The 115,343-nt window shown below is 64.3% G+C and carries 87 protein-coding genes, 2 tRNA genes and 1 pseudogene (2 of these 90 running past the window's edge); 60 read left to right on the plus strand and 30 right to left on the minus strand.

What is annotated here, in order from left to right; all coding sequences use genetic code 11:
• Nucleotides 1-415, plus strand: the 3' portion of a protein-coding gene (locus AC07PE_RS14320; RefSeq protein ID WP_498765490.1) for a DUF488 domain-containing protein. 35 nt of this gene lie to the left of the window's left edge; 415 of the gene's 450 nt are visible here — the last part of the coding sequence; the start codon falls outside the window, past its left edge; its stop codon occupies nucleotides 413-415.
• Nucleotides 415-1,038, plus strand: coding sequence for a DUF4326 domain-containing protein (locus tag AC07PE_RS14325; protein WP_498765492.1), 624 nt, complete (start codon nucleotides 415-417; stop codon nucleotides 1,036-1,038). Before AC07PE_RS14320 ends, AC07PE_RS14325 begins: the two co-directional genes overlap by 1 nt.
• 102 nt (nucleotides 1,039-1,140) lie before the next feature.
• Here the strand turns inward: AC07PE_RS14325 and AC07PE_RS14330 are convergent, their stop codons facing one another.
• From AC07PE_RS14330 to ispB, 5 genes are all read right to left on the minus strand, one after another.
• Complete coding sequence (locus AC07PE_RS14330) at nucleotides 1,141-2,283, minus strand: beta family protein (RefSeq protein WP_498765494.1); 1,143 nt, start codon at nucleotides 2,281-2,283, stop codon at nucleotides 1,141-1,143.
• Complete coding sequence (locus tag AC07PE_RS14335) at nucleotides 2,280-3,581, minus strand: ImmA/IrrE family metallo-endopeptidase (RefSeq protein ID WP_498765496.1); 1,302 nt, start codon at nucleotides 3,579-3,581, stop codon at nucleotides 2,280-2,282. The genes AC07PE_RS14330 and AC07PE_RS14335 overlap by 4 nt, the downstream gene beginning before the upstream one ends.
• Before the next feature lie 471 nt (nucleotides 3,582-4,052).
• A tRNA-Pro gene (locus AC07PE_RS14340) sits at nucleotides 4,053-4,130 on the minus strand.
• A 35-nt stretch (nucleotides 4,131-4,165) separates the two neighbouring features.
• Nucleotides 4,166-4,242: transfer RNA gene (locus tag AC07PE_RS14345), tRNA-Pro, on the minus strand.
• Nucleotides 4,243-4,293: 51 nt separating this feature from the next.
• Complete coding sequence (gene ispB / locus AC07PE_RS14350) at nucleotides 4,294-5,283, minus strand: octaprenyl diphosphate synthase (protein ID WP_498765498.1); 990 nt, start codon at nucleotides 5,281-5,283, stop codon at nucleotides 4,294-4,296.
• A gap of 241 nt (nucleotides 5,284-5,524) precedes the next feature.
• On the opposite strand from ispB, the gene rplU reads away from it, so the two are divergent.
• The 5 genes from rplU (at nucleotide 5,525) to proB (ending at nucleotide 8,997) form a co-directional block, all read left to right on the plus strand.
• Nucleotides 5,525-5,836: a 50S ribosomal protein L21 gene (rplU, locus tag AC07PE_RS14355; RefSeq protein WP_230020535.1), complete on the plus strand. Its 312-nt coding sequence runs from the start codon at nucleotides 5,525-5,527 to the stop codon at nucleotides 5,834-5,836.
• A 38-nt stretch (nucleotides 5,837-5,874) separates the two neighbouring features.
• On the plus strand, nucleotides 5,875-6,147 hold the full coding sequence (gene rpmA / locus AC07PE_RS14360) for a 50S ribosomal protein L27 (protein ID WP_258847947.1): 273 nt from the start codon (nucleotides 5,875-5,877) through the stop codon (nucleotides 6,145-6,147).
• Between the two features lie 190 nt (nucleotides 6,148-6,337).
• Nucleotides 6,338-7,450: an Obg family GTPase CgtA gene (cgtA, locus tag AC07PE_RS14365; protein ID WP_498765501.1), complete on the plus strand. Its 1,113-nt coding sequence runs from the start codon at nucleotides 6,338-6,340 to the stop codon at nucleotides 7,448-7,450.
• 9 nt (nucleotides 7,451-7,459) lie between these two features.
• Nucleotides 7,460-7,882: a hypothetical protein gene (locus AC07PE_RS14370; protein ID WP_498765503.1), complete on the plus strand. Its 423-nt coding sequence runs from the start codon at nucleotides 7,460-7,462 to the stop codon at nucleotides 7,880-7,882.
• Entirely contained in the window at nucleotides 7,879-8,997 is a 1,119-nt protein-coding gene (proB, locus tag AC07PE_RS14375; RefSeq protein WP_498765505.1) for a glutamate 5-kinase, read from the plus strand. The genes AC07PE_RS14370 and proB overlap by 4 nt, the downstream gene beginning before the upstream one ends.
• Before the next feature lie 15 nt (nucleotides 8,998-9,012).
• Here the strand turns inward: proB and AC07PE_RS14380 are convergent, their stop codons facing one another.
• Nucleotides 9,013-9,495, minus strand: a complete 483-nt coding sequence (locus AC07PE_RS14380) for a hypothetical protein (RefSeq protein ID WP_498765507.1) — start codon at nucleotides 9,493-9,495, stop codon at nucleotides 9,013-9,015.
• 20 nt (nucleotides 9,496-9,515) lie between these two features.
• Complete coding sequence (locus tag AC07PE_RS14385; protein WP_498765509.1) at nucleotides 9,516-10,037, minus strand: hypothetical protein; 522 nt, start codon at nucleotides 10,035-10,037, stop codon at nucleotides 9,516-9,518.
• A gap of 220 nt (nucleotides 10,038-10,257) precedes the next feature.
• Here AC07PE_RS14385 and AC07PE_RS14390 point away from each other — a divergent pair, with 220 nt between their 5' ends.
• From AC07PE_RS14390 to AC07PE_RS14410, 5 genes are read left to right on the plus strand one after another with little or no spacing between them, the layout of a single operon-like run.
• Nucleotides 10,258-10,917, plus strand: coding sequence for a MotA/TolQ/ExbB proton channel family protein (locus AC07PE_RS14390; protein ID WP_498765511.1), 660 nt, complete (start codon nucleotides 10,258-10,260; stop codon nucleotides 10,915-10,917).
• Nucleotides 10,907-11,332, plus strand: coding sequence for an ExbD/TolR family protein (locus AC07PE_RS14395; RefSeq protein ID WP_498765513.1), 426 nt, complete (start codon nucleotides 10,907-10,909; stop codon nucleotides 11,330-11,332). Before AC07PE_RS14390 ends, AC07PE_RS14395 begins: the two co-directional genes overlap by 11 nt.
• Nucleotides 11,333-12,796 (plus strand): hypothetical protein, encoded by a 1,464-nt coding sequence (locus AC07PE_RS14400; RefSeq protein ID WP_498765515.1) that lies wholly within the window; start codon nucleotides 11,333-11,335, stop codon nucleotides 12,794-12,796.
• Nucleotides 12,793-14,136, plus strand: coding sequence for a hypothetical protein (locus AC07PE_RS14405; RefSeq protein WP_498765517.1), 1,344 nt, complete (start codon nucleotides 12,793-12,795; stop codon nucleotides 14,134-14,136). The genes AC07PE_RS14400 and AC07PE_RS14405 overlap by 4 nt, the downstream gene beginning before the upstream one ends.
• A gap of 40 nt (nucleotides 14,137-14,176) precedes the next feature.
• Entirely contained in the window at nucleotides 14,177-14,545 is a 369-nt protein-coding gene (locus AC07PE_RS14410; protein WP_498765519.1) for a nuclear transport factor 2 family protein, read from the plus strand.
• On the opposite strand, the gene nth is transcribed toward AC07PE_RS14410, so the two are convergent.
• A complete protein-coding gene (gene nth / locus AC07PE_RS14415; protein ID WP_498765521.1) occupies nucleotides 14,535-15,212 on the minus strand; it encodes an endonuclease III in 678 nt (225 codons plus the stop codon). The two genes, AC07PE_RS14410 and nth, sit on opposite strands and share 11 nt — an antisense overlap.
• Nucleotides 15,209-15,880 (minus strand): electron transport complex subunit RsxB, encoded by a 672-nt coding sequence (gene rsxB, locus AC07PE_RS14420; RefSeq protein WP_498765523.1) that lies wholly within the window; start codon nucleotides 15,878-15,880, stop codon nucleotides 15,209-15,211. The genes nth and rsxB overlap by 4 nt, the downstream gene beginning before the upstream one ends.
• A gap of 195 nt (nucleotides 15,881-16,075) precedes the next feature.
• Here rsxB and AC07PE_RS14425 point away from each other — a divergent pair, with 195 nt between their 5' ends.
• Complete coding sequence (locus AC07PE_RS14425; RefSeq protein WP_498765525.1) at nucleotides 16,076-16,528, plus strand: RcnB family protein; 453 nt, start codon at nucleotides 16,076-16,078, stop codon at nucleotides 16,526-16,528.
• Between the two features lie 98 nt (nucleotides 16,529-16,626).
• Nucleotides 16,627-17,001, plus strand: a complete 375-nt coding sequence (locus tag AC07PE_RS14430; protein WP_498765527.1) for a YfeK family protein — start codon at nucleotides 16,627-16,629, stop codon at nucleotides 16,999-17,001.
• Nucleotides 17,002-17,077: 76 nt separating this feature from the next.
• Here AC07PE_RS14430 and AC07PE_RS14435 read toward each other — a convergent pair whose 3' ends face one another.
• The 5 genes from AC07PE_RS14435 to AC07PE_RS14455 form a co-directional block, all read right to left on the minus strand.
• Nucleotides 17,078-18,313: a polyhydroxyalkanoate depolymerase gene (locus AC07PE_RS14435; RefSeq protein WP_498765529.1), complete on the minus strand. Its 1,236-nt coding sequence runs from the start codon at nucleotides 18,311-18,313 to the stop codon at nucleotides 17,078-17,080.
• A 232-nt stretch (nucleotides 18,314-18,545) separates the two neighbouring features.
• Complete coding sequence (locus tag AC07PE_RS14440) at nucleotides 18,546-19,643, minus strand: NAD(P)/FAD-dependent oxidoreductase (protein WP_498765531.1); 1,098 nt, start codon at nucleotides 19,641-19,643, stop codon at nucleotides 18,546-18,548.
• A 36-nt stretch (nucleotides 19,644-19,679) separates the two neighbouring features.
• On the minus strand, nucleotides 19,680-20,003 hold the full coding sequence (gene fdxA / locus AC07PE_RS14445) for a ferredoxin FdxA (RefSeq protein WP_498765533.1): 324 nt from the start codon (nucleotides 20,001-20,003) through the stop codon (nucleotides 19,680-19,682).
• Between the two features lie 163 nt (nucleotides 20,004-20,166).
• On the minus strand, nucleotides 20,167-20,445 hold the full coding sequence (locus AC07PE_RS14450) for a protealysin inhibitor emfourin (RefSeq protein WP_498765535.1): 279 nt from the start codon (nucleotides 20,443-20,445) through the stop codon (nucleotides 20,167-20,169).
• Between the two features lie 9 nt (nucleotides 20,446-20,454).
• A complete protein-coding gene (locus AC07PE_RS14455; RefSeq protein ID WP_498765537.1) occupies nucleotides 20,455-21,990 on the minus strand; it encodes a hypothetical protein in 1,536 nt (511 codons plus the stop codon).
• A gap of 158 nt (nucleotides 21,991-22,148) precedes the next feature.
• Between AC07PE_RS14455 and AC07PE_RS14460 the strand changes: the two genes are divergently transcribed.
• Complete coding sequence (locus AC07PE_RS14460; protein ID WP_498765539.1) at nucleotides 22,149-22,424, plus strand: polyhydroxyalkanoic acid system family protein; 276 nt, start codon at nucleotides 22,149-22,151, stop codon at nucleotides 22,422-22,424.
• On the opposite strand, the gene AC07PE_RS14465 is transcribed toward AC07PE_RS14460, so the two are convergent.
• Nucleotides 22,421-22,675 carry an acyl-CoA-binding protein gene (locus AC07PE_RS14465; RefSeq protein ID WP_498765541.1) on the minus strand — a complete coding sequence of 85 codons (255 nt, stop codon included), beginning with the start codon at nucleotides 22,673-22,675 and terminating at the stop codon, nucleotides 22,421-22,423. The genes AC07PE_RS14460 and AC07PE_RS14465 overlap by 4 nt on opposite strands.
• A 98-nt stretch (nucleotides 22,676-22,773) precedes the next feature.
• Nucleotides 22,774-23,130 carry an FKBP-type peptidyl-prolyl cis-trans isomerase gene (locus AC07PE_RS14470; protein WP_498765542.1) on the minus strand — a complete coding sequence of 119 codons (357 nt, stop codon included), beginning with the start codon at nucleotides 23,128-23,130 and terminating at the stop codon, nucleotides 22,774-22,776.
• 200 nt (nucleotides 23,131-23,330) lie between these two features.
• Here AC07PE_RS14470 and AC07PE_RS14475 point away from each other — a divergent pair, with 200 nt between their 5' ends.
• The 4 genes from AC07PE_RS14475 to AC07PE_RS14490 are packed head-to-tail and all read left to right on the plus strand — an operon-like array spanning nucleotide 23,331 to nucleotide 26,947.
• Nucleotides 23,331-24,302 (plus strand): YncE family protein, encoded by a 972-nt coding sequence (locus tag AC07PE_RS14475; protein WP_498765544.1) that lies wholly within the window; start codon nucleotides 23,331-23,333, stop codon nucleotides 24,300-24,302.
• Nucleotides 24,302-25,120 (plus strand): polysaccharide deacetylase family protein, encoded by an 819-nt coding sequence (locus AC07PE_RS14480; RefSeq protein WP_498765546.1) that lies wholly within the window; start codon nucleotides 24,302-24,304, stop codon nucleotides 25,118-25,120. Before AC07PE_RS14475 ends, AC07PE_RS14480 begins: the two co-directional genes overlap by 1 nt.
• Complete coding sequence (locus AC07PE_RS14485; protein WP_498765548.1) at nucleotides 25,117-26,121, plus strand: sterol desaturase family protein; 1,005 nt, start codon at nucleotides 25,117-25,119, stop codon at nucleotides 26,119-26,121. Before AC07PE_RS14480 ends, AC07PE_RS14485 begins: the two co-directional genes overlap by 4 nt.
• 7 nt (nucleotides 26,122-26,128) lie before the next feature.
• A complete protein-coding gene (locus AC07PE_RS14490; protein WP_498765550.1) occupies nucleotides 26,129-26,947 on the plus strand; it encodes an EI24 domain-containing protein in 819 nt (272 codons plus the stop codon).
• Here AC07PE_RS14490 and AC07PE_RS14495 read toward each other — a convergent pair.
• Nucleotides 26,931-28,121: a beta propeller repeat protein gene (locus tag AC07PE_RS14495; protein ID WP_498765552.1), complete on the minus strand. Its 1,191-nt coding sequence runs from the start codon at nucleotides 28,119-28,121 to the stop codon at nucleotides 26,931-26,933. The genes AC07PE_RS14490 and AC07PE_RS14495 overlap by 17 nt on opposite strands.
• Nucleotides 28,122-28,301: 180 nt before the next feature.
• Between AC07PE_RS14495 and AC07PE_RS14500 the strand changes: the two genes are divergently transcribed.
• From AC07PE_RS14500 to AC07PE_RS14510, 3 genes are all read left to right on the plus strand, one after another.
• Complete coding sequence (locus AC07PE_RS14500) at nucleotides 28,302-29,090, plus strand: competence/damage-inducible protein A (protein WP_498765554.1); 789 nt, start codon at nucleotides 28,302-28,304, stop codon at nucleotides 29,088-29,090.
• 535 nt (nucleotides 29,091-29,625) lie between these two features.
• Nucleotides 29,626-33,129 (plus strand): transglycosylase domain-containing protein, encoded by a 3,504-nt coding sequence (locus tag AC07PE_RS14505; RefSeq protein WP_498766065.1) that lies wholly within the window; start codon nucleotides 29,626-29,628, stop codon nucleotides 33,127-33,129.
• A 28-nt stretch (nucleotides 33,130-33,157) separates the two neighbouring features.
• Entirely contained in the window at nucleotides 33,158-34,513 is a 1,356-nt protein-coding gene (locus AC07PE_RS14510; RefSeq protein WP_498765556.1) for a TAXI family TRAP transporter solute-binding subunit, read from the plus strand.
• Here AC07PE_RS14510 and AC07PE_RS14515 read toward each other — a convergent pair.
• Nucleotides 34,500-35,591 (minus strand): NHL repeat-containing protein, encoded by a 1,092-nt coding sequence (locus AC07PE_RS14515; protein WP_498765558.1) that lies wholly within the window; start codon nucleotides 35,589-35,591, stop codon nucleotides 34,500-34,502. The two genes, AC07PE_RS14510 and AC07PE_RS14515, sit on opposite strands and share 14 nt — an antisense overlap.
• A 61-nt stretch (nucleotides 35,592-35,652) precedes the next feature.
• Nucleotides 35,653-36,111 (minus strand): rhodanese-like domain-containing protein, encoded by a 459-nt coding sequence (locus AC07PE_RS14520; RefSeq protein WP_498765560.1) that lies wholly within the window; start codon nucleotides 36,109-36,111, stop codon nucleotides 35,653-35,655.
• Between the two features lie 266 nt (nucleotides 36,112-36,377).
• Here AC07PE_RS14520 and glnA point away from each other — a divergent pair, with 266 nt between their 5' ends.
• The 7 genes from glnA to AC07PE_RS14555 all read left to right on the plus strand — a co-directional run bounded on the left by glnA (nucleotide 36,378) and on the right by AC07PE_RS14555 (nucleotide 48,446).
• Nucleotides 36,378-37,793, plus strand: a complete 1,416-nt coding sequence (gene glnA, locus AC07PE_RS14525) for a type I glutamate--ammonia ligase (protein ID WP_498765562.1) — start codon at nucleotides 36,378-36,380, stop codon at nucleotides 37,791-37,793.
• Between the two features lie 130 nt (nucleotides 37,794-37,923).
• Nucleotides 37,924-38,448, plus strand: coding sequence for a DUF4124 domain-containing protein (locus tag AC07PE_RS14530; protein WP_498765564.1), 525 nt, complete (start codon nucleotides 37,924-37,926; stop codon nucleotides 38,446-38,448).
• Nucleotides 38,448-39,518, plus strand: coding sequence for a nitrogen regulation protein NR(II) (glnL, locus tag AC07PE_RS14535; protein WP_498765566.1), 1,071 nt, complete (start codon nucleotides 38,448-38,450; stop codon nucleotides 39,516-39,518). Before AC07PE_RS14530 ends, glnL begins: the two co-directional genes overlap by 1 nt.
• 59 nt (nucleotides 39,519-39,577) lie before the next feature.
• Nucleotides 39,578-41,098: a nitrogen regulation protein NR(I) gene (ntrC, locus tag AC07PE_RS14540; protein WP_498765568.1), complete on the plus strand. Its 1,521-nt coding sequence runs from the start codon at nucleotides 39,578-39,580 to the stop codon at nucleotides 41,096-41,098.
• 155 nt (nucleotides 41,099-41,253) lie between these two features.
• Nucleotides 41,254-42,219, plus strand: coding sequence for a magnesium/cobalt transporter CorA (gene corA, locus AC07PE_RS14545; protein ID WP_498765570.1), 966 nt, complete (start codon nucleotides 41,254-41,256; stop codon nucleotides 42,217-42,219).
• Between the two features lie 247 nt (nucleotides 42,220-42,466).
• Nucleotides 42,467-45,214 (plus strand): TonB-dependent receptor, encoded by a 2,748-nt coding sequence (locus AC07PE_RS14550; RefSeq protein ID WP_498765572.1) that lies wholly within the window; start codon nucleotides 42,467-42,469, stop codon nucleotides 45,212-45,214.
• A gap of 244 nt (nucleotides 45,215-45,458) precedes the next feature.
• Nucleotides 45,459-48,446, plus strand: coding sequence for a TonB-dependent receptor (locus AC07PE_RS14555; protein ID WP_498765574.1), 2,988 nt, complete (start codon nucleotides 45,459-45,461; stop codon nucleotides 48,444-48,446).
• Between the two features lie 145 nt (nucleotides 48,447-48,591).
• On the opposite strand, the gene AC07PE_RS14560 is transcribed toward AC07PE_RS14555, so the two are convergent.
• The 3 genes from AC07PE_RS14560 to AC07PE_RS14570 all read right to left on the minus strand — a co-directional run bounded on the left by AC07PE_RS14560 (nucleotide 48,592) and on the right by AC07PE_RS14570 (nucleotide 54,049).
• A complete protein-coding gene (locus AC07PE_RS14560; RefSeq protein WP_498765576.1) occupies nucleotides 48,592-51,297 on the minus strand; it encodes a TonB-dependent receptor in 2,706 nt (901 codons plus the stop codon).
• Between the two features lie 262 nt (nucleotides 51,298-51,559).
• A complete protein-coding gene (locus AC07PE_RS14565) occupies nucleotides 51,560-52,429 on the minus strand; it encodes an EamA family transporter (protein ID WP_498765578.1) in 870 nt (289 codons plus the stop codon).
• 3 nt (nucleotides 52,430-52,432) lie between these two features.
• Nucleotides 52,433-54,049, minus strand: a complete 1,617-nt coding sequence (locus AC07PE_RS14570; RefSeq protein WP_498765580.1) for an NAD(P)/FAD-dependent oxidoreductase — start codon at nucleotides 54,047-54,049, stop codon at nucleotides 52,433-52,435.
• Nucleotides 54,050-54,714: 665 nt separating this feature from the next.
• Between AC07PE_RS14570 and AC07PE_RS14575 the strand changes: the two genes are divergently transcribed.
• The gene (locus AC07PE_RS14575; RefSeq protein WP_498765582.1) at nucleotides 54,715-57,633 is read left to right on the plus strand and encodes a TonB-dependent receptor domain-containing protein; all 2,919 of its coding nucleotides are present in this window, start codon (nucleotides 54,715-54,717) and stop codon (nucleotides 57,631-57,633) included.
• Nucleotides 57,634-58,272: 639 nt separating this feature from the next.
• Entirely contained in the window at nucleotides 58,273-61,446 is a 3,174-nt protein-coding gene (locus tag AC07PE_RS14580; protein ID WP_498765584.1) for a TonB-dependent receptor, read from the plus strand.
• 79 nt (nucleotides 61,447-61,525) lie between these two features.
• Here AC07PE_RS14580 and AC07PE_RS14585 read toward each other — a convergent pair whose 3' ends face one another.
• A complete protein-coding gene (locus AC07PE_RS14585; protein WP_498766067.1) occupies nucleotides 61,526-62,254 on the minus strand; it encodes a 16S rRNA (uracil(1498)-N(3))-methyltransferase in 729 nt (242 codons plus the stop codon).
• Between the two features lie 125 nt (nucleotides 62,255-62,379).
• Between AC07PE_RS14585 and tkt the strand changes: the two genes are divergently transcribed.
• Nucleotides 62,380-64,374, plus strand: a complete 1,995-nt coding sequence (gene tkt, locus AC07PE_RS14590; RefSeq protein WP_498765586.1) for a transketolase — start codon at nucleotides 62,380-62,382, stop codon at nucleotides 64,372-64,374.
• A 41-nt stretch (nucleotides 64,375-64,415) separates the two neighbouring features.
• Entirely contained in the window at nucleotides 64,416-65,426 is a 1,011-nt protein-coding gene (gene gap, locus AC07PE_RS14595; RefSeq protein ID WP_498765588.1) for a type I glyceraldehyde-3-phosphate dehydrogenase, read from the plus strand.
• A gap of 60 nt (nucleotides 65,427-65,486) precedes the next feature.
• Here the strand turns inward: gap and map are convergent, their stop codons facing one another.
• On the minus strand, nucleotides 65,487-66,260 hold the full coding sequence (map, locus tag AC07PE_RS14600; RefSeq protein WP_498765590.1) for a type I methionyl aminopeptidase: 774 nt from the start codon (nucleotides 66,258-66,260) through the stop codon (nucleotides 65,487-65,489).
• A 56-nt stretch (nucleotides 66,261-66,316) separates the two neighbouring features.
• Nucleotides 66,317-69,052 carry a bifunctional [glutamate--ammonia ligase]-adenylyl-L-tyrosine phosphorylase/[glutamate--ammonia-ligase] adenylyltransferase gene (gene glnE / locus AC07PE_RS14605; protein WP_498765592.1) on the minus strand — a complete coding sequence of 912 codons (2,736 nt, stop codon included), beginning with the start codon at nucleotides 69,050-69,052 and terminating at the stop codon, nucleotides 66,317-66,319.
• A 166-nt stretch (nucleotides 69,053-69,218) separates the two neighbouring features.
• On the opposite strand from glnE, the gene AC07PE_RS14610 reads away from it, so the two are divergent.
• From AC07PE_RS14610 to tldD, 3 genes are read left to right on the plus strand one after another with little or no spacing between them, the layout of a single operon-like run.
• Nucleotides 69,219-73,520, plus strand: a complete 4,302-nt coding sequence (locus tag AC07PE_RS14610) for a YhdP family protein (protein WP_498765594.1) — start codon at nucleotides 69,219-69,221, stop codon at nucleotides 73,518-73,520.
• The gene (locus AC07PE_RS14615) at nucleotides 73,520-74,323 is read left to right on the plus strand and encodes a carbon-nitrogen hydrolase family protein (RefSeq protein WP_498765596.1); all 804 of its coding nucleotides are present in this window, start codon (nucleotides 73,520-73,522) and stop codon (nucleotides 74,321-74,323) included. The genes AC07PE_RS14610 and AC07PE_RS14615 overlap by 1 nt, the downstream gene beginning before the upstream one ends.
• 49 nt (nucleotides 74,324-74,372) lie before the next feature.
• Complete coding sequence (tldD, locus tag AC07PE_RS14620) at nucleotides 74,373-75,833, plus strand: metalloprotease TldD (RefSeq protein WP_498765598.1); 1,461 nt, start codon at nucleotides 74,373-74,375, stop codon at nucleotides 75,831-75,833.
• Nucleotides 75,834-75,888: 55 nt separating this feature from the next.
• Here the strand turns inward: tldD and AC07PE_RS14625 are convergent, their stop codons facing one another.
• Nucleotides 75,889-78,732, minus strand: a complete 2,844-nt coding sequence (locus AC07PE_RS14625; RefSeq protein ID WP_498765600.1) for a TonB-dependent receptor — start codon at nucleotides 78,730-78,732, stop codon at nucleotides 75,889-75,891.
• A gap of 12 nt (nucleotides 78,733-78,744) precedes the next feature.
• The gene (locus AC07PE_RS14630; RefSeq protein WP_498765602.1) at nucleotides 78,745-81,612 is read right to left on the minus strand and encodes a TonB-dependent receptor; all 2,868 of its coding nucleotides are present in this window, start codon (nucleotides 81,610-81,612) and stop codon (nucleotides 78,745-78,747) included.
• A 413-nt stretch (nucleotides 81,613-82,025) separates the two neighbouring features.
• Here AC07PE_RS14630 and aroG point away from each other — a divergent pair, with 413 nt between their 5' ends.
• Complete coding sequence (gene aroG / locus AC07PE_RS14635; RefSeq protein WP_498765604.1) at nucleotides 82,026-83,084, plus strand: 3-deoxy-7-phosphoheptulonate synthase AroG; 1,059 nt, start codon at nucleotides 82,026-82,028, stop codon at nucleotides 83,082-83,084.
• Between the two features lie 94 nt (nucleotides 83,085-83,178).
• On the opposite strand, the gene AC07PE_RS14640 is transcribed toward aroG, so the two are convergent.
• Nucleotides 83,179-85,950 carry a TonB-dependent receptor gene (locus tag AC07PE_RS14640; protein ID WP_498765606.1) on the minus strand — a complete coding sequence of 924 codons (2,772 nt, stop codon included), beginning with the start codon at nucleotides 85,948-85,950 and terminating at the stop codon, nucleotides 83,179-83,181.
• A 306-nt stretch (nucleotides 85,951-86,256) separates the two neighbouring features.
• Between AC07PE_RS14640 and AC07PE_RS14645 the strand changes: the two genes are divergently transcribed.
• The 18 genes and pseudogenes from AC07PE_RS14645 to AC07PE_RS14730 all read left to right on the plus strand — a co-directional run bounded on the left by AC07PE_RS14645 (nucleotide 86,257) and on the right by AC07PE_RS14730 (nucleotide 108,733).
• Nucleotides 86,257-87,195 carry an ABC transporter permease gene (locus tag AC07PE_RS14645; protein ID WP_498765608.1) on the plus strand — a complete coding sequence of 313 codons (939 nt, stop codon included), beginning with the start codon at nucleotides 86,257-86,259 and terminating at the stop codon, nucleotides 87,193-87,195.
• Nucleotides 87,196-87,203: 8 nt separating this feature from the next.
• Entirely contained in the window at nucleotides 87,204-88,220 is a 1,017-nt protein-coding gene (locus AC07PE_RS14650; protein ID WP_498765610.1) for an ABC transporter permease, read from the plus strand.
• A gap of 7 nt (nucleotides 88,221-88,227) precedes the next feature.
• Nucleotides 88,228-89,916 carry an ABC transporter ATP-binding protein gene (locus tag AC07PE_RS14655; RefSeq protein ID WP_498765612.1) on the plus strand — a complete coding sequence of 563 codons (1,689 nt, stop codon included), beginning with the start codon at nucleotides 88,228-88,230 and terminating at the stop codon, nucleotides 89,914-89,916.
• 268 nt (nucleotides 89,917-90,184) lie between these two features.
• Nucleotides 90,185-91,423 carry a Gfo/Idh/MocA family protein gene (locus tag AC07PE_RS14660; protein WP_498765614.1) on the plus strand — a complete coding sequence of 413 codons (1,239 nt, stop codon included), beginning with the start codon at nucleotides 90,185-90,187 and terminating at the stop codon, nucleotides 91,421-91,423.
• Between the two features lie 16 nt (nucleotides 91,424-91,439).
• Nucleotides 91,440-92,393, plus strand: coding sequence for a VTT domain-containing protein (locus tag AC07PE_RS14665; protein ID WP_498765616.1), 954 nt, complete (start codon nucleotides 91,440-91,442; stop codon nucleotides 92,391-92,393).
• A gap of 177 nt (nucleotides 92,394-92,570) precedes the next feature.
• Nucleotides 92,571-93,611, plus strand: a complete 1,041-nt coding sequence (locus AC07PE_RS14670) for a glucokinase (RefSeq protein ID WP_498765618.1) — start codon at nucleotides 92,571-92,573, stop codon at nucleotides 93,609-93,611.
• 368 nt (nucleotides 93,612-93,979) lie between these two features.
• Nucleotides 93,980-94,603, plus strand: a pseudogene (gene scpB / locus AC07PE_RS14675) (SMC-Scp complex subunit ScpB); the annotation flags it as partial.
• A 23-nt stretch (nucleotides 94,604-94,626) separates the two neighbouring features.
• A complete protein-coding gene (gene rluB, locus AC07PE_RS14680) occupies nucleotides 94,627-96,729 on the plus strand; it encodes a 23S rRNA pseudouridine(2605) synthase RluB (RefSeq protein WP_498765620.1) in 2,103 nt (700 codons plus the stop codon).
• A gap of 262 nt (nucleotides 96,730-96,991) precedes the next feature.
• Nucleotides 96,992-97,480: a ribosome maturation factor RimP gene (gene rimP / locus AC07PE_RS14685; protein WP_498765622.1), complete on the plus strand. Its 489-nt coding sequence runs from the start codon at nucleotides 96,992-96,994 to the stop codon at nucleotides 97,478-97,480.
• Nucleotides 97,477-99,042 carry a transcription termination factor NusA gene (gene nusA, locus AC07PE_RS14690; RefSeq protein ID WP_498765624.1) on the plus strand — a complete coding sequence of 522 codons (1,566 nt, stop codon included), beginning with the start codon at nucleotides 97,477-97,479 and terminating at the stop codon, nucleotides 99,040-99,042. Before rimP ends, nusA begins: the two co-directional genes overlap by 4 nt.
• A gap of 44 nt (nucleotides 99,043-99,086) precedes the next feature.
• Nucleotides 99,087-101,957 carry a translation initiation factor IF-2 gene (gene infB, locus AC07PE_RS14695; RefSeq protein ID WP_498765626.1) on the plus strand — a complete coding sequence of 957 codons (2,871 nt, stop codon included), beginning with the start codon at nucleotides 99,087-99,089 and terminating at the stop codon, nucleotides 101,955-101,957.
• 145 nt (nucleotides 101,958-102,102) lie between these two features.
• Entirely contained in the window at nucleotides 102,103-102,531 is a 429-nt protein-coding gene (gene rbfA / locus AC07PE_RS14700; RefSeq protein WP_498765628.1) for a 30S ribosome-binding factor RbfA, read from the plus strand.
• Nucleotides 102,528-103,448: a tRNA pseudouridine(55) synthase TruB gene (gene truB, locus AC07PE_RS14705; protein WP_498765630.1), complete on the plus strand. Its 921-nt coding sequence runs from the start codon at nucleotides 102,528-102,530 to the stop codon at nucleotides 103,446-103,448. The genes rbfA and truB overlap by 4 nt, the downstream gene beginning before the upstream one ends.
• Nucleotides 103,449-103,752: 304 nt before the next feature.
• Nucleotides 103,753-105,588 (plus strand): translational GTPase TypA, encoded by a 1,836-nt coding sequence (typA, locus tag AC07PE_RS14710; RefSeq protein WP_498765632.1) that lies wholly within the window; start codon nucleotides 103,753-103,755, stop codon nucleotides 105,586-105,588.
• 440 nt (nucleotides 105,589-106,028) lie between these two features.
• Nucleotides 106,029-106,565 (plus strand): DUF6160 family protein, encoded by a 537-nt coding sequence (locus tag AC07PE_RS14715; RefSeq protein ID WP_498765634.1) that lies wholly within the window; start codon nucleotides 106,029-106,031, stop codon nucleotides 106,563-106,565.
• Nucleotides 106,566-106,647: 82 nt separating this feature from the next.
• Nucleotides 106,648-107,427 carry a hypothetical protein gene (locus AC07PE_RS14720; protein WP_498765636.1) on the plus strand — a complete coding sequence of 260 codons (780 nt, stop codon included), beginning with the start codon at nucleotides 106,648-106,650 and terminating at the stop codon, nucleotides 107,425-107,427.
• A 14-nt stretch (nucleotides 107,428-107,441) separates the two neighbouring features.
• A complete protein-coding gene (locus AC07PE_RS14725) occupies nucleotides 107,442-108,281 on the plus strand; it encodes a hypothetical protein (protein ID WP_498765638.1) in 840 nt (279 codons plus the stop codon).
• Nucleotides 108,278-108,733: a hypothetical protein gene (locus AC07PE_RS14730; protein WP_498765640.1), complete on the plus strand. Its 456-nt coding sequence runs from the start codon at nucleotides 108,278-108,280 to the stop codon at nucleotides 108,731-108,733. The genes AC07PE_RS14725 and AC07PE_RS14730 overlap by 4 nt, the downstream gene beginning before the upstream one ends.
• Here the strand turns inward: AC07PE_RS14730 and AC07PE_RS14735 are convergent.
• On the minus strand, nucleotides 108,730-109,761 hold the full coding sequence (locus AC07PE_RS14735; RefSeq protein WP_498765642.1) for an AraC family transcriptional regulator: 1,032 nt from the start codon (nucleotides 109,759-109,761) through the stop codon (nucleotides 108,730-108,732). The genes AC07PE_RS14730 and AC07PE_RS14735 overlap by 4 nt on opposite strands.
• Nucleotides 109,762-109,933: 172 nt before the next feature.
• Nucleotides 109,934-110,755, minus strand: a complete 822-nt coding sequence (locus tag AC07PE_RS14740; protein ID WP_498765644.1) for a helix-turn-helix domain-containing protein — start codon at nucleotides 110,753-110,755, stop codon at nucleotides 109,934-109,936.
• A 198-nt stretch (nucleotides 110,756-110,953) separates the two neighbouring features.
• Between AC07PE_RS14740 and AC07PE_RS14745 the strand changes: the two genes are divergently transcribed.
• The 5 genes in view from AC07PE_RS14745 to AC07PE_RS14765 are tightly spaced (at most 22 nt apart) and all read left to right on the plus strand, a layout consistent with a single transcriptional unit that may run on beyond the window.
• Nucleotides 110,954-111,715: a C39 family peptidase gene (locus tag AC07PE_RS14745; RefSeq protein WP_498765646.1), complete on the plus strand. Its 762-nt coding sequence runs from the start codon at nucleotides 110,954-110,956 to the stop codon at nucleotides 111,713-111,715.
• A 21-nt stretch (nucleotides 111,716-111,736) separates the two neighbouring features.
• Complete coding sequence (locus AC07PE_RS14750; RefSeq protein ID WP_498765648.1) at nucleotides 111,737-112,759, plus strand: transporter; 1,023 nt, start codon at nucleotides 111,737-111,739, stop codon at nucleotides 112,757-112,759.
• Entirely contained in the window at nucleotides 112,756-114,354 is a 1,599-nt protein-coding gene (locus AC07PE_RS14755; RefSeq protein WP_498765650.1) for an OmpP1/FadL family transporter, read from the plus strand. The genes AC07PE_RS14750 and AC07PE_RS14755 overlap by 4 nt, the downstream gene beginning before the upstream one ends.
• A 22-nt stretch (nucleotides 114,355-114,376) precedes the next feature.
• Complete coding sequence (locus tag AC07PE_RS14760; protein ID WP_498765652.1) at nucleotides 114,377-114,955, plus strand: DUF2059 domain-containing protein; 579 nt, start codon at nucleotides 114,377-114,379, stop codon at nucleotides 114,953-114,955.
• A gap of 22 nt (nucleotides 114,956-114,977) precedes the next feature.
• Nucleotides 114,978-115,343, plus strand: partial view of a cyclic di-GMP-binding domain-containing protein, MshE-related gene (locus AC07PE_RS14765; protein WP_498765654.1) — the 5' end (the start) only. It continues 387 nt past the right edge of the window; 366 of the gene's 753 nt are visible here — the first part of the coding sequence; the start codon lies at nucleotides 114,978-114,980; the stop codon falls past the right edge of the window.

Here is a 115,343-nt window from a genome sequence, read left to right on the forward strand (position 1 = left end):
AGGAAAAAATGCAGAGCGATTCTTCACGTTGCTAAAAAAGAGTAATACGAAGATTGTTCTTGATGTGCGATTGCAGAATACGTCGCAACTGTCTGGTTTTGCGAAGCGAGACGATTTAAAATTTTTCCTTAAGGAAATTTGCGGAATTGATTATGTCGAAGTTCCAGAGCTTTTCCCTGAGGAAAATTTGTTAAAAGATTATAAGAATAAAATAATAAATTGGGATTATTATCAGTTGAAATATGTAGAATTGTTAGCCCGACGGTCTGTCGAGTCAATTCTAACTCCATCCGCGATAGAGGATGGATGTCTTTTGTGTAGTGAACATAAGCCTCATCAATGCCATCGGCGCCTCGCAATAGAGTATTTAAACTCGGCTTGGCAAGATCGATTTAAAGTAGAGCATCTTATATAATGACTGATATAGCGGAAAACCGTCTTTTGATTGCGCTTTCAAAAGGCTTTGGGTTTCGGAATATGTTTCACGAAAGGGTATCTAAGCTTTTAGAGAATTTTGTTCCAGATGTAATCGAAGTTGCGCAAGATGAGGATTCGATTGCTCGAGATTTTTTCGCGGAGAAAAACATCCAAATAAAAACAGCGTCATTGGCTAAAACAAGGAGTTCAGCCAAAAGATGGGTGGATACTTTTTCTCATGTAGTGGTATTTTGGGACGGTGACGATCTTACCGATATTGTTTTCTTTTCGAAGCTGCTGCGGAAAAATTTGCGAATTATTCCAATTCAGCTTGCTAAAGTCAAAAACAAAGATAAAGAAGAGCGGTACGACGTATATATTGGTCGTGGAACCCCGTGGGGCAACCCATTTCCAATAGGGTTAGGTGGAACTGGCGACAGCCGGGAGGTGGTTATAGAAAAATTTCGAGCCTACTTCTTTGAGGAATTACTGGTTGATCCAGAAAAACATAGGGCACTACTTTCTCTCAGGGGGTATCGTTTGGGATGTCATTGTAAACCGCTTGCCTGTCATGGCGATATCATCGCTGCTTATCTGAACAGCTACGAAGGTGAAAATTAATGCTCCATTGATAATAATTTTAGAGAAACGTTTTCTCTGATGACAATTTCTAAAGGGATTGTCATTGAAAGTCGAGATGAGGTAGGTGGCGGCTGATTAGCCTCAAACCAGCAAAGATAATTGCTCTCCTTGCAGTTCCTCTGTAATTTCTGAAATCAAAATACTTCTTACTGTAGCGACATCTTTTACCACTTTAGTTATATGGTGTGTAGTGTTCACTTGGCGCCAAGTCGCGGAGTTTCCTGGGCCATCTAACCCATTCGCAGTTTCGTAAATATATGAATCAGCGGCTGAAAACCGTGACCCCAAGAAATGTCCGCTGTTAACGATTCGACGGCATACATCTTTCATAATTTCCTTGTCATTGCCCGAATCTTGACCTCTTTCGACTAGCCAAGCATTCTGAATCGTGTATCGGTAGTGCCTGATCGGGCGACCACCTTTCCCTCCAAAAATTATTCTGGCTGAATCGGCCGCATAGTCGCCAAAGATCATATGGTCAGCAGTACTAGGATCAAATTTTACCGCCTGACACCAAGCGAGCCATTCATTACGTGGGCACAGGACACCATTGCCAGGTTCTGCCGGATTTTTTTCAGGGTAGTAAGTGCCTTGGAAAATGATGTGTTGCCATCCTCCAATATCTTGTAGCTGCTCTAACGCTCCACTAATAATTGGAGCAACATTTTCTGGCTCAGAAAGGTCTGAATCGGAGAAATCAGCAATAATTGCGCATTCTTGCACGGTCAGTCCAAGCAATGATAATGCGGAAAGAATATCATTTCCGAAATCAACGCGAACCATTTCTCCTGAAGGAACGCAAATAGCAAACTTCAATAATTCGTTGTGAGCAATTGCAGCCTTAAATGCCACTGCTTCGTGGGCAGTAATATCACTAAGCAAGGCCATTGGTATTGCGCGTGATTTTAAGTTTCTCGCCCGTTTGAACAAATCAGGAAGCCAAAGAGCTATGTTATCGCGACCAGCTTCGTCGATTAAGTAAGTGAGATCTACAAATGATCGACGACCTTGCCAGTATTTTGCCAGAATGCCTCCAATATCCGGTGCTTTTCCTGGGGGGAAAAGATCGATTTGATTGACGTCACTCCTCTCTCCAATCGGAGGGACGATAAAGCGCGGTATGATATACGCAGCAACATCACTTGCCAGTTCGCGTACACCATTCAATTCGCCTTGTTTCATCCGCAAAGCTGGGGAGTATAGAGCTTTATCAAATTCGATCACAAACCACCTCCGGAATTTAGAGAGTAAAAATGCTTTCGTACTTTGCCGCGCCCGATTTTATCGGAAAAAATTGAGTAGTTCTTTCGTTCTAATCTGATCCGACCAAAAACTATAGCCGGTGAGATCCCTAATTGTTCGGCAAAATTTTCGATAGGGGCCGAGGTTTTGGCGATTCTAGCTGGTGATCGGGCCCATAATTCTTCAGGTATTAACATATTAGAGGCAAACTTGTTAGCCTCTTCTTCTAGCTCGTCTACTTGAGACGCTTCAGTATCATCAAAGAACCCAGCCGATAAGCCGGTGCGATAGTGCAAAATTATGTGGCCGACTTCATGCAGCAAAGTAAACCAAAAATTATCAATTGAATCACGTAAGAGTGTTAAGCCGATAATTGGAACTTGATCAACTAGAAAAGCTGCTCCATCTACTTTCATTCCAGGAATATGCGGTTCGATGATAAGAACTATCCCATGTTCTTTCAGAAGTTGACTGGCCAGGACTGGGCCGTTTTCCGATTTGCTCAGCCTCACTAAATCGATAAGCCAAGAAACGTCTAATGGGCGATATTTAATTTTTTCTTGGTCAATTATCGCTTTGGCGCGCCGAGTAATTTGAGCTTTCCAACACAAAAGCAACCAGTCAGTCGTGTGATCTTCCACGTTTAAACCGGTTCGAAGTAACGAAGGCGTGCCGTGCATTTCGACGTGATCTGTAACGTGTCGAATTAACTGATTTAATCCGTTTTCGTCTGAGTCATCATCATTTGGCAACCAGCCGTTTGTTCTTGCATGTTTTAATACTTTTTGTGCTTGGTCATGAGTATCTTCGAAAGACGGGAACAGATTCCTAGCAAACGGTGAAAAAAAATCCGCAGACAATTTAATGGATAAAACCTTTGCAACACGCATATAATTTCCGAGGCTTATGCTACGATAATGCTCGGCCTCATAGCGTTGAATTGCTTGTTCGCGTAGTCCAAGTTTTTGTGCAAGTTCTTTTTGTGACCAGCCTTTTATTATGCGCGCAGCAATCAAAAAATCGCCAGGGTCATTCTCTGTTCTTTTCTTAAGGAGCTCAAAGTTGCCATCTTTTGCTTGAAGATAAGCATCTAAAGTATCACTTAACTCCTTTTTTTCGGAAGATAACGAGCGCTGCACCCCGCTGATTACCTCTCGAGGTAATCCTTCCACAATAGATTTTAAAACTTGCTCAGATGATAATGCTTGATTAATCTGCGCAATTAGCGCTGCTGTCTCGCGCGCCTGTCGGTCATTCGAGATAATAAAAGTTGTAGACATGTTGGATAGTACACATCAAATATGTTGTGTGTCAACCTGATTGCTGAACGTAGCTAGCAATGTTTATATTATTGTAAAAAATGCAATTAACATTCGCTTCGCTCGCGTTTGCGGTACCGCTAAGCTGCCTTCAGGGACGGATTACCGTTGTTCGGAGATTAGACAGGCTTTTCCGGGTGTCGTCGGTACGATTTAGCGTTAGCGTCAAGGCGATGCTGAGCAGCCAACCTGTGAGGAAGAGCTGGTAGGGGTGGTGCACTCATTCGGGAAGCCTTTACGGCTACGGCAGAGCTTGTTGAATTCTGAAATGGACGAGATTTGTCGCCATTAGACTGATGCTTGATAAGCAGGCGGATTCTTTAACGGTGGTAAGAGAATTGGAGCTTCCGACCTATATGTCCCGAAGATGGCGCTCTACCAAGTTAAGCTACAGTCCGACTGGTATGAGTATTGCTGAGGGAGAAAAACAGGTGGTCGGGGGTGAGAGGATTCGAACCTCCGGCCTCTACGTCCCGAACGTAGCGCTCTACCGGGCTAAGCTACACCCCGACTGGTATTGATGACTGCTGAGGGAGAAAAACAGATGGTCGGGGTGAGAGGATTCGAACCTCCGGCCTCTACGTCCCGAACGTAGCGCTCTACCGGGCTAAGCTACACCCCGACTGGTTTGAGACTCGTCGCCGAATCTCGGGAAGGCATTACTATAGTTGCCTCAATGGTTCCTGTCAACTGCGAAGCTGCACAGCTGCAGCAGGCTTTGCTTGTATTCGCTGTCCGGCAGATCGGCGATGGCGTCGGCTGCGCGGCGGGCGGCAGTCTCGGCTTCGCGGCGCGTATAGTCGAGTGCGCCGCTGGTGGTGACGGCCGACAGCACGGCGTCGAAATGGGTCTCGTCGCCCTGTTCGATGCAGCTGCGGATCAGTTCGCGCTGCTCGGCGCTGCCGTTTTCCATCACGTAGATCAGGGGCAGGGTGGGCTTGCCTTCGCGCAGGTCGTCGCCGACGTTCTTGCCGATCTCGCTGGCGTCGCCGGCATAGTCGAGCACGTCGTCGATCAGCTGGAATGCGGTGCCCAGCGAGCGGCCGTATTCGCCGGCGGCGTCGATCTGGGCGTCGTTGGCGCCGGCCACCAGGGCGCCGAGCTGGGCTGCAGCTTCGAACAGCTTGGCGGTTTTCGAACGGATCACCGTCAGGTAGCTTTCCTGGGTGACGTCCGGATCGTGCATGTTGAGCAGCTGCAGGACTTCACCCTCGGCGATGACGGTGGTAGCGCGCGACAGGATTTCCATCACGCGCATGTTGTCCAGGCTGGTCATCATCTCGAAGGCGCGCGAGTACAGGTAGTCGCCGACCAGCACGGATGCCGCGTTGCCGAACATCGCGTTGGCGGTCTGGCGGCCGCGGCGCATCGAGGATTCGTCGACCACGTCGTCGTGCAGCAGGGTGGCGGTATGGATGAACTCGACCACGGCCGCCAGTTCGTGGTGGCCGGCGCCTTTGTAGCCGTAGGCGTTCGCCAGCAGCAGCACCAGCACCGGACGGATCCGCTTGCCGCCGGCACCGATGATGTATTCGGCAATCTGGTTCACCAGTGCGACGTCCGATTGCAGCCGCTGTCGGATCACGCCGTTGACGGCCTCCATGTCGGCGGCGATCGTGCGGGTGATGGGGTTCTGTTGAGCGGTGTTGGTAGCGGCGGACAAGGCGGACCTGCTTACGTTGAGAGCGATGTGGATGTGTTAAGTGGCGCGATTATACGATAAGCAAGCAAAACTCGCGCTTTTTCACATGAGTTGCACCGGAGCAGGCCCCTGTTCTCGGGTCACCACAGCGGTTTTGACGCCCCGCACCAATTTATGTATAATCCTCTGTTCCCCGAATCTCGAGCATGCTGTAGGCCCGGTTCGCAGGAATTTCTTTAAACACTCAATGAGGTTTCAAATCATGTACGCGGTCATAAAAACCGGTGGCAAGCAGTATAAAGTTGTCGCTGGCGAAAAACTCAAAATCGAACAGATACCGGCAGACATTGGTTCCGAACTCACTATCGATCAGGTTCTCGCAGTAGGCGAGGGCGAGAGCATCAAATTTGGTGCTCCGCTGGTGGAAGGTGCTTCGGTTCGCGTGACTGTTATTTCGCAGGGTCGCCACGACAAAGTGCGTATCTTCAAGATGCGTCGTCGTAAGCACTACCAGAAGCGTCAGGGCCATCGCCAGAACTACACCGAAATCCAAGTGGTTGCGATCAACGGCTAATTGCCGCGCGCCCTCATCAGTCATCAAGGAGCATCTAAATGGCACACAAAAAAGGCGGCGGTACTACCCGCAACGGCCGTGACTCAGAAAGCAAACGCCTTGGCGTGAAAGTCTACGGCGGCCAGTCGATCAACGCAGGCGGCATCATCGTGCGTCAGCGCGGCACCACCGTGCGTCCGGGCACCAACGTCGGCATGGGCAAGGATCACACCCTGTTCGCGCTGGTCGACGGTTCGGTCAAGTTCGTCAAGCAAGGCGTCGGTTCGAAGCAGTACGTGACCGTCGTTGCTGCTGAAGCAGTCGCTGCCTAAATAAGGCGGTGCAGCGGGACCCTGGCTCCGGCCGGGTTCCGCGCAGTAAGGCGCAAGCCTTGCAATCGATAGGCTCTGCCCACCGGTAGAGCCTTTTTAATTTCCGGCGCTGTCACCGTTAAGTGCGTATCCATGGGCCATCTTGTGGCACATTTAACAGTGACATAGCCTTCAGTTTTGGTGGTTCATCATGAAGTTTATCGACGAAGCAAGAATCGAAGTCATCGCCGGCGACGGCGGCAACGGCTGCGCCTCGTTCCGCCGCGAGAAGTTCCGTCCCTTCGGCGGTCCTGACGGCGGCGACGGCGGACGTGGCGGCTCGATCTGGGTGATCGCCGACCGCAACATCAACACGCTGGTCGACTTCCGCTTCTCCAAAGTGCACACGGCAAAGAACGGCGAACCGGGTCGCGGCTCCGATTGCTACGGCAAGGGCGCCGAAGACGTCGTCATGCGCATGCCGGTCGGCACCATCATCATCGATGACAACAATGGCGAGATCATTGCCGACCTGACCGAGCACGGCCAAAAGGAACTGCTGGCGCGCGGCGGCGAAGGCGGCTGGGGCAACATCCACTTCAAGACCTCGACCAACCGCGCGCCGCGCCAGAAGACCGAAGGCAAGGAAGGCGAGCGCCGTGCGCTGCGCCTCGAGCTGAAGGTGCTGGCCGACGTCGGCCTGCTGGGCATGCCGAACGCCGGCAAGTCCACCTTCGTGACGGCCATCTCGAATGCGCGTCCGAAGGTCGCCGACTACCCGTTCACGACCCTGCATCCGAACCTGGGCGTGGTGCGCGTCTCGCACGAGAAGAGCTTCGTGATCGCCGACATTCCCGGCCTGATCGAAGGCGCGGCGGAAGGCGCCGGCCTGGGTCACCAGTTCCTGCGCCACCTGAGCCGCACCGGCCTGCTGCTGCACATCGTCGATTTTGCACCGGCGGACGGCAAGAGCGATCCGGTCAAGGACACCAAGGCCCTGGTCAAGGAACTCGAGAAGTACGACGAAGAGCTGGTCAACAAGCCGCGCTGGCTGGTGCTGAACAAGCTCGACGTGGTGCCGGAAGAAGACCGCAAGAAGCTGGTCAAGGACTTCGTCAAGAAGCTGGCCTGGAAGGGCCCGGTCTTCGAGATCTCGGCGCTGAACCGCGAAGGCTGCGAAGACCTGGTGCACGCGATCTACAAGTACCTGGAAGAGAAGCGCCATAGCGAGCAGCGCTCGGAGGAAAAGCAGATGACCGAGGAAGCGCGCGGCATCTCGTCGATCGATCCGGACGACCCCCGCTTCAAGATCCTCGAAGACTGATTTGCCGAGTTGATACCAAGTCCATCGCGCCGCCTCCGCCTGCGCAGCCAGCTGCTGCAGGCGATCGCCACGGTCAATTCGCTGGCCGCGCTGTCGGCCATGCTGGATCCCGACCGCACGGCGGCCGCGATGGGACTGTTTCTCGTCGGCGTGAACGGCTACAGCCAGTTCTACGCCATCTATGTCGGAGTGCGCCTCGCCACCGCGGGGCTGGCTCTGTTGGCGGCCAGGCAGGGCGACCAGCCCATCCTCGGCGACCTCGCAGCACTATTCCTCCTGGCGCAGCCGCTCGGCCGCTTCGTCGCATCGTTTGCGATCGGCCTGCCCCAGGGTTTATTGTTCGTCGTTAGCGGGATCGAATTGCTGGCCGGCCTGGCGCTGCTGCTGCTTCGCCCGCGCGGCAAGCCTTTTGCGCCATCGCCATCGCCATGAACTCAGTCATTCATCAAGCCTCCCGCATCATCGTCAAGGTCGGCTCCTCGCTCGTCACCAACGAAGGCCGCGGCCTCGATAACGCCGCCATCGCGCGCTGGGCCGCCCAGATCGCGTCGCTGCGCACGCTCGGCAAGGAAGTCGTGCTGGTGTCTTCCGGCGCGATCGCCGAAGGCATGCTGCGCATCGGTTTTGCCAGCCGTCCGACCGACATCCACGAACTTCAGGCTTGCGCTGCCTGCGGCCAGATGGGCCTGGCCCAGATCTACGAAACCAGCTTCGCCACCCACGGCGTCAAGACCGCCCAGGTGCTGCTGACCCACGCCGACCTGGCCGACCGCGAACGCTACCTGAACGCGCGCTCGACGCTGACCACCCTGCTGCGCCTGGGCGTGGTCCCCATCATCAACGAGAACGACACCGTGGTCACCGACGAAATCAAGTTCGGCGACAACGACACCCTGGGCGCGCTGGTGGCCAACCTGATCGAAGCCGACGCGCTGGTGATCCTGACCGACCAGAAAGGCCTGTACTCGGCCGATCCGCGCAAGGACCCGCAAGCGAAGCTGATCGCCGAAGCCCAGGCCGGCGACACCTCGCTCGAAGCGATGGCCGGCGGCGCCGGCAGCAATATCGGCAGCGGCGGCATGCTGACCAAGGTGCTGGCCGCCAAGCGCGCCGCGCGCTCGGGTGCGCATACCGTAATCGCCTGGGGCAGGGAAGACAACGTGCTGGTGCGCCTGGCTAGCGGCGAAGCGATCGGCACCCAGCTGCTGGCGCCGACCGCGCGCCTGACGGCACGCCGCCAGTGGATGGTCGACCACCTGCACACCGCGGGCGAACTGGTGCTGGATGCCGGCGCCGTGCAGAAGCTGGCGAAGGAGGGCAAGTCCCTGCTGCCGATCGGCGTGTCCGCCGTGCGCGGCGAGTTCGGTCGCGGCGCGCTGGTGTCCTGCGTGGCGGAAGACGGCCGCGAGATCGCACGCGGCCTGACCAACTACACCGCCTCGGAAGTGAAACGCATCATGCGCCATTCCTCAGGCGAGATCGAAGCCATCCTCGGCTATGTCGAAGGCCCGGAGCTGGTGCACCGGGATAACCTGGTCCTGCTCTAAGAACTTACGCGGCTGTCAGCGGCGCAGCAGCGCCGCATGGTTGACCTCGATCTCGTTCTGCGCCGAGCGGAAGGTAAGACGCATCGCCTGCACCACCTGCTTCTTCGGCAGCTGCTGTTCGAAGCAGGTCTGCTCGAAGCCGGGAGCGGGCGACGCCATCTGTCCTTCCCAGATCTTCTGCCAGTTCCCCTTTCCGTCCTGGACCTCGACCAGTGCCAGCTCGCGCGCGCCTGCGCCGTTCATCGCGGCATGGATCATGTCGGTGGCAACCGGATCGTTGAAGCTCAGGCGCATCCGGCGGGTCGGGACGCCTTCCACGGCGGCGCCGTTGGCCTCCATCCAGCGGCTTGGCGCGCCGGTTTTGCTCACTTGCTTGCAGTCCAGCGCCGGCATGACGCCGTAGCGGATGGCCGTGGTGAAGGTGGATGTCTGTGCGGTGGCGGCACAGGACAGGGAGATCAACGCCAGCGTGAAGGCGGCGTGCAAGCGGATGTTCATTGCAGGCATTCGAGTACTCATCAGTTGGATAGCAAAATGGCGGCGTTGGTCACGGTGGCCGGCTCCTCGCTTCGGCGGAGGGTATAACGTAGCGCCCCGACCTGCCGCTGGCCGCCCAGGTCCTGCTGCAGCCACACATAGTCGCAGCCGGCCGGCGCCTCATGGACGGTTACCGGCCCGGCGTCAAGCCACTTGCCCTGGGCATCGCGGGTTTCCACCTTCTCGAGTACACGCACCGCCGCGCGGTTGAGCCCAGCGCGCACGACGCCGGTCGATGTCGCCGACTCGAATTGCTGGACCATCGTGTAAGGCTGGCCCGGCTCGGGCGCGGCCTTGGGCGCGACCAGCCACTTGCCTTTCGCGTGGACGGCCGTACCGACAGTGCACGCGGCGGGCAGCGTGGCCAGCGCGCGCTGTGTGGTTTCGGCGTCGCGGCGGGCGTTCTCGATGTTACGGGCGGCGTCTTGCGCGGGGTCCGCCTTGCTCCAGGGGCTGAGCGTGGCCAGGCAGGCCAGCAGGGTGAAGCGGGAAATAGCATTCATGGTCGTGCTTCACAATCACTCATGGAAAACAGACGACAAGATTAACAGTTTGGACACGCTGAATGTGCGCAGATTGTTGCACGCCCGTCAGGGTCGATAGCGAGGAAGCTACCTTGTGCTGGCAACCCAATTGCTAGATAGTAGAAATGATTATTGCGCGGGAGGTGATATTTCATGCTACATTAGCTGGAAATAATGAACAGCCAGCGAAAGGATCGTCATGCAGGAACTCAACCTTGCCTCCCAGCTGATGGAAGGCGGCACAGGTGTCGTCGTGATCGGCGCACTATCGGTGCTGGCGCTTGCGGTGTCCTTCGAGCGCCTGGCCAACTTCCGGGCAAGCAGGGTGGCGCCCCAGGCGCTGGCCGACGAGGCCCTCGGCCTGTGGCGGGACGGCGATTACCAGGCCCTCGCCGCACGCGCTGCGGAAGACCGCAGCAGCCTTGCGCGCGTGCTGGAATTCCTGGCCGGGCATCCGCGCCTGCCCATCGATACCTTGTCCGCGCGTGCGGCCGACATCGCATCGACGGAACTGCGCCTGCAGCAGCAGAAGGCCTATGCGCTGAACGTGGTCGCCACCATCGCGCCCATCGTCGGCCTGCTGGGCACCGTGATCGGCATGATCGAGGCCTTCCACGTGATCGCCTTCAACGGCATGGGCGATCCGACCCTGCTGGCGGGCGGCATCTCGAAGGCGCTGGTGAACACGGCGGCCGGCCTGTCGGTGGCGCTGCCCTCGCTGGCGATGCACCACTTCTTCCGCAACCGCATGGTCAACATCGGCATCACGCTGGAACGCCAGCTGGGACGGCTGCTCGATGCAAGCCGTGCGCGCGAGCACGTGCGGAACCATGAGCAGGAGCGCAGCCATGCGCATTGAGTTCGGCGACGACGAGCAGCCCGAGATCGGCCTGATCGCGCTGATCGACTGCATCTTCTTCCTGCTGATGTTCTTCATGGTCGCGACTTCCTTCAAGCAGAAGGAGCAGCAGCACAAGGACAAGGCGATCCCGATCACGCTGCCGCGCTCCTCCGCCACGCTCGACCTGGCCGACGCCGCGCCCGATCCGCTGGTGATCCGGGTCGACCGTGCGGGCCAGGTGGCGATCGGCGAGGACAAGCTGTCGACCGAGGCCCTGCACGAGCGCCTGTCGGGCGAGGCGCGTGCGCATCCGGGCCGGCCGGTGCGCATCGAAGGCGATGGCAATGCCTCTTACCAGTCCATCGTCCATGTGCTCGACCTGTGCCAGTTCGAAGGCCTGACCAATATCGCGATGCGTGCGCGCCGGCAGTAAATGAATGCCGACGCGACTTTGCGGCTGGACGGTTCGAGCATGGCCGAGCTGTGGCGCCGCCATCCCTGGCTGATCGCATCGCTGGCGGCGCATGGCGTGCTCGCGGCCAGCCTGTACACGGCCGGCCCGGTGCATGTCGCCGTCAAGCGCAACGACGGCTTGCGCGCGCAGGTCGCGCAGTCGCTGCAGCACACCGAGCAGCGCCAGATGCGGCGCGAGCTGCGCACGATGGAGGAGATCCGCGATGCGCTGGCGGAAAGCGCGGGCGTAGCCGGTGGCGAGGGCAAGGGCAAGGGCGGCAAGGACGCTGCCAGGTCGCCCGATCCCGCCGTGCGGGCGCGTGAACTGGCCCGGCAGATCGAACAGGTGCAGCAGAAGATCCGCGCCACCGAGTTGGCGCGCGTGTTGCGCATTCCCGAGGCCGAGGTCCTCAAGCGCGTGCAGCTCGAGGAGGCGCGCAAGCCCAGACCGGCATCGACCAGGCACGCATCGCCGGAAGTCCAGGTGGCCCAGCTGGCGCAACAGGCCAAGGCCGCCCTGGCGCAGCGCCGCGCGCAATTGCTGGCGCAGCAGCAGGGCGTCGCAATCAAGCCGGAGGCCGGAGCGCTGAAGCCAGGCCGCCCGCAAGGCGGCAAAGCCGGCCAGGGACCGGGCAGCGGCAAGATGGCGGGCCAGGGTGGCCAGGGACAAGGCAATGGCCAGATGAGCGGCCAGGGCGGCCAGGGTGGACGGCCAGGCGGCAGTGGCTTCGCGCAGAACTCGGCCTCGCGCGGCAGCAAGGTCGAGGCCCTGGTCAGCGGCCTGGCGCTGGGCGCGCCTGGCGCGATCACCGGCAGCAGCATCGACATGGCGAGCAATGCCTTCAGCGACTCCCGCAGCTTCGGCGCATTCCAGGAACCGCCGCCGGTCGACGCCGCAAGCATGCGCAGCGGCCGCGGCCACACGATCGGCGCCGGCGGCGCCTACGCCAACCGTATCTTCCTCGATACCTGGTATGTGATCGGCCCCTTCGGCGGCGCCGGCCATGACAGCCAGAACGCGCTCTATCCGCCCGAACGTGGGGTCGACCTCGACGCGGTCTATTACGGCAAGAACGACCTGCCGGTGCGCTGGACCTTCCAGCAGGACGCGCGCTATCCGTCGATCCCGCTGCCGCGCGCCGAGAACGCCGTGTATTACGCCTACACCGAGGTCGTGGTCGACCGCGACATGGATCTGTGGGTGTGGATAGGCGGCGACGACGACACCAAGATGTGGTTCAACGACCGCCTGGTCTGGCTCAGCGGCGATAACATCGACAAGCCCTGGTACCGCCAGCCTTTCATGACGCTGCCCGAGATCCAAACCCTGAACCTCACCGAAGGCAAGCGCCGGCTGCACTTCAACAAGGGGCGCAACAGCATCCTGCTCAAGTTGTACAACGGCGTGGACCTGATGTTTTATTCGGTGGTGCTGTCGAAATGATCCTCGTCCGGCGCTACCCGTTCCTGGTGCTGTCCCTCGTGGCGCATGCGGCGCTGCTCGGCGTGCTGTACTTGGTCGTGGTTCGCGTCGAGCTGGACCAGCAGCGCATCCGGCGCAGCCGGGAGCAGCCATTGGTCGGCGCCGGCAGGCAGCTGATGGAACGGGCGCGCCTCGAACAGCGCGTGCGCGACATGGCGCGGATCAAGTCCCAGCTCGCATCGGGGGCAGCTGAGAAAGACGACGATGTGCAGTTCAGCGCACAGCCCAGGACGCCGGAAGAACTGCTCAAGGAAGCCAGGGAGCTGTCCCGCAAGATCGACGAGATCGAGCGCGACGACCGCGCCGAATGGCTGGCGAAGCTGCTCCACGTCCCGAAGCAAAAAGCACTGGAAAAGCTCGCGCAGACGCGCAAACCGGAAGAGCCGGCCGGCGCTGAAGCCGGCAAGCCCGTCGATGCAGCGGCAAAGATCGAGCAGCTCGAAGCGAAGGCACGCGACGCTTTGGCCCGGCGCGGCGGGCAACTGGCGCAGCAGCAGGACGGTACGCGCGTGGCGGCCGGCGAATCACGCAGCGGCAGCGCTGCGCGGCAGGGCGGGCCAGGCGGGCAAGTTGGCGGCGGCCCCCCGGGCGCGAAAAGCCTCGGCGGCATGTCCATGTCGTCCGTGTTTCGGACGATCGATGCATTCATGAATGCCGACCGGGCGGGCCGGGGGATCGAGGGCAATGTCGTGGCGGGCGACCACGGCGACGTCGATCGAACCATCGTGCGCATTCCGGAGGTCCCCGCCGGCGCCAGGGTCAAGGGCACGGGCCGCATCATCGGCCCCGGCGGCCCTTATGCCGACCGCGTCTACGTCAATCGCTGGTACCTGATCGGCCCCTTCGACCGCAAGCATGGTGACGCGTGGCTTGCGCCCGATCCGCCCGAGCAGGCCGTGGTCCTGGACGCCGCCTATCGCGGCAAGGACGGCCGCCTGCTCAAGTGGGAATACGTCGACTCGGCGAACTATCCGCTGGTTCCGCCCCAGCCTGCCGAAGAAGCCGTGTATTACGGCTATACCGAGCTGATGGTCGACAAGGAACAGGACCTGACGATCTGGGTCGGCGCCCACGACGACGCGCAGCTGTGGCTCAACGACAGGCTGGTCTGGCGCGGCAGACATGTGGCCAAGGCTCCGTTCTACAGGGAGGTCCAGGGCGCGGACAACATCCATGGCCGCGATTACAACTTCAGCGAAGGCAAGCGCGTCGTGCACGTCAGGCAGGGCCGCAACAAGCTGTTCTTCAAGCTGTCGAACGGATTGGGCTCCCTGTTTTTTTCGCTGGTGCTGACGAAGTGATTAAAATGAAGCCCCGGAACCCGAAAGGACCAGCACCAGAATGGAACACACCTCGCCCCTCGCCGTCGTCCAGGCCCAGCTCGACGCCTTCAACGCCAAGGACATCGATGCGCTGATGCGCGCCTATGCGCCGGACGCCGAGCAGTTCGCGCTGCACGGCGAGCGCCTGGCCAAGGGAGAAGGCGAGATTCGCCCGCGCTACGTGGCGCGTTTCACGGAGCCGGACCTGCATGCGCGCCTGCTGTCGCGCACCGTGATGGGAAGTTTCGTGACCGACCTGGAGCTCATCACCCGCAACTTCCCGGAAGGCGTGGGCACGCTCGAGATGCTGTGCATTTACGAGGTGGTCGACGGGCGCATCAAGCGCGCCTCGTTCGCACCGGGGGCGATGACGCTTCTTAATCCGTAAGCGAGGCCACGGACGGCGGCAGGACCTTCTTCGGCGCCGGGGTCTTGTCCTTGTATTCGCACAGGTCGGCGATGATGCAGTTCCAGCACTTGGGCGTGCGCGCCACGCAGGTGTAGCGGCCGTGCAGGATCAGCCAGTGGTGGGCGTCCTGCAGGAATTCCTTCGGCACGAACTTCAGCAGCTTCTGCTCGACCACGTCGACGTTCTTGCCGGGGGCGATCTTCGTGCGGTTCGAGACGCGGAAGATGTGGGTGTCGACCGCCATCGCCGGCTCGCCGAAGGCGGTGTTGAGCACCACGTTGGCGGTCTTGCGGCCCACGCCCGGCAGGGCTTCCAGCGCCTCGCGCTCGCGCGGGACTTCGCCGCCGTACTGGTTCACCAGGATCTCGCAGGTGGCGATGACGTTCTTGGCCTTGTTGTTGTACAGGCCGATGGTCGAGATATAGGTCTTCAGCTCGTCGAGGCCGAGGTCGAGGATGGCTTGCGGCGTGTTCGCCACCGGGTAGAGCCTGCGGGTGGCCTTGTTGACGCCGACGTCGGTCGACTGCGCCGACAACAGCACCGCGATCAGCAGTTCGAAGGGCGTGGTGTATTCGAGCTCGGTGGTCGGATTCGGATTCGCTTCGCGGAAGCGCTTGAAGATCTCGTAGCGTTTGGCTGGGTTCATTCGGGCTTTCCTGCGGCCTTCTGACGCGCGCGTTCGATGGCGGCGGCGATGATCGCGCGCTTGCGTTCCTTCTCGGCCAGCTCTTCGGCGGTATTGGTTTCTTCGGCGGTCACCGCGCGCATCTTTTCCAGGGCCTTGGCGGCCAGGCGTGCATCGTTCTCTGCCTTCTCGCGCTGCAGGCGTTCGGTCCTGAAATCGTGGCGCGCGCGGGCGGCATCGGCCTGCGCCGAGGACCAGGCGTCCCAGCCGGTGCGATCTCCCGTTACCGGAATCATGCTGATGCAGTCGACCGGGCAGGGCGCCACGCACAGGTCGCAGCCGGTGCACAGGCTGGGCAGGATGGTGTGCATCTGCTTGGGCGCGCCGAGGATGGCGTCGACCGGGCAGGCCTGGATGCACAGGGTGCAGCCGATGCACAGGTTCTCGTCGATGAAGGCGACCGGGCGCGGGCGTTCCACGCCGTTGGCCGGATTGATCGGGATGACGGGGCGGCCGGTCACGCTGGCCAGCCGCGCGACGCCTTCCATGCCGCCCGGCGGGCAGCGGTTGATGTCGGCCTCGCCGCGGGCGATCGCTTCGGCGTACGGGCGGCAGGCGGGATAGCCGCACTTCGTACACTGCGTCTGCGGCAACAGGTCTTCGATCTGGTCGGCGAGGGATTTCGTCACGGTGGTCGAGCAATTTGCTAAACCGCCATTATCCGCTAAATGGCCTGCCGCGGCTAAATGGGGCCGGAAAAAGCGGCCGCTCAGCCGTCAAGAACGCTGCCTTTTGTCCTACAGCCTTAGGTGCTGCAACGTACGGAGTGCTGAGGCCGGCTGGTGGTCTACTGGACCCAGGCAATAAACCGACAGGAGGGTCTTATGGAAAAGAAGCACCTCATTATTCCGGCACTGGTTGCCGCACTGATGGGCGCCAGCGCCCCGAGTTTCGCCCAGGACCGCTACCACGGCGACCGTGACCGTGGCGACCGTAGCGACCGCTACAGCCAGCGCGACCGCGACGGCGACCGTGACCGCTATGACACCCGCCGCGATGACCGCCGTGACGGCTACCGCGCACAGGGCGGCGGACGCGCCGGCAGCGAAGGCTGGGGCGAAGAGCGCCGCTACGATGGCGCCGGGCCGGACCACAGCTTCCGCCGCGGCCAGCGCTTGCCTGAGCGCTACCGCAACCACCAGTACGTGGTGAACAATTATCGAGAGCACCATTTGCGGCCACCGCCGCGAGGTTATCATTGGGTGCAGACAGGCGGCGATTATGTGCTGGCGGCAGTGGCTACCGGCATCATCGCAGACCTGATCATCAATCACTGAGCTGCGGGCTGCCCAATGGGGCGGCCCCGGCAGGTGACCAGAAAGCCGCATTGCCATGCTCGACATGGCACTGCGGCAGCTTGCTTTGAGGAGGACGAATGCACCGAACACTGATCGCCTTGTCCACTGCCGCCGCCTCGTGTGCGAGCGCACCCGCATGGGCGCAGCAGGACGCGGGCGCGCGCCAGGAAATCACCCATCTGCTCGACTTCGTTGCCCAGTCCGGCTGCCAGTTCAACCGCAACGGCAGTTGGCACGACAGCAAGGCGGCGCGCGACCATCTCAAGGAAAAGTACGATTACCTGCAGCGCCGCGACCTGGTGCCGGACACCAAGTCCTTCATCGAACGCGCGGCCTCGGAGAGCAGCTTCAGCCACAAGGCCTACCAGGTCCGCTGCGGCAACGGGCAGACCATCACCAGCGCGCAATGGCTGAACACCGAGCTGGCGCGCTACCGGGCTGCGCAGAAGTAGGCCGGCTGGCCGTCGGCGCATAAAAAAATGCCGCGGAGTGTGAACTCCGCGGCATTTTTTATGACGCTACCGGCAATCAGGCATTCTTACGAATGAACTCCCCAATCATCGGACAGATGATCTCGCGCCAGCGGCGGCCCGAGAAGATGCCGTAGTGGCCGCATTTCGGCGCCGTGAAGTGCTGCTGCTTCTCGGCCGGGATGCCGGTGCACAGCTCGTGCGCGGCCTGGGTCTGGCCGGCGCCGGAGATGTCGTCCAGCTCGCCTTCGATGGTGAACAGGGCCACGCTCTCGATGTCCTGCGGACGCACCAGCTGGCCGCCGACTTCCCAGGTGCCTTTCGGCAGGGCGAAGTCCTGGAACACGGTCTTGATGGTCTCCAGGTAGTACTCGGCCGGCATGTCCAGCACGGCGTTGTACTCGTCGTAGAACTTGCGGTGGGCTTCCGCCGAATCGTCGTCTCCGCGCACCAGGTGCTGGTAGAACTCGCGGTGGCTCTGGGCATGGCGGCCCGGGTTCATCGCGATGAAGCCGGCGTGCTGCAGGAAGCCCGGATAGACCTTGCGGCCGAAGCCCGGATAATTGCCCGGCACCGCGTAGATCACGGTGTTTTCGAACCACGAGAACGGCTTTTCGGTGGCCAGGTCGTTGACCGCGGTCGGCGACTTGCGCGGGTCGATCGGGCCGCCCATCATGACCATCGATTTCGGCAGTTTCGGATCCTTGTTGGTCGCCATCAGCGAGATCGCGGCCAGCACCGGCACGGTCGGCTGGCAGACCGAGATCACGTGCACGTCCGGCCCGAGGTGGCGGATGAAGTCCTGCACGTAATAGATATAGTCGTGGAGATGGAACTCGCCGTCGGACATCGGCACCATGCGGGCGTCGACCCAGTCGGTGATGTAGACGTCCTGGTTCGGCAGCAGGGCGCGGACGGTATCGCGCAGCAGCGTGGCGTGGTGCCCCGACAATGGAGCGACCACCAGCACGGTGGGCTGCTTGAGCGCGGCGAACTGCGCGTCCGGCATGTCTTTCTTGAAATGCAGCAGCTTGCAGAAGGGCTTGCTGACCGCCGTGCGTTCCATGATGCCGACGGTCTGGCCGTCGATCGTGGTCGAATTCAGGTCAAAGCCTGGTTTTTCGTAATCCTTGCCCAGGCGGTACATCAGTTCGTAGCCCGCGGCGATACGCTGGGAGAACGGGGTGTGGGCGAATGGCGAGACGGGATTCGAGAACAGTTTTGCAGAGGCGTCGGCCCACTGCATCAGCGGGTTCAGGAAGGAGCGTTGCATCTCGTGCAGTTGATAAAGCATATTATTTCCTTCACATTGCTCTGCTTTGGCAAACGTTTTGTTCGGCAGATCAATCAATTATAGGCCAATTGGCTTGGCGTGGGGCAACATGAAAAGGTGTTCATCATTGAAAAAATAGTGCGATGCAACATTAGTATCACAGTTCCCATACTGCCTTCGGTTAGGTGCCCTACATAAGAAAAATGCCCCGCATTGGCGGGGCATTTTTTGTCGTGCGTCGGTAACGGAACGTTTAGTCGAATACCGGGGTCTCGACGCCGAGGATCTTGTGCAGTTTCGGCGAGGTCGTCGTGTACTGCATGTGGATCTTCTTGTCCGGGAAGATGTACGGTGCGGCGCCGAAGGCGGCCAGCGCGGCTTCGTGGAAGCCCGACAGGATCAGCTTCTTCTTGCCCGGGTAGGTGTTGATGTCACCCACGGCAAAGATGCCCGGCACATTGGTTTCGAACTTCTCGGTGTCCACCACCTTGAGCTGCTTGCGCTCGATGTCCAGGCCCCACTCGGCGATCGGGCCCAGCTTCGGCGACAGGCCGAAGAACACCATCAGCATGTCCAGCGGGACGCGGCGGGTGACGCCGTCGGCGCCGGTGACCTTGACTTCGGACAGCTGGCCGTCCTTTTCGTCGAAGCCGGTGACCTGGCCGGTGATCAGCTGCATTTCGTACTCGTCGCACAGCTGCTTCATCTTGGCGACCGAGGCCGGCGCCGCGCGGAAATCTTCACGGCGGTGCACCAGCACGACCGATTCGGCCTTGCCGACGAAGTTCAGGGCCCAGTCCAGGGCGGAGTCGCCGCCGCCGCAGATGACCAGGTTCTTGCCTTCGAACAGAGCCGGATCCTTGACGCGGTAGAACAGCTGGCTGTTCTCGAACTTCTCGATGCCGTCGACCTTGATCGTGCGCGCCTGGAAGGAACCGACGCCGGCAGCGATGAAGATGGTCTTGGTGATGAAGCGGGTGCCGGTCGAGGTCTCGACGTTGAAGCGCTGGTCTTCACGGCGCTGCACCGTGGTCACTTCCTGGCCCAGGTGGAAGGTCGGGTCGAAAGGCTCGATCTGCTTGAGCAGGTTGTCGGTCAGTTCCTGGCCGGTGCAGACGGGCACGGCCGGGATGTCGTAGATCGGCTTGTCCGGGTACAGTTCAACGCACTGGCCGCCGACGGCCGGCAGCGAATCGATCACGTGGGCTTTGATCTCGAGCAGGCCCAGTTCGAACACCTGGAACAGGCCGACCGGGCCCGCGCCGATGATCACGGCATCGGCTTCGATGGCGCCGGCAAAAGAGCTGTTGGGAGCGATGGTGCCCACTTCCGGGGCAGCACTGATAGTCATGCTTGATTCCTGTTGATGTGGTTTGGCGGACGCGTCTTAGCGGGCCAGTTGGTCCAGCTTTTCCTTGACGTCCTTCCACTTGTCCGCGTCGGGCAGGGCGGGCTTGGTCTTGGTGATCGATGGCCAGTTGCGCGACAGGTCGGCGTTGATCTTGATGAATTGCTGCTGGTCCGACGGCACGTCCTCTTCCGCGTAGATCGCGTTGACCGGGCATTCCGCCACGCACACGGCGCAGTCGATGCACTCGTCCGGGTCAATGGCGAGGAAGTTCGGGCCTTCCCGGAAACAATCTACCGGGCATACATCCACGCAGTCGGTATAGCGACATTGGATGCACGATTCGGTGACAACGTGGGTCATAACAGTCCTTAATCAGTGGAAGCGGCGGCGTGTTGGATACAGGGGAGCTCGCCGGACGCGGCAAAGCACTGTATTTTAGGGCAATTCGGCCTTTACGACAAATCAGGCTTATACACAATACACATAAGCAAATGTTCATCCCGGCCGCACAATTGCCGAATATTTAACGGCTTGCACGCAGGTGCTGGATCAGGGCCTGCCAGCCGGCGGCGTCGGCGCCGTCCTCCGGCAGGGTCACCGTGCGGCAGCGCTGGCCGTCGTCGGCGGTGATTTCCCAGCGCATCTGGTCGGCGCCCACCGGGCAGGCGGGCGCCGCGCCGAAGAAGTCGAGGCGCTCGAGCAGGGATTCGATCGCCTGGCCGTCGCGGTGGCAGCCGGTGTCGAGCTCGAAGCGCTCGGCGCGGCCGGCAAAGCCGCCGCTGGCGCGGGCCGTGATCTTCATCGCTTCGCCTCAGGTGGTGGGAAGGGCGGATACCTTCGCGGTGGCGATCGCCACCGCCACCGTGGCTTCGGCCTCCGTCGCCGCCTGCTGCTCGCCGGCCGGGCCGAAGCGCCCGTGCTCGGCGCACCAGCGCGCCAGCGCCTGCGCCTCGGCGTCCAGGATGCGTTCGACCTCGTAGTACTCGGCCAGGTTCATGGTGCCGCAGCAGGCGCGCCGGTCCTGTTTGGCGCCGGGGGCGTCCTGCACCAGGGCCGCCAGGCGCAGTCCGGCCGGGTGCGGGCCGGTCAGGGTGGCCGGCACCTCGACCACTTCGCGCTGGGCGAAGCGGTTGCGAATGAAAGTGGTGTAGTCGGCCGGTTTGCCGTCCTCGAAGGTCAGGCGCAGCATTTCGTTGGCGACGTCGGCATAGGTGGCGGCGGCGTCGGGCGCGGCGATCAATGCCCGCAGCAGCAGCCCGCGCAGCCAGGCGGCGACCCGGTGCAGCACGACGGCGCAATCTTCCAGCTCCGGATTGCGCTCGAAGGCGAAGATGTCGGCCAGGATGTCGTACATCGCGCCGGTGAACACCTGGGAGATCGCGTGGACCTCGGTGCCGGCCTGGCTCAGGGTCAGGTCGTTGTCGGCGTTGCGCAGGCCGTTGGTGCTGCCCAGCGCCAGGCCGAACTGCTCGGCGATGTCGGCCAGGAAGGTTTTATCATGCAGATGGGCCTTGGTCTGGGCCACCACCGCCTCGCACTGGTCGAGCTGGGACAGGGCCAGGAAGATCGCAGTGAGGTCGCCGAAGGATTCGTGCAGACCGCCCGTCTGCGGCGGATTGTCCGCCATCAGCCATTGCGGCTTGAGGCCGTCCAGCACCGCGTGGCCGGTCTCGTGCGAGACGATGTCGAAGGAGCGGCAGGTGTACAGGCGCGCCGTTTCGCCGGGCGGGACGAAATCGCCGAACTTCAGGCAGGCCTGGGTCCGGCTGTAATAGGCGTTCATCACGTTCGGCAGGCCGTAGGGATGGACCTGCAGCGGCGAGGTATCGGCGCTGCTGTTCCACTGCCAGGGCAGGGGCATGGCGGCGCCGGCGGTGGACAGGGCGCGCTGGTACATCGTGAGGGTCTGGCGCACCACGGCATAGGTGTGGACGGCGTCGAATTGCGGGGTGTCGGGCATGGTGACGAAGTCGCCGAAGGCGTTCGGCTCGACCACCGGGAGGTCGGGATCGGCGGCGATGGCGATGCGGGCGTCGCGCGGGCCGGTCAGCACCACGCCCGGCAGGAAGACCTTGCGGGTGCCGATCTCGGACACCGACGGGTCCTGCTTCCACATCAGCACGCGCGCGCCGAAAGCGTAGGGCAGGGGGACGTCTGCCTGGCCGCCTTCCTCGGCGGCGCCGGGCTGGCCCGGTGCGGCGCCCCACGGACCGGCCGGCAGGCGCGGGCGGCCCGGCTGGTCGAGCAGCTGGGCGGCCTTGCGGTGCTGGCGGTAGGGGGCGGCCGGCATCGGCACGTAGCCGATCGGGGGCTGGGCAGGGTCGGGCAGGCTGTCACTTGCACTCATGATCACTTCCTCCGGTGGAGCAGGCTGCGACAGGCAGGCTGCGAAGGAAATGGTCGCCCGTCAATTGATTTGGGCATTGATTTGAGTCAACTAGCCAATGCGCCGCCCAGCTGGCATCATGGCGGGCTCTGTTGTTTTCAGATCAGGAAGGATGCCAGATGGCGGATATCAGCATTACCCAGCAACACCAGCTCAGCGCGGAGGCGGCGCGCGCTGCCGCCCAGAAAGTGGCGGACAAGCTGGCGGGGGAATATGGCCTGCAATGCAGGTGGGACGGCGACGTGCTGCGTTTCGAACGCAGCGGCGTGGAAGGCACGCTGGCGCTGGGCGACAGTCAGGCCGCGCTGCGCATCAAACTCGGGATGCTGATGGGCGCTTTCCGCTCGACCATCGAGACGAAGGTGGCGGAAAGCATGCGCAAGGTGTTTGCTTAAGCCTTGAGGTCTTCGATCAGGTCGACGTACTGCTGCATCGCGTCGTCCTGCGAGGTGCCTTTCAGAGCAGCCCAGGCGTCGAACTTGGCGCGGCCGACCATGTCGGTGAAGCCCGGGCGCTCACCTAGGGCGTCGCCGCTCGAGCCCTGCTTGTACAGGGCGTAGATCTTCAGCAGGGTCATGTTGTCCGGACGCTCGGGCAGGTTCTTCGAATCGATCTGGGCCTGGGCGAACTGTTCTTGCAAACTCATTGGTGACTCCTTGGATAAAATGGCAATTCTTCGGCCATCTTAGCGCATCGTCCCGGGAATCACCTTCGATACGACGGGATTTTAGAGTGGAGCCTCGATTACAGGCCGAGCAGCTCGACGTCGAAGATCAGCGTGGCGTTCGGCGGAATCACGCCGCCGGCGCCGCGTGCGCCATAGCCCAGGGCAGCCGGGATGATCAGGCGGCGCGCGCCGCCCACCTTCATGCCCTGCACGCCTTCGTCCCAGCCCTTGATCACATGGCCGGCGCCCAGCGGGAACTGGAAGGGGTCGTTGCGGTCTTTGCTGGAGTCGAACTTGGCGCCCTGGCTGCCGTCGTCGTTCTGCAGCCAGCCGGTGTAGTGCACGGTCACGTACTGGCCGGCCTTGGCTTCCGGGCCGTCGCCGGCGACGGTGTCTTCGTATTGCAGGCCGGAATTCGTGGTGGTGATGGGCATGGTCTTGTCCTCTTGTTCAGGTGTAAATCACGATTGTAGTGCATGTACCTGTCGATCTGCTACGACGCTTCTGTTGACGCCTTTTCCACTGTGTTGCGACGGCGCGCCGAATTCTTCATGAAACATGTCAACCACCCTTCGAATGCAGACGTTTCCCCGTAGAATAAGAACTTCTTCCACCTCCGGGCATACGTCCTCCCATGCTGCGTCGTTTCCGTAAGCTTTTTGTCACTGGTCTCTGCCTGTTGAGCGCTGTCCAAGCCGCCCAGGCCAATGTCGTCGTCGTCCTGAACTCGCGTGATGCCACGGTCCAGCTGCTCGACCAGGCCACCGGCGCCGACAACGGTACCTTCGCCGTGGGCAAGGAGCCCCACCACCTGATGCCGACGCCGGACAACAAGTCCGTGATCGTCGCCAGCTCGGTGGGTAACGAGCTGATCTTCCTGGATCCGATCACCGGCAAGATCCAGCAGCGCCTGACGGACGTGCTCGACCCCTACCAGATCGGCTTCTCGCCAGACCAGAAATGGTTCGTCTCGACCGCGCTGCGCCTGGACCGCGTGGACATCTACCAGTACGTGAACGGCAAGCTGGTGCTGAGCCGCCGCGTGCCGCTGCCGCGCATGCCCAGCCACATCGCCTTCGACGCCGCCAGCACCACGGCCTTCATCACCCGCCAGGGCAGCGACCAGGTCAGCGCGATCGACCTGAAGACCGGCGTGGTCAAATGGACCCTCGCGGTCGGCAAGCTCCCGGCCGGCATCACCATGACCCCGGACGACAAATACCTGCTGGTCGGGATCATGGGCAGCGACTACGTCGAAGTCATCGACTGGCGCACCGCGAAGTCCGTCAAGCGCATCAAGACCGGCAACGGCGCCCACAACTTCCGCGCGGTCGGCGACAAGCGCCACGTGTTCGTGTCGAACCGCGTGCAGAACTCGATCAACATCATCGACCAGGTCACGCTGGAGAACGTCGGCATGATCCCGGTGCCGGGCGGTCCGGACTGCATGGAACTGTCGGCCGACGGCAAGACCCTGTGGGTGACCCAGCGCTGGATCAAGAAGGTGGCGGTGATCGACGTCGCCAGCCGCAAGGTGATCAAGATGATTCCGGTCGGCCGTTCGCCGCACGGCGTGTTCTTCGCCAATTCGGCGCCGAGGATGTGATGCGGACGCGGCCCGGGTTAACACTAGCCCAGGCCGCGGCGGCGCTGCTGCTGGCGGCCACTCTTCTCCCTGCCTTGCAAGCCTCGGCCGCGCCCGAGCCTGCGCCCGGGCCCTGCAAGGGCACCATCTACCTCACTTTCGACACCGGCAGCCAGTCACAGGCCGCGCTGATCGCCGACACGCTGGGCAAGCACCACATCAAGGCCACCTTCTTCCTCGCCAACGAGAAGACGGTGCGCGGCGACTGGTCGCTCGACCCGGCCTGGGCCGCCTACTGGAAGGCGCGGGTGGCGGAAGGCCACGCCTTCGGCAGCCACACCTTCGACCACGTCTACTGGAAGCGCGACGAGGCCGGCGGCCGGATCATGGTGAAACCCCAGTTCGGCGCCCACGCCGGCAAGCAGGAAACCTGGACCGCCAAGCAGTATTGCGACGAGCTGCGCCGCGTCGACAGCCGCTTCCGCGAGCTGACCGGGCGCGGCCTGGATCCGATCTTCCGCGCGCCGGGCGGCTATACTTCGCCGAACGTGCTGGCCGCCGCGAAAAGCTGCGGCTACAGCCATGTCGGCTGGGCCAAAGCCGGCTTCTCGGGCGACGAGACGTCTAGCGAAGCCTTCCCCAACGCGCTGCTGCTGAAGCGCGCGCTGGACAAGCTGAAGGACGGCGACATCTTCATGGCCCACATGGGCATCTGGTCGCGCAAGGACCCGTGGGCGCCGGCCAACCTGGAACCCCTGATCGCCGGGCTTCAGCAGAAAGGCTTCTGTTTCGCTACACTGCGTGAGCATCCCGATTACGCTTCCCAATTCAAACAATGATTCAGCACTTCATCGACTGGTTCGCATTCCTCCAGGGCTGGCTGTTCGAGTCCGTGGTCGAGCCTTTCCTGTTCTATGCGGGCATGGGTGAATACGCCGAGGACGCCTTCGAGGGCGTCGAGTGGTTCCTGGCCGGGGCCTGCGAGGTGGCGGCCCTGTTCCTGGTCCTGCGGCCGCTCGAATCCCTGATCCCCGCGCAAAAGATGAGCGACCGTTACGCGCGCTGGAACGACTTCGTCTACACCCTGATCCACCGCCTGGGTTTCTTCACCATGGCGGTATTCTTCACCCTCGACCCCCTCATGGACCACGTGGCCGGCGCGCTGCGCATGGAGGGTGTGCACCCGTTCAACCTGGAGTCGCTGGTAACCGGCATGAGCCCCCTGGCCAGCTTCCTGGTCTACCTGGTGGTGCTGGATTTCTTCGATTACTGGTTCCACCGCGGCCAGCACAAGTTCCGCTGGTGGTGGGCCCTGCACAGCCTGCACCACAGCCAGCAGAACATGAATTTGTGGAGCGACGACCGCAACCACCTGCTGGATGACCTGCTGCGCGACGTCTACCTGGCCGTGATCGCGCTGGCGATCGGCGTGGCGCCTTCGCAGTACGTGCTGCTGGTATCGGTATCGCGCGCGCTGCAGTCGCTGCAGCATGCGAACGTGCGCCTGCACTTCGGCTGGCTCGGCGAGCGCCTGCTGGTGTCGCCGCGCTTCCACCGCACCCACCATGCGGTCGGTATCGGCCACGAATCGAAGGGCCGCGAGCTGGGCGGCTGCAATTTCGGCGTGCTGCTGCCGGTCTGGGACCTGCTGTTCAGGACCGCCAACTTCGCCACCGAGATCCGCGGCACCGGCGTGCGCGACCAGTTCGAACGTACCGCGCCGGACGGCACGCTCAAGCCGGCGCGCGACTACGGGCGCGGCTTCTGGCGCCAGCAGTGGCTGGGGCTGGTGCGCCTGGCCGAATCCTTCTCTCGCCGGCCCCGAAGGGTCGAGCAATGAGGGCCTGATGCTGCGCCCGATCGCTCTCGCCTACGGGCGCGCCCTGCGCTCGCAGTTCTCGAGCCGCATGCTGCTGCTGTCGGTGGTGCCGCTGCTGCTCTCGCTGGCGCTGTGGGGCAGCCTGCTGTACGCCGGCATGCAGCCGCTGTACGACTGGCTGCAGGACAGCTTCCACGAATATGGCCTGTTCGAGACCAGCGGCAGCATCCTCTCCACGCTGGGCCTGGGCTTTTTGAAAACCCTGGTGGTGCCGCTGGCGGCCATGCTGGCGCTGCTGCCGCTGATGATCGTCACCTCGCTGCTGTTCATCGGCGTGGGCGCCATGCCGGCCATTGCGCGCCACGTCAGCCGGGTCCAGTTCCCGACCCTCGAACGCAAGGAGGGCGGCAGCTTCCTCGGCAGCCTCGGGGTGAACCTGTCCGGCATCGTGGTGTTCGCGCTGCTGTGGATCCTGACCCTGCCGCTGTACGCGCTGGCGCCGGTGGCGCTGCTGGTGCAGGCCGTGCTGTGGGGCTGGCTGACGGCGCGCGTGATGAGCTACGACGCCCTGTCCATCCACGCCAGCCTGGAAGAGCGCCGCATCATCGTCGCTACCCGTCGCCGCCAGCTGCTCCTGATCGGCACCATTTCCGGCCTGCTGGGCGCCTTGCCCGGCGTGGCCTGGATCGGCGGGGCCCTTTTTTCGGTGGTGCTGTTCCCGGTGCTGGCGGTGCTGTCGATCTGGCTTTACCTGATCATCTTTATCTTCACCGGCCTGTGGTTCCAGTACTACTGCCTGCAGGCGCTCGCCGACCTGCGGGCAGCAGAAATCAAGAACCCAGCGTAAGCAGCAGCACCCGGCCTTCGCTGCCGCCCCTCAGGTTGAGCGTGACGATCACGCGGCCCTGCGGGTCCTGGCTCAGCGAAGTCACTTCCGCAAACGAGGTATCGCCCGCCGCGCGCGCATAGCCCGGCAGCAGCGAGGAGATATCGGTCCACTTCGACCCGCCATCCGCCGACCACGCCAGGTAGGGCAGGGCGTTCGCCTTGTCGAAGCCGCCCACCACGATGGTGTCCGGCTTGCCGGAGAGCGCCAGGAAGGAGCCGATGTAGGGGTAGGTCCTGGCGCCTTCGACCGGCTGCTCGATGACGAATTTGAAGGACTGGCCGCCATCTTCGCTGCGCAGCAGGCCGCCCTCGACGCCGGCGAACACGCGCTGGGTCGTTGCCACCTGCTCGATGAACTGCACGTTGCGGTTTTCCAGCTTCGGCAGCGATACCGGCAGCTCGGCGTCCGAGGCCAGGCGGCCGTCTGCGCCAAGCTTGTAGGCGCGCACATAGGCCGCATCGAGCGGGCATTCGCCGCCCACCAGCAGGCGCTCGCCGACCACCTGGAAGGCCTGGTGGGTGCAGATCATCGAATCGAACTGGCCCAGCACCACGCGCCAGCTGGCCGCCGCGTTATCCGAGACGAACAGGTTCTGGCCGGCGCCGGCATTCGTGTAGAGGCGGTTCCCCACCATTTTCAGCTCGTTCATCGCCAGCGGTGCGCACCACTCGCCGATGCAGTTCTCGAGCGGCTGGTCGCGCGCGGCGAAGGCGCCGGAGGTCTCGAGCGTGCACAGGCTGTGCTCGCCGACCTTGCCTTTTTGTGTTTCTCCAGCCTGCTGGAACAGCCACAGGTTCGAACCGAGGGCGCGCAGCGCCGGGGTGCGCGCCATGCCGTCGGCGCCATGCTTCGGCAGGCCGCAGGCGCCGAGCTGCACGTCGGTCCAGCGCGACGCCGCCTGCAGCGGCAAGGGGGTCTTCATGACGGCGCTGCCGTCCTGCGCGGAAGTCGACAGCGTCGCCCAGGCCGCTCCGTCCTTGTAGACCACATTGCCGATGCCGCGCGAGCTGGTCGCCAGCACATCGATTCTGGTGACGGCCTTCTCGGGCGCGGTTTCAAGGGAGCCGCCGCCGCAAGCGGCGAGCAAAAGGGAAGCGGCGGCGAAGGCCGCGCTGGAACGATGTTGGATCATGGGATTCCTCACTAGGGATACCGCGCCGATTCTAGGGCGGGGCAGGGCGGCGGTCTTGCGTGGGATTGTCGGGAGATTGTCGGCGGCGTGTCTGGAAATGTAGCGCTGCGCATCGGCGCGCGACCGTTTTGCCGTTCGTGGCACACTGGGGCCATCCCACCCAACCTGGAGCGGCAGGCGATGGCATTCGGCCTGATCATCATCGGCGACGAAATCCTGTCCGGCAAGCGCAGCGACCAGCACCTCCCCAAGGTGATCGCGCTGCTGGGCGAGCGCGGGCTGCAACTGGCCTGGGCCGAGATCGTCGGCGACGACCCGGCGCGCATCACCGCGCTGCTGCAGCGGACCCTGGCCGGGCCGGACATCGTGTTCTCCTGCGGCGGCATCGGCGCCACCCCGGACGACCACACGCGCCAGTGCGCGGCGGCGGCCCTCGGCGTGCCGCTCGCGCTGCACCCGGAAGGCAAGCTGCTGGTCCAGGAACGCATCCGCGAGTCCGCGCGCGAAGCCGGCCTCGAAGCGGACCTCGATGCGCCCGACAACCTGCACCGCCTCAAGCTGGTCGAATTCCCGCTCGGCGCCACCCTCATCCCCAATCCCTACAACCGCATCCCCGGCTTTACCGTGGCCAGTCATCACTTCGTGCCCGGCTTCCCCGTCATGGCGTGGCCGATGATCGCCTGGGTTCTCGACCAGCATTACAGTCAGTTGTTCCACCGCGAGCCCCGCCTCGAGCGCGCGCTGCTGGTGTACGAACAGGCCGAAGCCGTGCTGACGCCGCTGATGGAACACCTCGAAGCCCGCTACCCCGGTGTCAACGTGTTCAGCCTGCCCAGCGTTGGTGATAGCAGGACCCGCCGCCACATCGAGTTGGGCGTGAAAGGCGACCCGCTCCAGGTCGACGCCGCGTTTGGCGAGATGTGTGCGGAACTCACGCGCATGAACGCCGAATACGAGGTGCAGAACTAACAATTCGCGCAGTCGTTGCAATGCTGGTACGGTCCTGCAAACTGAGCCGTTGTTTTTTTGCGAAAATAGTCGGGCGAAGTCAAAAATCTGCAAGAGCGGTTCCTGTGTGTCACATTGATGTGGTGGAATGATGTCTGTAGGCAGTGCGATCTGGAGTGAGGTCGCGCCTGAATTGTGAACTTCTTGACGACCTGGATCACTCGCACCGACCAAGCAGTTTTGGGCGCGCCGGTTGACGGGAATTGCAGGACATTAGAACCGGTTGAACCATATGGAACGTAACATCCCCGCCCGCATGCTGCGCCGAATCCGCAAGCTCGTATTGCCGGGCCAGCCAGCCATCGCCGGCGTGCCCGCCATGGCCGCCGTGCAGGACATCCCCGTGCGCGACACCCCTTCGCGCCTCGAACCCGTGCTCGACACGGCGGCCGCATCTGCTCCCGCATCCGTGCCCCACGATGCCGACGTCGATACCGACGCCGGTTCCGGCACGGACTCGCCGCCGCCGCCCGCGCCGCCAAAGCGCCGCTGGCGCATGGTCAAGCGCGCCTTCCTGGTGCTGCTGCTGATCGCGGTGGCCGGCGGATCCGCGTTCGCGGTCTACGAAAGCCGCACCTCGGCCATGCAGGCGCGCTTCTTCGCCGGCCTGGCCAAGAAGATCAGCTACCGGGTCGAGAAGGGCCCCAGTGATGCGATCCGCTTCCCGGCCGCCAGTCCCTACGACGAACGCCTCGGCTACGCGAACCTGCCGAACTACCTGGCCAAGCTGAAAACGCGCGACTACGTGGTCGAGTCGCAGGCGCGCATGTCGCCGAAGATGCTGGAACTGGCCGACATGGGCCTGTTCGCGACCTATCACGAGAAGACCCGCGCCGGCCTCGACATCCTCGACACCAACGGCGAGCCGCTGTTCTCGGCGCGCTTCCCGGAACGCCTGTACGACAAATTCGATGCCGCGCCCTCGCTGCTGGTCCAGAGCCTGCTGTTCATCGAGAACCGTGAGCTGCTCGACACCACCTACCCGAAGCGCAACCCGGCGGTGGAGTGGGACCGCTTCTCGAAAGCGGTCTTCGACAAGTCCCTGCACGCGGTGGGCGTGGGCGGTGGCGGCCGCGTCGCCGGCGGTTCCACGCTGGCGACCCAGATCGAGAAGTACCGCCATTCGCCGGAAGGCCGCACCGCCTCGCTGGGCGACAAGCTGCGCCAGATGGCGTCGGCCATGCTGCGCTCCTACCAGGACGGCGAAGACACCAGCGCCACCCGGCGCCGCATCGTGCTCGAATACCTGAACACCGTGCCGCTGTCGGCCAAGCTGGGCTACGGCGAAGTGAACGGCATCGGCGACGGCATGTGGGTCTGGTACGGCCGCGATTTCGCGGAGGTCAACCGCATCCTGTCCAGCAAGACGGTCAACGCCGAATTCGCACTGGTCTACAAGGAAGCGCTGTCGCTGATGATCGCGCAGCGCCGTCCGGCCTATTACCTGGGCGCCGGCGAGAAGGACCTGGAAATCCTCACCAACAGCCACCTGCGCGTGCTGGCGCAGGCCGGCGTGATCTCGCCGCAGCTGCGCGAAGCCGCCATCGCCACGGTCCTGCATCCGGCGCTCGCCTCCGGTGTGGCGCCGCCGCCGGCCAACACCTTCGTCACCCGCAAGGCCGCCAACGCGGTGCGCAACCACCTGGCCAACCTGCTGGGCGACTCGCGCCTGTACAACCTCGACCGCCTCGACCTGGCGGTGGTGACCACCCTGAATGCGGACGCACAGAAGGCAGTCACCGCGGCGCTGCGCCGCCTGACCGACAACGAAGTTGCCGCCGCCGCCGGCCTGACCGGCAAGGGCATGCTCGGCAACGGCGACCCGTCCAAGGTCGTGTACAGCTTCACGCTGATGGAGCGTGGCGACAAGGTCAACTACCTGCGGGTCCAGACCGACAACTACGACCAGCCGCTGGACATCAACGAAGGCGCGAAGCTGGACCTGGGTTCGACCGCCAAGCTGCGCACCCTGGTCACCTACATGGACATCGTCGACCAGCTGCACAAGCGCTACGAGCCGATGAGCAAGAGCGAACTGGCGGCGGTGAAGATCGATCCGAAGGACCGCCTGAGCCAGTGGGGCGTCGAGTACTTCATGACCCTGCCGGCAGGCGCCGACCGCGGACTGCAGCCGATGCTGGCCGCGGCGATGGAGCGCAAGTATTCGGGCAACCCGGGAGAAGCCTTCTTCACCGGTGGCGGCCTGCACACCTTCGGCAACTTCAGCAAGCTGGATGACAGCCGCATCCTCACCGTCCAGCAGGCGCTGCAGAACTCCACCAACCTGGTGTTCGTGCGCCTGATGCGCGACGTCGTGCGCTATTACATGTTCCAGCTGCCGGGTTCCTCGGCCCAGCTGCTGGCCGATGCCGACGATCCGCGCCGCGCCGAGTACCTGTCGCGCTTTGCCGACCGCGAAGGCAAGGATTTCCTGGCCCGCTTCTGGAACAAGTACCGCGGCATGGAATGGACCGAAGTCGAGGCCGCGCTGATGCAGGGCGTGCGCCCGGCCGCATCGAAGCTGGCGGCGGTTCACCGCACCATCATGCCGGATGCCTCGCTGGCCGAGTTCAGCAAGTTCATTCACACGCACCTGCCGGACGACCGCGAAGTGGACGAGGAACGCATCGCCAAGATGTACGACCAGTACTCGACGGCGAACATGTCGCTGGCCGACCGCGGCTACGTGGCTTCGGTCCACCCGCTCGAACTGTGGCTGGCCGGCTATCTGCGCACCCACCCGAAAGCGGGCTGGGACGAGGTGACCAAGGCTTCGGTGAAGGAGCGCCAGGAAGTCTATTCCTGGCTGTTCAAGACCCACCGCAAGCACGCCCAGGACAAGCGCATCGCCGGCCTGATCGAGGTCGAGGCCTTCCTCAAGATCCACGCCCAGTGGAAGAAGATGGGCTATCCCTTCGATTCGCTGGTGCCCTCGTATGCGACCACGCTGGGCGCCTCGGCCGACCGGCCGATCGCGCTGGCCGAGCTGATGGGCATCATCGTCAACGGCGGCGTGCGCAAACCGACCCAGCGCATCGACTCGCTGCACTTCGCCAAGGACACGCCGTATGAAACCCTGGTCAAGCGCAGCCAGGACGGCAAGGGCGAGCAGGTGCTGGACCCGCTGGTGGCGCGCGCGGTGGCGAACGCCATCCACGGCGTCGCGATGGAAGGCACCGCCAAGCGCGTCAGGCAGGCCTTCTACAAACAGGACGGCAGCGTGATCGCGATGGGCGGCAAGACCGGCACCGGCGACCAGCGCTTCGACGTCTACGGCGCCGGCCACCGCCTGATCGAGTCGCGCTACGTGAACCGTTCGGCGACGTTTGTGTTCAACATCGGCGAGCGCTTCTTCGGCAGCATGACGGCCTATGTGCACGGCCCGGACTCGGCCCACTACGACTTCACCAGCGCATTGCCGGTGCAGCTGCTGGTGACCCTGGCGCCGAGCCTGATGCCGATGATCGAGAAAACGGACACCGTCATCGTGCCGGGCCTGCACGTGGTGACGCCGGCCGAGAAGGCCGCTGCCGCCGCGGCGGCAGCCGGCCCGGTCAACGACGATGTCGCCACCGTCAAGCCGGCGCCGGAAGACGCCAAGGCGGAAGAGGTGGAGGCGCTGGCCAAGCCGACAGCCCCGGTGGCCGCCAAGCCTGCGGCGCCTGTCGCTCCGGCAGCCGCCGCGCCGGCCCACGCCAAGCCGGCCAAGGAAGAGGCGCCGCATCACAAGCCGGCCGCCGACGCTGCGCAAGCGAAACCGGCTGCCGCCAAACCGGCCGCCGCAAAGTCCAGTGAGACGCCGCATCCGAAACCCGCTGCCGACGCCCCGCGCGTGAAACCGGCGGCCGAGGACAGCCATCCGAAAGCGGTCGACGCCCTGCGCGCGAAGCCTGTGGCGAAGCCCGTCAAACCGCGCGCCGAGGCTTCGGACCAGCCGAAGGAACCCAAGGCCGAGCCGGTGCGCCCGAAGCCGGCCGCGGTGGAGGAAGTGCTGCATTGAGCGGCGCGTCTGAGTGCATGGGGGCCGCGTGAAGCGGCCCAAGCTCGGCAAGTTCAGCCTGGTGTCGCTGCGCGACCTGCTGGTGGCGTCGCTGCCCACCATCCTGCTGGTGGCGGCCGCCTGCGTGGTGGCCTATGTCGTGGTCGATCCGGCCCCGCCGCGCCACGTCATCCTCGCCACCGGCCAGGAAAACAGCGCCTACGAAGAATTCGGCCGCAAGTACGCGGCCCTGCTGGCGCGCGACGGCATCAAGGTCGAGCTGCAGCGCTCCCTCGGCTCCGAAGACAACCTGCAGCGCCTCCTGAATGGCAAGGCCGATATCGCCTTCGTGCAAAGCGGCTCGACCAGCGAAGCGCAGGCCGAGCGCGGCGAGCTGATGTCGCTGGGCAGCCTGTTCACCGAGCCGGTGTGGCTGTTCCTGCGCGAAGGCGACAAGCGCCACAAGCTCGACGTGCGCAGCCTGACGCAGCTGAAAGGCCTGCGCATCAACCTCGGTCCGGAAGGCACGGGTGTGCCGAAACTGTTCCGCCAGGTCTTGTCGGTGAATGGCGTCGAGCCGAGTCAGCTGACGATTTCATCGCTGGAAAACACGCCGGCCACCGTCGAGCTGCTGGCCGGCCATATCGACGGCATCGTGTTCAGCTCCGCGCCGGAAGCGCCGCTGATCCAGATGCTGCTGCAGACGCCCGGCATCAAGCTGTTCGACTTCCGCCAGGCCGAAGCCTATACGCGGCGCCTGCCTTTCCTGACCCATGTGGTGCTGCCGCGCGGGATCGTCGATCTCGGGCGCGACATCCCGGCCCAGGATTTCCACCTGATCGCACCGACCGCGACCCTGGTCGCGCGCGAGGGCCTGCATCCGGCCCTGGTCGACGAATTCGTGAAGTCGGCCACCGAGATCCACGGCGGGGCAGGCTGGTTCTCGCAGCAGGGCCAGTTCCCGTCGCCGAAGTACACCGAGATTCCGGTCTCGCGCGAAGCCGCGAAATACTACCGCGACGGTCCGCCTTTCCTGCAGCGCTACCTGTCGTTCTGGCTGGCGAACCTGTTCGACCGCCTGTGGGTCGTGGTGGTGGCGCTGGCGGCGCTGGTGATCCCGCTGTCGAAGATCGTGCCGCCGCTGTACGTGTGGCGCATCCGTTCGCGCGTCTACCGCTGGTATGGCCAGCTGCGCGCGGTCGAGCAGGCGCTGGAGAGCGCCGATCCGGCGCAGTGCGAGGAGGTGCGCGCCGACCTGCTGCGCCGCCTCGACGACATCGAGGCGCGCGTGAACCACATCTCGATCCCGCTGGCTTACGCCGATGCGCTGTATGGCCTGCGCAGCCACATCAACTTCGTGCGCCAGCGCGTGCGCGGCAGTCTGAAAAATCCTACGGCAGGGTGATCTTCACGATCGCATTGCCGGCTATCGCGTAGAGCGTCCCCTTGCCGTCGCCCGTCAGCCCGCCCAGCGCGGGCAGGGCGCCCGGCCCGTTCCCGAGCTGCAGCGCCGTGGCGCCGGCCGTGCCGGCCACCGTCGACACCAACCGGTCCGGTGTAATTTTCCTGATCAGGTTATTTCCGGCGTCGGCGGCGTACAGATTGCCGCCAGCGTCGAGCGTCAGCGCGATGACGTGGTCGAAGCGGGCCGCGCCGGCGAGCCCGTCGGCGACACCGGGGCCGCCGGACAGCCCGGCCAGCACCAGTCTGGCGCCGGATGGGTCGATGCGGCTGACCGTGCTGGCGAAGTCGCCCACGTAGACCGTGCCGTCCCTGGCGGCGGCGAGGCCGCGCTGCTGGAAGGCATGGCTGCCGAGGACGCTGGCGATGTTGTCCAGCCGCGCCACGCCGTCGACCATGGTGACGGCGCCGGTGGGCGCGATCTTGCGGATGCCGATCGCGTTGGCCACGGCCACGTTGGCGAAGCCGTCCACCGCGATGCCGCTGCCGTAGAAATAGGGGATCTCGCTGCCGCTCACAACGGTGGCCGTGTCGAGCGTGGCGATGGTGCGGACCACGCCACTCGGGTCGATTTCGCGCACGGCCAGGCCGTCGGTGGCGTACAGCCTGCCGTCGGGCGAAGCGGCGATGGCGGTCAGGAAGGCGAAGCCCGCCGTGCCGGCCGCGCCGTCGACGCTCTGGCAGCGCAGCGGCGAGCCGGCGATGGTGCTGACGGCGCCCGAGCCGGCGATCTTGCGGATGCTGCAGTTGTCGCGGTCGGCCACGAACAGGTTGCCGGCCGTGTCGGCCGCGATGCCGACCGGATGGCCGAAGCGCGCGGCGGCCCCGCTGGCGTCGATGTTGCCGGCTTCCGTGGCGCTGCCGGCCACCAGCGCCAGGGTCGTCACGCGGGCGGAGGAGGCCGGTGCGCCGGGCCCGGTCGCGCCGGCGCTGCCGCCTCCGCCGCCGCAGGATGCGCACAGTGCCGCCAGCAGCGTCGCCTGCAAAACTGACGCGAACGGTCGTGCTATTTTTGCTGTCATGCCGGTCCCCGAATATTGTGTTTTCGGCATCCTAGCATGGCGAATGGCTGTGTGCAGCCGCTCAGGCCCCGATCCAGGGCAGGCCGGCCTTGCACCAGCCGCCCACCGTCTTGCGGTGGCCTTCGCCGTCGCGGTCGCCTTCGAAGCCTTCCAGAATGTCGAAGGCATCCGTGTAACCGAGTTCGGTTGCCACGCGGGCGGCGTGACGCGAGCGCACGCCCGAGCGGCACAGGAACAGCAGCACGTCTTCCTTGTCCGCGGTCTGCTGCAGCTGGGTGGCGAAGTCCGGGTTCGGCGCGCCACCCGGGTACAGGGTCCATTGCACCGCACCGTGCTGGGCTTCCGGAATGGCGGGGCGGCCGATCCAGTCGCGCTCCGCATTCGTGCGCACGTCGACCAGTTTTACGCGCGGGTCGGACTGGAGCAGGGCATAGGCTTCCTGCGGCGTGACGGCGCCGGCGTAAGGCTGGCCGGGAGCGCGCTCGCGGGCCTTGTTCAGGATATCGTCGGTGGTGGTCATGCTGTTCTCCTAAATAGTGCAACCCGCCTCAAGTTGGTGCATACTGCGCCACTTGCACCAGTCTGGTGCGTATGGATGAGATCGCATCAAAACCGTGCGCCCATATCGGGTCATTGATTTTACGGGTCAAATGTCGGGTGCACCAACGACAGATTGCTTATTTGCTCATGGACAAGAGCTGGCACACTTACTGCTTATAAGACCATGCGCCTGTCGCACGCCCCGTTGGCGTCGCCGACACCCCTTTTTCAATCAGGAGAATACGAATGGCAAGGACCGCCGCAGATGTAATGCAGATGCTGAAGGATAACGAAGTCAAGTTCGTCGATTTGCGTTTCGCGGATACCCGCGGCAAAGAGCAGCACGTGACCGTTCCCATCTCGCACTTTGACGAAGACAAGTTCGAATCCGGCCACGCCTTCGACGGCTCCTCGATCGCCGGCTGGAAAGGCATCGAAGCATCCGACATGCTGCTGATCCCGGACCCGAACACCGCCAACCTCGACCCGTTCATGGAAGAGACCACCGTCTTCATGCAGTGCGACGTGATCGAACCGTCGGACGGCAAGGGCTACGACCGCGACCCGCGCTCGATCGCCAAGCGCGCCGAAGCCTACCTGAAGTCCTCGGGCCTGGGCGACACCGCCTTCTTCGGTCCGGAGCCGGAATTCTTCATCTTCGACTCGGTCCACTGGAAGATCGACATGTCGGGTTCGATGGTCAAGATCAGCTCGGAAGAAGCCTCCTGGTCGACCGACAAGGAATTCGAAGGCGGCAACAGCGGCCACCGTCCGACCGTCAAGGGCGGCTACTTCCCGGTCCCGCCGGTCGACAGCTTCCAGGACATGCGTTCGGAAATGTGCCTGATCCTCGAATCGCTGGGCATCCCGGTCGAAGTGCATCACCACGAAGTGGCCGGCGCCGGCCAGAACGAAATCGGCACCAAGTTCTCGACCCTGGTCGAGCGCGCCGACTGGACCCAGAACCTGAAGTACGTGGTCTGGAACGTCGCCCACAGCTACGGCAAGACCGCCACCTTCATGCCGAAGCCGATGAACGGCGATAACGGCTCGGGCATGCACGTGCACCAGTCGATCTGGAAGGACGGCAAGAACCTGTTCGCCGGCGACGGCTATGCCGGCCTGTCGGAAACCGCCCTGTACTACATCGGCGGCATCATCAAGCACGCCAAGGCCCTGAACGCGATCACCAACCCGGGCACCAACTCGTACAAGCGCCTGGTGCCTGGCTACGAAGCTCCGGTCAAGCTGGCCTATTCGGCCCGCAACCGTTCGGCGTCGATCCGCATCCCGCACGTGGCGAACCCGAAGGGCCGCCGCATCGAGACCCGCTTCCCGGACCCGCTGGCCAACGTCTACCTGTGCTTCGCCGCGCTGCTGATGGCAGGCCTGGACGGCATCCAGAACAAGATCCACCCGGGCGAAGCCGCGACCAAGGACCTGTACCACCTGCCGCCGGAAGAAGACAAGCTGATCCCGACCGTGTGCGCATCGCTGGAAGAAGCCCTGGACGCGCTGAACAAGGACCGCGAGTTCCTGACCCGCGGCGGCGTGTTCAGCGACAGCATGATCGACGCCTACATCGAGCTGAAGATGGGTGAAGTGCAGCGTCTGCGCATGACCCCGCACCCGGCCGAATTCGACATGTACTATTCGTCGTAAGTGTAGCCACGCGGCAACAAGAACTCGGGGAGGCCGCCAGGCACCCCCGAGTTTTTTTTCGTTTCAATATGGATGCGGTATAGTCGGAAGATTCCCAAACAGGCACATCGTGCAGACTGACCTGATGCGAATGACAAGTACCGCTTTCATCAAGCGCCCGATCGGGATCCTCCTGGCCGTCGCGCTGGCCACGCCGGCCCTTGCCCAATCCGTGGTCTACCGCTGCGTGGACAAGGAAGGCCGCGTGCTCTACACCGATACGAACGCCGGCAACTGCAAGGTGGTCGATTCGGTCGTGTCCGGCGCCATCTCGACGCCGCCGGCTGCCAGCCGTCCGCCGGCCGGCATGCGCCAGGGCGCCGCCCGTCCGGCAGCCAGCCCGGCCGCCAGTCCCGCCAACTTCCCGCGCGTGGACAATGCCGCCCAGCGCGCCCGCGACGACGACCGCCGCGCCATCCTCGACGAGGAACTGCGCGCCGAAGAGAAGAAGCTGGCCGACCTGAAGCGCGTATTCAACAACGGCGAGCCGGAACGCCAGGGCAACGAGCGCAATTACGCCAAGTACCAGGAGCGCGTGGCCCAGATGCGCGACGACATCGGCCGCGCCGAGAAGAACGTTGAAGCGCTCAAGCGCGAAATCGCCAACATCCGCTAATGGACAACACATCGCAGGAACGCTTCGCCGGTCTCGACCTGCTGGCATCGAGCGTGCTGGTGGCCGATGCCGCCGGCCTGGTGCGCTATGCGAACCCGGCCGCCGAGCATCTGCTCGAAGTCTCGGTCAAATCGCTGTCGCGCCAGAAGCTGGCCGAGCTCTTCCTCAATGGCGAGGAGCTCGATGCGCTGTGCCGCCAGGCGCTGGCGCACAAGTACGCCGACCTGCGCCAGGACCTGACCCTGCAGCGCAGCGGGCGCGAGCCGCTGCACGTGCACAGCATCGTCAGCGCGGCCGGCGACGAAGAAGTGGTGGTCGAGCTGCGCGAGAACGTCCAGCAGCTCAAGCTCGACCGCGAGGAGCGCATCCTCGACCAGAGCCAGGCCAACAAGGAACTGATCCGCAACCTGGCGCACGAGATCAAGAACCCGCTGGGCGGCATCCGCGGCGCGGCCCAGCTGCTGGAACTCGAGCTGCCCGATGTGCATCTGACCTCGCTGCGCGAATACACGCAGGTGATCATCAAGGAAGCCGACCGCCTGCAGACCCTGGTCGACCGCCTGCTGGCGCCGCACCGCCGTCCGCACATCGTCGGCGACGTCAACATCCATGAAGTGTGCGAACGCGTGCGCAGCCTGGTGCTGGCCGAATTCCCGTCCGGCCTGGCGATCCGCCGCGACTACGATGCCTCGATTCCCGAGTTCCGCGGCGACAAGGAGCAGCTGATCCAGGCCGTGCTGAACATCGTCCACAACGCCGCCCAGGCCCTGCGCGAGCGCATCGCCGCGGGCGAGGCCGAGATCGTTTTGCGCACCCGGGTGGCGCGCCAGGTCACCCTGGCCAAGGTTCGTTACGGGCTGGCATTAGACTTGCATATCATCGACAATGGACCGGGCATCGCGCCCGATATCCGCGACCGCATCTTCTACCCGCTCGTATCCGGGCGGGAGGGCGGCAGCGGTCTCGGGCTGACGCTGGCGCAGACCTTCGTGCAGCAGCACCTGGGAATGATCGAGTGCGAAAGCCGGCCTGGACTGACGGATTTCCGTCTTCTGATCCCGCTGCCATAAGTGGCGGGGGCAGTGCGGCCGCAGTCCAATGATGAACCTTCGCGGGAAGCACTGAACTAATGAAACCAATCTGGATTGTCGACGACGATGCATCGATCCGCTGGGTGCTGGAAAAAGCCCTGGCGCGCGAGAACCTCGCAACCCGGAGCTTTGCCAGCGGACGCGAGGCGCTGGCCGCGTTCGAGAACGACAGCCCGCAGGTGCTGGTCTCGGACATCCGCATGCCGGGCGAGTCCGGCCTCGACCTGCTGGCCGCCGTCAAGGAAAAGCATCCCGGCCTGCCGGTGATCGTCATCACCGCCTTCTCCGACCTCGATTCGGCCGTCGCCTCCTTCCAGGGCGGCGCCTTCGAATACCTGGCCAAGCCCTTCGACATCGACAAGGCGGTGGCGCTGATCCGCCGCGCCCTCGAGGAGAGCCTGCGCGAAGCCAGCGTCGAGACCGCGCCCACCGAGACGCCCGAGATCCTGGGCCAGGCGCCGGCCATGCAGGAGGTGTTCCGCGCCATCGGCCGCCTGTCGCAGTCGAACGTGACGGTCCTGATCACCGGCGAAAGCGGCACCGGCAAGGAGCTGGTGGCGCGCGCCCTGCACAAGCACAGTCCGCGCGCGTCCCAGCCTTTCATCGCGCTGAATACGGCGGCGATCCCGAAGGACTTGCTGGAGTCGGAACTGTTCGGCCACGAGCGCGGCGCCTTTACCGGCGCCCAGGCGATGCGGCGCGGCCGCTTCGAGCAGGCCGAGAACGGCACCCTGTTCCTCGATGAAATCGGGGACATGCCCTTCGATTTACAAACCCGGCTGTTGCGCGTGCTGTCCGACGGCCACTTCTACCGCGTGGGCGGGCACCAGCCGGTCAAGGCCAATGTGCGCGTGATCGCCGCCACCCACCAGAACCTGGAACAGCGCGTGCGCGACGGCCTGTTCCGCGAAGACCTGTATCACCGCCTGAACGTGATCCGCCTGCGTCTGCCGTCGCTGCGCGAGCGCAGGGAAGACATCCCCATCCTGGTGCGCCACTTCCTGGTGCAGAGTGCACGCCAGTTGGGCGTCGAGCCCAAGCGCCTGAGCGAGGAGGCGACGCGTTTCCTGGCCGGCCTCGACTTGCCGGGCAACGTGCGCCAGCTGGAAAACCTGTGCAACTGGATCACCGTGATGGCGCCCGGCCAGACCGTCGAGGTCAAGGACCTGCCGCGCGACCTGACCCAGGCGCAGCCTGCTGCCGCCGCTTCCGCCATGGCGGCGGTGCAAGCAGTGGCGATGCCGGCGCCAAGCGCCGGACCGCTGCACGGCGGTCTCGATGCTGTCGCCAGCGTGCTGCCGTCGATGTCGACCGCCGTGGCGACCGGCGCCGACGGCTGGATCGGCCTGCTCGAACTGCAGGCCGCGCGCATGCTGTCGGACGGGCAGGTGGAGGTGATGGACGTGCTGGGCAAGCAGTTCGAATCGGCCCTGATCCGCACGGCGCTCAAGCACACGCACGGGCGCAAGAACGATGCGGCGATCCGGCTGGGCATTGGACGCAATACGATCACGCGGAAGATTGCGGAGCTGGGAATCGACGGCGCGAAGGACGAATAGTGTTACGTCATCCCCGCGAAAGCGGGGATCCATGCTGAGGAGCCGAAGTCGATAGGTCCAACGCCCAAGCGGACTTGGCAAGTTCCGAAACGCAGCATGGGTTCCCGCCTCCGCGGGAACGACGGGCTTGATTGGACATGGTGTAGACTTTCGGCATGCTAATCAATTGCGTCGCCTACCAGGAAGGTAAAAAACTCTCCGACATCCCCGTCGAGGACATCAGCGATTATCTCGAACGGCCCGGCTGCTTCGTCTGGGTCGCGCTGCGCGACGCCACCGATGAAGAGATGCGCAAGATGCAGGAGGAGTTCAACCTGCACGAACTGGCGGTGGAGGATGCCGCGCGCGGCCACCAGCGCCCGAAGATCGAGGAATATGGCGACTGCCTGTTCACCGTCGTGCACACCGTCGATCTCGAAGGCGACGCGCTGGCCACCGGCGAACTCGCAATCTTCGCCGGTCCCAATTACGTGCTCTCGGTGCGGCGCGATGCCGCCAAGGGATTCCTGGGCGTGCGCGCCCGCGCCGAGCGCGAGCCGCACCTGCTCAGCATGGGCTCTTCCTTCGTGATGTACGCGCTGATGGACGCCGTGGTCGACCGCTATTTCCCCATCGTCGACAAGCTCGAGTCCGAGCTGGAAACCATCGAAGACCGCATCTTCACCCACGGCGCCCAGCGCCAGAACGTCGAGCGCCTGTACCAGCTCAAGCGCAAGGGCCTGGAGCTGCGCCATGCCGTGATCCCGCTGATGGACGCCGTCGGGCGCCTGCTGGGCGGTCGCGCGCCGAGCATGGCGAGCGGGGTCCAGGACTACTTCCGCGACGTGCACGACCACCTGATCCGCATCGGCGGCCGCCTCGACACCATCCGCGACACCATCGCCACCGCAATCCAGGTGAACCTGGCCATGGTCTCGATCGACGAGAGCGAAGTGAACAAGCAGCTGGCCGCCTGGGCCGCCATCTTTGCCGTGTTCACCGCCTTCGCCGGCGTGTGGGGCATGAATTTCAAGTACATGCCGGAACTGGAATGGAAGTGGGGCTATCCGATGGCGATCGGCGCCATGTTTGCGGTCTGTTTCTATTTGTATCGAAAATTCCGCAAGGCCGGCTGGCTTTGAATGTCATTGCTTCATAGATAGAGGGCGCTGCGGCGCCCTTTCTTTTTATTGCATTGCAGCAAATGGAACGAGCTGAAGCTTGTTCGGCAACTTATGATTTGTTACGAGATGTTATGTTGTAGAAATGAGATTTTCACACTGTAAATATTGACCGATGCTCAAGCCGGCGATCATTATTCAGGCCGCCGACTTGGGCGACCCCGATCTTCCCAAGCCAGCGACAACTCATCATCGTTTGGGAAAATTCATGTTCAAAGAAAAAACCTTGTCGCGCGCCGTGCGCGTCATGTTTGCCGGCGCCATCGGCGTCGGCTTCGCGGGCCAGGTCCTGGCCCAGGAAGACAGCAAACCGATCGCCCGCGTCGAAGTGACCGGCTCCTCGATCAAGCGCGCCGACGTCGAAGGCGCACTGCCGGTGCAGATGGTCAGCGCCGCGGACATCAAGCGCACCGGCGCCACCAACACCGCCGAACTGCTGACCACCCTGACCGCCAACGCCATGGCCGGCGCAAGCAACCAGGCCGAAGGCGCGGGCCTGTCGACCTACGGCCTGTCCAGCGCCAGCCTGCGCGGCCTGGGCGCTTCCAAGACCCTGGTGCTGGTCAACGGCCGCCGCCTCGGCAACTACGCTACCGACGGCACCGCGGTCGACGTCAACTCGATCCCGCTGGCCTCGATCGACCACGTGGAAGTGCTGAAGGACGGCGCTTCCGGCGTCTACGGCTCCGATGCGATCGGCGGCGTCATTAACTTCATCACCCGCCAGAACTACCAGGGCGTGGAACTGAACGGCTACACCAGCGTCAGCCGCGGCGGCGGCGGCCAGACCAACAAGGCCAGCGTCCTGGCCGGCTGGGGCGATTTCGATGCGGACCGTTACAACATCACGCTGTCGGCCGACGTCAGCAAGGACAAGGCCATCTTCGGCCGCCAGCGCGACTATGCGCGCACCGGCTGGAACAACAACGGCTTCCGCGATTCGAGCGCGACTCCGAGCGGCAACTTCAGCACCTTCGACCCGGTCACCACCGCCAACGCCGGCGGCGTGGTCCCGAACGCGCTGAATTCGATCGGCAAGGGCATCGGCAACGGCCTGTCGCAAGCCAACTGCGCGGCCAACGGCAGCGCCTGGGACGCCAACCTCGGCACCTGCCGCTTCGACAGCTCGCCCTACGTCAACCTGGTGCCGGAAGCCAAGCGCGCCAACGTCGGCGCCAGCTTCCGCTTCAAGCTGAACGACAGCACCGAGCTGTTCGCGGAAGGCTTCGTCTCGCGCAACGAGACCACCCAGCATGCCCAGCCTTCGCCGTACAGCGCTTCCTTCCTGTCGACCGACCCGGCCTTCGGCACGCAGAACCAGTACCCGGCGATCGTCGTGTCGCCGAGCAGCCCGTACTACCCGGTGGCCCTGGCCACCGCGGCCGGCGTCAACGGCCAGCCGCTGACCGTCAGCTACCGCGCCTTCGACGGCGGCGACCGTATCGCCAAGGACACCGCAATCGCATCGCACCTGGTGTTGGGCTTCCGCGGCATCGTCAAGGGCTACGACTACGACGTCGCCTACACCCACAACTCGAGCGACGTGACCGAGCGCGCGATCCAGGGTTATCAGAACCAGACCGCATTGGTCAAACTGCTGAGCAACAACAACGCCTTCAACCCGCTGGCCCAGTACCAGTCGGCCGACCTGGCGCGCCAGATCTACGGCACCAACTACGTCGGTCCGGTGATGAACGCGGTGCTGCGCAACGACGCCCTCAATGCGCGCATCTCGGGCGACCTGTATCAGCTGCCGGCCGGCATGGTGAAGTTCGCCGTCGGCGCCTCGATGAGCGACGAGAACCTGTCGGTCAACCCGAGCGCGGCTTACCAGAGCGGCGACGTGTCGGGCTACGGCGGCGCCCAGCTGCCGCTGTCGGCATCGCGCAATTCGTCGGCGGTGTTCGCCGAAGCCATCGTCCCGATCGTGAAGAACCTGGAAGCCGACCTGGCCGTCCGTCACGACCGCTACCCGAACGCCAGCGCCACCAACCCGAAGGTCAGCCTGCGCTGGCAGCCGATCTCGCAGGTGCTGCTGCGCGGCTCCTACGGCAAGGGCTTCCGCGAGCCTTCGCTGCCCGAGCTGATGAACCAGCAGACCATCGGCACCAGCGCCAACCTGACCGACCCGGTTACCGGCCAGTTCGGCCAGTTCAACCAGACCTACGGCGGCAACCCGAAGCTGCAGCCTGAGAAGTCGGAACAGTCCTCGCTGGGCATCGTGGTCGACCCGGTCAAGGGCCTGTCGATCGCTGTCGACTGGTGGAAGATCAACGTGAACAACCTGGTGACCACGCTGTCGCCGTCGTTCACGCTGAGCCAGGCTGCCGCCGGCAACCCGGCCTACACCGGCCTGGTCACCCGCGACAAGTCGGGCAACATCACCAACATCGTCGGCACCAACATCAACGCCGGCAGCGTGAAGACCGAAGGCGTGGACGTCGACGTGCGCTGGGCCCTGCTGAAGTCGCCGACCTACGGCAACTTCAACCTGCGCCTGAACGGTACCTACACCTCGAAGTATGACCTGACCCTGGCCGACGGCACCGTGCAGCGCAGCGTCGCCGCGACCATCGACAAGGACGGCAACGTCCTGAGCGCGGTCTCCAACGGCGGCATCATCTTCCGCTGGAGGGATCAGCTGACCCTGGACTGGAAGTACAAGAAGTTCGGCGCCTCGCTGACCAACAACTTCCAGTCGGGCTACTGGGATAGCTACCGCGCAGATGCGGAAGAGCCGGTCGCCCAGCACGTCGGCGCCTTCTCGACCTGGGACCTGCAGGGCACCTATAGCGGCATCAAGAACCTGACCCTGACCGCAGGCGTCAAGAACCTGTTCAACCGCAAGCCGACCGAAGTCATCACTGGCGGTTCCTACTTCCAGACTGGCTACGATCCGACCTGGTACGACCCGCGCGGCCAGACCGGCTATGTGAGCGCAAGCTACCAGTTCTAAGCCTGGTACTCGTGTAAACGGCAAAGCCCGCTGCCTCACGGCAGCGGGCTTTTTATTTGCGCATCGCTTAGCACAGATTGTCATCGGCCATGATGACCAATCTGCAACACATTTCCCCTAAACAACCTGTCGACTGTACATATATATTGACACATTAATCATGCATATGTTCAAGTTGAAGAAGTTGCATTGCTAAATTGCAATGACGACTTCACAACAAATGATTGTATTTACAGGGGGAAGTATGAAAGTGCAGTCCGCGCGCTTCCAGCGCCGTGCCGCCGCTGCGGCGATCAGCATGCTCATCGCATCGTTCGCTTATGCGCAAAGTTCCGAAGGCTCGATCTACGGCCATGGCAAGCCGGGTCAGAAAGTAACCATCACCAGTACCGAAAACGGCTCCAGCCGCCAGGTCACGATTGATTCCCGTGGTGAGTTCAGCGCCAACAAGCTGCCGCCGGGTGCGTACACGGTGGAATCGGGCGGCGTCAAGCGCGACGTCACCGTCAACATCGGTTCGGGCTCCAGCGTCGACCTCGGCGGGCAGGATGCGACGCGCGTGGTCGTGCGCGGCACCCGCAGCCGCATCGACGTCAGCACCATCGAATCGAGCACCGTCTTCACCGCCGACCAGATGGCGGCGCTGCCGGTTGCGCGCGACGTGAACATGGTCGCCCAGCTGGCCCCGGGCGTGGTGCGCGGCGACCCCGACCTGGGCGCAGGCAACCTCCCGTCCTTCAGCGGCGCGTCGGTGGCCGAGAACGGCTACTACATCAACGGCTTCGACGTCACCAATCTCCGTAACTTCCTGTCCTACGCGAACCTGCCCTTCGACGCCATCGGCGCGCAGCAGATGAAGAGCGGGGGCTACGGCGTCGAATACGGCCGTTCCCTGGGCGGTATCATCAGTATCGCGACCAAGCGCGGCACCAACACCTGGAAGGCGGGCGGCGCCATGTTCTACGAGCCTGATTCGCTGCGCTCGCAGGGCAAGAACGTGCAGGACCTCAACCCCCAGACCCCGAACAGCTATACCGTGTACAACGCGCCGCGCAAGCAGAGCGACTTGTCGTACGACGTGTTCGCCGGCGGCCCGATCATCCAGGACAAGCTGTTCATATTCGGTATCCTCGAGGGTAAGCACGACACGTCCGACAGCTTCCGTGAAGCAGGCAGCACCCGCACGCGTTCGGCGCGTCCGAACGGCATGGTCAAGGTCGACTTTACGCCGACCGACATGCATCGCCTTGAGTTCACCGGAATCGACAACCGGCAGGATGTCGACATTACCGACTGGAACCAGGATCTCGCGGTCCACCCCGAAGACAAGAACCTGACCTGGCACAAGGGCGCGCCGGCCTACAGCAATCAGACCTCGGGCGGCCACGTCCTGATCGGCAAGTACACCGGCTACCTGACCGACAACCTGACCGTGTCGGCCCTGGTCGGCAAGGTGCGCGACAAGCTGGCCAAGACTACCGGCGCCCGCCAGGCCGGCCTCGACTGCCCGGTCATCCTAGAGACCGACGGCGCCAGCGAGATCGGCTGCTGGGCCAAGCCCTTCCCGGGCCCGGCCGTGCGCGCCCTGAACGCGCCGGACGACGAGGACAAGCGCAAGGCCTACCGCTTCGACGTCGACTACACGCTGGGCAGCCACAACCTGCGCGCCGGCCTCGACCACCAGAAGTTCACCTCGATCCAGGCCGGCAGCTCGACCTACTCGGGCGGCTACTACTACCGCTACTTCATCAGCACGAACGGCACCGTGAACGGCGTGCCGAACGTGGTGGCGCCGGGCGGCCAGTACGTGCGCCGGCGTGAATCGACCTCGACCGGCGGCGCTTTCGAAGTCGAGAACAAGGCCTACTACCTGGAAGACAACTGGAAGATCGTTCCGAACGTGCTGCTATACGCGGGCCTGCGTTCGGAATCCTTCGATAACCGCAACGGCGACGGCATCAGCTTCGCCAAGAAGGACAACCTGATCGCACCGCGTATCGGCGCCTCGTGGGACGTGTATGGCGACGCTTCGCTGAAAGTGTACGGTAACGTCGGCCGCTACTACATTCCGATCGCCTCGAACACCAACATCCGCGCCACCCAGGGCGAACTGTTCGAACAGCGCTTCTACACCTTCACCGGCCGCGACCCACGCACCCAGGCTCCGCTGGGCCTGTCCGCCAAGGATATCGGCAACCCGAGCATCGTCAGCGACGGCAGCCTGGCCAACCCGGCCACCATCGCCGACATGAACCTCAAGCCGATGTCGCAGGACGAAGTCATCCTCGGCTTCCAGAAAGCCCTGGCGGCGCGCTGGACCATGGGCCTGAAGGCGACCTACCGCAAGATCAACAACGGTATGGACGACTACTGCTCGCACATCGGTTTCGAGAAGTGGGCGGCCGACAAGGGCTACAAGGACTTCGATTCCAGCACGATGGCCGGTTGCATGATCGTCAACCCGGGTAACGACGTCACCCTGATGATGGACCTGGACAGCAGCGGCAAGCTGCAGCGCGCGACCGTCCCGAACAGCTACCTGGGCCTGGCCAAGTACACCCGCGTGTACAAGGCGCTCGAACTGACCTTCGACCGTCCTTGGGACGGCAAGTGGAGCGTGTCCGGTTCCTACGTCTGGGCCAAGCTGAGGGGCACTGCGGAAGGCTACGTCAACTCGGTCATCAACCAGGAAGACGCCGGCATCACTCAGGACTTCGACTTCGCTTCGCTGACCAATGGCGCTGACGGCTACCTGTCGAACGACCGCCGCCACACGTTCAAGATCTACGGCAACTACGGCCTGAACGACCAGTGGCGCCTGGGCTTCAACAGCAGCCTGCAGTCGGGCCGCCCGACCAGCTGCATCGGCTTCGTGCCGGCCTACACCCCAGACGCGTCCGACGCGGCAGGCTATACCACTGCATCGTCGTACTACTGCCTGAACGAAAAGGGTGTGTCGGAACTGCACAACCGAGGCACCGCTGGCCGTACCCCGTGGAACTTCATGCTGGACCTGCAGGTCGCCTACCTGCCGAAGGTCGCCAATGGCCGCCTGACGCTGCAGGCCGACGTCTTCAACGTGTTTAACATGCAGAAGGTCACCGAGTGGAACGAGCAGCGCGACTACTCGCGCGACACCGTCACGGTTGGTACGCTGAACCGCAACTACCAGCAGCCGACCGGCTTCCAGACGCCGCGTTCGGTGCGCTTCTCGGCTCGTTACGAGTTCTGATGTAGGGCTCAACTGGCCGCTCCCGGGCGGCCAGGCGCTGAAAGCGAAAAACGGATTCATGTGCGAACATGAATCCGTTTTTTTATGCACCCGATAAAAATGCCAGCCGGCGAACCGGCTGGCATCGGCAGGGCAGGGCTCGTGCTTAGAAGGTGTAGCTGGCCCGTGCGTAGAAGGTACGGCCGGTCACATCGTAGAAACGCGGATCGTAGCCAGCCTGGAAGGTCGAGGTCTGGTACGACACCGGCGGATCGCGGTCGAACAGGTTACGCACGCCGAAGGTCAGGCCCAGGCCTTTCCTTTCGTTCCAGCTGACATAGGTGTCGAAGGTGGTGTACGAAGGCACGTGGTAGCCCGCCGGTTGCGGGGAATCTTCGTTGACCTGGTCCAGGTAACCGGTCTTGTAGCGGGCGGTCAGGCCAGCCGACAGGCGATCCTTGTTCCACACCAGGTTGGTGGTGTTCTGCCAGCGGAACACCGGACCGGTGCCTTCCGGCGCGAAGGTGCCGATGTTCTGCACCCACTCGCCGCCGGCTTCGTTCTGGAACTGGTACTTGTGGATCCAGGTCGCGTTCGAGGCCAGGGTGAAGTTGCCGTAGGAGCCGGCGCGCAGGCGGTAGTTCAGCGACAGGTCGACGCCGTTGGTGATGGTGCCGCCCAGGTTCTGGGTACGGTCGTCGATGTAGCCGCAGGTTGCCGGGTTCGGGCACTGCGAACCGTCGATCGACAGGTCGCCGGCCGGGTTGCGGTGGTACAGGGCCGCGTACTTGGACGGGTTGGCGAAGATGAAGTCCTGGCTCAGGTTGCCGATCGTGTTCTTCAGGCTGATCGCCCACAGATCGATGCCGACGCTCAGGTCCTTCATCGGCTCGAGCACCACGCCGATGGTCGCGTTCTTCGACTTCTCCGGCTGCAGGTTGTCGTTACCGCCCAGCAGAGCCTGGAACTGCTGGTCGCAGACGGCCGACGGCGACTTGCCCGGCAGCGCCTTGCCGCCCGGGCAGTTGATCGGGTCGTCGTAGTTGTTGCCGGTGTTGGTGATGGTCTGCGCCGAGTGGATCTCATACAGCGACGGCGCACGGAAGCCGGTCGAGTAGGAACCGCGGATCAGCACGGCGTCGACCGGCTGGAAGCGGAACGCGACCTTCGGGTTGGTGCTGGTGCCGAAGTCGCTGTACTTGTCGTAGCGGGCCGACAGGGTCACGTCCAGGGTCTTGATGATCGGGACGTTCAGCTCGCCGTAGACCGCGTAGGTGTGGCGGGTGCCCGAGTTGAAGGTGGCCGGGTCGATACCGGTCGAGGCGATGACCTTCTCCGCGAATTCCGCGTTGGCGGACTGCGTGAACTTGTCGTAGCCCGCTTGCGCGCCCAGCGCCAGACCGGCGCCGCGGCCGGCGTTCAGCCAGTCGCCCAGCTCGCGGCTGGCGTGGAAGTCGAGGCCGGTCGACTGGCCGCGGGCGCCCATGACTTCGCCTTCCAGACCGGCCGAATTCAGCAGCGCGGTGCCGGCGGCGGTCTGCTCGCCGAAGGGGTTGATGATGCCGTTGCGCACGCCGGTCGTGATGATGTCGCCGTTGCTGTAGCCGATCAGGCGTTCCTTGACGCGGTTTTCGTTCCAGGTGGCGGCGGTGTCATAGTCCCAGCCGAACAGGTTGCCGCGCAGGGACAGGACCAGGCGCTGCTGGTTGTTGGTGTTCTTGTCCTGGCGCGCGCCGTTCGGCAGGTCGCGCCAGCGGACGTGGATGAAGCCCGGCTGCACGCCGGCCGGCATGAAGTCCTCGACGTAGGTCGGGCTCAGGGCCGGGTTGTTCGGGTAGAACGGGTTCGGTGCGCCGCTCGGGGTCAGGCGGTTCATGTACAGGCCGCCGTACGGGACCGGTGCGATCTGGGTTGCCACCACGCTCTGGCTGGTCAGGTACTCGGCGCCCAGTTCGTGGCCGCCCGGCAGTTTCAGGGTGCCGCGGAACAGGCCGGAATCACGGACGCTGCGCGGGACGTAATCGACGAAGGACGAAGTCGTCATGGTGCAGGCGCCGGCGCCGTTCGGAATCAGGGCCACGCCGCTGGCGCAGCTCGGAGCCGACGGGTTGAAGCTGCCGCCGCCCTGGTAGTAGTTGGCCGGGAAGGTCGAGGCCGACAGGCCGCCGGTGAAGCGGGTGTTGTACGGACGCTCGGTGCCGCCGATGTGGCGCTGTTCCTGGTGGTCGTACACGGCCGAGAAGTTCCAGCCTTTCTCGTCCAGGTCGCCCCAGCCGAGGGCCACGTTGGCGTTGTAGCCCTGGCCGCCCTTTTCCTTGGGCTTGTCGATGCCGGCGGAAATCACGCCGCCCTGGAAATCTTTCTTCGTGATGAAGTTGATCACACCGCCCACGGCGTCGGAGCCGTACAGCGCGGAAGCGCCGTCACGCAGCACTTCGACGCGCTCGAGCGCGGCGAACGGGATCATGTTCAGGTCGGGCGCCGAGCTGTCGTAGGCGTTGTTTGCCAGACGGCGGCCGTTCAGCAGCACCAGGGTCTTGTTGGCACCGATGCCGCGCAGGTCGGCGAACGAGGAGCCGCCGGTGCTGGAGCCGACCGACTGGCTGGACGTCTGCTGGACTTGCGATACGCTCAGGTTGGCCATCACCTGCTCGATGGTCGTGATGCCCTCGCGTTTCAGGTCTTCGGCGCGGATCACGGTGACAGGCACGGCGGTTTCGCCGTCGATGCGCTTGATTGCCGAGCCGGTGATCTCGACACGTGCAATCGGAGCCTGTTGCGTTTCCTGGGTCTGCGCCAGGGCCTGGCCCGCAAATCCGATACCGGCTGCGATTGCGGTACCCGAGAACACCATACGCAGTGTCCTTGCCATGATTTTTTCCGTAAGCATCTTATTCCTTGGGTTAGTTTATTGAAAAATACTTTTTTTGAAATATTTCAACAGGGCTAAGATACACGGACAGAAACTCGCAAACCAAGCGAATTCAGCTGTCATGATGCTGAAATAAGACACACTTTCCTATTGGTAAGTGTATGTAAATACAGGATTTTTTCTGAAATGTAACATCTGGCCGTCCGGTGCGGACGGGGGGCAGGCCTTTGCGGCACTGCCTGCTATCGGTCGCCGGTGGGCTTTATTCCGCGCTGGCGGCAGTGGCGCCGCAGGCGAGAATCACCAGTGCTATCCCGAGCCACTGCAAGCCGGACAGGCGCTCGCCCAGCACCATGAAGCCGGCCAGCGCCGCCACCGCCGGCGACGAGCTGACCAGGATGCCGAACACCCGCCGCGGCAGCTTGCGCAGGGCGATCATCTCCAGCGTGTAGGGCGCGGCCGAGGACAACACTGCAACCGCAAGGCCCGCTGCGAGCACGAAGGGCGAGAGCAGGGCGCTGCCCGCGTAGCTCACCCCGATCGGCACGATGAAGACGCTGGCCGCCAGCATGCCCCAGGCAACCGTGCCGGCTCCCTGGGCTTGCGAGGCGCGCTTGCCGAACACGATGTATAGCGCCCAGCACAGGGCGGCGCCGGCGGCACAGGCGACACCCAGCGGGTCGAGCCCCCCGGCGCCGTTCTTCAGCGGCAGCAGCAGCCACAGGCCGATGCCGGCGCAGGCCACCCACAGGAAGTCGCGCGCGCGGCGCGACGAGAGCAGCACCACGGCCAGCGGCCCCATGACCTCGATCGACACCGCGATGCCGATCGGGATGCGCGCGAAGGCGCGGTAGATCAGCAGATTCATGCAGCCCAGCGCCAGGCCGTAGAGCAGCAGAGCGGGGAGTTCGGCACGCGAGGGGAGGGCGCGCCAGGGCCGCGTGAAGCCCGCCAGCAGCAGGGCCGACAAACCGACGCGCAGCGCCACCACGCCTTCGGCCCCGACCAGCGGGAACAGATGCTTGGCGAAGGCCGCGCCGGCGTAGGTCGACACCATGGCGGCGGCGATCGCCAGCGCAGGCAGGGCGGCGCCGTGCCGGACCTGGACCTGGGCTTCGGCCTGGGTCGTCACGCCTTAGCCGACCATGGACAGCGCGACCGCTTCCGCCACGCGGATGCCGTCGATCGCGGCCGACATGATGCCGCCCGCGTAGCCGGCGCCTTCGCCGGCCGGATACAGGCCGCGGGTGTTCAGGCTTTGCAGGTTGTCGTCGTGGCGCTTGATGCGGATCGGCGAGGAGGTGCGGGTCTCGACCCCGGTCAGCACGGCGTCCTCTTTATAGTAGCCCTTGATCTGCTTGTCGAAGGCCACGAAAGCCTCGCGTAGCGCGATGGTGGCGTAGTCGGGCAGGGCAGTGGCCAGGTCGGTCAGGTGCACGGCCGGCTTGAAGGACGGGACCACGGAGCCGAATTCGGTCGAGGCCACGCCGCGCACGAAGTCGCCCATCAGCTGGCCCGGGGCGTCGTAGTTGCTGCCGCCGAGGACGAAGGCGCGCGACTCCAGCTCGCGCTGGAAGGCGATGCCGGCCAGCGGGTGGCCCGGGTAGTCGCTGGGCGTGATGCCGACCACGATCGCGCTGTTGGCGTTGCGCTCGGCGCGCGAGTACTGGCTCATGCCGTTGGTGACCACGCGGCCTTCTTCGGAGGACGCCGCCACCACCGTGCCGCCCGGGCACATGCAGAAGCTGTAGACGCTGCGGCCGTTCGAGGCGTGGTGCACGATCTTGTAGTCGGCCGCACCGAGGATCTTGTTGCCGGCGTTCGGGCCGAAGCGGCAGACGTCGATCAGCGACTGCGGGTGCTCGACGCGGAAGCCGATCGAGAACGGCTTCGCTTCTATATAGACGCCGCGGTCGTAGAGCATCTCGAAGGTGTCGCGCGCGCTGTGGCCGATCGCCATCACCAGATGATTGGTCGGGATTTCCTCGCCAGAGGCCAGGCGCACGCCGACCACCTGGCGGCTGTTGCCCTCACCCTCGACCAGCACGTCTTCCAGGCGCGTTTCGAAACGGATCTCGCCGCCCAGGGACAGGATCTCGGCGCGCATCTGCTCGACCATCTTGACCAGGCGGAAGGTGCCGATGTGCGGCTTGCTGACGTACAGGATTTCTTCCGGCGCGCCCGATTTCACGAACTCGGACAGCACCTTGCGGCCGTAGTGCTTCGGGTCCTTGACCTGGCTGTACAGCTTGCCGTCCGAGAAGGTGCCGGCGCCGCCTTCGCCGAACTGCACGTTCGACTCGGTGTTCAGCTTGCGCTTGCGCCAGAAGCCGAAGGTATCGACGGTGCGCTCGCGCACGATCTTGCCGCGCTCCAGCACGATGGGATTGAAGCCCATCTGGGCCAGGATCAGGGCGACGAACAGGCCGCACGGCCCCATGCCGACCACCACCGGGCGCGGGACGCCGGGCGCCGGCTTGGTGCTGGTCACGAACTTGTAGCCGGTATCGGGGGCGGGACCGACCTGGCGGTCGTGCTGCAGCCGCTTCAAGACCTGCGCCTCGTTCTTCACCTGCACGTCCAGTGCATAGATCAGCACGATGGCACTCCGCTTGCGGGCGTCGTAGCTGCGCTTGAACACGGTGAAGTCGATCAGTTCGTCTTCAGCGATGCCGAGACGGCTCAGCACCGCCTGGCGCAATGCGGGTTCGGGATGGTCGAGGGGAAGTTTTAATTCGGCAATTCTCAGCATGGTAAAGGGCGTGGCTCGCAACGCTTGGTCGGTTCAACCTTATATTGTAACCCGGTGTACCGTAGGCCGGCTCGGAGTCAGGCATGGCCGTTCGAAGACGATTGTCCGCGGACGTTTGCATTGTCCACGCTAGCCGTCGGCATAGTGGAAGCCGATGTCCACATCGTGTCCGATACGTTGTACCAACCCAACGCTTGACGCTCTCTTACCAGAAAAACCAAGTGCACCATTCCAGTGCATTATTTCTGGAGATAAATCAGATGTGTAGTCAAATGATGTAATGCAGCATAGGCAGTAAGCATGATTTACTCATGCAACATATACCTATTTACTTGATTTCATTGAGATTTATAAAAATTCTATGTTCAGCAATTTATTGGCAACCTATGTCTTGCTGCGCAACACCATTGTGCGCTTCCGTCCGCATTGTTTTGGCACATGAATATTTATGCTTCCTGCATTGTTTTGCCATGCCGGACAGCAATTGACACTTGCTCAATCGTTATGTTTCTATGTACAGATATCCTTACAGTTGTAGGGATAGAACTTTGCGTTTAGTAGGACTTTAGCGAAAAAGTTAGGGTGATTTGGCAGCATTTTAGTAATTCAGCAGTAGTTATCGGGCCGTTCGAGAGAACGGCTGAATACCAAAAATAGGAAATCACATGTTCAAGAAAACCGTTTTAGTACGTGCTCTGTCGCTCGCTTTCAGCGGTGCTGCACTGACCGCCGGGGTGATGGATGGCGCACAGGCGCAGACTACCGACAATCCGGGGGCAAGCGGCGCAACGCCTCAACGCGTGGTAGTGACCGGCTCGCTGATCAGCCGCACCGACACTGAAACCCCGACCCCAGTGCAGGTGCTGACTGCTCAGGATATCCAGCGCAGCGGCAAGACCTCGGTCGCCGAACTGCTGCAGGACCTGGCTGCCAACGGCGCCGGCACCCTGGGTACCGGCTTCTCCGGCGCGTTCGCGAACGGCGCTTCCGGCGTGTCGCTGCGTGGCCTGACCGTGGGTTCGACCCTGGTCCTGATTGACGGCCACCGCATGTCGCCCTATGCCATCGGCGACGACTCGCAGCGTTCCTTCGTCGACGTCTCGAGCATCCCGTTCGACGCCATCGATTCCATCGAAGTATTGAAGAGCGGCGCCTCGTCGCTGTACGGTTCGGACGCTGTGGCTGGTGTGATCAACATCAAGCTGCGCAAGAATTTCCAAGGCACCCGCCTTGCGGCTGAGTCGGGTAACACCCAGCATGGTGGCGGCAAGACCAACCGCGCATCCTTCAGCACCGGTTTTGGCGACCTTGACAGCGACGGATATAACGTCTTTGCTACCGCCGAATGGCGCCGTCAGGGCGCGATCAAGGTTGCCGACCGCGACCAGTATCAGTGGGCCAACCGCGATTTCCGTTCGGTGGGCGGCAACAACCTCAGCCTGGGCGCACCTGTCGCACGCCTGGACCCAGTGACTGGCGCACCGATCTCGCTGAACGGTTTCCTGACCGCAGCAAACTCGCCTTTCCTGTACAACCCGTCGGGTACTGGCGGCGTCAACAATGCAGCCAACTTCGTGTTCCTGGATCCGAAGTGTAACTACACCCTGTATCGCGCGAACGGCTGCACGGTGCGCGACACCACCGGCTTCATCCAGCCGGCAACCGAAAACATCAACGTGGTCCTCGGCGCAACCAAGAAGCTGTCCCAGGATTGGGAGCTGGCCTTCAAGGCGTCGATGTTCAACCGCGTCAATACCAACAACCGCGGCGTACCGCTGACCTATTCGCCGACCACCTTCGCCGGCAGCACCTCGCTCAACAACGGCGTGCTGACCAGCGGCGTCGGCCGCGTGGCAAGCACGCTGTTCGCACCAGGCGCACCGGTCGGCGCAGGTCTGACCAACCCGTTCCCGAACAATGCCCGCCTGTACGGCTATGTGCCGGGCATCGACGGCCAGGCCCAGCAGCACAACACTTCGAGCACCACCCGCTTCGCACTCGACCTGCACGGCAGCGCCTGGGGTTGGGACACCAACATTGCCGGCGGCATTACCCAAGCCAAGGTCGACATCGACTACAGCGGCTACCTCGACCGTGCCCGCTTGTACAGCCTCATCAATGCCGGCCAGTTCAATGTCCTGGGCGGCAACTCGCAAGCGATCATGGACCAGGTGTCGCCGCGCTTCTCGAACACCCTGACCTCGAAGCTGAACTACTTCGACGCCGTCGGTTCGCGCGAACTGATGCAACTGGGCGCCGGCCCGCTGGCGCTTGCTGCCGGCGTGCACTGGCACAAGCGCACCTGGGACGCGCCGGCCGCGTCGCTGACCGCCAACGGCCAGGTCGCCAACACGTCGGCCTTCGTGATCGGTTCGGAAACCAACACCGCCGCTTTCGCCGAGCTGCAAGCAACCCCGATCAAGAACGTCGAACTGCACGTTTCGAGCCGTTACGACCACTTCGACACCTTCGGCAATTCGTTTACGCCGGCGGCCAGCTTCAAGTGGACCCCGGTCCAGCAGTTCGCCCTGCGCGGCACCTTCGCACGCGGTTTCCGCGCGCCGAACCCGGCCGAAACCGGCAATGCAGGTTCGTTCTTCGGCTTCAACGGCATCGCCGACCCGATCCTGTGCCCGGGTGGTGCGAACAACCCGAACCAGGCCGGCACCGTGATCGGCAGCTGCACGCTGCAGCCGACCTACGTGCAGACCACCAGCAAGAATCTGTCGCCGGAAAAATCGAAGTCCTACACACTGGGCATCGTAGTTGAGCCGGTCAAGGGTCTGAACGCGACCGTCGACTACTACAACATCAAGGTCAACAACCAGATCGTGTCGGCAGCCGGTAACGACCCGAACTACTTCCCGACCTTCGTCCGCGGTCCGATCACGCCGGTCGACATTGCCACCGGCGTTGGCACCAACACCGTGGTTGGCCTGCCATCTGCCGGTCCAATCCTGTACGCGCAGTCGCCGTACATCAACGCCGGTTCCACCAAGACCAGCGGCGTGGAGGCGGACATCGGCTACCGCTGGCGCCTGCCGAGCGACCTGGGCACCCTGCGCGCGAACCTGAGCGCCGCCCATACCATCGCTTACCAGCAGACCGTCGCCGGCGTGACCTACTCGCTGGCCGGCACCCAAGGCCCGTCGGTGGTCTCTGGTGCAACCGGCTCGCCGAAGGACCGCGCCCAGTTCAGCATCGGCTATGCACGCGGACCGCTGGACGTGACCACGACCTTGAACTACACCAGCTCGTTCTCGGCACTGGACCCGTCGGTCGGCGGCGAGGACTGCGCCACCGGCTCGGCCACGATCACCGGCCGTGCCTACTTCTCGGGTCTGACGCAGCCGGCATACTACTGCCACGTGCCATCGTTCACTGCAGTGAACCTGAACGTGCAGTACAAGCTGAGCTCGCAGCTGAGCCTGCGCGCCGCGATCCTCAACATGTTCGACCGTCAGCCGCCGCTGGACTTCAATACCTACGGCAACTCCTCGGTGCAGACCGCCTACAACGCGTCGCTGCATCAGGCTGGCGCAGTCGGCCGTTTCTTCAGCCTGGGCCTGAACTACACCTTCTAATCAGTTTTTCCTGAAGGTCGACGCCCCGGGGCGGACTTGGTCCGCGCCGGGGCGTTTTACGTTCGAACTGGGAATACATACCGAAGAACGCAAACAAACAAGGTGAGGATCCACACGCACATTTAATACTAAATAGTCAATCTGTTGTGCTATACCAACATCATTTTCCCTCATCTTATCTAGACAGATCGAGGCTTATTTGCACGTTTTTCAGGCTGAAATAAGGAAGGTAGCACTTTAAGTGCACCGAATTGTTGCATTGCAATGAAGTCAAGACTGGCATGTTTTCTGTAAAAGCTTGTGCCAGCTCAACTGATCGCGATGAAATATGCCAAAAAAACAAAAAATCTTGGCATGAAGAGCAATTCTTGTGTTGCAGCACAGCATGCGCTGCAGAGAGGGTGTGCACTACAACGGTGCAAAAGCTGTGATGCTAGGAAGTGCAATTTGATACATGAGCAAAATTGACACGTAAAGAATGCATATGTTTTTATTGCAAAACATTAACTTTGCTAAGCAGAGTGATGCTCAACTTAAAGTATGCAGTTCGTAAATACGGCTGTCAATACTGTCGAGAGTGGAGAAGTGGTCAAACACATCAGCCGTAAAAACGGCTGGCATCGAAAATAAGGGAATTACATGTTGAAGAAATCCGTTTTAGTTCACGCGCTTGCGCTGGCATTCGGCGGCATCGCACTGACTGTTGGCGTGGTCGAGCCGGCGATGGCGCAGTCGAACGCCACTGGTACCGTCACAGGACGCGTGGAAGGCACCCCTGGTGCCAGCATCGCTCTGACCAACACCGAGACTGGCCTGCGCCGTACCGGTACAGTCGATGCGAGCGGCCGTTTCCAGGTTACTTCGCTGCCGCCCGGTCACTACAAGGTTGACCTGGTTCAGAACGGCAACGTCTTGCGTTCGAACGAAGTGGATGTTCTGCTGGGTCAGGGTGTCGACGCTTCGTTCTCCAACGTCCAGTCGGTGATGGTGACCGGCCGCCGTACCCGCATCGACCTCACCACCGCCGCAAACGGCACCACCTTCACTGCGAAGGAACTTTCGAAGCTGCCCGTTCAGCCGAACCTGACCTCGATCGTTCTGCTGGCTCCGAACACGACCAAGGGCGATGCGGCGTTCGGTAACACCGCCTCCTTCGGCGGCGCCGGCGTATCCGAGAATTCCTTCTACTTGAACGGCTTCCCGATCACCAACCCCTTGACCCAGCTTGGCTCAATGGAACTGCCGTTTGGCGCGATCCAGCAAGCCAACGTGCTCACCGGCGGCTTTGGCGCGGAATTCGGCCGTTCGATCGGCGGCGTACTGGCCGTAACCTCGAAGAGCGGCACCAACACCTGGGAAGCTGGCGCAATGTACGCGATCGAGCCGCAGGCCTGGCGTGCAACCCGTCGCAACCTCACGTACGGCGATACCGGTGACACCAGCGCGGCAAGCCGCGACAACGCATTGGATACCCGTCGCGACAACCGCTCGCTGACCACCCACCAGTACGGTGGTTTCGTCGGCGGTCCGATCATCAAGGACAAGCTGTTCATGTTTGTGTCTGCGGACCAGACCCTGACGAGCGATAGCTACCTGTCTTCGACCAGCTCGGCGGCGCCGGCGACGATCGCCGAAAGCGGCTGGGCAGCCAATCGCTCGTGGGAAAACCGCTGGCTCGGCAAGGTGGACTGGAACATCAACGACGATCACCGCCTTGAATTTACCACGGTCGGCGACGACGTCCGCGGGCGCTACAAGCGTTACGGCTATGTGCTGGACAACCCGGCGGTCGGAGCCAATGGCCTCGTCAACCTGAACGGCCATCCGAACGACACCTTGTACTCGTCCGCCGTGGCGCGCAATGTGGGCCCGACCGATGCGTACTACCCGCAAACGCCAGGCGCCAAGCTGAACATGGCACGCTACAACGGCCAGATCAACGATGACCTGACCATCACTGCCCTGTATGGTGTGCTGAAGAGCGAGCGTGGCACCACCTACGAGGCCGCCGGCCAGAACACCGGCAGCACCGTGCCGCCGACTGTCACCGTGACCGGTGCAGGCCGCTGGCCGACGCTCGACCCGAACTTGTTCCGTACTCATAACATTTTCCCTGGTAACCGCGCAAATCCGGGTGAGGACCAGACCAAGGCAGCCCGTTTCGACGTCGAGTACAAGCTGGGCGACCATACCCTGCGCGCAGGCGTGGATTCGGTGAAAATCGAAGTCTCCGGCGCCGGCGTGGCCACTAGCGGCGGCATTACCTGGAACTACCGTACCGTCGGTACCGCCAATGCATTCAAGCCGGTGCCGCTGTCGTTCAGCCGTCCTGGCATTGTCGGCAACTTCGGTGGTTCGGGCACCACCGGCTACTACGTGCGTTCCACTATCTTTAGTTCGATCACTGACGCAAAGGCAAGCCAGAACGCTCAGTATCTGGAAGACCGCTGGCAGGTCACCAAGAACCTGCAGCTGAACCTCGGTATCCGTAACGATTCCTACACCAACTCGACCGGCGACGGCGACAAGTTCGTCGACATGAAGAATCAGGTCGCGCCGCGTCTGTCGGCAATCTGGGACGCGAATGGCGACAAGTCGCTGAAGGTCTACGGTAGCCTCGGCCGCTACTACCTGCAGCTGCCGACCTCGGTGGCGGCACGTGCTGCTTCCCGTTCAACTTACCTGCAGCAGGACTTCACCTACACCGGTGTCGATGCGGCTACTGGTGCTCCAACCGGTCTGACGGCAATCAACGTGCCAGGCTCCCCGGACGGCGAATTCAACCAGCGCAAGGATCCGCGTGCGGTGGTGGCCAAGGACCTGAAGCCGAACTACCAGGACGAACTGACCCTCGGCTTCGACAAAGCCTTTAGCGCAGACCTGAACTTTGGCGGCAAGGTGACTTACCGCAGGCTGGGCGCCGGTATCGACGATAGCTGCGATACACGTCCTATCCTCGACTACGCCGCCAAAAACGGTATCTCCATCCAGAACCCGGGCGCCGTCAACTGCTTCATCTATAACCCGGGTGAGGATGTTACCCTGTGGGTCGACGGCAACGACGCCGCCGGCAATCCTGTCGTTACCGGCAAAGGCCAGTACGTCCATTTCACCGCAGCCCAGATCGCCGAGCCCAAGGCCAAGCGTAACTACGCCGCCATGGACGTCTACTTTGAACACCCGATGCGCAACGGCTGGTTTGGCCGTATCAACTACACGCTGTCGCGTCTGAGCGGCAACATGGAAGGTCAAACCCGTTCCGACACCGGTCAGACCGACGTGGGCACCTCGGCGGCCTGGGACTTCCCGGAATTCGCACCAGGTAGCGACGGCCTGCTGCCGAACGATCGTAAGCATCAGCTGAAGGCGATCGGCGTGTACCAATTGACGCCGGAGTTCACGGTGGGTGCGTTCGCGACGATCCAGTCGGGCCGTCCGCGTCTGTGCCTGGGTACGAACGATGCGTCGGAAGCCGGCAGCGCGGACTTCCCGTACGGTGTCGAGTACGGTGGCCCTGGCTACGGCGCCGAGTATTACTTCTGCAACGGCAAGCCGACGCCGCGTGGTTCGCAGGGTCGTCTGCCTTGGGAGAAACGCCTGGACCTGAACTTCACCTATGCCCCGAACTTCCTGCCGGGCCTGGCGGCGAAGGTCGACGTGTTCAACGCGTTCAACTCGCAACGTCCGATTACCCAGAACCCGACGTTCGACGAAGGTGCTCAGGAAACTCTGAATCCTTACTACAACCAGTACACGGGTTACCAGACTCCGCGTTCGATCAAACTGACGGTCGAATACAACAAGCGTTTCTAAGTCCGTCGAATGTGCCGCCGCAAAAGCGGCACATGCAAAACCGCAGCTTCGGCTGCGGTTTTTTTCGTTCATCACCAGCCTAGATGTCGCCCCAGTGCGCGTTCAGCGCCGCCAGCGCCGCCAGCCCGGCAGTCTCGGTACGCAACACCCGCGGCCCCATGGACAGCGCCAGCGCGCCCGCAGCGATGGCAGCATCCTCTTCCTGCGCGCTGAACCCGCCCTCCGGTCCGATCAGCAGGGTCACGGCCTGCGGGGGGGTGGCACGCGCCCAGCCGGCCAGCGACTGCGTGGCGCGCGGCGACAGCAGAATCCGCGGCCCGTCCGCCGGCTGCGCGATATAGCGCCCGAACTCCTGCAGCGGCGCGAGGCGAGCCAGCCGATTGCGCCCGCTCTGCTCGGACGCCGCCACGATCACGCCTTCCCAGTGCGCCTGGCGCTTTTCCGCGCGCTCGCCCGACAGCTTGACCACCGAGCGCGCCGCCGCCAGCGGTTGCACCGCCGCCACGCCCAGTTCCACCGCCTTCTCGACGATCCAGTCCATTTTGCTGCTCCCTTCGGGCAGACCCTGGGCCAGGGTAACGGAGTAGGGCAGTTCGACGTCGACGTCCTCGAAGGCGACGACATCGGCGCTGGCGCGGCGCTTGCCGATCTCGCGCAGGCACGCGCGCACCTGGCCCCCTTCGCCGTTGAACAGCACTACCTCATCACCCGGCTGCTGGCGCACGACGTGCAGGTGATGGGCAACGGTTTCCGGCAGGTCGACGATGGCGCCGGGGATCAGGGGCTGGGGGCAGTAAAAGCGTGGCATGGATGGCAATGTGTATAGATGACAGACCGGCATTTTAAAGCGCCGGCGCAACGGTCTGGTAAAATACCCGGTTAAGGCAAGTCTCACCGCCACCGCTTTCCTATCCTCTGACTTACCACATCCAGATGAAATCTCTGCAAACCACCACCCTGATGGCCAACGCGATCCGCGCGCTGGCGATGGACGCCGTCCAGAAAGCAAATTCCGGCCACCCGGGCATGCCGATGGGCATGGCCGAGATTGCCGTTGCACTGTGGGACGGCCACTATCGCCACAACCCGGCCAATCCGGGCTGGATGAACCGCGACCGCTTCCTGCTCTCGAACGGCCACGGCTCGATGCTGCATTACTCGCTGCTGCACCTGTCGGGCTACGACCTGTCGATGGATGACCTGCGCAGCTTCCGCCAGCTGCACTCGAAGACCCCGGGCCACCCGGAAGTGCACATCACCCCGGGCGTGGAAACCACCACCGGTCCGCTGGGCCAGGGCATCGCCAACTCGGTCGGCATGGCGCTGGCGGAGTGGCTGCTGGCGAAGGAATTCAACCGTCCGGGCTTCGACATCGTCGACCACCACACCTACGCCTTCCTGGGCGACGGCTGCCTGATGGAAGGCATCTCGCACGAAGTGGCCTCGCTGGCCGGCACCCTGCGCCTGAACAAGCTGGTCTGGCTGTACGACGACAACGGCATCTCGATCGACGGTAAGGTCGAAGGCTGGTTCACCGACGATACCCCGAAGCGCTTCGCCGCCTACGGCTGGAACGTGATCCCGGACGTGGACGGCCACAGCGTCGAAGCCGTCGATGCCGCCATCGCCAAGGCGAAAGCCTCGGACCGCCCGACCCTGATCTGCTGCAAGACCATCATCGGCAAGGGTTCGCCGAACCTGCAGGGCGGCGACAAGGTGCACGGCGCCGCGCTGGGCGAGAAGGAAGTCGCGGCGGTGCGCGAACACCTGATCTGGGATTCGATCCCGTTCGACATCCCGGCCCCGATCTACGAAGCCTGGGACCACAAGCAGAAGGGCGCCGCAGACGAAGCCGAATGGAACAAGCTGTTCGACGGCTACCGCGCGCAATTCCCGGAACTGGCCGCCGAATTCGAGCGCCGCATGAAGGGCGAGCTGCCGGGCAAGTTCGAAGAAGTCCTGGCCGCCGCCGTCGCATCGACCGTGGAAAAGAAAGAAACCATCGCCACCCGCAAGGCCAGCCAGAACGCCATCCAGGCGCTGGCATCCAGCCTGCCGGAATTCCTGGGCGGCTCGGCCGACCTGACCGGCTCGAACCTGACCAACTGGAAGGAATCGATCCCGGTCCGTTCGGGCACCCCGGGTAACCACATCAACTACGGCGTGCGCGAGTTCGGCATGGCCGCCATGATGAACGGTATCGCCCTGCACGGCGGCTACATCCCGTTCGGCGCGACCTTCCTGACCTTCTCGGACTACAGCCGCAACGCGCTGCGCATGGCCGCGCTGATGAAGATCCGTTCGCTGTTCGTGTTCACCCACGATTCGATCGGCCTGGGCGAAGACGGCCCGACCCACCAGTCGGTCGAGCACGTGTCCTCGCTGCGCCTGATCCCGAACCTGGACAACTGGCGTCCGTGCGACACCACCGAATCGATGGTGGCATGGGGCGAAGCCCTGAAGCGCAAGGACGGCCCGGCGACCCTGATCTTCTCGCGCCAGAACCTGCCGTACATGGAGCGCGACGCCGCCACCGTCGCCGCCATCGCCAAGGGCGGCTACATCCTGCGCGACGCCGACAATCCGCGCGCCGTGCTGATCGCCACCGGTTCGGAAGTCGAGCTGGCCGTGAACGCCGCCGCCACCCTGGCAGGCCAGGGCATCGCCGTGCGCGTGGTGTCGATGCCGTCGACCGACGTGTTCGAGCGCCAGGAGGCGAGCTATAAAGCGTCGGTGCTGGGCAAGGGCATTCCTCGTGTGGCCATCGAAGCCGGCGTGACCGACTTCTGGTACAAGTACGTGGGCCTGGAAGGCGCCGTGGTCGGCATCGACACCTTCGGCGAATCGGCCCCGGCCCCGGTGCTGTTCAAGCACTTCGGCTTCACGGTCGAGAACGTTGTAAGCAAAGTGAAATCCGTGCTGGTCTGACGATTTGAATTAAAAGAATTTTTTTCAATCAGGAGTAGACAATGACGATCAAAGTAGCAATCAATGGCTATGGCCGCATCGGCCGCAACGTGCTGCGCGCTTTCTATGAAGGCGGCAAGAAGCAGGACATCCAGATCGTGGCGATCAACGATCTCGGCAACGCCGAGCACAACGCCCACCTGACCCGCTACGACACCACCCATGGCAAGTTCCCGGGCACCGTCGTGGTCGAGGGCGACACCATGATCGTCAACGGCGACAGCATCCGCGTGTTCGCGCAGCGCAACCCGGCCGAAATCCCGTGGGGCGAGCTGGGCGTGGACGTGGTGCTGGAGTGCACCGGCTTCTTCACCACCAAGGAAAAGGCTTCGGCCCACCTGAAGGGCGGCGCCAAGAAAGTCATCATCTCGGCCCCGGGCGGCAAGGACGTCGACGCCACCATCGTGTTCGGCGTCAACCAGGACGTGCTGAAGTCGACCGACACCGTGATCTCGAACGCTTCGTGCACCACCAACTGCCTGGCTCCGCTGGTCAAGCCGCTGAACGATACCATCGGCCTGGAGAACGGCCTGATGACCACCGTGCACGCCTACACCAACGACCAGGTGCTGACCGACGTGATGCACGAAGACCTGCGCCGCGCCCGTTCGGCCACCCAGTCGATGATCCCGACCAAGACCGGCGCCGCCGCGGCGGTCGGCCTGGTGCTGCCGGAACTGAACGGCAAGCTGGATGGCTACGCGATCCGCGTGCCGACCATCAACGTCTCGATCGTCGACCTGTCCTTCATCGCCAAGCGCGACACGACGGTTGAAGAAATCAACAAGATCATGAAGGACGCCTCGGAAGGCGCGTTGAAGGGCATCCTGACCTACAACACCGAGCCGCTGGTGTCGGTCGACTTCAACCACAACCCGGCATCGTCGAACTTCGACGCCACCCTGACCAAGGTCTCGGGCCGCCTGGTGAAGGTCTCGTCGTGGTACGACAACGAGTGGGGCTTCAGCAACCGCATGCTGGACACCACCGTGGCGCTGATGAACGCGAAGTAATCCGCAGACAGGCTTCGCCAATGAAAAACGCTCCCTCGGGAGCGTTTTTTTATTGCTGCATCAGGTCTGGTTCGTCTTCGGCCAGGGCGTCAGGATCTCGAAGCCGTTGCTGGTCACCGCGATCATGTGCTCCCACTGCGCCGACAGCGATTTGTCGGCCGTGACCACGGTCCAGCCATCGTCGAGCTGCTCGACGTCGGCGTCGCCGGCGTTCAGCATGGGCTCGACGGTGAAGGTCATGCCTTCCTTCAGCAGCAGGCCGGTGTTCGGGCGGCCGTAGTGCAGCACCTGCGGGTCTTCGTGGTAGACGCGGCCGATGCCGTGGCCGCAGTATTCGCGCACCACCGAGTAGCCGTTCTTCTCCGCCAGCACCTGGATCGCGTTGCCGACGTCGCCCAGGCGCGCGCCCGGCTTGACGGTGCGGATGCCGGCCATCATGGCGTCGAAGGTGACCTCGACCAGGCGCTTGGCTTCGGGCGAGGGCGTGCCGGCGAAGTACATGCGGCTGGTGTCGCCGTGCCAGCCGTCCTTGATCACCGTGACGTCGATGTTGATGATGTCGCCGTCCTTCAGCACGTCCTTCTCGCTCGGAATGCCGTGGCAGACCACGCCGTTCACCGAGGTGCACAGGGTTTTGGGGAAGCCGTGGTAGCCGACGTTGGCCGGGGTCGCCTTCTGCACCTTGCGGATGTATTCGTTGCAGCGCCTGTCCAGTTCCTCGGTCGAAACGCCGGGCTTGACGTATTCGGAGATCATCTCCAGCACCTCGGCGGCCAGGCGGCCGGCGACGCGCATCTTGGCGATGTCCTTGTCGTTCTTGAGTTTGATAACCATGTGTATATTAGTGTGGGGGCCGGACCCTGGTGCCGGCATCCCTCTATGATAACCGGTCAGCCGAAGCAGGCGCGCCAGAGGCGCACGACCGTTTCGGCGTGGGACGCCACCAGGGCCGGGTCGACGCGGGCATTGTCCTGGCCCTGCAGGCGTACCTGGTGCTGCAGCTTGCGCATCAGCCGGTAGGCATCGGCTGCGCCCTGGGCCAGCGCCGGGTCGATCAGGCCGAGCTCGCCGAACATGCGCAGCAGGGTGATGTTGCCCTTGTTGGCGGTGAGCTGCGGGTGTTCGAAGGAATGGCGCAGCACCAGGTACTGGACGATGAATTCGATGTCGATCATGCCGCCATCGTCGTGCTTCAGGTCGAAACTGTCATCGCGAGCGGGGTGGGCCTCGTGCATGCGCTTGCGCATTTTGACGACTTCCTCGCGCAGCTCCCCCTCGCGCGTGCTCCTGTCCTGGCGCAGCACTTCCTCACGGATGGCTTCGAAGCGCGCGCCGATCTCGAGATCGCCAGCGCAGAAGCGGGCGCGCGTCAGCGCCTGGTGCTCCCAGATCCAGGCGGAGCTGCGCTGGTAGCGTTCGAAGGCGCCGATCGAGGACACCAGCATGCCGCTGGCGCCGTCCGGGCGCAGGGCGGTGTCGATGTCGAACAGGATGCCGGCCGGCGTGTGCGTGGTCATCCAGGTGATGAAGCGCTGGGCCAGCTTGGCGTAGTTGCCGGGCGCATCCTGGTCCTCGTCGTCGAACAGGAAGATCACGTCGAGGTCGGACACATAGCCCAGCTCCTTGCCGCCCAGCTTGCCGTAGGCGATCACGGCGAAGCGCGGCACCTCGCGGTGGCGCTTGGGGATGGTCAGCCAGGCGCGCTTCACCACTTCGGCCACGATCAGGTCGGCCAGCGCCGACAGGTGGTCGGCCAGGCGCTCGACCGAGAGCTCGCCGGCCAGGTCCAGCGCCAGCAGGCGGAACAGCTGGGCATGGTGGGCTTCGCGCAGGATATCGAGCTGGCGCTCGGTGTCCCCATGCGCCGCGTCCAGCTGGGCTGCGAGGCTGGCGGCCAGCACCGATAAATCGTCGGCGGCATTGCCGCGGCCGCGGTCGTCCAGCAGCTCGTCGAGCAGGATCGGGTGCTGGGTCAGGAAGGTGGCCGCCCAGCCGCTGGCGTTGATCATGCGGATCACCCGTTCCAGCGTGTGCGGGTACTCGGTCAGCAGCGACAGGTAGGCCGAGCGGCGCGCGATGGCCTCGAAGAAGTCGAGCAGGCGCCCGAGGGTGGCGGCATGGCTGCCCACGCCGGATTCGCCGACCACGGCGGCGATCTGCGCCAGCGCCGTGTTGACCAGCGCCGCCAGACGGTTGCGGCTGGCCTCCGGCAGGGTCTGCAGGCGCGGCGCCTGCCAGGTCGCGACCAGGCGAGCGGCCGCTTCCTGCGGTTTGTCGAAGCCGAGCGCGGCCAGCTGCTGGGCGATCGCCTCGCCGTTTTCCGGGTCGCTCATGGCGGCCGCCGGGTCGACGTGTTCGGGACTGTTTTTCTCCGCTTTGTCGGCGAAGATGGCGTCGAACTGGGCGGCCACGAACACGCGCTGCTCGTCCAGGCGCGCCAGGAGTGTTGCCTCGTCCGGCAGGCCCATCATCTGCGCCACCGTCTGCCGGTCTTCGCTTGATGCGGGCAGGGTGTGGGTCTGGGCGTCTTCCAGGTATTGCAGGCGGTGTTCCAGGTTGCGCAGGAAGGTATAGGCCTGCAGCAGGCGCTCGACCGTGTCCGCGGTCAGCAGCTCGCGCTCGGCCAGCAGGCGCAGGGTCTTGCGGGTCGAGCGTTCGCGCAGGGCCGGGTCGCGCCCGCCGCGGATCAGCTGGAACACCTGGGCCAGGAATTCGATCTCGCGGATGCCGCCGCGGCCAAGCTTGACGTTGTGGCTGCGCTCCGGATGCAGGCGTTCCTGGCGGTTGACCTCGGCGCGGATCTGGGCGTGCATGGTGCGGATCGCGTCGATCACGCCGAAGTCCAGGTAGCGCCGGAACACGAAGGGGCGCACGATGGCGTCCAGAGCGGCTATGTCGGCCGGGTCGCCTGTGACTGCCCTGGCCTTGACCCAGGCGTAGCGCTCCCACTCGCGGCCTTGCACGATCAGGTAATCCTCGACCATCGCCAGGCTGGCCGCCAGCGGTCCCGACTTGCCGTTCGGGCGCAGCGCCATGTCGACCCGGAAGGTGAAGCCGTCCTCGGTGATTTCCGAGATCGCGGCGATCAGCTTCTTGCCCAGGCGGATGAAGAATTCGTGGTTGGACAGCCCGCGCTGGCCCGGTCCGGCCTGGGTCTCGCCGTCTTCCGGGTAGACGAAGATCAGGTCGATGTCGGACGACACGTTGAGCTCGCCGCCACCATGCTTGCCCATGGCCAGCACCATCATCTGCTGGGGACGGCCGGTGTCCTGGCCGATGGGGACGCCGTGCGCGGCCGTCATCTCGGCCATCAGTTCGGCCAGGTGGGACTGGACGGCGAAGTCGGCGAAACGGCTCATCGCCGTGACGACCTCATCGAGATCGGCGCGGCCGGCGAGGTCGCGCTCGATAATGGCGCAGATCAAAAGATTGCGTAGTCGGCGCATGCCCCGTCCCAGCGGCAGCCGGCTCCCGCTCTGGGGGGCGATGGACTCAGCCTCCAGTGCTGCGCCGAAATCGAGGGAGGACAGCGATAATTCAGCCAGGGCGGCAAGGCGTCCGGCACGCGCCGGGTCGGCGCCGAGCCAGCGTTGGAGAAAGCGTGACGCGCTTGCGGGGGAGTTCATAGGCGGATCCAGGCGAGTTTGACCATTCCGGAAGGCGTGCTATGGGGTAAAATTGCCCGCCATGCTGCCCTGGGTCAGCGTGATGGTAAGGTAGACGCCGCAATCGTTGCAAGCGCTTCTCTTATTTACAGATTATTTACGGCGACGCCTTTATTTGAGCACCCTGATGCACAACCCGGAACAGCAGGCCGAACGAGGGGAGGAGGACCGGCACGCGGCTGACGCTCGTGTCGCCGATACTCCTGCGCCTGCTTCCGATGCGCAAGGCGGCCACGAGCACCTGCCGCTGGCCGAGCGCTGGCACCGCCTGCAGGCGGCCTACCGCTATGCCAACCTGGCTTCGCATCACGTGCTCGGCTTCATGGTCAAGGCCGTGCTGCTCGTCTATTTCACCTTCATGCTGCTGTTCCTGGCGCTGCGCTGGGCGGTCCTGCCGAACATCGACATGTACAAGCCGGACATCGAACGCGCCGCCAGCCGCGCGCTCGGCAACCAGGTCACGATCGCCCGCGTGTACGCTTCCTGGCGCGGCCTGCACCCGAATCTCTACCTGGGCGATGTGAGCGTGCGCGACCGCCAGGGCCGCCAGCTGCTGCTCCTGCCCTCGGTGTCGGCCACGCTGTCCTGGTGGTCGGTGCTGGCCGCCGAGCCGCGCTTCGACAGCCTGGAAGTCAACCGCCCGGAACTCGACATGCGGCGCACGCCCGACGGCGTGTTCTGGGTGGCCGGGGTGCGCATCGATCCGAACCGCAAGGAGCAGGGCGGCGAAGGCGGCGCCGACTGGCTGCTGCGCCAGCGCGAGATCGTGATCCGCGAAGGCCGCCTGTCCTGGACCGACGAGCTGCGCGCGGCCCCGGCGCTGGCCCTGTCCGACGTCACCATGGTGCTGCAGAGCCGCTGGACCGCGCACCGCTTCGCCCTGCGCGCCACGCCGCCCAGCGGGGTCTCCGATCCGCTCGACGTGCGCGCGCGCTTCAACCACCCGGCCTTCGGCGCCCGCGCTTCCGACCCCAGCCGCTGGAAGGGCGAGCTGTATGCGGACCTGCGCAATACCGACCTGGCCAGCTGGAAGCAGTGGATCGCCTATCCCTTCAAGCTCGAGGCCGGACGCGGCTCGGTGCGCGCCTGGCTGGGCTTCGACCAGGCCCGCCTGGCCAGCTTCACGGCCGACCTCGGCCTGGCCGGCGTCAGCGCGCGCCTGGCGCCGGACGCGCCGCCGCTGCTGCTCACGCGCGTGTCCGGGCGCCTGTCCGCGCGCGAGGAGCTCAAGCCCGGCGTTGATGCCGGCAAGCCGACCTTCGGCGCGCTCGGCCACAGCATCGCCCTGGAGAATTTTTCGGTCGTGACCCGCGACGGCGTGGTGCTGCCGCCCGCTACGCTGAGCGAAACCTGGCGCCCGGCCGCGCGCGGCAAGCCGGAGCGCTTCGAAGTCCATGCCGACAAGCTCGACCTCGGCGCCGTCGCCACCCTGGCGGCCCAGATGCCGCTGGCGCCGCAGCATCGCGAACTGCTGACCGGGCTGGCGCCGCGCGGCCGCCTGGTCGACGCCGACGTCGAATGGGAAGGGCATTTCCCCAAGCTGGCCGCCTGGCGCGTGCGCGGCCAGGTGGACGGCTTCGGCATCGATGCGCTGGCGGCGCGCGCGGCCCAGCCGGCCGAGGGCACTACACCGGCCCAGCCGGCGCGGGCGGCGCTGCCGGGCGTGCGCAACCTCAGCGGCAGCATCGACGCCAGCGACCGCGGCGGCAGCCTGAACATCGCCTCCGAGCACCTGGCGCTGACGCTGCCGGCCTGGTTCGCGGAAGCAGACATTCCCTTCGACCAGCTGGGCCTGCGCGCGCGCTGGTCCTATCCGCAGGACGAGCAGCTGCTGGTCGAGGTCGACGGTTTCGATTTCAGCCAGGGCAGTCTGAAAGGCACGCTGAGCGGCCGCCACGTGCTGCCGCTGGGGCAGGGCAAAGGCCCGGGCAACGCCGACTTTACGGGCACCGTGGACGGCTTCGACATCGCCAGCGTCAAGCGCTGGCTGCCGCTGGCCACCCACGAAGGCCTGCGCGACTGGCTGACCGGCGCCCTGCAGGGCGGCACCCTGCGCGACGCCAGGGTGCGCCTGCGCGGCGAACTCGCCCATTTTCCCTTCCACGGCGATAGCCCGGCGGAGCGCGCACGCGGCGAATTCCGCGTCAGCGGCCGCATCGACAACGGCAAGCTCGAGTACGCGCCGGCACACCGCACGCCCGAGGGCAAATCGCTGTGGCCGCTGCTGGAAAACATCAACGGCAGCATCGTGTTCGACCGCGCGCGTATGGACATCCACGCCGACAGCGCGCGCACCCTGGGCCTGAACCTGAACAACGTGCGCGCCGTGATCCCGGAACTGGGTTCGCACGAATCGATGCTGGACATCGACGGCAGTGCCGCCGGCCAGCTGCAGGACTTCCTGCGCTACGTGGCGGCCAGCCCGGTGCTGGAATGGATCGGCCACTTCACGGAAGACACCAAGGGTACTGGCGCGGCGCGCCTCGGGCTCAAGCTGCACCTGCCGCTGGCCAACCTGCACGAGGCGAAAGTCCAGGGCGCCCTGCAACTGCAGAGCAACGACGTGACCCTGTTCCCGGAACTGCCGCCCATCCAGGCCGCGCTCGGCAAGGTCGAGTTCAGCGAGCACGGCGTGAACCTGAACGGCATCGGCGCCAGCTTCCTGGGCGGGCCGCTGCAGCTGTCGGGCGGCACCCAGCGCGACGGCGCCATCGTGATCCGCATGGCGGGAACGGCCACCGCCGACGGCATGCGCGCCACGAACTCGCTGCCGGCCCTGCAGCGCCTGGCCGGCAAGCTGTCGGGTGGGGCGCGCTTCGGCGGCTCGGTGACGGTGAAGGACCACCAGACCCAGATCGTGCTCGATTCCAACCTGGCCGGCCTCGGCGTCGAGCTGCCGGCCCCGCTCAACAAGCCGGCTGCCGAGCAGTTGCCGCTGCATTTCGTTCTGACCGGCCAGCCGACGGGCGAGAACGGCGTGGCGCACGACGAGATCCGCGTCGGACTCGGCAGCACGATCGCCGCGCGCTACATGCGCGAGCGCCAGCCCCACGGGGCCTGGATCGTCAAGCGCGGCGGCATCGGCGTGAACCTGCCGGCGCCGGAACCGGACGCCGGCATGATGATCAACGTGAACATGAAGTCGGTGAACGTCGATCACTGGCTGGCGGCGGCCTCGGGCATCGCCGGCCCATCCGACAAATCGACGCCGGCCACGGCGGCCGGCGCGGCCGAGGCGGGGCAGGGCGGCGGCATGGCGCAGTACGTGGTGCCGGACCTGATCGGCGCGCGCGCCGGCGAGCTGACCATCGGCGAGCGCACGCTGCACGAGGTGGTGCTGGGCGTGTCGCACCAGCCGGGCGTGTGGCAGGCGAGCGTCGATTCGCGCCAGATCACCGGCTATGTCACCTGGAACGAGGCCTCGAACGGCCAGGGCATGGGCAAGGTCACGGCGCGCCTGGCGTCGCTGGACATCCCGGAATCGTCGGCCAACGAGGTCAAGGACCTGCTGGAAGCCGGCAAGGATCCCGGCGCCGGCATCCCGGGCCTGGACATCGTGGCCGAGCGCTTCGAACTGTTCGACAAGCAGTTCGGGCGCCTGGAACTCATCGCCAGCAATGCCCAGGCCCTGGCCGGGCGCGAATGGCGCATCGACCGCCTCGCCATCACCAATCCGGACGGCCAGCTGAAGGCCAACGGCCGCTGGCTCACGCGCGACGGCAAGAGCAATACCGCGCTGAATTTCAACCTCGACATCAGCGACGCCGGCCGCCTGCTGGACCGCCTCGGCTTCCCGGGCACCCTGCGCCGCGGCAAGGGTTCGCTGTCGGGCGACGTATCCTGGTCCGGCCTGCCGTACTCGCTGGACATCCCGAGCCTGTCCGGCCAGGTGCAGATGAACGTCGAGGACGGCCAGTTCCTCAAGAAGGACCCGGGCGCGGCCAAGCTGCTCGGCGTGCTGAGCCTGCAGATGCTGCCGCGCATGCTCAAGCTCGACTTCCACGACGTGTTCTCGGAAGGCCTGGCCTTCGACGGCATCACCGCCAACGCCATGATCTCGCGCGGGGTGGTGCACACCGATAACCTTAAAATGCATGGGGTGGCGGCCACGGTGCTGATGGACGGCACCGCCGACATCGCCAACGAATCGACCAACCTGCACGTGGTGGTGATCCCGGAATTCAACCTGGGTACCGGCCCGCTGGTGTATGCGCTGGCGGTGAACCCGGTCATCGGCCTGGGCAGCTATCTGGCCCAGCTGTTCCTGCGGGCGCCGGTGATGAAGGCCCTCACTTACCACATGCAGGTAACCGGACCATGGAAGTCGCCGAACGTGATCAAGCTGGACGCGCAGGCGGCGAATGCGGCGGCCACCGCGGCCGCCAACGCAGCGGCTGCCACCCAGGCCGCCAAGAAGAAAGGGCAATGATGAGCAAGACGACAGTTGCAGCAGTGCAGATGGTGTCCTCGCCGAACGTGGACGAAAACCTGGAAACCGCGCGCCGCCTGCTGGCGGAAGCGGCGGACAAGGGCGCGAAGCTGGTCACCCTGCCGGAATACTGGCCGATCATGGGGATGTCGGACACCGACAAGGTCGGCCATGCCGAGCAGCCGGGCCGCGGCCTGATCCAGGAATTCATGGCGGCGCAGGCGAGACAGCACGGCATCTGGCTGATCGGCGGCACCATGCCGATCGCCTCCGGCGACGCCGGCCGCGTGCTGAACACCACCCTGGTCTACGACCCGGAAGGGCAGCCGGTCAGCCGCTACGACAAGATCCACCTGTTCGGCTTCACCAAGGGCGACGAGACATATGACGAAGCGCGCACCATCGTGCCCGGCGCCGCCGTCGGCACCTTCGAGGCGCCCTTCGGCCGCGTCGGCCTGTCGGTCTGCTACGACCTGCGCTTTCCGGAGCTGTACCGGGCGATGGGCGAATGCGCGCTGATCGTGGTGCCGGCCGCCTTCACCCACACCACCGGCATGGCGCACTGGGAAGTGCTGCTGCGCGCCCGCGCGATCGAAAACCAGTGCTACGTGCTGGCCTCGGCCCAGGGCGGCACCCACCGCAACGGCCGCCGCACCTTCGGCCACAGCATGCTGATCGGCCCCTGGGGCGAAGTCCGCGGCCAGCTGCCGGAAGGCGAGGGCGTGGTCGTTGGCGAGATCGATACCGGCTTCCTGGCCGAGGTACGGCAGAGCCTGCCCGCGTTAAAACATCGAAAAATGTAAAAAATCTGGATGTGGCAAAATGCCCTATCCCTATCAGAAAGACCTGAACATGAAGCCATTCGAACCGAATCTTTCTTCCCTCGCAGTCGCGCGCGACGTGCTGTTGACGCCGTTCGGGCTCGACGAAGGCAAGCTCATCACCACGCTCGGAACGATGTTCACGCACAAGGTCGACTATGCCGACCTGTATTTCCAATTCACCAAGAGTGAAGGCTGGAGCCTGGAAGAAGGCATCGTCAAGAGCGGCAGCTTCTCGATCGACCAGGGTGTCGGCGTGCGCGCCGTGTCCGGCGACAAGACCGCCTTCTCCTATTCCGACGAGATCTCGCATGCCGCGCTGCTCGACGCCGCCGCGGCCACCCGCACTATCGCGCGCGCCGGCGCCGGCCGCATCAAGGTCGCCTCCAGCATCCAGCAGAGCGGCGGCCGTTCGCTCTACCTGCCGCACGATCCGCTGAACTCGCTCGACGCCACCGCCAAGGTGAAGCTGCTGGAGCGCGTCGAGAAGATCGCGCGCGCCAAGGACCCGCGCGTGGTCCAGGTGATGGCCGGCCTGGCCGGCGAATACGACGTGGTGCTGGTGGTGCGCAGCGACGGCGTGCTGGCGGCCGACATCCGTCCGCTGGTGCGCGTGTCCGTTACCGTGATCGCCGAGCAGGACGGCCGCCGCGAGATTGGTTCGTCCGGCGGCGGCGGGCGCTACGACTACAGCTATTTCAGCGACGAGCTGCTGGACAAATATGCCGACGAAGCCGTGCAGGCGGCCCTGGTCAACCTGGAAGCGCGTCCGGCCCCGGCCGGTCCGATGACCGTGGTGCTCGGCCCGGGCTGGCCCGGCGTGCTGCTGCACGAGGCGGTCGGCCACGGCCTGGAAGGCGACTTCAACCGCAAGGGTTCTTCTTCGTACTCCGGCATGATCGGCCAGCGCGTCGCCGCCAAGGGCGTGACCGTGGTCGACGACGGCACCCTGCAAGACCGCCGCGGCTCGCTGAACATGGACGACGAGGGCAACCCGACCCAGTGCACCACGCTGATCGAGGACGGCATCCTGAAGGGCTATATCCAGGACACGATGAACGCGCGCCTGATGAAGATGCCGGTGACCGGCAACGCACGCCGCGAATCCTTCGCCCACCTGCCGATGCCGCGCATGACCAACACCTACATGCTGGCCGGCGACAAGGACCCGCAGGAGATCCTGGCCTCGGTCAAGAACGGCATCTACGCGGTCAATTTCGGCGGCGGCCAGGTCGACATCACCAACGGCAAGTTCGTGTTCTCGGCCAGCGAGGCCTACATGATCGAGAACGGCAAGGTGACCTACCCGGTAAAGGGCGCGACCCTGATCGGCAATGGCCCGGACGTGATGAACCGCATTTCCATGATCGGCAACGACATGCGCCTGGATTCGGGCGTGGGCGTGTGCGGCAAGGAAGGCCAGAGCGTGCCGGTGGGCGTCGGCCAGCCGACCCTGCGCATCGACGGGGTGACGGTGGGCGGCACGGCTTAAGCTGGATACAGAGTTACGTCGTCCCCGCGCAGGCGGGGACGACGTTTTTCGGGCTTCAGAACGTGTAACGCGCCCCCAGGGTGAACAGCCGTCCGCGCGCGCCCTCGAAGTCCAGCGGGTTGTACGAGGTCGCGCCGTAGGTCGTCGGATCCAGCGGCGCCACCTTGTCGAACAGGTTCTGGATCGAGCCGAACACTTCCCATTGCGGCGCCGGCTTCCAGCGTGCGGTCAGGTCCCAGCTGATGAAGGAAGCCAGTTCGCAGTCCGCGTTCGGTGCGTTGGCGCCGTTGTCGAAGGTGACCGCGCAGCTGTCGCCGCGGAACAGGGTGTTCTCGATCTTGCCGCGGAAGTTGGCGTTGAGCGAAACCCGCCAGTCATTGCGCTCCCACCCCATCCGGAAGTTGGCGCGGTTGTCCGGCGTGCCGGCGCAGTTGGTCACGTCGCAGTTGCCGTGGGTGCCGGCGAATTCGCGCGAGGTGCCGTCCTGCTCGGTGCGCAGCCATTCGAAGAAGTGGGTGTACTTCACGTCGAAGGTGGCCGTGCCGTAGTTCTCGGGCAGCTTGTGGGCGTAGCGCGCATCGAGGTCCACGCCGCGCACCTTGGTCTGGGCCGAGTTGACGTAGCGCGTCAGCACCGCGGTGATGGGACCCGGGTCGCCGGCGATGCCGCTGGCGCCGCTCGGGTCGCGCGCCACCGAGCCGGTCGCGATGGCGGTTTCGAGCTGCTGCTGGTTGATCTCGTTCTTGCGCTTGATCTTCCAGTAGTCGACCGAGATGCTGGTGCGCGGCAGCGGGTCCCAGATCACGCCCAGCGTGTAGTTGCGCGAACGTTCCGGCGAGAGGGCAGGGTTGGGCGTCGTGATCACGGCCACGGCGCCCACGTTGCAGGCCACCTCGATGCCCAGGGCGCAGCGCACCGGGTCGTCTGCGGTCGCGAATGCCGCCAGGCCGCCGCGCCCGTTCTCGGCGAAGCTCGGGGCACGGAAGCCGCGCGCGAAGGTACCGCGCAGCGCAAACGAGCGCGCCGGCGTCCATTTCAGCCCCGCCTTCGGCGTATAGGAGTTGCCGACGTCGGTGAAGTGGTCCCAGCGCACGGCCGCCGAGGCCTCGAGGTTGAAGGGCAGCGGCGCCAGCGCTTCGCCATACAGCGCGAACACGTTGCGCTGGCCAGAGTAAGCGGAATAACCCAGGCCGATGATGTTGCCGCGTTCGGTGCCGGCGACCGGCTGCAGCTCGGTCTTCTCATGGCGCCATTCGGTGCCGACCGCCAGGCCCAGCGGACCGGCCAGCACAGGCAGGCCGGCAAATTCGCGCGTGGCCTTCAGGTCCCACTGGACCATCTTGGTATTGGCCGCGTTGCCGATCGTCGGCGACAGCGCCGCGTACAGGGCCGGCGAGTTCAGGCCGGCGTTCTCGCCGATGCGCCACACGGTGCCCGGCGGCAGGGCCGCGTAAGCCGGGCTGTTCGCCCTTGCCGCCGCCACGTTGGCCGGGCTCGGGTCGAGCAGGGCAAAGGCGACATCGCGCTGCAGGAAGCCGTCGTTGATGGTGTTGAGGTGGTTGTGCGAGAACAGCAGCGCGGAATCCCAGTCCCAGCCGGCATACGTGCCCTTGAGCCCGCCGACCCAGCGGACGAACTGGCCGTCGATGAGGCCTTTCACCGGGCCGACGTCGGCGGCCATGTAGCGCAGGCGCGCGGGCGTGCCGGGGAAGGGATTGTCCGGGTGGGTGGGACCGAGCTGGACGACGGCGTTGTTGACCGGGCCGCCAGGGAAGCCGACCGATTGGCTGACACCCGAAGGCGTGGCCGAGGTGCTGGTCTGGTTGGTGTAAAAGTTGAATTCGCTGTAGGCCTGGATGTCCGGCATGAGCTGGAAGGTGCCGCGCGCGAAGAAGCTGATGTTTTCCTGTTTCGGCAAGGCCTGGCCATAGAACCGGTCCGTGTCGAGCACGCAGCCGCCGCCGGGGTCGCCCTGCGGATAGTTGTTGGTGAGCCGGGCGCAGTCCGCGGCAGGGATCAGGCTGCCGCGGTTGACGTAATCGGTCGCGCCGGCCGGGCGTACGTTGCCGTTGATGGCGCTGCCGGCGGTACCGCTGTCGGGGACGATCGCACCGGTACCGCCCAGCCCCTGTTGTGAGGAATAGCCCCAGGGCCGCAGGTCGTCCTTGCCTATCCATTTCCGGCTGCCGCGGTCGCGGTACCAGATCGGATTGAATTTCTTGTATTCGACGCTGAACAGGAAGTTGTAGCGGTCGTTGTCGAGATTGCCGTAGCCCGAGGTAATGGCGGCCGTCGTCTCGTGGCCGTCCCAGTACTTGGTGATGCCGCGCTCGGCGCGCACAGTGGTGCCGGTGTAGTCCTTGCGCAGGATGACGTTGACCACGCCGGCGATGGCGTCGGAACCGTAGATGGCGGAGGCGCCGTCCTTCAGCACCTCGATGCGGTCGACGGCATCGCTGGGGATGATGTTCAGGTCGGAGAACTGCTTCTGGCCGTCGTCGGCCAGGCCGTAGGGCGCCATGCGGCGGCCGTTCAGCAGCACCAGGGTCGAGGCCGCGCCGAGGCCGCGCAGCGAGATGCCGGAGGCGCCGGCCGCGAAGCCGGCGCCGAAGCTGGCCGGCACCGAGCCCTGGTTGTCGACCGCCAGGGTCTGCAGCAGCTCGGCCACGCTGGCCTTGCCGGAGCGCTCGATGTCGGCGCGGTTCATGGTGATCACCGACGAAGACGTTTCGGCTTCGGAACGGCGGATGTTCGAACCGGTCACTTCGACGCGGGGGATGGGCTTGGCCGCGGCTTCCTGGGCCTGGCTCGCCACCGGCAGCGCGAGCAGGGCCAGGCCGACGGCGCCGCCTCCGGCGAACAGGCGGCGTACGGAGAGTGATATCGGGGTTTCAGTCATGTCCAGCTCCATTTAGAAGGAATAACGTGCGCCCAGCTGGTAGAAGCGGCCGCGGGCGCCGGCATAGTCGAGCGGGTTGTAGGCTTGGGCGCCGTAGGTGAGCGGATCGAGCGGCGCGACCTTGTCGAACACGTTCTCGACCGAGCCGAAGATTTCCCAGCGCGGCAGCGGCTTCCAGCGCGCGACCAGGTCGAGGGTGGTGAAGGAAGCCAGTTCGCAGTCGCCCGGGGCGTCGGCGCCGTTCGCCAGGTGGCTGGCGCAAGTCGGATTGCCCTTGAACAGCCTGTTGTCGAGCTTGCCGCGGTAGTTCACGTTGGCCGAGACGCGCCAGTCGTTGCGCTCCCAGCCCAGGCGCAGGTTGGCGCGGTTGTCCGGCGTGCCGGTGCAGTTGGTGACGTCGCAGTTGCCGTGGGTGCCGGCAAAATCGCGGGAGGTGCCGTCCAGCTCGGTACGGGTCCACTCGAACATGTGGGTGTACTTGATGTCGAAGGTGGCCTGGCCCCAGTTGTCCGGCAGCCGCTGGGCATAGCGGGCGTCGATGTCGATCCCGCGCACCTTGGTCTGGGCCGAGTTGACGTAGCGCGTCAGCACGGCGGTGATGGCGCCGGGGTCGCCCGGGATGTTGCTGATGCTGGCCGGGTCGCGCGCCACGTTGCCGGCGGCGATGGCGGCATCCACCTGCTCTTGGTTGATCTCGTTACTGCGCTTGATGGTCCAGTAGTCGACCGAGAGGCTGGTGCGCGGCAGCGGGTCCCAGATCATGCCCAGGTTGTAGCTGCGCGAGCGTTCCGGCGACAAGTTGGGGTTGGGCGAGGTGATCAGGGCGATGGCGGCAGGATTGCAGACGCTGGTCACGCCCAGTGCGCAGCGCAGCGGGTCCGCGGCGGTCGAGAAGGCCGCCAGGCCGCCGACGCCGTTCTCTGCCGGGCTCGGCGCACGGAAGCCGCGGGCGAAGGTGCCGCGCAGGGCGAACTCGCGCGTCGGGGTCCATTTCAGGCCGGCTTTCGGGGTGTAGGAGTTGCCGACGTCCGTGAAATGGTCCCAGCGCAGCGCGGCCGAGGCTTCGATGTTGAAGGGCAGCGGCGCCAGCGCCTCGCCGTACAGCGCGAACACGTTGCGCTGGCCGGCATAGGCCGAGTAGCCCAGGCCGATGATGTTGCCGCGCTCGGTGCCGGCGGTCGGCTGCAGCGCCGTCTTCTCGTGGCGCCATTCGCCGCCCAGCGCCAGGCCCAGGGGCGCGGTCAGCCAGGGCATGCCGCCGAATTCGCGGGTGGCCTTGAAGTCCCACTGGCCGATCTTGCTGTTGGCGCTGTTGCCGATGGTGGGCGACAGCGCCGCGTACAGGGCCGGCGAGTTCAGGCCGGCGTTCTCGCCGATGCGCCACACGGTGCCGAGCGGCAGCGCCGCATACGCCGGGCTGTTCAGCAGCGCGGGAGCAATGTTGGCCGGAGTCGGGTTGAGCAGGGCGAAGGCGACGTCGCGCTGCAGGTAGCCGTCGCGGTTGTTGTTGACGTGGCTGTGCGAGAACAGCAGGGACGTATCCCAGTCCCAGCCGAAATTGCTGCCCTTGGCGCCGCCCAGCCAGCGGATGAAGTTCGACTCGATGCCGGACTTGCGCGGACCGACGTCCCATGCCAGGTAGCGCAGGCGCGCGGCGGTGCCGAAGTAGGGGTTGTCCGGATGGTTGGCGCCGAGCGACACGCCGGCGTTGTTGACCGGCCCGCCCGGATAACCGACGGAGGTGCTGACCGCCGACGGCGTGGTGGAGGTGTCGCTGGTGCTGGTGTACCAGTTCAGCTCGCTGTACAGCTGGATCTCGGGCGTGTACTGCCAGGTGCCGCGCGTGAAGAAGCTGAGGTTTTCCTGCTTGGGTTCGATCTGGTTGTATTGCTGGGTCGAGTCGATGATGCAGCCGCCGCCGGGGTCGCCCTGCGGGTGCGAGGTCAGGTTGGCGCAGGCCGCGCCCGGGAAGGTGCGGGTGAATCCCGGCCCGGCCAGGTTGCCGCGGTTGTAGTAGTTGGCGATGTCGGCCGGATTGCGCACGTTGCCGTTGATGGCGTTGCCGGCCGCGCCGCTGTTCGGCACGATCGCGCCGGTGCCGCCCAGCGCCTCGTTGGCCGAATAGCCCCAGGGCCGCAGGTCGATGCGGCCGATGTAGTCGCGGTCGGCTCGGTCGCGGTACCAGATCTCGTCGAATTTCTTGTACTCGAGGCTGAACAGCAGGTTGTAGCGGTCGGCGTCGAGGCTGCCGAAGCCCTTGGTGAAGGCGACATTGGTGCGCTTGCCGTCCCAGTCCCCGGTGGCGCCGCGCGAGCCGCGTATCGTGGTGCCGGTGAAATCCTTGCGCAGGATGACGTTGACGACGCCGGCGATGGCGTCGGAACCGTAGATGGCCGAGGCGCCGTCCTTCAGCACCTCGATGCGGTCGACGGCGTCGCTGGGGATGACGTTGAGGTCGGAAAACTGCTTCTGGCCGTCGTCGGCCAGGCCGTAGGGCGCCATGCGGCGGCCGTTCAGCAGCACCAGGGTCGAGGCCGCGCCGAGGCCGCGCAGGGAAATGCCGGAGGCGCCGGACGCGAAGCCGTTGCCGAAGGTGGTCGGCACCGAACCCTGGTTGTCGACCGCCAGTGTCTGCAGCAGCTCGGCGACGGTGGACTTGCCCGACTTCTCGATGTCGGCGCGGTTGACGGCGATCACCGACGACGCGGTCTCGGCTTCCGAGCGGCGGATGTTCGAACCGGTGATCTCGACGCGTTGAATCGGCTTGGCCGCGGCTTCCTGGGCCTGGCCCGTCATCGGCAAGGCGAGCAGCGCCAGGCCGACGGCGCCGCCACCGGCGAACAGACGGCGCACGGATAGGGATATAGGGGTTTCGGTCATGTCCAGCTCCAGTGGCTATGGGAGGATCCCTGCCGGATTGGCGGGGGTATGCCGCGACTTTTGCATTCAAACGGCATAAGCGAATGACATCCCTCAACCGTCTCCGGCAGACCCACATGCGGTGTCGGATTCACGCAACCAGATCGCATGTCTAGACATTCGCACCCGACGGCGTGCGGCAGATAAAGCGCTTGCCAATGCTCATACATTGTTGTTATAGTCAGCCCGACCACCCCCGGACGACACCATGCGCCACACTGCCTTCTTTACCTTTTATTTTTGGTTTAGCCATTCCAGCCCAACGGCGGTGGAGTAGCGGCAGGTTCACGCGACAGCAGAACGAAGTCCGACGCAAAATTCCAGAAAAACCGCCAGCGATGGCGGTTTTTTCATTTACAGAACGGAGAACAGCAATGCCACGTACCGACGATCTACGCATCCGCGAAATGAAGGAACTGACGCCGCCGGCGCACCTGATCCGCGAGTTTCCGGTGACGCCGGCGGCCGAGCAGACCGCGGCCAACGCACGGGTGGCGCTGCACCGCATCCTGCACGGCCAGGACGACCGCCTGCTGGTGGTGATCGGCCCCTGCTCGATCCACGACACGAAGGCGGCGATGGAGTACGCGCGCCGCCTGGCCGGCGAGCGCAAGCGCTTTGCCGGCGAGCTGGAGATCGTGATGCGGGTCTACTTCGAGAAGCCGCGCACCACGGTCGGCTGGAAGGGCCTGATCAACGACCCCTACATGGACAACAGCTTCCGCATCAACGACGGCCTGCGCATGGCGCGCGAGCTGCTGCGCGACATCAACGAGCTGGGCCTGCCTGCCGGCACCGAGTTCCTCGACGTGATCAGCCCGCAGTACATCGCCGATCTGGTCAGCTGGGGCGCAATCGGCGCGCGCACCACCGAGTCGCAGGTGCACCGCGAGCTGGCCTCCGGCCTGTCCTGCCCGGTCGGCTTCAAGAACGGCACCGACGGCAACATCAAGATCGCGGCCGACGCCATCAAGGCCGCCTCGCAGCCGCACCACTTCCTGTCGGTGACCAAGGGCGGCCACTCGGCGATCGTGTCGACCGCGGGCAACGAGGATTGCCACATCATCCTGCGCGGCGGCAAGGCGCCGAACTACGACGCCGCCAGCGTCGAGGACGCCTGCAAGCAGCTGGCCGCCAACGGCCTGGCCAGCCGCCTGATGATCGACGCCTCGCACGCGAACTCGAGCAAGAATCCGCAGAACCAGGTGCCGGTGTGCGCCGACATCGCCGGCCAGATCGCAAGCGGCGACGACCGCATCGTTGGCGTGATGGTCGAGTCCCACCTGGTGGGTGGGCGCCAGGACCTGGTGCCGGGCCAGGAGCTGACCTACGGCCAGTCGGTGACCGACGGCTGCATCGACTGGGACACCAGCGTGAAGGTGCTGGAAGGGCTGGCGGCGGCGGTGCGCCAGCGCCGCGTGCGTCAGGACTGAGCGCGGAAGAATCGAGCGCGGCAGGATAAAAAAACGGCGAACCGAGGTTCGCCGTTTTCGTTACGGCCGCCGTACTGGCGGCCGTTGCCGTGGATTAGAACTGGTAGCGTGCGCCAGCCTTGAAGTAACGGCCGATGGCGCCGCTGGCGTCCATCGGGTTGTAGCTCAGGCCGCCGTAGGTCAGCGGGTCCAGCGGGGCGATCTTGTCGAACAGGTTCTGGATCGAACCGTAGATCTGCCAGTTGGCGCTCAGCTTGTAGCGGGCCGACAGGTCGACCGTGGTGAACGAGGCCAGGCGGCAGTTGCCCGGCGCCGAAGAACCGTCGGCGAATTGCGAGGCGCACTTGTCGCCTGCGAAGCGCACGTTCTCCATGTCGCTACGATAGTTGGCGATCGCGCTGACGCTGAGGGCATCGCGTTCCCAGGTGGCGTTCACGCTGATTTTGTCCTTCGGCGTGCCGGCGCAGTTCGAGGTATCGCAGTTGCCGTGGGTGCCAGCGTACTGGAACATCGTGCCGCTCTTCTCGGCGCGCACCCAGGTCGCGACGTGGGTCCAGGTCAGGCCGACGACGGCGCGGCCGTAGCTGCCCATCGGAATGCGCTGCTTGAGGTCGAGGTCGATACCCTTGACCTGGGTGTAGCTCGAGTTCAGGTAGGGCGCGTTCGACAGCAGCAGGGTGCCGGTGTTCGGCTTGACGACGCCGTTCACGACCAGGTTGTTGTCGCTGCGGATCGCGGTCGGCAGGGCTGCCGCTTCAACATAGGACAGCGGGTTGATCTCGTTGCTGCGCTTGATCTTCCAGCCATCCAGCGAGAAGCTGGTGTTCGGCAGCGGATCCCAGACCATGCCCAGGGTGTAGCCCTTGGACTCTTCCGGTTGCAGGTTCGGGTTGCCGACCTTGACCGCGCCGATGGTGATCGAGCAGTCGGCCTGGGTGGCGCCGCCGGCAGCCGGGACACCGCCCGGGCAGCGGATCGGATCGCGGACCGACGAGTTGCCGGTGCTCTGGCTCTGGGCGCCGGATTCTGCCGGACCCGGGGCGCGGAAGCCTTCCGAATAGGTGCCGCGCAGCGCGAAGGTCTTCAGCGGGGTCCACTTGGCGCCCAGCTTCGGCGTGGTCGAGCTGAAGTTCTTGTAGCGGTCGTAGCGCACCGCGGCGGTCAGTTCGACCGTCTTGAGCACCGGCGCAGCGACTTCGACGAACACCGCCTTGACGTCGTCGGTGCCCTTGGCGGCCACGTAGGACGAGTTGATGGTGCCGTCTTCCGAACCCGACAGCGACGGGTTGTCCAGCTTCAGGCGGCGGTATTCGCCGCCGACCGCCACGCCCAGGTTACCGCCAGGCAGTGCGAAGTATTCACGCGAAGCCTTGAAGTCGACCACGTCCAGCTTGGTGGTCGAGTGCGACTTGGCGTTCACCACCAGGGCGGCGTACAGCGATGCCGGATTCTTGTTCGACTGGGCGCCGATGTAGTACGGGAAGTACTTGCTGTTCGGGTTGCCCAGGGCGTCCTGCAGCACCTTCATGTTCAGCATGTTGCTGTAGTTCAGGTCCAGCGCCGATTCCGAATGGGTGTAGCCGGTGTCGAAGTCCCAACCGAAGCGCGAGCCCTTCAGGCCGACCACGAAGCGGCTGAACGCGTTGTCCGCCGAGCGGGTGCTGGCGCCGACGTCGAACAGCGAATAGCGCACACGGGCAGGGGCGCCATACGGGTTCTGCGGATGGTTCGCGGCCATCAGGATGGTGTTGCCGTAGACGATGATGCCCGACGGGTTGGCGGCGTTCGGCGGGAAGGCGACGGTGCCGTTGGTGTTCGGCGGCACCAGCGTGAATTCGGTGTCGCGCTTCGAGTAGCCGGCCTCGGCGTAGAACTGCAGGTCGTTCTCGAGGTTCTTGGTGAAGCGGGTGTACAGGTTCAGGCCGCCGATCTGCGGCTGCATGGAGCGGAACTGGTCGGCGTACCACAGGCAGCCGCCGTTCGGGTCCTGGGCCGTCACCGGCGAGAACTGCGAGCAGCCCGGCAGGCCGACATAGTTGCCGGTCTTCGGATCGCGGATTGCGCCGGCCGGGCTGGCGGTGGCGCTGCCCGGGGTGATGTAGCCGGAGGCGAACTGGCCGTTGGCGGCGTAGCCCCACGGACGGATGTCGCCGGCGCCGATCCACTTGCGGTCGGAACGGTCCTTGTTCATCACTTCGTGGTTGCCGTAGACCTCGGCGTTGATCATCCAGTTGTAGCCGTCTTCGTCCAGGCGGCCCTTGCCCCAGGTAATCGCTGCCTTGGCCTGTTCGCCGTCGCTGTAGCGCGACTCGCCGGCCTCGGCCTTGAACACCAGGCCGGTGAAGTCCTTGCGCAGGATGATGTTGACCACGCCGGCAATGGCGTCGGCGCCGTAGGTTGCCGACGCGCCGTCTTTCAGCACTTCGATGCGCTCGACGGCTTCCATCGGCACGGTCGACAGGTCGGTGAAGCTCTTCTGGCCGTCGTCGGCGCGCGCGAACGGCGCCATGCGGCGGCCGTTCAGCAGCACCAGGGTCGAGGTGGCGCCCAGGCCGCGCAGCGAGATCGCGGTCGAACCGGCGGCAAAGCCGTTGCCGAAGCCGGTCGGCAGCGAGCCGGCGCCATCGGCAGTCAGGGTCTGCAGGTATTCGGCGACGGTGGTCTTGCCGGATTTGACGAGGTCATCGCGGCTGATCACCTGGATAGGCGAAGCGGTCTCGGCGGTGGCGCGCTTGATGCTCGAGCCGGTCACTTCGACGCGCTGGATGGCGCCGGATGCGGCGTCCTGCGCCATGGCGACGTTGCCGAACGCCACGGTGGCGAGGGCGAAGGAGACTGCTTGGGCTACAGCTTTTCTTTTAAACATTACTACTCCAAGAAATGGTCTGAATATTGGACTACAAATACATATGCTTTTATTACAATTTTTGGCATGCATATGCCAACAAGTACCAGCACTAGATGTGACCAATCGGCGTTCGGTGAAAAATTAGAATGTTTTCACTTAACAGCCTATCAGAGCATCCTTGTTCATCTTGTGTCAATATGATTCCTGCTCGACATTGTAGAAATGCCACAATTGTATTGCTCCCCCTTGCGTGGTGCTTGAAGATTTTTTCGCTGCAACTCGTGCGTTCTGGTCTATAGTTTTGCTTTTCATCCGGAATCATCGATGCTTGCTTATATCCTCCGGCGGCTGTGGCAGATGCTGCCAACCATGGCCGGCGTCGTGGTCTTGGTCTTCGTCCTGTTCAACTGGGTGGGCGGCGATCCGTCCTACCTGCTGGCGGGGAAGATGGCGGATGCGCAGGCGATCGCCAATATCCGCACCCAGCTCGGCCTGGACCAGCCCTGGTACGTGCAGCTCGGGATCTTCGTCAGGCAGATCCTGACTTTCGACTTCGGCAATGCCTGGAGCACCGGCGAGCCGGTCTCGCACATCCTGTCGACCCGGCTCGGACCTTCGCTGACGGTGCTGGTGCCGCTCACGGTGCTGGAGACCCTGATCGGGATCGCGCTGGCGCTGGCCATTGCCTTCGTGCGCGGCTCGCTGACCGACCGCCTGGTGATGGTCGCCTGCACGGTCGGCATGTCGATCTCGATCCTGGTCTACATCATCGTGTTCCAGTACGGCCTGGCTTATAAACTCGGCCTGTTCCCGGTCCAGGGCTGGGGCGACCACTTCCTGGAAAACCTGCTGCGCTACGCCACGCTGCCGATCCTGATCGGCCTGACGGTGTCGGTGGCGCCGACCCTGCGCCTGTTCCGCAGCTTCGTGCTGGACGAAGTCGGCCAGGACTATGTGCGCACCGCGCGCGCCAAGGGCCTGTCCGAGCGCCGCATCGTCTGGGTGCACGTGCTGCGCAATGCCGCCATCCCCATCATCACCTACGTCATGGCGAACCTGCCGGCGCTGCTGATCGGCGCCTTCCTGCTGGAGCGCTTCTTCGGCATCCCCGGCATCGGGCGCGAAGTGATCCTGGCGGTCGAGCGCAGCGACTTCCCGGTGATCAAGGCGATCACGGTCTACGTGGCCGCGGCGACCATGGTGTTCAACCTGTTGGCCGATCTGATGTACCAGGCGGTGGACCCGCGCGTGCAGCTCAAATGAGTTTTTGAATGAATCAAACGATCGAAAATGTCTCGCCCGGCTTGTGGGCGCTTGCCTGGCGGCGCCTGCGCGCCGACCGCATCGCCATGGCTTCGCTGGCGGTGGTGATCCTGTTCCTGCTGTCGGTGCTGTTATCAAGCACCGGCCTGGTGGCGGCCGACTGGGAGAACGAGGTGGCGGTGAACTATGCGCCGCCCGGTTTCATCGGGCCCGATCCCGCATTGGCGGCCTTGAGCCGACCGCCTGCGCCGACGCCGCCGAATGCCTTCGACCCGCTGGCGGCCGATGTCTCCGCATTGAAGACGGAGCTGGCCCGGCAAGGGCACGCCACGCAAACCGTGAAGGCGGCGACCTTGCCCTTCGGCGCCGACAAATGGGGCCACGACATCCTCAAAAAAACCATCAAGGGCGGCCAGACCTCCATCGTGGTCGGTTTGGTGGCGGCGGTGGTGGCGGTGGCGCTCGGGACCCTGTTCGGCGCCATCTCCGGCTTCTACGGCGGCAAGGTCGACGACCTGTTCAACTGGTTCTACAGCATCTTCACTTCGATACCCTCGATCCTGATGATCCTGACGGTGGCGGCGGTGCTGCAGACCAAGGGCGTGCTGACCATTGTGCTGATCCTCGGGCTGACCGGCTGGACCGGGCCGTATCGCCTGATCCGCGCCGAGTACATCAAGCACAAGGCGAGGGAATACGTGATGGCGGCCGACGCCATCGGCGCCTCGAGCTGGCGGCGCATGTTCTCGCACATCCTGCCCAACGTCTCGCACGTGGCGCTGGTGCAGATGTCGATCCTGGTGGTGGGCTTCATCAAGGCCGAGGTCATTTTGTCCTTCCTCGGCTTTGGCGTGCCGGTGGGCGTGGTGTCCTGGGGCAGCATGCTGAACGAGGCGCAGAATGAGCTCATCCTCGGCAAGTGGTGGCAGCTGGCGGCCGCCGCGAGTGCGATGGCCTTGCTGGTGACGGCCTTCTCGCTGTTTGCCGATGCGCTGCGCGATGCGCTCGATCCGAAATTGAAGTGAGCTCGATATGACTGTAGATCAGCCTTTGCTCGAGGTGCGCGACCTGCGCGTCTCCTTCCGCATCGACAAGAAGCGGACCTTCGAAGCCGTCAAAGGCATCTCCTTCAGCCTGCCGAGGAACGCCACCGTGGCCCTGGTCGGCGAGTCCGGCAGCGGCAAGTCGGTCAGCTCGCTGGCCGTGATGGGCCTGCTGCCTGCCGAGACCACGATCATGCACGCGGGCTCCTCGATCCGCTTCGACGGCCGCGAGCTGCTCGGCCAGTCCATCGAGGCCCGCCGCAAGCTGTGCGGCAAGGACATCGCGATGATCTTCCAGGAGCCGATGTCCTCGCTGAATCCGGTGTTCACGGTGGGCTTCCAGATCGGCGAAGTGCTGCGCCAGCACCTGGGCATGGACAAGCGCCAGGCGCGCGCCCGCACGCTCGAACTGCTGGACGAAGTCGGTATTCCCGACCCGGCAAACAAGATCGACGCCTACCCGAGCCAGATGTCGGGCGGCCAGCAGCAGCGCGTGATGATCGCGATGGCGATCGCCTGCGAACCGCGCCTCCTGATTGCCGACGAGCCGACCACGGCGCTGGACGTGACGATCCAGAAGCAGATCATGGAACTGATCGCGCGCCTGCAGAAGAAGCACCAGATGTCGGTGCTGTTCATCACCCACGACCTCGGGCTGGTGGGCGAGATTGCCGACCGCGTGATCGTGATGCGGCATGGCGAAGTGCGGGAAGAGGGCGAGGCCGCGCAGGTGCTGCAGCAGCCGGCGGATGCGTACACGCGCGCGCTGCTGCACTGCCGGCCGAAGCTGGACGAGCGGCCGGTGCGCCTGCCTGTCATCGACGATTATCTGAGCGGGCGTTTTGCGGCGGATGTCGAGCTGCCGCAGCGTGCGCGGGGCTATGCGCCGGACGACGACAATGTGCTCGACGTGCGCGGTTTGCAGAAGAGCTTTTATCTGCGTGAAGGCTTGTTCGGCAAGCGCGAGTTCAAGGCCGTGAAGGATGTCTCGTTCACCCTGCCGCGCGGGAAGACCTTGGGCGTGGTCGGCGAATCGGGCTCGGGCAAGACCACGGTCGGCCTGACCCTGCTGCGCCTGCACCGCGCCACCGGCGGCAGCGCCATGTTCGAGGGCCGCGACCTGCTGGCGATGAGCGAGCGCGAGTACCAGGCCTATAAACGGCGCATCCAGATCATCTTCCAGAATCCCTATGCCTCGCTGAACCCGCGCTTCACGGTCGGCCAGATTTTGCTGGAGCCGATGCGCATTCACCGCATCGGTGCCAACGACGCCGAGCGCGTCGAGCATGCCCACTATCTATTGAAACGCGTCGGGTTGCCGGAGCAGGCCTTCCACCGCTATCCGCACGAATTCTCCGGCGGCCAGCGCCAGCGCATCGCCATCGCGCGCTGCCTGACGATGAAGCCGGAGATCCTGGTGTGCGACGAGTCGGTGTCGGCACTGGACGTCTCGGTCCAGGCCCAGGTGCTGAACCTGCTGCAGGACCTGCAGGACGAGTACAAGATGAGCTACATCTTCATCTCGCACGACCTGTCGGTGGTGAAGTACATCTCCGACCGTGTGATGGTCATGCACCACGGCAGCGTGGTTGAAATGGCCGACTCGGACGAGCTCTACCGCAACCCCCGGCATCCCTACACCCAGACCCTGCTGGCCGCCATCCCGCGCGGCGCCTGAAAATTCGGGGTCAGAGCACATTTTGCTAAAAATTCGGGGTCAGAACACTTTTTGTTATCGCCCTAATTGGGCCGATTGGGATGGAAGCTCGGTTAACGGAAAAGATCAGACGGATTCCGGAAAAGAGCTCTGACCCCGAATTTCGTCGAAAAAGTGCTCTGACCCCGATTTGTTTTTGGCCCGATTTGTTTCGCGGCAAACTGGCGCTGGAGTTCAAGATCGCGTGTGATGATGTCGTCAATTTCATCAAATCAGTGAGCGCGAACGTATGAAACAGAGCCAGCCGCTGCGCCGGGACTTCCTGCGCTATATGGGTACTCTCGCGGCCCTGTCGGCCCCCGCGATGCAGGCCGCCGCCAACGAGAAGGACAAGATCAGCTTTCCGCCAATCGACGCCAGGACCGAAAAGCCGGAGAAGACCGAGCCGCCGGCCGATCCCATGAGCGAGCGGGTCGGCATCGCCATCGTCGGCCTGGGCCGCATCGCCGTGAACGAGATGCTGCCGGCTTTTGCGCAATCCAAGCACGCAAAGCCGGTGGCCCTGGTCAGCGGCGACCGCGCCAAGGCGCTCAAGATCGCGCACCAGTATGACATCCCGGAAAGCGCGATCCTCGACTACAAGGACTACGACAAGCTGGCGAACATGCCGGAAGTGCAGGGCGTCTACATCGCGCTGCCGAACAGCATGCACGCCGAGTACACGGTCCGCGCCGCCCGCGCCGGCAAGCACGTGCTGTGCGAAAAGCCGATGGCCAACAGCGTGGCCGAGTGCCAGCAGATGATCGATGCCTGCCGCAAGGCCGGCAAGAAGCTGATGATCGCCTACCGCAGCCAGTACGAGCCGATGGACCGCGCCCTGGTGAAGATGATCAGGGAGAAGAAGCTGGGCGCGCTGAAGGAGTTCATGTCGGTGAATTCGCAGAACATGGGCGATCCCCAGCACTGGCGCCTGAAGCGTGCGCTGGCGGGCGGCGGGGCGCTGCCGGACGTCGGCCTGTACTGCATCAACGCCGCGCGTTTCCTGAGCGGCGAGGAGCCGGTCGAGGTCATCGGCAACACCTGGTCGACCCCTGGCGACGCCCGCTTCAAGGAGGTCGAGGAATCCTGCCAGTTCATCCTGCGCTTCCCCAGCGGCTTCATCGCCAGCTGCAGCACCAGCTATGCCGCGCATAAATCGCAGTTCTTCCGCCTGAACGCGGCCGAGGCCTGGGCCGAGATGAATCCGGCCTACGCCTACCACGGGCTGAAGCTGAAGGTCTCGCGCGTGGTCGAGGGCAAGGAGCAGGCAAGCGATATCCAGATCGAGCAAAAGAACCAGTTCGCGGCCGAGATGGATCACTTCGCCCAGTGCGTCCAGCAGAACAAGGACGTGCACACGCCGGGCGAGGAGGGCCTGCAAGACCAGCGCATCATGGAAGCGATCTACGAATCGGCGCGCACGCACCGTGCAGTGAAGCTGAGTGCGCCCGGAAAGACGCGCGGACCTGAGCCACAACAGGAGGGATAAGCGTTAATATAGGAGCATGGCCCAGCTCTTCCACCTGATACACACCTATGGCGCGTTGATCGTCTTCGGCACCGTGCTGCTCGAGCAGATCGGTTTGCCGATTCCGGCGTTTCCGGTGCTGATCATCGCGGGGGCGCTGGCGGTCGACAAGGGCGCCAACTGGGCCCTGTTCCTGGCGGCCAGCATCGCGGCCTGCCTGCTCAGCGATTATTTCTGGTTCTGCGCCGGCCGCTACTACGGCAAGCGCGTGCTGCGCCTGCTGTGCAAGATTTCGCTGTCGCCGGATTCCTGCGTCAGCCAGACCGAGGACAACTTCACCCGCTGGGGCGCCAAGTCGCTGGTGGTGGCCAAGTTCATCCCCGGCTTCAACACGATCGCGCCGCCGCTGGCCGGCGCCATGGGCACCAGCACCCAGCGCTTCGTCTGGCTGTCGGTGGCCGGCGGCCTGCTGTGGAGCGGCGTGGGCATGGGCCTGGGCGCCTGGTTCCACGGCAGCGTCGACGACGTCATCGGCTGGTTCGAGACCCTCGGCAGCACCGCGCTGATGGTGGTCGGCGCCTTGCTGGCCCTGTTCGTGTTGCTGAAGTACATAGAGCGCCGCCGCAACCTCGGCGCCGCCGACCTGCCGCGCATCACCGCCGAAGAGCTCAAGTCCCTGCTCGAAGCCGGCCACGACCCGCTGATCGTCGACGCCCGCGGCGTTACTGCGCGCCAGCTGGAGCAGGGCATTCCCGGCGCGCTCATCTTTGGCGATGAAAAGCCGGAGCGCTTGATGGCCACCCTCGATCGCGAGCGCCACATCGTGGTCTATTGCACCTGCCCGAACGACGTCACCGCGGCCCAGGTCGCGAAAACCTTCATCGCCAACGGTTTTCATCGCGCCCGCCCGCTGCGAGGCGGCCTCGACGCCTGGAATGCCCAGTGCGCCGCCGGCGAGCCGGATGCCGAGCTCAGGACGAAAGCCGGCTGAGAGCGCCGGCAACACGTCTGTTTCCTCCAGGTTTGGTAGCTCGACTACTCGTCGATTGTGGCTGATTTGCGGTCAATTCCCAGAGCATCGCAAGGCTCTGTACCTAAACTACAATAAATGCTTGCGCCCAAGCCAATAAATCCTTAAGCTTCGGTAATCTGTTTCCGAGCTTTCGCCATGACCGCCGCACCTGCATCCTCCGCTCTCCAGCCCTCCACCGCGTCCGTGACTCCGCTTGCCGCACATGCCAGCCCGCGCCTGCTCGCCGACATCGGCGGCACCAATGCGCGTTTCGCGCTGGAACTGGGCCCGGGCCGCATCAACCACATTGAGGTGCTGGCGTGCAGCGCTTATCCGACCCTGGGCGAGGCCATGCGCGCCTATCTGGCGCTGCCGGAAGTGGCGGCGGCGGGCATGGTGCATCATGCGGCGATCGCGATCGCCAATCCGGTGATGGGCGACATGGTGCGCATGACCAATCACCACTGGGAATTCTCGATCGAGGCCCTGCGCCGCGAGTGCGGCTTCGACACCTTTGTTGTGGTCAACGATTTCGAGGCGCTGGCAATGGCGCTGCCCTGGCTGCTCGATACCGATAAGGTGCAGGTCGGCGGCGGTGCGCCGGTGAATGGGGCGCCGATCGGCCTGCTGGGCGCGGGCACCGGCCTCGGCGTTTCGGGCCTGGTGCCGTCCCCGGACGGCAAGAGCTGGACCGCGCTGCGCAGCGAAGGCGGCCACGTCACCTTTGCGCCGGCCAACGAGACCGAGGTTGCGATCCTGCAGTACGCCTGGCGCGAATTCGAGCACGTCTCGGCCGAGCGCATGCTGTCCGGCGCCGGCGTGGAACTGATCTACCGTGCGCTGGCGGACTACCGCAAGGCGGCGCTCGAGCCGCTGGACGCCCCGGAGATCTCGCGCCGCGCCCTGGCCGGGGAATGCGCGATCTGCGAGGAAGTGGTCGAAGTCTTCTGCGGCATGCTGGGCACGGTGGCCGGCAACCTGGCCGTCACCCTCGGCGCCCAGGGCGGCGTGTACATCGGCGGCGGCATCGTGCCGCGCCTGGGCGAGCGCTTTGCGCGCTCCTGCTTCCGCCGCCGCTTCGAGCAGAAGGGCCGCTTCGCCGGCTACCTGGCGGCCGTTCCCACCTATGTGATCACGGCCGAGTACCCGGCCTTCCTGGGCGTTTCCGCGATCCTGGCCGAGCGCCTCGGCGCTTGAGCGGGCGCAGGCCGGCGCCTCGCCCGGCCGCCGCCGCACATTCCTCCGTGTGCGGTATCGCCCTTTCCGGGTTTTTATCGGGTACAATGGCCGCCAATTGGTAGAAACGATGTCGTACGCTTTCCTGGCACGCCCGGAGCCTTGCCTCCACAGCCTGGTTTCCTCCCTGCGCCAGCAGCCCCGTTTCTCCTGAAAGTCACTCATTGCAGTCCGCTTTCCGGCGGGCTGCCGCGTAGCCGGCCCCAGAGCCTGCTACGGAATCCGCCCGGTGCTCCCCACCTGGCCACGGAACCCAGTTTCAACGCGTACTGTCTCATCCGGGGGCGTGAGCCGTTGACCGGTTTGTGTTTGATATTTTCTATGGTGTTATGAACACTGATGAGGCCAAGAAGGTCCTCGAGACCGCCTTGCTGTGCGCGCGCGAGCCGATGACGATCCACGGCATGAAGAAACTGTTCGCCGACGTGGATGCGAACGGCAGGCAGATCGGCGTGGGCGTGGGCGCCGACACGATCAAGATTTTGCTGGAAGAACTGCGCCAGGACTGGCAGGACCGCGGCATCGAGATCGTCAGCCTGGCATCCGGCTGGCGCTTCCAGAGCCGGCCCGAAATGAAGCCTTACCTGGACCGGATCGCACCGGAAAAACCGCCGAAATATTCGCGCGCAACGCTGGAAACGCTGGCGATCATCGCCTACCGCCAGCCGGTCACGCGCGGCGACATCGAAGAAATCCGCGGGGTGGCCGTCAACTCGCAGACGATCAAGATGCTGGAAGACCGTGGCTGGATCGACGTGATCGGCCACCGCGAGGTGCCGGGACGGCCGGCCCTGCTGGGCACGACCCGGCAATTTCTCGACGACCTGGGCCTGGCCTCGCTGTCGCAGCTGCCGCCGCTGCAGCAGGTGGCGGACGGCACCGAAGGGCGCAGCCTGGCAGCGCTGGAAGCGGCCTTGCAACAATTTGATGAACACGAACCTGCGCCCGCAACCGGCGAACAAGTAAACGAAGAATGATGAATCCAATCGATACCAACGAGACGACCCCTGTCGAAGCAGGGCTGGAGACGGCCGCCAAGCCGAAGCGCCGCACGCGCGCGCAGGCCGCCGCCGAGGGCGCGCAGCCGGACGCCGGCGCCGCAGTGGCCGCCGAGGCCAAGCCGAAGCGTACGCGCAAGGCCGCCGTCAAGCCGGCCGAGGGCGAAGCCAGCCCGGCCGCCGCATCCGTGGCCGCGCCGGCCGCCGATGCTGCTCCGGCGGAGCAGGCCGCCAAGCCGGCCCGCAAGCCGCGTGCCAAGAAGGCCGACGCCGACCAGGCCGTCGCAGCGCCGGCGCCCGCCGCCGCGCCGGCGGTCGAAGCCGCGCAAGCCGCGACGGCAAGCCACGGCGATGGCCAGGACGCGCAGGACGGCGCCCAGCGCAAGCCGCGCGGCCCGCGCCAGATGCGCGAGCAGCGCCAGGTGCGCGAAGCGCGCGAGCCGCGTCCGCAGGCCGATAGCGCCGACGCCGTCGCTGCTCAGCCGGCCGAGGCCGCTGGGGAGCAGGGCGCCGAGCCGCGTGGCGAACAGCGCGCCGAGCAGCGCCGCGATCCGCGCCAGGGTCAGAAGAACGGCAAGAAAGGCCAGCAGCGCGGCAAGCCGGGCCAGCAGGGTCAACAGGCCCAGGCAGGCCAGCCGGGCCAGCCCGCTCAGCAAGCCCAGCAGGGCCAGGCCGGCCAGCAAGGCAAGCAGCAGGGCAAGAACAAGAATGCCCGCGGCGGCAAGGACAACAAGGGCGGCAAGGCCAACGACGCCGACGCCGTGTTCTCCTTCGTCACCTCGGGCGATTTCGACGCCCACGAGGGCGGCCGTGGCCAGTCCAAGGCGTCGAATGCGCGCCGCGACCTGACCGCCGACGACGACGCGCCGAAGCTGCACAAGGTGCTGGCCGAGGCTGGCCTGGGTTCGCGCCGCGACATGGAAGAGCTGATCATTGCCGGCCGCGTGTCGGTGAACGGTGAGCCGGCCCACATCGGCCAGCGCATCCTGCCGACCGACGCCGTGCGCATCAACGGCAAATTGCTGCAGCGCCGCGTGAACAACAACAAGCCGCCGCGCGTGCTGGTGTACCACAAGCCGGCCGGCGAAATCGTCAGCGCGGACGATCCGGAAGGCCGTCCGTCGGTGTTCGACCGCCTGCCGAACATGAAAACCGGCAAGTGGCTGGCCGTCGGCCGCCTCGACTTCAACACCGAAGGCCTGCTGCTGTTCACGAATTCCGGCGATCTGGCGAACCGCCTGATGCACCCGCGCTATAACATCGACCGCGAGTACGCCGTGCGTACCCTGGGCGAGCTGGAAGAAGGCATGCGCCAGAAACTGCTGGCCGGCGTCGAGCTGGAAGACGGCCTCGCGTCCTTCACCAAGATCGCCGACGGCGGCGGCGAAGGCGTCAACCGCTGGTACCGCGTGGTGATCGGCGAAGGCCGCAACCGCGAGGTGCGCCGCATGTTCGAGGCGGTCGGCCTGACCGTCTCGCGCCTGATCCGTACCCGCTACGGCGCGATGACCCTGCCGACCGGCCTGAAACGCGGCCGCTGGGAAGAGCTGGAAGAAAACGACGTCCGCAACTTCATGAGCGCCTTCGGCATCGAGAAGAAGGGCGGCACCGGCCAGGCCCAGGCCCCGGGCCAGAAGCCGAAGCACGGCGGCGGCAAGGATCGCAACGGCGGCGGCATGGACCGTACCGATGGCAACCGCATCGACCGCGCCGACGCCAACCGCAACGTCGACCCGTTCGGCCCGCCGGTAGTACGTGTCGGCTCGCAGCAGGGTGGGCGCGGCCAGGGCGGCGGCATGGGCGGCGCCCAGGGCCGCGGCGGCAATGGTTTCGGCGGCCAGGGGCGCAGTGGCGGCCAGGGCAGGAATGGCGGCCAGGGTCAAGGCCAGGGCCAGGGCAGGAATGCCGGCCAGGGCCAGGGCCGCAGCGGTGGTGGTGGTGGTGGTGGCGGCGGCAAGGGTCCGCGCCAGCCGGATCCGCTGCAGACCACCTTCGGCTTTGCCGGCGCCGGCCAGAACCGTCGTCCGCATGGTCCGCGGGTTGCCGATAACGGCATGCCGCGCCGCGGCCGCAGAGGTTAATTCGCGCCATTTGGCGGCCGAAGCATCGCTCCGGCCGCCAAAGGTGTAAACTGTTGCATACCTGTTCATTTTGCAGCGCAGCGATTGCGGGCTGCCCTGTATCGGGTTATAATTCGCAACCAATTAAAGTTCTTCCCGGCGTTTTGTTTGGTGTAGGAACTTTCATCTGGTTGGAAATATAAGAAGATGGGCAGTTGCCCATTTTTTTTTTGTTGAATCGTTTTACGAGGTCCGGACCCGGACCGGGAATCTGGAGAAGTCAGTGCAGCTGTTTGATTTGATTGCCACGACGGTCGGAGGACTGGGCTACGAACTCGTCGATATCGAGCGTGCCGAGCGAGGCATCCTGCGCGTGTACATCGATTTCCCGGCGGCGGTAGCGGACGAAAAAGGACCGATCTCGGTCGAGGATTGCGCCACGGTGAGCCACCAGCTGTCGCACGTGTTCACGGTCGAAAACGTGGATTACGAGCGCCTGGAAGTGTCGTCGCCCGGACTGGACCGTCCGGTGCGTACCCTGGCCGACTTCGAGCGCTTTGCCGGCCATGAATGCACCGTCAAATTGCGCGTCGCGATGCCCGGCACCGCGAATCGCAAGACCTGGACGGGCATCCTGCATGCACCGGAAGGCGACAAGATCGGATTGGAATTTGAAGGCAAGGATGGTCCGGCGTTATTGGAATTTACGCTGGCCGAACTGGACAAGGCACGACTGGTGCCGAAGGTGGATTTTAGGAGTCGCAAAGCATGAGTCGCGAAATTTTGTTGTTGGTTGATGCGCTTGCGCGCGAAAAAAATGTCGATAAAGAGGTCGTGTTCGGCGCGCTCGAGTTCGCGCTGGCACAGGCCACGAAAAAGCGCTACGAGGGCGAGGTCGACATTCGCGTGAGCATCGACCGCGACACCGGCGAATTCGAAACCTTCCGCCGCTGGCACGTGGTGCCGGATGAAGCCGGCCTGCAGCTGCCCGACCAGGAAATCCTGCATTTCGAAGCGAAAGAGCAGATCGCCGACATCGAAGTCGACGAATACATCGAAGAGCCGATCGAGTCGGTCGAGTTCGGCCGCCGTTTCGCCCAGGACACCAAGCAGGTCGTGCTGCAGCGCGTCCGTGACGCCGAGCGCGAGCAGATCTTGCAGGACTTCCTGGAGCGCGGCGACTCGATGGTCACCGGCACCATCAAGCGCATGGAACGCGGCGACGCCATCGTCGAATCGGGCAAGATCGAAGCGCGCCTGCCGCGCGACCAGATGATCCCGAAGGAAAACCTGCGTATCGGTGACCGCGTCCGCGCCTTCATCCTGCGCGTGGACCGCAATATGCGCGGCCCGCAGGTGATCCTGTCGCGCACCGCGCCGGAATTCATCATGAAGCTGTTCGAGCTGGAAGTGCCGGAAATCGAGCAGGGCCTCTTGCAGATCAAATCGGCTGCCCGCGACGCCGGCGTGCGCGCCAAGATCGCCGTCTTCACGGCCGACAAGCGCATCGACCCGATCGGCACCTGCGTCGGCATGCGCGGTTCGCGCGTGCAGGCCGTGACCGGCGAGCTGGGCGGCGAGCGCGTGGACATCGTGCTGTGGTCGGAAGACCCGGCCCAGTTCGTGATCGGCGCGCTGGCCCCGGCCAACGTGTCCTCGATCATGGTCGACGAAGAGAAGCACGCGATGGACGTCGTGGTCGACGAAGAAAACCTGGCGATCGCGATCGGCCGTTCGGGCCAGAACGTGCGCCTGGCGTCCGAGCTGACCGGCTGGAAGATCAACATCATGACGGCCGAGGAATCGGCCAACAAGGCCGAGCAGGAAACTGCGGTCGTGCGCGCCCTGTTCATGGAAAAGCTGGACGTGGACGAGGAAGTGGCGAACATCCTGGTCGAGGAAGGTTTCTCGAGCCTTGAGGAAATCGCTTACGTCCCCATTTCGGAAATGCTCGAAATCGAATCGTTCGACGAAGACACCGTCAACGAACTGCGGACCCGCGCCCGTGACGCGCTGGTGACCGAGGCGATCGCTTCCGAAGAAGGTCTCGAGGGCATGGAAGAGGCGCTGGCCAACCTGGAAGGGATGGACCGCACCACTGCAGGCAAGCTTGGCCTTGCCGGCATCAAGACCCTCGAGCAATTCGCGGGCCTGGCCTACGACGAGTTCAGCGCCATCCTGGCCCTGCCGACCGAGCGTGCCCGCGAACTGATCAAAAACGAATTTAATGATGTGACCGACGATGAGATGAAGCTGGTCGACAGTAAATATGATGACCGCGCCAAGGCGCTGCAGGCAAAAGCCTGGAGCCTGGCAGAAACGGCCAAGGCATAATTTGCAAATCTTTATCATCTCGCGACACAAGAAAAGAGGACTGAATGGCGAGTAACAACGTAGCCCAATTTGCCACCGAACTGAAGATGCCTGCGGACTTGCTGCTGACGCAGCTGCGTTCTGCTGGCGTCGAGAAAAGTTCGACGTCAGATCCCTTGTCCAAAGATGATAAGGATAAGCTGCTGAACCACCTGCGCCGTACCCACGGCGCCGTCGAATCGGGCGAAAAGAAGAAGATCACGGTCACCCGCAAGGAAACCTCCGAGATCAAGCAGGCTGACGCAAGCGGTAAATCGCGCACGATCCAGGTCGAAGTTCGCAAGAAGCGCACCTTCGTGCAGCGTGACGACCTGGTCACGGCCAAAGCCGCCGCGACCCCGGTCGTCGACGCCGCCGAGCAGGCGCGCCGCGACGAGGAAGCACGCCGCCAGTCGGAACTGCTGGCGCGCCAGGAAGCGGAACTGCGCGAAAAGCAGGAACGCCTGGCCAAGCTCGAATCCGAAAAGGCCGAGCAGGCCAAGGCTGCTGAAGAGCAGGCCAAGCGCGACGCCGAGGAACGCGCCCAGCGTGAAGCGGCTGTTGCCGCCCAGGCCGATGCAGCCGCCCAGGCCGACGCCGCAGCCGGCGCCGCCGGTGCTGCCGCCGAAGCCAAGAAGGCTGCCGCCGACGAAGCCAAGAAAGCCGCTGCCGAGGAATCCAAGCGCAAATCCGACGAAGCCGCCAAGGAAGCTGCCGAGCGCGCTGCCGCCACCGAGCGTGCACGCAAGGCCGTGGCCGACGAAGTGGCCCAGATCAAGGCCATGATGGCCCAGCCGCGCCGCGTCATCAAGGCGCCGGAAGTGCCTGCACCGAAGCCGAAGACGGCCGAAGCCGCAACCCTGCACAAGCCGGCAACCACGGCCAAGCCGGGCGAAGCCAAGCCGGCCGATTCGACCGGCAATGGCGCGCGTGCCAAGCCGGGCGACAAGAAATCGATCAAGTCGGCCAATGTGGCCTCGACCTGGTCGGACGAGAAGAAGCGCGGCGCTCCGGGCGGCGGCATGAAGGGCCGTGGCGCCCCGTCGACCGGCCGTGACGGCTGGCGTGCGGGCGGTGGCCGTGGCGGCCGTCGTGGTCATGACGACCGTGAAACCAACTTCCAGGCCCCGACCGAGGCGATCGTCAAGGACGTCCACGTGCCGGAAACCATCACCGTGGCCGAACTGGCGCACAAGATGTCCGTGAAGGCATCCGAGGTCATCAAGCAGCTGATGAAGCTGGGCCAGATGTGCACCATCAACCAGGTGCTGGACCAGGAAACCGCGATGATCGTGGTGGAAGAGATGGGCCACAAGGCCTTCGCTGCCGCCGAGGACGATCCGGAAGCGCTGCTGGCCGATCAGGGCGAGCACGCCGAGTTCGAGTCGAAGCCGCGTGCGCCGGTCGTGACCGTTATGGGCCACGTCGACCACGGCAAGACCTCGCTGCTGGATTACATCCGCCGCGCCAAGGTTGCTGCGGGCGAAGCCGGCGGCATTACCCAGCACATCGGTGCATACCACGTGGACACCCCGCGCGGCATGGTTACCTTCCTGGATACCCCGGGTCACGAAGCCTTTACGGCAATGCGTGCCCGTGGCGCCAAGGCAACCGACATCGTCATCCTGGTGGTGGCGGCGGACGACGGCGTGATGCCGCAGACCAAGGAAGCAATCGCCCACGCGAAAGCTGCGGGTGTGCCGCTGGTCGTCGCAATTAACAAGATCGATAAACCGGGTGCGAACACCGACCGCGTGACCCAGGAACTGGTTGCCGAAGGCGTGGTGCCGGAAGAATACGGCGGCGAGTCGCCGTTCGTCCCGGTGTCGGCCAAGACCGGCCAGGGCATCGACGACCTGCTGGAAAACGTGCTGCTGCAAGCCGAAGTGCTGGAACTGAAAGCACCGGTGGAATCGCTGGCGCGTGGTCTGGTGGTCGAAGCCCGCCTGGACAAGGGCCGCGGCCCGGTCGCCACCATCCTGGTGCAGTCGGGTACCCTGAAGCGCGGCGACGTCGTGCTGGCAGGTTCGTCCTTCGGCCGTGTCCGTGCGATGCTGGACGAGAACGGCAAGTCGGTGACCGAAGCGGGTCCGTCCTTCCCGGTCGAGATCCAGGGCCTGACCGAAGTACCGAGCGCCGGCGAAGAAGTCATGGTCATGGCGGACGAGCGCAAGGCGCGCGAGATCGCACTGTTCCGTCAAGGTAAGTTCCGCGACGTGAAGCTGGCCAAACAGCAGGCAGCGAAGCTGGAAAACATCCTCGACCAGATGGGCGAGGGCGAAGTCAAGAACCTGCCGCTCATCGTCAAGACCGACGTGCAGGGTTCGCAGGAAGCGCTGGTCGGTTCGCTGCAGAAGCTCTCGACTTCGGAAGTGCGTGTCCAGATCGTCCACGCTGCAGTCGGCGGCATCACCGAGTCGGACGTCAACCTGGCGACCGCGTCGAAGGCAGTCATCATCGGCTTCAACGCCCGTGCAGATGCCCAGGCGCGCAAGCTGGCCGAGACCAACGGCGTCGACATCCGTTACTACAGCATCATTTACGATGCGATCGACGAGATCAAGACGGCACTGTCGGGCATGCTGGCGCCGGAGAAGCGCGAGACCATCACCGGCCAGGTCGAGATTCGCCAGGTCATCCTGGTGTCGAAGGTCGGCGCGATCGCGGGCTGCCTGGTCACCGATGGCGTGGTCAAGCGTACCTCTTCGGTCCGCCTGCTGCGCAACAACATCGTGATCTGGACCGGCGAGATCGATTCGCTGAAGCGCTTCAAGGACGACGTGAAGGAAGTCCGTGCCGGTCTCGAGTGCGGCCTGTCGCTGAAGGGCAACAACGAAATTCAGGTCGGCGACGTTCTGGAAGTCTTCGAAGTGCAGGAAGTCGCTCGTACGCTGTAAGTATTAGCTTGGTAGTACCATTTGGGGTCAGGAGGCTCGCGCCAGCGGCGCGAGGGCTGCTGACCCCAAATCTTTTGTAGGGTGGGCGGCCTCCGCCCACGCGTGGGCACGGGGTGCCCTCCCTACGTGATAAAAAGTCAAAAATATGCCCAAACATAGTAAAAGCATTCCATCGCGCGGCCTGCGCGTGGCCGACCAGATCCAGAAGGACTTGTCGGAACTCATCGCATTCGAACTCAAGGATCCGCGCGTGGGCATGGTCACCATCAGCGAGGTCAAGCTGACCCCGGATTACGCGCACGCGAAGATCTGGTTCACGCTGCTGAAGGACAGCCCGGACGAGATCAAGCAGACTCTCGAAGGCCTGAACAAGGCGTCCGGCTACCTGCGCAACCTGCTCGGCAAGCGCCTGCACATCCACACGCTGCCGCAACTGCATTTCCTGCACGATACCTCGACCAGCCGCGGCCTCGCGATGTCGGCCCTGATCGACCAGGCGAATGCGACCCGCGCCGCCGACTACGTGGACGAGTCGGCTCCCGCAGACACTGACGAAGATTCGGATAGCGAGTGAATGCACGGCCCCCGAAGAAGCCCCGCGACCTCGTCGACGGGGTGCTGTTGATCGACAAACCGGTCGGCCTGTCCTCGAACGACGCGCTGATGAAGGTGAAACGCATCGTCAACGCCAAGAAGGCCGGCCACACCGGCACCCTGGATCCCTTTGCCACCGGCCTGCTGCCGCTGTGCTTCGGCGAGGCGACCAAGTTCTCGCAGGACCTGCTGGAAGCCGATAAAAGCTATCTGGCCACCGTCCACCTGGGCATCACCACCACCACCGGCGATACCGAGGGCGAGGTGCTGGAAACCCGCGACGTCGATGTGACGACGGAACAGGTGGAAGCCGCGCTGGCGCGCTTCCGCGGCCCGATCCTGCAGGTGCCGCCGATGTATTCGGCCCTCAAGCGCGACGGCAAGGCCTTGTACGAATATGCGCGCGAAGGCGTGACCCTGGAGCGCGAGGCGCGCCCGGTCACCATCCACGAGCTGGAAATGGTCGCCATCGCGGCGCCGTTTCTGACTATCCGCGTCACCTGCAGCAAGGGCACCTATGTGCGCGTGCTGGGCGAGGACATCGGCGCGGCGCTCGGCTGCGGCGCCCACCTGAGCGCGCTGCGCCGGGTGCAGGTCGGTTCGCTGACCACTGCCAACATGGTGACCCTGGAAGAGCTGCAGGCGATTGAAAACCCGCTGTCGCTGCTGGCCCCGGTCGATGCGCTGCTGTCGAGCTTCCCGCGCGTCGACCTGACGCCCGAGCTGGAAAAGCGCTTCCTGAACGGCCAGCGCCTGGCGCTGGGCAAGGAAGAGGTCGCCGTGCCGCAAGAGCAGGGCAGGGTGCGGGTCTATGCCGGCGATAGACTGCTGGGCACCGCCATCCTGCAGGAGTACGCGATCCTGGCGCCGGAACGCCTGATCGCGGCGAAGCAGTAAATATCCGGCGGCGGGCCTTGAAATCCGCCGCCGATGCTTCATATCGTCCCTGCCCCGGTAAGGCAGCCCCATGCTGCCAGCGGCGTCCGGGACGTCATCAACATTCAACATTTCGCCGCTACGCTGGTTACAGGCAGCAAATCGTTGGAAATTCTGGTATTTTCCCGTCGCTGCGGCGCAGCACGACGCATAACCGTGCTATAGTAGCGGGTTCTGGAAATCGGCTATGCCGAGCGCCACTAGCCGAGCGCCCCTGAGCGGACGCCTCCACCCATCACGCAACATTCACTGTTGAAAAACGCATATGTCAGACACCAAACGCGCAATTCGTAATATTGCAATCATCGCCCACGTTGACCACGGCAAGACCACCCTGGTCGACCAGCTGCTGCGCCAGTCGGGCACTTTCCGTGAAAACCAGGCGGTGGACACCCGCGTGATGGACTCGAACGACCTCGAAAAAGAACGTGGCATCACGATTCTGTCGAAGAACTGCGCAGTCGAGTACGAAGGCACCCACATCAACATCGTCGACACCCCGGGCCACGCCGACTTCGGCGGTGAGGTCGAGCGCGTCCTGTCGATGGTCGACTCGGTGCTGCTGCTGGTCGACGCCCAGGAAGGCCCGATGCCGCAGACCCGCTTCGTGACCCGCAAGGCGCTGGCCCTGGGCCTGAAGCCGATCGTGGTCGTGAACAAGATCGACCGTCCGGGCGCACGCGCCGACTGGGCGATCAACCAGACGTTCGAACTGTTCGACAAGCTGGGCGCCACCGATGAGCAGCTGGACTTCCCGATCGTCTACGCTTCGGGCCTGAACGGCTACGCCGGCATGGACGAAAGCGTGCGCGGCGGCGACATGAAGCCGCTGTTCGACGCCATCCTGAAATACGTGCCGGTGCGTGACGACAATCCGGACGGTCCGCTGCAGATGCAGATCACCTCGCTGGACTACTCGTCCTACGTGGGCAAGATCGGTATCGGCCGCGTGAACCGTGGCCGCGTGAAGACCGGCCAGGACGTCGTGATCCTGAACGGTCCTGATTCGACCCCGATCAAGGGCCGCATCAACCAGGTGCTGAACTTCAAGGGCCTGGAGCGTGTGCTGGTCGATGAAGCCGTCGCCGGCGACATCTGCCTGATCAACGGTATCGAAGAAATCGGTATCGGTTCGACCGTCTGCGCGGCCGACGTGCCGGAAGCGCTGCCGATGCTGACCGTCGACGAGCCGACCCTGACCATGAACTTCATGGTCAACAGCTCCCCGCTGGCCGGCCGCGAAGGCAAGTTCGTCACCAGCCGCCAGCTGCGCGAGCGTCTCGAGCGCGAACTGAAGGCCAACGTCGCACTGCGCGTGTCGCCGACCGATGACGACACCGTGTTCGAAGTGTCGGGCCGCGGCGAACTGCACCTGACCATCCTGCTGGAAAACATGCGCCGCGAAGGCTTCGAGCTGGCCGTGTCGCGTCCGCGCGTGGTCTACAAGATGGTCGATGGCGTGCGCCACGAGCCGTACGAAAACCTGACCGTCGACGTCGAAGAAGTCAACCAGGGCGGCGTCATGGAAGAACTGGGCCGTCGTCGTGGCGACCTGCAGAACATGGAATCGGACGGCAAGGGCCGTGTTCGTCTGGAATACCTGATCCCGGCGCGTGGCCTGATCGGCTTCCAGGGCGAATTCATGACCCTGACCCGCGGCACCGGCCTGATGAGCCACGTGTTCCACGAGTACGCACCGGTCGACAACAGCAAGGGCGAACTGGCTGGCCGCCGTAACGGCGTGCTGATCTCGCAGGACGACGGCGCCGCCGTGGCCTACGCGATCTGGAAACTGCAGGATCGCGGCCGTATGTTCGTCGAGCACAACACCCCGGTGTACGAGGGCATGATCATCGGTATCCACTCGCGCGACAACGACCTGGTCGTCAACCCTATCAAGGGCAAGCAGCTGACCAACGTGCGTTCGTCGGGTACCGACGAAGCCGTGCGCCTGGTGCCGCCGATCCAGATGTCGCTGGAATACGCAGTGGAATTCATCGAGGACGACGAACTGGTCGAGATCACCCCGAAGAGCATCCGCCTGCGCAAGCGTCACCTGAAAGAGCACGAGCGCAAGAAGGCCAGCCGCGAAGCTGCGTAATCGCACTTCCCGCTGTACAGGAAACCCGCTGCTCGCAGCGGGTTTTTTTTCGCCTTTGTAATGAGTGTTGTGTTTTCGATACTCATCCATAGGTGCTCTGGACGATTTCGCAGTGCGTCATCGCCGCCCGGTGCGGATCGGCAGGGGACCGTTTGTCCACGCCCATCTTCATAGGGAAAGCCCCACCTATCACGTATCAAAACCGGGCATCTTGCACCACCGCATACGCTTGAGCTCGACCGAAGCTGCCAAACAGGGCGTCAAACGACTGGCTCAGGAATCCATCGATTTGGCTCGTTGAGCCAGGACAAAAAATGCCTTTAATGAAATGAAAGTAATAACATCCTTATCACTTAATTGACTTCCAATTAAGAAATTAGCTCCCAGGTGCTGCGGAGCCGAAGAGACACCCGTCGATCACAATAATTACTGGAGATACCATGAAACTGCTGAAACAACTCGCCGTCGTCGCCGCCCTGTCCTCGATCGCTTCCTACGCATCGGCCCTGACCCCGATCGCCGACAGCGACCTGTCTAAAGTCTCCGGCCGTGATGGCGTGTCGATCGCAGCTGACCTGCATATCAACATCGGTGAATTCAAGTACACCGATACCGACACCGCAGGCGGTTCGGTGAGCTTCAACAACATCAAGATCAGCGGCGCAATCGCTGCCACGATCGACATCGTCAACAACGCCACCTTCCAGTCGGAAGCCATGGCAGCTCTGCCGGACGGCGCCGGCGGCTTCACCCCGAACGCAGGCACCACCCTGGCCGTGACTGGCGGCGCTGGCCTGGCTGCCTTCGCTCCGAAGGGCGACGTGGTCAAGATCGCAATCCCGCTGGTCGACACCGCCAAGAACCTGTCGATGAGCGTCGACTCGATCAAGATGGGCAACTCGAGCGCTTCCTACGGTAGCTTCGAAATGAAAGACATGAAGCTGCAAGGCACCACCGTCTACATCTGGGCTCACTAATCCCCCCGGTTTGGTGATGGGACGGCCCGTGGGCGTTATGCTCCGGGCCGTTTTTGACTTGAAGCGCTCGTCGGGATCCTCCATGAGCAGACGTTTTTTCCTCGCACTGGCACTTGCCGCATGCAGCCTGCTGGCAGCAGGGCAAGCCTCGGCCCAGATGCGCGCGCTGTCAGACAGCGAGATGTCCACCGTGAGCGGGCAGGGCCTGTTCACCGTCAGTAATTCCAGCTACAACGGTTTCGATTTCACCCGCATCGCCCTCGATGCCGACGTGACCCTCAACGCCAACCTGGCCAACATGCGCCTGGGCGAATACAACTATGGCCCGCGCAACGGCAGCGGCGCCGACCTCGATATCAGCGCCTTGCGCTTCGGCCGCAGCGACGCCGGCGACGCCCAGCGCCTGGTCCAGATTACCAATCCCTATTTCGAATTCGTGTACCGCAACACCGGCACCGCCGGCCAGCGCGAAGTCATCGGCATGCGCCTGGGCTTCGACGGCATTGCCGGCGACATCGGCATGAAGATCGCGACCCTGTCCGGCGCGATGCGCATCGACGCCGGCGCACAAGGCGCCATCGACACCCTCACGGACCCGGGCGGCGGCAAGCGCTGGGACGGCAGCTGCAGCGGCTGCACGCTCAAGCTGTCCGATGTCGGCGCCGTCACCGCCGGCGACGCCGGTGGTCCGAGCCGCGACTTCTGGATCTCGGTGCTGAAATCGCCGGTGACTTTCCAGCCCGCGGCGGGCATGCCGGCCCTGACCGAAGCCCAGGCCGGGGTCTGGCTGAACTGGCGCGACAAGTTGATGGCGCTGAACCTGAACGGCATGGTGCCGGTCAATAATCCGCCGGGGCATTGATGCGCGGCGCCCTGATGCTCCTGCTGTTGGTGCCCGCTTGCGCTTTCGCGCTGGAGCCGCTGTCCGACAGCGCGCTCGCCAAGATCGGCGGCCGTGACGGCATGAGCTTCAACCTGTCGAACTTCGCGATGTCCGGCAATGCCGTGATGCGCTACACCACGCCGGACGGCCGCGGCAGCGTCGGCATCGGCAACCTGTCGGCCTCGCGCTCGGACAATGTCGATGCGCCTTTCGCCGACCCTTACCGGCTGGACGTGATCTCGCGTGGGCCGGGCAGGGCGGACATCGTCAACATCGCCATGCCGCAGAACGCGCTGGGCCGCGAAGCCTGGCAGATGGCCTTCGATTTCGACGTCGTCGACAAGGGCTTCGTCGTCAACGGCGGCAGCGTGGTCCTGAAGGACCTCGTGTACTACGGCGGCGGCTTGCAGTGGTCGACCCCGGCGGCGGGCGATGGCCTGGCCTTCGGCATGTCGACGCGGATGGACATCGGCAGCCTGGCGCTGCAGCCGAACGGCCGCGAGGCTAGCGGCGAGGCGATGGTGCTGTCGGGCGTGAAGATCGGCGCCGCCACCGCGGACGGCTCGGCGCCGGTGGCACCATGGCGGCTCGCCGACGTCTCCGCCCAAGCCGGCATCTTCAATGCGCGCACCGACGAAGCGGGCAATTCGCGCCTGCACATCGGCATCAACTGGCCGGAGGCCGGCGCCGCCGCAGCAGCAGGCACGCTGCAGATCGGGAACATCAGCTTCCGCAGCGATGCCGGTGGCGTCGCGGCGCCGAACGTCGACCTCGGCAGCTCGCGCATCGGCTCGATCCAGCTGCAGTATCTCGATATCAGGTTCCGGCCATGAAGACGCTCGCCGCTCTCGCCATGCTGGTCCTGTGCGGCGCCGCCGTCGCCGGCCCCAAGCCGCTGCCGGACAGCGAACTCGCGCAGGTGCGCGGCGCCGACGGCATCAGCTTCGCGGTCGACCTGAACCTGAACCGCCAGCCCGACAACAGCCTAGGGGACAGCCGCCTCATCATCGGCCAGAAGGTCGACGAGCGCACGACCTATATCGTGGTCAGGAATATCGGCGGCCGGATCCAGATGCTGGGCCTGAACATCAGCGCGCAGACGGCGGCCGACGGCACCAATTACGTGGCGCTGACCCTGCCGGGCTACACCCGCTTCACGGACACCGGCTTCGACTCGATCAGCGTGCAGGCCGACCCGCATGCCGCGGTGAGCGGCAACCTGGGCAAGATCAGCCTGAACGGCGAAATGGTAATGCAGGGCCAACTGCGCCTGTGGTCACATTAGGCGCTCTTGACCTTTTGTTGGAACTCGCCGGGCGCCTTGCCGAACCAGCGCAGGCAGGCGCGGTGGAAGGCGCTGGGGTCGGAGAAGCCCAGCTTGTAGCTGAGGTTTTTCACGCTGATGCGGTCGCTGCCCAGGTATTGCTGGGCGATGGTGCGCCGGACTTCGTCGACCAGGGTCGAGAAGTCGGTGCCTTCGTCGGCCAGGCGCCGCTGCAGGGTGCGCTCGCTGATCGCGAGGCGCCGGGCGACGGCATCGCGAAGGGCGCCGCCCTGGTCGATCATGGCCGGCAGCATCTCGCGCACGCGCGCTGCGAAGCTGCTGCGCTCGGCCTGCACCAGGCGCTCGTCGAGCAGGCGGAACAGGCCTTCGGCGGCGAGCGGATTGGCGGTCGGGATCGGCGCGACGATGTCGGCGTTGGCGAATTCGAGGGCGTTGGCGGGCGCGCCGAAGCGCACCGGGCAGCCGAAGCGCTCGGCGTAGGCGGCGCTGTCGCCGGGCGCCGGATAGGCGTATTCGACGGCGACCGGCTTCAGGTCGGGGCGGCCGCCGACGAAGCGCAAGGTGTTGAGCAGCAGGTTCCAGGTGAAGTCGTAGCGCTGCACCGGCACCGGGCGCACGCCGCCGACCAGGTTGAGGCCGACGCGCACGCGGTCGCTCTTCGGTTCGATGGTCGGGCGCACCACCGGCGATACCAGCGGCATGTAGCGCATCAGGCTGTCCGCGGCCTGCTTCAGGGTCGGCGAGGCCAGCATCAGGTGGCCCAGCACCCCGAGCCAGCTGAGCGGATCGGGGGCGCAGACGCGAAAGCCGATCAGCGGATCGCCGCTGGCCAGGGCCAGGCCTTCCCAGAGCTGGCTGAACTGGTCGGACAGCGCCAGCAGGTCGGCGGCGCGCTCGGCGCCGTCCGCCTGTCCATTGCCGAACCAGCCGAGGCCGGCTTTGCTGAACAGGCCGTCGACGTCGACGCCTTCGGCGGAGAGGCAGCTCTTGATGCGCTGCACCACGTCCGTGGCCGACAAATACTTCACGCTGGCGCCCGCGTCACGGCGGACGCGCCTCGTGCTGTAGCCATGTTCTGTCTCCTTGTTTGCGTTGCATCGGGTCTGACGCCCGTTTGCTATTTTTTTATTATGTGTGCATGCGAAATGGCGGCGCGTCGGAAAATGACCCTTTCTTTTTCAAAAAACGATCATTTTTTCTCTATAAGCGCGACTGCTGGCGCGCGCGCGCCGGCGTGATGCCGTAGGCGCTGGAAAAGCAGGACGTCATGTGGCTCTGGCTATTGAAGCCGCATTGCGCTGCAACACGGGCGATCGAAAAACTGGTGCGGGTCAGCAGTTCGTGCACCCGTTCCAGGCGCAGGCGCAGCACGTAGCGGTGCGGCGTCATGCCCATCGCTTCCTGGAAGATGCGGCGGAAGTGCGACTCCGACACGCCGGCGCGCTCGGCCAGCTCGGCGTTCGAGAGTTCGTTCGACAGATTGTCGCCTATCCATTCCAGCACCCCCTGCAGGCGCCCCAGCTGCAGAGCGTCGTGCGGCACGTGGCGTCCGGTCTTGCCCTCCAGGACGCGGCAGGTCTGCTCGATCATCAGGTGTGACAGCCGTTCGACGAAGCCGTGGTCGGGCGTGCTGGTACGCGCCAGCTCGCCCAGCAGCTGCTGCGCGCTGGCGTTGACCAGCGGGTCGGAGAAGGGCGGCGCCTTGGTGCGCGCATTCAGCAGCAGCTGCAGGCGGCGCACCAGTTCGTGGCCGGGTTCGAGCACGTGGAACATCGCCATGTCGATCGCGCCGCAGAAGGTCCAGCGGCTGGCGAAGCCGGGCTGGAACACGGTCGAGGAGCCGGCCAGGAAGTCGAACGAGCGCCCGGCGCTGCGGCCGGCGGTGGCGCGCGCCCCGCCCAGGTGGCAGGCCAGCACCAGCGAATCCAGCGGCGGCACCTCGCAGCCGCCGAGCTGGAAGATGTAGCGCTCGGCGCGCAGCGGCACGCCGCCGATCTCGACGCTGACCACCGGTTCTCCCAAGGCACTGCTAATCCTGTCCCAGCTATTCATCGGCACGCTTTCGAATGAGCGGTTTTTTATAAAATCGACAGCGTTTTATAACATCGGGAAAGCTTGCCTGCATACAAAATATAGAAAAACTGCAATAAACGTGGTCAAAACGCCACGCCGGAAGCAGAACCATAAAGGGAACGCAAGACGCGTCCCGGGGAGACATGAATGATCGCAGTCCTGCTGGGTGTCCTGGCGGCGATACTGGGTGGCGCGGGCATACTTGCCAAGCATGAGCCCGTGGACCGTCCGCTCGAACGCTTCGACATCCCGACCACGATGTCGGTGGCCGCCACCGGCGTGCAAAGCGTGAGCATGGAGCCGTTCTCCGAGCTCAAGTACAAGAACATCGTCCACCAGGCCTACGACTACAGCTGCGGCTCGGCGGCCCTGGTCACCATCCTCAAATACCACCTCGGCATCGACGTCAGCGAACAGCAGTCGATGGAAGGCATGATGGCCTTCGGCGAGAAGGACAAGATCATCGAGCGCCGTGGCTTCTCGCTGCTCGACATGAAGCGCTTCCTGGCCTCGATCGGGGTGCAGAGCGCGGGCTTCCGCGCCGAGATGGCCGACCTCCTGACCCTCGACCAGCCCGGCATCGTGCCGATCGACTACGCCGGCTTCAAGCACTTCGTGGTGCTGCGCGGCGTGCGCGGCGGCCTGGTGTTCCTGGCCGATCCGGCGATGGGCAACATCACCTTCCCGGTCGAGGAATTCGCCACCCTGTGGGACCGCAACACCCTGTTCATCGCCTATCCGCCGAAGGACAAGACGCCGGTCATGAAGCTGGCGCTGTCCGACAACGAACTGGGCGTGACCGACATGGACCGCGTGCGCGACCGCGGCCTGCTGCGCCCGATCGACGACCAGCTGCGCATGGAGCGCCTGCTGAACGGCTTCGGCGGCGTCTCGATCCGCAAACAATAGACCAATCACGAAGGACCACCAATGAAGATCCGTTCCCTGCTGGCGCTGACCGTATGCGGCATGTTCCTGCAACCCCTGGCCCAGGCCCAGCAGTCGTCTACGCCCGCCACTTCCGACGCGGTGCGCGATGCGCTGGCCAAGAAGGAAGGCGACGCCGACAACACCACGCTGCTGAAGGAAACCCTGACCGCCGTCGACAAGCAGTATTCGCTGATCCGCAAAGGGCAGCTCCAGCTGAACTACGAGCTGAATTACGCCTACATCGGCCAGGACAAGATCAACACCGACCTGAGCTCCGGCTTCGCGACCCTGTTCTCGATCGAGAACAGCAGCTCGCACACCGTCACCAACACCTTCATGATGGATTACGGCGTGCGCAACAACCTGACCGCCAACGTCGTCATGCCCTTCATCAGCCGTTATGCGGACAACGCCGGCTACTCGGGCGTCTCGCACACCCTCGGCGACCTGGGACTGAACGTGCGCTGGCAGCCGCTCGAGGTCAAGCGCGACGAGCCGACCGTTACCGTCACCAGCGGTGTGCGCCTGGCGACCGGCGAGAGCCCGTTCAAGGTCGACAGCCAGAAGGGCCTGGCCACCGGTTCCGGCATCAACAGCTTCAGCCTGGGCGCCAACGTGACCCGCATCGTCGACCCGGTCGCGCTGTTCGGCTCCGTCAACCTCGGCTACGGCCTGAAGGCCAAGCACCTGCACCAGCAGCTGTCCGGCGCCACGCTGCGTGAAGTGAAGCCGGGCGCCAGCTTCGGCTTCGGCCTCGGCTTCGCCTACGCGCTGTCGTACAAGATCACGACCTCGTTCTCGTTCCAGGAATCGATCTCGGCGCGTTCTACCCTGACGTTCGAGAACGCCGCCGGCACCCTGGCCAAGGCCCAGACCCAGACCCAGAGCGCCGGCATCCTGTCGATCGGCCTGGGCTACCGCTTCACGCCCAAGACCACGGTCAACGTCACCGTCGGCGCGGGCCTGACGGCGTCGGCGCCGAACCTGTCGCTGACCATGAGCGTGCCGCTGCTGCTGAAATGATGCGCCGCCTGCTCGTCATCGCCGCCGGTTTGTCCGCGCTCGCGCCGGCCGCGCGGGCCGGCGTCACCGACAACCTGGCCACCAGCCCGACCGCGATGGCGATGGGGAATGCGGTGACGGCCGACCCGCCCGGGATCGAGTCGATCCACTTCAATCCGGCCGGCCTGGCGCGCCTGCCCGGCACACATCACATCGACACGATCTTCGTCGCCTCGATCCGCAACCCGAACAAGTTCGTGAGCGCGCCGGACATCGACATCGGCGGCTTCAAGGACGACCCGATCAACGGCACTTCGAGCGGGCCGGTGCGGCAGGCGGTGGCGCTGCCCTACATCGGCATCCCCAAGGCGCGCCTGCCGGCGGTGGCGGTGCCGGGACTGGGCTTCTCGTACAACGCGCCCGGCTCGAACTGGACCTTCGGCACCCTGGTCTACCTGTCGCAGGCGATGAGCGTGGACCGCACCAAGGACCCGAACGACCCGGCGCGCTTCGACGGCCGCCTGATCCAGCTGCAGCGCCTGAATTACCTGTCGCCGACGGCCGCGTACAAGGTCTCGGACACGCTGCGCATCGGCCTTGCGGTGCCGATCGCGTACTCGAACTTCGCGATCAACACCGACTTCCGCGCGCCAAACAAGCTGCTCGGCACCGTCGGCCAGCTGCAAAGGGCGCTGTGCCCGGACGGTAACGGCACGGTGATCGACACGCTCACCTTCGGCCTGTGCGGCGGCGGTCCGGAAGGCATGGTCGACCCCTTCAAGAAGGCGGCCAACATCGACTTCGACATGCACGCCTCCTTCGACCCGACCTTCAACATCGGCATCCTGTGGGAGCCGAAGAAGTGGTTCGCGCTGGGGCTGGTGTACCAGGGCGGCAGCACCACGACCTTCCGCGGCCAGTACATGGTCCACGCCGACCCGATGCTGCGCAGCTTCGTGCGCGGCCTGAATTCGAGCCTGCTCGGGCCCATCGTCGGCGCCGTCACCGGCATGCCGGCCGAGATTCCCGAGTACCAGAGCGGGAACATGACCGCCAAGATCCCATTCCCGTGGCGGGTCCAGGCCGGGGTCAAGCTGATGGCCACCGACTACGTGCAGCTGAACGCCGACGTCAGCTACGCCGACTGGAACAAGTGGAACCAGCTGACCTTCGAATTCGACCAGAGCGTCAAGTTGCTCGAGATGGCGCGCCTGTTCGGCTATGCGAACTCGCAGCAGGCGACCTTCAAGATGGGCTTCAAGAGCGTGGTCAACTACAGCTTCGGCACCCAGATCAACGTCACGAAAAAGCTCTCGCTGCGCGCCGGCTACGAGCCGCGCAAGAGCTCGATCCCGGGCAACCAGATGAGCCTCCTGGCCCCGCTGCCGGACACCAAGCTCAAAAGCCTGGGCGTGCGCTACAAGTTCGACAGCGGTGCCGAGGTGAACGTCACCGGCAGCTACATCAAGGGCAGCTACAACATCCCGGCCCGCAGCGACTGCAACCTGAACTGCGACGATTTCTTCAACCTGATCTACAACCCGTATGCGGCGACCACCGTGTCGGGCAGCCTGATCGTGCGGTATTTCGGCGCTTCCTACGTGCGCCCGTTCTGACTTTTTTTACTGGAGTGTTGTGATGAGCATGTCCCGATCGATGTCCGCAATCTGCCTGGCCCTGGGCCTGGCCTTCGGCGGCAGCGCCTGCGCCCAGGCCGCGGCCGGCGTGCCGGCCGAGAAGCAGGCGCTGGTGAACCGCGTCCTCGCCAAGATGGCGCTCGATAACGTCGGCCTGCAGATGCTGCAGGCGCCGGTGGCCGAGCTGGTGCGCCAGTCGCGCGTGGTGGTGACCAGCCGGGTCCCGGCCGAGAAGCAGGAAGCGGCGATGAAGGAGGTGACGGCGGAAGCCACCGCCTTCTTCGAAAAGGAAGCGCCGCCTCTGCGCGCCAGCACGCAGGCGGTGGTGCAGTCCAGCGTGGCGCCGCTGCTGGCGCAGAAGTTCAGCACCGAGGAACTGAAGCAGCTGGCCGACATCCTCGAATCGCCGGTGCTGGCCAAGTTCGAGGCCCTGGTGCCGGAGATGAAGAAGACGGTCGGCGACAACGTGGCCAAGGCCAAGGCGGCGGAGATCCAGCCGAAGATGACGGAGCTGCAGAACCGCGTGGGCCTGCGCCTGCGCGCGGCGACCGGCCAGGCCGGCCAGGCCGGCGGCCAATAAATCCTGAGGGGAGGGCGGGGCAATGGACTGGATGAAGCAGAACCGCGAGAAATCGCAGCTCGGGCAGATCCTGCTCGGCAAGAAGCTGATCTCGGAAGACCAGCTGGACGCGGCAATCCGCGAGCAGAGCAAGAGCGGCCGACGGCTGGGCGAGATCCTGGCCGACATGAAGCTGATCACCGAAGCCCAGGTGCGCGGCGCGATCCGGCGCCAGCGCAACCTGCGGATGGCGGCGGCGCTGGCGACGGCCCTGCTCGGCCCCTTGCACGCCTATGCCGCGGTGACGGCGGCGCCGGCTGCCGCGGTATCGACCCGCGCCTTGAGCGAGCGTTCGCTGCGCGAGCTGTCGGACGAGGAACTGGGCGAGATCATGGCGCAGGGCCGCGAC

The organism is Telluria sp. GW821-FHT07G12 (assembly GCF_059418525.1).

Coding starts and splice junctions, on each gene's coding strand:
- ntrC (WP_498765568.1), top strand. CDS start 39,578: ATGAAACCAATCTGGATTGTCGACGACGATGCATCGATCCGCTGGGTG.
- rpmA (WP_258847947.1), top strand. CDS start 5,875: ATGGCACACAAAAAAGGCGGCGGTACTACCCGCAACGGCCGTGACTCA.
- nusA (WP_498765624.1), top strand. CDS start 97,477: ATGAGTCGCGAAATTTTGTTGTTGGTTGATGCGCTTGCGCGCGAAAAA.
- nth (WP_498765521.1), bottom strand. CDS start 15,212: ATGAACCCAGCCAAACGCTACGAGATCTTCAAGCGCTTCCGCGAAGCG.
- AC07PE_RS14405 (WP_498765517.1), top strand. CDS start 12,793: ATGATCCTCGTCCGGCGCTACCCGTTCCTGGTGCTGTCCCTCGTGGCG.
- AC07PE_RS14720 (WP_498765636.1), top strand. CDS start 106,648: ATGAGCAGACGTTTTTTCCTCGCACTGGCACTTGCCGCATGCAGCCTG.
- proB (WP_498765505.1), top strand. CDS start 7,879: ATGAACTCAGTCATTCATCAAGCCTCCCGCATCATCGTCAAGGTCGGC.
- AC07PE_RS14390 (WP_498765511.1), top strand. CDS start 10,258: ATGCAGGAACTCAACCTTGCCTCCCAGCTGATGGAAGGCGGCACAGGT.
- AC07PE_RS14470 (WP_498765542.1), bottom strand. CDS start 23,130: ATGCCCATCACCACCACGAATTCCGGCCTGCAATACGAAGACACCGTC.
- AC07PE_RS14335 (WP_498765496.1), bottom strand. CDS start 3,581: ATGTCTACAACTTTTATTATCTCGAATGACCGACAGGCGCGCGAGACA.
- AC07PE_RS14630 (WP_498765602.1), bottom strand. CDS start 81,612: ATGACCGAAACCCCTATATCCCTATCCGTGCGCCGTCTGTTCGCCGGT.
- AC07PE_RS14750 (WP_498765648.1), top strand. CDS start 111,737: ATGAAGATCCGTTCCCTGCTGGCGCTGACCGTATGCGGCATGTTCCTG.
- AC07PE_RS14505 (WP_498766065.1), top strand. CDS start 29,626: ATGGTCAAGCGCGCCTTCCTGGTGCTGCTGCTGATCGCGGTGGCCGGC.
- fdxA (WP_498765533.1), bottom strand. CDS start 20,003: ATGACCCACGTTGTCACCGAATCGTGCATCCAATGTCGCTATACCGAC.
- infB (WP_498765626.1), top strand. CDS start 99,087: ATGGCGAGTAACAACGTAGCCCAATTTGCCACCGAACTGAAGATGCCT.
- AC07PE_RS14475 (WP_498765544.1), top strand. CDS start 23,331: ATGCTGCGTCGTTTCCGTAAGCTTTTTGTCACTGGTCTCTGCCTGTTG.
- AC07PE_RS14385 (WP_498765509.1), bottom strand. CDS start 10,037: ATGAATGCTATTTCCCGCTTCACCCTGCTGGCCTGCCTGGCCACGCTC.
- AC07PE_RS14555 (WP_498765574.1), top strand. CDS start 45,459: ATGAAAGTGCAGTCCGCGCGCTTCCAGCGCCGTGCCGCCGCTGCGGCG.
- AC07PE_RS14455 (WP_498765537.1), bottom strand. CDS start 21,990: ATGAGTGCAAGTGACAGCCTGCCCGACCCTGCCCAGCCCCCGATCGGC.
- gap (WP_498765588.1), top strand. CDS start 64,416: ATGACGATCAAAGTAGCAATCAATGGCTATGGCCGCATCGGCCGCAAC.
- AC07PE_RS14570 (WP_498765580.1), bottom strand. CDS start 54,049: ATGCTGAGAATTGCCGAATTAAAACTTCCCCTCGACCATCCCGAACCC.
- AC07PE_RS14440 (WP_498765531.1), bottom strand. CDS start 19,643: ATGACTATCAGTGCTGCCCCGGAAGTGGGCACCATCGCTCCCAACAGC.
- glnE (WP_498765592.1), bottom strand. CDS start 69,052: ATGAACTCCCCCGCAAGCGCGTCACGCTTTCTCCAACGCTGGCTCGGC.
- AC07PE_RS14580 (WP_498765584.1), top strand. CDS start 58,273: ATGTTGAAGAAATCCGTTTTAGTTCACGCGCTTGCGCTGGCATTCGGC.
- AC07PE_RS14430 (WP_498765527.1), top strand. CDS start 16,627: ATGCACCGAACACTGATCGCCTTGTCCACTGCCGCCGCCTCGTGTGCG.
- AC07PE_RS14435 (WP_498765529.1), bottom strand. CDS start 18,313: ATGCTTTATCAACTGCACGAGATGCAACGCTCCTTCCTGAACCCGCTG.
- AC07PE_RS14480 (WP_498765546.1), top strand. CDS start 24,302: ATGCGGACGCGGCCCGGGTTAACACTAGCCCAGGCCGCGGCGGCGCTG.
- glnA (WP_498765562.1), top strand. CDS start 36,378: ATGGCAAGGACCGCCGCAGATGTAATGCAGATGCTGAAGGATAACGAA.
- cgtA (WP_498765501.1), top strand. CDS start 6,338: ATGAAGTTTATCGACGAAGCAAGAATCGAAGTCATCGCCGGCGACGGC.
- AC07PE_RS14325 (WP_498765492.1), top strand. CDS start 415: ATGACTGATATAGCGGAAAACCGTCTTTTGATTGCGCTTTCAAAAGGC.
- AC07PE_RS14400 (WP_498765515.1), top strand. CDS start 11,333: ATGAATGCCGACGCGACTTTGCGGCTGGACGGTTCGAGCATGGCCGAG.
- AC07PE_RS14530 (WP_498765564.1), top strand. CDS start 37,924: ATGACAAGTACCGCTTTCATCAAGCGCCCGATCGGGATCCTCCTGGCC.
- AC07PE_RS14615 (WP_498765596.1), top strand. CDS start 73,520: ATGAGCAAGACGACAGTTGCAGCAGTGCAGATGGTGTCCTCGCCGAAC.
- AC07PE_RS14490 (WP_498765550.1), top strand. CDS start 26,129: ATGCTGCGCCCGATCGCTCTCGCCTACGGGCGCGCCCTGCGCTCGCAG.
- rluB (WP_498765620.1), top strand. CDS start 94,627: ATGAATCCAATCGATACCAACGAGACGACCCCTGTCGAAGCAGGGCTG.
- AC07PE_RS14410 (WP_498765519.1), top strand. CDS start 14,177: ATGGAACACACCTCGCCCCTCGCCGTCGTCCAGGCCCAGCTCGACGCC.
- AC07PE_RS14665 (WP_498765616.1), top strand. CDS start 91,440: ATGGCCCAGCTCTTCCACCTGATACACACCTATGGCGCGTTGATCGTC.
- AC07PE_RS14645 (WP_498765608.1), top strand. CDS start 86,257: ATGCTTGCTTATATCCTCCGGCGGCTGTGGCAGATGCTGCCAACCATG.
- AC07PE_RS14550 (WP_498765572.1), top strand. CDS start 42,467: ATGTTCAAAGAAAAAACCTTGTCGCGCGCCGTGCGCGTCATGTTTGCC.
- AC07PE_RS14465 (WP_498765541.1), bottom strand. CDS start 22,675: ATGAGTTTGCAAGAACAGTTCGCCCAGGCCCAGATCGATTCGAAGAAC.
- AC07PE_RS14730 (WP_498765640.1), top strand. CDS start 108,278: ATGAAGACGCTCGCCGCTCTCGCCATGCTGGTCCTGTGCGGCGCCGCC.
- glnL (WP_498765566.1), top strand. CDS start 38,448: ATGGACAACACATCGCAGGAACGCTTCGCCGGTCTCGACCTGCTGGCA.
- tldD (WP_498765598.1), top strand. CDS start 74,373: ATGAAGCCATTCGAACCGAATCTTTCTTCCCTCGCAGTCGCGCGCGAC.
- AC07PE_RS14425 (WP_498765525.1), top strand. CDS start 16,076: ATGGAAAAGAAGCACCTCATTATTCCGGCACTGGTTGCCGCACTGATG.
- AC07PE_RS14395 (WP_498765513.1), top strand. CDS start 10,907: ATGCGCATTGAGTTCGGCGACGACGAGCAGCCCGAGATCGGCCTGATC.
- tkt (WP_498765586.1), top strand. CDS start 62,380: ATGAAATCTCTGCAAACCACCACCCTGATGGCCAACGCGATCCGCGCG.
- AC07PE_RS14670 (WP_498765618.1), top strand. CDS start 92,571: ATGACCGCCGCACCTGCATCCTCCGCTCTCCAGCCCTCCACCGCGTCC.
- AC07PE_RS14715 (WP_498765634.1), top strand. CDS start 106,029: ATGAAACTGCTGAAACAACTCGCCGTCGTCGCCGCCCTGTCCTCGATC.
- AC07PE_RS14495 (WP_498765552.1), bottom strand. CDS start 28,121: ATGATCCAACATCGTTCCAGCGCGGCCTTCGCCGCCGCTTCCCTTTTG.
- AC07PE_RS14725 (WP_498765638.1), top strand. CDS start 107,442: ATGCTCCTGCTGTTGGTGCCCGCTTGCGCTTTCGCGCTGGAGCCGCTG.
- AC07PE_RS14650 (WP_498765610.1), top strand. CDS start 87,204: ATGAATCAAACGATCGAAAATGTCTCGCCCGGCTTGTGGGCGCTTGCC.
- AC07PE_RS14380 (WP_498765507.1), bottom strand. CDS start 9,495: ATGAACATCCGCTTGCACGCCGCCTTCACGCTGGCGTTGATCTCCCTG.
- corA (WP_498765570.1), top strand. CDS start 41,254: ATGCTAATCAATTGCGTCGCCTACCAGGAAGGTAAAAAACTCTCCGAC.
- AC07PE_RS14660 (WP_498765614.1), top strand. CDS start 90,185: ATGAAACAGAGCCAGCCGCTGCGCCGGGACTTCCTGCGCTATATGGGT.
- rplU (WP_230020535.1), top strand. CDS start 5,525: ATGTACGCGGTCATAAAAACCGGTGGCAAGCAGTATAAAGTTGTCGCT.
- AC07PE_RS14450 (WP_498765535.1), bottom strand. CDS start 20,445: ATGAAGATCACGGCCCGCGCCAGCGGCGGCTTTGCCGGCCGCGCCGAG.
- AC07PE_RS14485 (WP_498765548.1), top strand. CDS start 25,117: ATGATTCAGCACTTCATCGACTGGTTCGCATTCCTCCAGGGCTGGCTG.
- AC07PE_RS14460 (WP_498765539.1), top strand. CDS start 22,149: ATGGCGGATATCAGCATTACCCAGCAACACCAGCTCAGCGCGGAGGCG.
- rbfA (WP_498765628.1), top strand. CDS start 102,103: ATGCCCAAACATAGTAAAAGCATTCCATCGCGCGGCCTGCGCGTGGCC.
- typA (WP_498765632.1), top strand. CDS start 103,753: ATGTCAGACACCAAACGCGCAATTCGTAATATTGCAATCATCGCCCAC.
- AC07PE_RS14755 (WP_498765650.1), top strand. CDS start 112,756: ATGATGCGCCGCCTGCTCGTCATCGCCGCCGGTTTGTCCGCGCTCGCG.
- AC07PE_RS14625 (WP_498765600.1), bottom strand. CDS start 78,732: ATGACTGAAACCCCGATATCACTCTCCGTACGCCGCCTGTTCGCCGGA.
- AC07PE_RS14655 (WP_498765612.1), top strand. CDS start 88,228: ATGACTGTAGATCAGCCTTTGCTCGAGGTGCGCGACCTGCGCGTCTCC.
- AC07PE_RS14560 (WP_498765576.1), bottom strand. CDS start 51,297: ATGGCAAGGACACTGCGTATGGTGTTCTCGGGTACCGCAATCGCAGCC.
- AC07PE_RS14500 (WP_498765554.1), top strand. CDS start 28,302: ATGGCATTCGGCCTGATCATCATCGGCGACGAAATCCTGTCCGGCAAG.
- aroG (WP_498765604.1), top strand. CDS start 82,026: ATGCCACGTACCGACGATCTACGCATCCGCGAAATGAAGGAACTGACG.
- AC07PE_RS14640 (WP_498765606.1), bottom strand. CDS start 85,950: ATGTTTAAAAGAAAAGCTGTAGCCCAAGCAGTCTCCTTCGCCCTCGCC.
- AC07PE_RS14610 (WP_498765594.1), top strand. CDS start 69,219: ATGCACAACCCGGAACAGCAGGCCGAACGAGGGGAGGAGGACCGGCAC.
- AC07PE_RS14585 (WP_498766067.1), bottom strand. CDS start 62,254: ATGCCACGCTTTTACTGCCCCCAGCCCCTGATCCCCGGCGCCATCGTC.
- map (WP_498765590.1), bottom strand. CDS start 66,260: ATGGTTATCAAACTCAAGAACGACAAGGACATCGCCAAGATGCGCGTC.
- AC07PE_RS14745 (WP_498765646.1), top strand. CDS start 110,954: ATGATCGCAGTCCTGCTGGGTGTCCTGGCGGCGATACTGGGTGGCGCG.
- AC07PE_RS14575 (WP_498765582.1), top strand. CDS start 54,715: ATGTTCAAGAAAACCGTTTTAGTACGTGCTCTGTCGCTCGCTTTCAGC.
- AC07PE_RS14760 (WP_498765652.1), top strand. CDS start 114,377: ATGAGCATGTCCCGATCGATGTCCGCAATCTGCCTGGCCCTGGGCCTG.
- AC07PE_RS14515 (WP_498765558.1), bottom strand. CDS start 35,591: ATGACAGCAAAAATAGCACGACCGTTCGCGTCAGTTTTGCAGGCGACG.
- AC07PE_RS14520 (WP_498765560.1), bottom strand. CDS start 36,111: ATGACCACCACCGACGATATCCTGAACAAGGCCCGCGAGCGCGCTCCC.